Raw genomic sequence first — 110932 nt, forward strand, 5'->3', positions numbered from 1 at the left:
CATGGCTAGAGCATTATTAAAATTTATCCGTGTATCACCTATCAAATCTCGCCTTATTGCACGTGAAGTGCAGGGTATGAATGCTGAAGAAGCTATGGCAGCTTTAGAGTTCACACCAAACAAGGCAGCTAAAATTATCTCTAAAGTAATTGCATCTGCAGTTGCTAACAGCGGTAGTGAAGCTGAAGATTGTGTAATTACATCATGTCGTGTTGACAATGGTCCAGTACTTAAACGTTTCCGTCCACGTGCTCGTGGTATGGCTTCAGGTATTAGAAAACCAACAGCACATATCTTAGTAGAAGTAGAGGGTAAATAGAATGGGTCAAAAAGTTAATCCTATTGGTTTACGTCTTGGAATCAACCGTAACTGGGAATCTCGTTGGTTTCCTAACTTTAAATCAGCTCCGGCTGCTTTAGGTGAAGATCACAAGATTAGAACATTTTTAAAGAAAGAGCTTTACTATGCTGGTGTTTCTAACATCATCATTGAAAGAACAGTAAAACGTCTTCGTGTAACTATCGTTGCTGCACGTCCTGGTATCATTATCGGGAAAAAAGGTGCTGATATCGAGAAATTGAAAGCTGCTGTTCAAAAACTTGTTGGTAAACCAATTTCTATCAACATTAAAGAAGAGAAAAAAGCACAGGTTTCAGCACAACTCGTTGCTGAAAACGTTGCTACTCAGTTAGAGCGTCGTGTTGCATTCCGTAGAGCTATGAAAAAAGTTATGCAAGGTGCACAGCGTTCTGGTGCTAAAGGTATCAAAGTTTCTGTTTCTGGTCGTCTTGGTGGAGCTGAAATGGCTCGTACTGAATGGTACTTAGAGGGACGTGTTCCTCTTCATACTCTTCGTGCTAAGATCGATTACGGTTTCGCTGAAGCGCATACTACATACGGTATTATCGGTGTAAAAGTATGGATCTTCAAAGGGGAAGTTCTTACTAAAGGAATTCCTGCAGAAGCTAAAGAAGAGAAAAAAGAGCGTCGCGGAAGAAAACCACGTCGTGAAAATAGTGAAAAGGCTGAATAATCATGTTAATGCCAAAAAGAACAAAATATCGTAAAGTGATGAAGGGTCGTAACCGTGGTTACGCTCGTTCTGGTTACAAATTAGCGTTTGGTGACATCGGTTTTAAAGCTGTAGAAGCCGGTCGTATCAACTCTCGTCAGATTGAAGCGGCTCGTATCTCTGCTACACGTCACATTAAAAGAAATGGTAAGATTTGGATTCGTGTTTTTCCTGCTAAACCATTAACTGCTAAACCGCTTGAAACTCGTATGGGTAAAGGTAAAGGTGCAGTTGATCAGTGGGTAATGAACATCAAACCAGGTCGTATTATATTTGAAATGGCCGGTGTTCCACATGATATAGCTCGTGAAGCTTTATTACTTGCAATGCATAAATTGCCATTCAAAACTAAAATTATTACTGCGGAGATGAGCAATGAAATATTCTGATTTAGCAGGTAAAAGTGCAGCAGAACTTCAAGCTATGCTTAAAGAGAAGAAGACTGAGCTGTTTACTTTAAAAATTAAACAAAAAATGATGCAATTACAAAATACTAGCGAACTTAAAGTCGCTAAAAAAGATATTGCACGAATCAATACTGCACTTGCTGCAGTAGAAAAGTAGGGGACGAGCGATGGCAAATCAACGTGAGATTCAAGGTAATGTTGTAAAAATTGCAGGTGACAAAACAGTAACTATTGTTGTTGAACGCCGTGTAATGCATCCTCGTTACCACAAAGTTGTTAAGCGTTTCAAAAAGTACTTGGTACATGATGAGCGCAATGAGTGTAAAGTTGGAGACGAGATTGTTGCAGTCGAGTGTCGTCCAATGTCTAAAACAAAATCTTTTAGACTTAAGTCAGTTGTAAAAGGAGCGTAGTAATGATTCAAGGTTTTACTCGTTTAAATGTAGCTGATAATACAGGTGCTAAAGAGATTATGTGTATTAAGGTACTTGGCGGTTCTAAACGTCGTTATGCATCAGTAGGTGACGTTATCGTTGCTTCTGTTAAAAAAGCGATCCCGACTGCTAAAGTTAAAAAAGGTAAAGTTGTTAAAGCTGTTATCGTAAGAACGCATAAAGAAGTACAACGTGAAAACGGTTCACTTATTCGTTTCGATGACAACGCAGCTGTAATACTTGATGACAAGAGAGAACCAATCGGTACTCGTATCTTCGGACCAATCGGTCGTGAAGTACGTTACGCTGGATTCATGAAGATCGTTTCTCTTGCTCCGGAGGTTGTGTAATGGCAAAATTTAATTTCAAAAAAGGCGATATGGTAGAAATTATCGCTGGTGATGACAAAGGTACAAAAGCAACTGTACTCGCTGTTATGCCAAAGAAAAACAAAGTAATCGTAGAGGGTTGTAAAGTAGCTAAAAAAGCTGTTAAACCAACTGAAGAGAACACTAAAGGTGGTCATATCAATAAAGAGATGCCTATCGATGTTTCAAATGTACGTAAAGTGGAGGCATAATTAGATGGCTCGTTTAAAAGATAAATATTTAGCGTTAAAACCAGAGATCCAAAAAGATCTTGATATCAAAAATGTAATGGAAATTCCTGCAGTTGAGAAGGTTATTATCTCTGTTGGTGCTGGTTTTGCTATGAAAGATAACAAACTTATCCAAAATATCGAAGACACTATTACAACTATCGCTGGTCAAAAAGCTTCAACAGTTATCGCTAAGAAATCTGTTGCAGGTTTTAAAGTACGTGAAGGTATGCCGGTTGGTGTTCGTGTAACACTTCGTGGTGAAAATATGTATAACTTCTTGGATCGTCTCGTATCTATTGCACTTCCACGTGTGAAAGATTTCCGTGGTGTTCCAAGAAACGGTTTTGACGGTCGTGGTAACTATAACTTCGGTCTTCAGGAACAACTTATTTTCCCAGAGATTAGCTATGATTCAATCATGCAAATCCATGGTATGAACATCACTGTAGTTACTACAGCTGATTCTGACAAGGCAGGAATGGTTCTTTTAGAGAAACTTGGTATGCCTTTTACTAAAGGGAGCAACTAATGGCTAAGAAGTCTATGATCGCAAAAGCGAAAAGAACACCAAAGTTCAAAGTACGTGCATATACACGTTGTCAGATCTGTGGTCGCCCACACTCTGTTCTTCGTGATTTTGGTATCTGCCGTATCTGTTTTAGAAAAATGGCAAACGAGGGAATGATCCCAGGCGTTAGAAAGTCTTCTTGGTAGGCACAAGCCTCCCGAGTGGAAACTTCTAAATGTTAGCAGTCGTAAGACTTGCAAAATAAGGAAAAAATAAATGGCAATAAATGATTTAGTATCAGATGCGTTAACACGTATTCGTAATGCTGGAATGAGAAGATTGGCTACAACAACTTTAGTTCACTCTAAAAGTGTTGAAGCTGTAGTTAGCATCTTGGTTGACAAAGGTTATCTTGATAGCTTCAACGTCATCGAAGATGGTGTTAAAAAGACAATTAAAGTTGTACTAAAATATGATGACAACGAAAAATGTGTAATCAATGAAATGAAAAGAGTTTCTAAACCGGGTCGTCGTGTCTACAAAGGTAGAGATGACATCAAACGTTTCAAAAACGGTTACGGTACAATTATCGTTAGTACATCTCATGGCGTTCTACCAAATGACAAAGCTTACGAGCTTGGTATTGGTGGTGAAGTTATGTGTACGGTTTGGTAGGAGAGTAGCATGTCAAGAATTGGAAAAAATCCTGTAGAATTTGCTAGTGACATCACAGTTGCTGCAAATGGAAATGTTATCACTTTTACTAAAGGTAAAACAAGTGTCGATCTCGATACAAAAGGGTATGTGACTTTCGAAATCGAAGGAAACACATTAACTTTCAAAAACCTGTCTGACTCACGTGAAGATAGAGCTTTCTGGGGTACTTTTAGAGCATTGGCTCAAAATATCGTTACTGGTTTAACTACTGGTTACCAAAAGCAATTAGAGATCAATGGTGTTGGTTACAGAGCTGCTGTTAAAGGTAAAACTCTTAATCTTCAACTTGGTTTCTCACATGATATAGACTATCCTTTACCAGAAGGTCTTGAAGCGTCTGTTGAGAAGAACGTTATTACTCTTAAAAGCCATGACAAACAAATGTTAGGTCAAGTTGCTGCTGAGATCCGTTCTTTCCGTCCACCAGAGCCGTACAAAGGTAAAGGTGTTAAATACATTGATGAGCATATCGTGCGTAAAGCCGGTAAAACTGCTAAGAAATAAGGGAGGAAGATAAGATGAATGCTAAAGTATTAAAAAGCAAAATCGCTAACCGTTTAAAACGTAAGCGTCGTATTCGTGCAAAAATATCTGGTAGTGCTGAACTTCCTCGTGTTTCTGTATTTAAATCAAATCGTTACCTAAGTGTACAGGCTATTGATGATGCAACTGCAACAACTCTATGCGCACTACACTCTAAGGCTACTGGTCACAAAGCAAACAAAGAAGGTGCTGCTGCACTTGGTGAAGCATTCGCTGCTAAACTAAAAGAAGCTAACATCACTGAGATTGTATTTGACCGTAATGGTTACCAATACCACGGCGTTATCGCTGCATTTGGTGACGCACTTCGTGCAAACGAAATTAAGTTCTAGGAGCGCATGACTATGACAGAAATCAATAGAGATGAATTTGAAGAATCAATCGTAAACATTGGTCGTGTTACTAAAGTTGTAAAGGGTGGTAGACGTTTTCGTTTTACTGCGCTTGTAGTTGTTGGTAACAAAAACGGTACAGTCGGTTACGGTGTTGGTAAAGCGAAAGAAGTTCCTGACGCTATTCGTAAAGCAGTTGATGATGCATTTAAAAACTTAACTACTGTTAAGATTAAAGGTACGACAATTGCACATGACATTGAACATAAATTTAATGCTAGTACAATCCTTTTAAAACCGGCATCAGAAGGTACAGGACTTATCGCAGGTGGTGCGGCTCGTCCAGTACTTGAACTTGCAGGTTTCCAGGATTTACTAACTAAATCTATCGGTTCAAACAATCCAAACACACTAGTTCGTGCTACAGTTGAAGCACTTTCTCGTATCAAAGGATAGAAAATGGGTATTGAAAATTTAACACCTGCAGAGGGTTCAACTCACTCTCGCAAGAGAGTTGGACGCGGACAAGGTTCTGGTACTGGTAAGACTGCAGCACGTGGTCAAAAAGGTCAAAAATCTCGTTCAGGTTACAAAAGAAAAAGAAACTTTGAGGGTGGTCAACAACCACTTGCAAAACGTTTACCGAAAATTGGTTTTCACTCTAAAGTTGAAAAACCATATGTAATCAACGTTGAAAAAATTAAAGCTGTTGCTGAGTTAGCTGAGATCACTGTGGAAAATATCCGCGGCGTTCATAAAATTGCAAACTCTGTAACAAAAATAAAACTAGTAGGTGCATCTGCAAAAGATCTTGCATCGAAAATTAAAGACGAAAACGTTACAACAACAGGTAACTAGTTGTGAATAAAAATCTAGTAAATAAGATACTTATTACTATCGGGTTTTTATTTATCTACCGCCTTCTGGCTTATGTGCCAGTTCCGGGCGTAGATACTGCTGTTATCGCTTCTTTCTTCGACTCACACCAATCAGATGCATTAGGGCTCTTTAATATGTTCAGTGGAAATGCTGTCCAAAGACTCTCTGTAATTTCACTCGGTATTATGCCATACATCACCGCTTCCATTATCATGGAGCTTCTTGCTGCAACTTTCCCTACTTTGGGACAGATGAAAAAAGAGCGTGACGGTATGACAAAATATATGCAGATTATTCGTTATGCAACGATTGTAATTACGTTGATCCAAGCGGTTGGTGTTAGTGTCGGACTGCAAAGTCTGACAGGACCAAGTGGTAACTCTGCAATACTTGCGGACCACACTACATTCATTATGCTCTCAGCTGTCTCTATGCTAGCTGGAACTATGCTTTTGATGTGGATCGGTGAGCAGATTACACAAAGCGGTATCGGTAACGGTATCTCTTTGATCATCTTTGCAGGTATCGTTTCTGCGATCCCAAGAGCGATCGGCCAGACAGTGGAAATGGTAAATACCGGTGCAATGAGTTTCCTTACAGTTATTGCAATAGTTGTTCTTGTTCTTGGTACGGTAGGGATTATCATCTATGTTGAACTCGGTGAGCGCCGTGTGCCTATTACCTATGCGAAAAAGACAATGATGCAAAACCAAAACAAACGTGTTATGAACTATATTCCGATCAAAGTGAATTTAGCGGGTGTTATTCCGGTTATCTTCGCTTCGGCAATACTCATGTTCCCGATGACAGTTCTTGGAAGCAGTACAAATCCTACTGTGCAGGCAATCGCAGATTTCTTGCATCCCGGTGGATACTTTTTTAACTTTTTAACTTTTATATTTGTTATCTTCTTTGCATTCTTCTATGCATCGATCACATTTAACGCAAAAGACATCGCTGACAACCTAAAACGTCAGGGTGGTTTCATTCCTGGTATTCGTACCGGTGATGCGACAAAAGAGTTTTTAAATACAACTGCGAGTAACTTGACTGTAACAGGTGCACTTTATCTTGGTCTTGTCGCTACACTGCCGTTTATGATCATCAAAGGGATGGGTGTTCCTTTCTTCTTTGGTGGAACAGCTGTGTTGATCGTTGTTCAGGTTGCGCTTGATACGATGAGAAAAATAGAAGCTCAGATATATATGAGTAAATATGAAACCCTAAGTGCGGTTGGTCTATAGCAATGGCTATTGCACTTAGAAAACCTCAAGAAATTGAAAAACTCCGCGCGGCCAACAAGATAGTTGGCGGCGCACTTAATCTCCTCAAAGAAAACACAAAGCCCGGAATGACTTTAAAAGAGATGGATGCTATGGCAGAGGATTATATCCGCTCTCATGGTGCAAAGCCGTCTTTTAAAGGTCTTTACGGTTTTCCAAATGCTGTATGTACATCGCTCAATGAAGTTATCATTCACGGAATTCCGTCGGATTATAAACTTCAAGAGGGTGATGTTATCGGTTATGATATCGGAACAGAGCTTGAGGGCTGGTTCGGTGATGCAGCTATCAGTGTCGGTGTTGGAGAGATTACAAAACAAGATGAAGATCTGATCGCATGTGCTAAAGATACACTCTACTATGCGATCGAGAACATTAAACAGGGTATGCGTTTTAAAGAACTCTCTTTTATGATGGAGCAGTTCATCTTGGAGCGTGGTTTTGTACCTTTGCGTAACTTTTGCGGGCATGGTATTGGAAGAAAACCTCATGAGGAACCGGAAATTCCGAATTACTTAGAGGGAAATAATCCAAAAGCAGGTCCAAAGATAAAAAACGGCATGGTTTTTTGTCTTGAACCGATGATATGCCAAAAAGAGTCAAAGCCGATTATCTTGGATAATGGGTGGGATGTTGTCAGTACCGACGGTTTACGCGGTTCACACTATGAGCACACTGTTGCAGTTATCAACGGTAAAGCTGAAATTTTATCTCTTGCGTGAGAGTTAAAGTAAGAAATTTCTTTATAAAGGACTAAAATGGCTAAAGCAGATGTTATTGAAGTTGACGGCAAGATTATAGAGGCTTTGCCGAATGCAACTTTTCGTGTAGAATTAGAGAATGGACATATTATTTTATGTCATATCGCAGGAAAAATGCGTATGCACTATATTAAAATATTGCCAGGTGATAAAGTTAAACTTGAACTGACACCATATTCACTTGATAAAGGCCGTATCACTTACCGATACAAATAGTAAAAGAGCGTGCTCTTGGCACCCTCTTTACTTTTTAAAACTTTCCATCATTCCTAAACTCGGATATCTCCGTTTCAACCATCTCATCTATCATGATATTAAAAAGTTCACTGATCATATTTGGATTTATATTTAATTCAATGGCACGTTTGCGTACACGCTGCATAATATCATCTATACGGTCTTCGGCCTTTACTTCATCTACAGAGTTCTTAAAAGCGGCAGCCTGACGAATGAGATGACTCCTTTCCGAAATCAAATCAACAAGCTTTGTATCAATTTTATCGATTTCGTCTCTGACTTCCTGTAAGGTATTACATTTTTTCATATTGACCCTTTAAAAGATTATTTTGGCGTTAACACTTTTGTAACACTTTCTTACTATAATGATACCTACGATTCTCCTTGTATATCCTTAATCCGATTCATTAAGGACAACATGCAAAATTTCAAAGCACAATTGAGAGAGTTATCTCTCAATATCCTTATTTTTCCAAGCCAAATATACTACAATCACCATAAGTAATCCAAACATAACAGCCCAGATAAGAAGATCTCCTCCGCTGCTTGCTTGTTCTATATTTTCATTCATGCTGTCATCCAAAGTTTTTATAATTATAGTTAGTTACACTTAATATTATATATTAAAATTAAGTAACATAAGATATAATAAAAGAAAACATAGGTTGGGAATTGAGGCAGTTTGTATTACTTTTACTATTTATATTCTCTATGTTAAATGCAAGTGAAGATACTGTGTCTACAATGGAATCTTATTTTGAAAAAGAGGATTATCAAAAAGCATGTAAACTCGCAGAAGATTTTTATAAAGCAAACCCTTATAGTGTCAAAGCCAATCTCTATTACGGCAGATGTGCATATCGCAAAGGTGATATAGATACGGCAATGGCCGCATATGATAGAGCAGAGATATTGGATGACAAAAATTTATCTGTACATAAATATCTTGGTGATTTGTATGTACACGTCGGCAATATTGAGATAGCTAATCGAGAGTACGACAAGGCTGATGTGTTTGGTCAAGATCGTTTGCAAAGAGTCTTTAAAGAAGGGTATACAGCAAATAAATTTTCTTTATTGGCAAATGTAAGCGGTGGTTATGACAGTAATGTTGAATACAATGCGGAACTCTCTGATATGAATCGATGGTTTGGGGGTGGCGGTTCTGTTGTGAAACCAAAATCAGATACATTTGTAAAAGAGTATCTTTCTCTTACTCATGTATACGATAGCAATCCTTTTTCTGAATTTTATTATAAAAATCAGTTGCAGTTTTACAATAAAAACTATGCTAAATATTCTGTAGATGATTTTACCCAGGCTGAAGTATTGAGCGGACCGGGATGGGCAGATAAAAGTTATGACTTTTGGTTGCCGATTTCCTATACTTATATGGCAACTGATTATAAAGATTATGCCGAAGTATATGCTGTGAAGCCGCAATTGAGAAAACGGTTTGAAAATAAGCTTTTATTGAAACTTGAAGGACTTTATGAGTACAGAAAATATTTACAATGGAACAAAGGGGATAAAAATGCCTATGGCGGAACAGGGAGTCTGAGCAGATGGTTCGCCAAGCACTACCTGCGAGTAGCATACAGATATGAAGCAACCAAAAAGGCTGAAAAAGAGAGCCCGCGTATTTTTATAGATAAAAAATTAAATGAGATAGAGTTAAATTATACATATACGTTTAATCATGCTGTCGAATTTGGATTAGAAGGACTTTATAGTAAAACTTCTTATGATGACCTTGTTCAATCGGAAACTAGAGAAGATGAGTTATATAAATATTCAGCCTATTTGTCTTATAATGTGATAAGTATGTTTGGTTTTGTGTTGAAATATGATAATTATACAAATAAAACGAATTATATTCCATCAAAATATAAAAAAGAGATTATAAACCTTGGTGTTTATATTTATTATTAAAAAGGGTGTGAGATGAAAAAAATTATTTTATTAGCGATGCTCGTGACAATGTCATTTGCAAGTATAGGAAAAATAGCTGTTGCCAAGGGAGAGGCTTTCGTTGATCGTGATACGAAAGCAATTCATGCAGATAACAACATGGGGATTTTAAAAAAAGATATTTTGTTGACAGAAGATGGTCGTATGCAGGTTATCTTTAAAGACAATACTGTACTTAGTCTTGGGAAGAAGAGCCGGTTGATTATTGAAGAATATCTTTATGATCAAACTAATCCGCAAAGAGTTGTTGCAACTTTTAAAATAAAAAATGGATTTGTAAAAGCCATTACAGGTGCTATCGGGAAGATGATGCCGCAGATGTTTTCAATCGAGACTGCTGTTGCTAAAATAACTCCGCAGGGAACGATATGGAGTGTTTCTGTAGATGGAAAATCAGAACATTATGTAGTGAGTGAAGGAAAGATAAAAATCGCTTTCACAGATGGTTCAGGTAAAAGCATTGAACTCAAAGCCGGTGAGGCAATGACTTTGAATATTAAATCAAAGCAAGGTAAAAAAAGTGTTCAAAGTTTTGCAAAAAAAGCTGTTAGCACTGTAAGTCTAAATGAAGGAAAAATAGAACAATCATTAGCTACGGTGCAAGAAGATTCAGGTATAAACAGCGGAACAGTTGTTGAAGCAGACGGCAGTGTTAGAATTGACATTAATGTTCCTGGTCATGAAAATAACGGTTATGGTCATGGAAACAACGGTCATGGTCATGGAAATCATTTTGGATTCTGGCCATGGCAATAATAAGTAAAATTTAGATTCATTAGGATTTATGTGCGTAATGCTCTGTTTCGATTTTATAACTCGCTTGGTATTAGTAATAAATTAAACTTCATAGGAATAGCTTCGAGTGTATTAGCTGGGAGCATAGTTTTGATTTCTCTGTTTGTCTTTGCTTATGTAAGCGAGAGAAATAGTGTCGAGCATGAATCAAAGACATTTGCTAAAATATTAGCGGATAATATCGCATCACCTATCATAGCGAAAGATGCTCTACGTATTTCAGATATCCTGGCTTCAGTTGAGTATAATGAGAAAATAACCCAAACGTTTGCACTTGATACATCCTGGAATGTACTTGGTACTTTTAGTAAGGGGAATAACTTTTCACAACAGCGTAAAATGATTCCAATCATCAGAGAAAATCAAAACTTATGGAAAGATGGATATTTTTACTCTGTGGTGCCTATTCTTAAGGATGATAAGCAGATTGGATATCTTGTTGTTGTAGCATCATTAAGTGAATTTTATAAAAAGATGTTGGAGTATGGTCTTTTTATAATATTTATCATATTTTTAGCTTCAGTGATCACGGGAAAATTTAGAAAATTGCTCTCAACATCTATTTTACAGCCAATTGCCCAATTAGATTCAATTACAACGAAGATTTTGCAAACAAAAGATCTGAATCTTGAAATACCAGTATACAATCAAGATGAGATTGGGGAACTTGCAAAAAATTTCAAACATATGATAGATGAGTTGAACAGTTATCATAATGAACTCAATGCGCAAAAAGATACACTTGCCTATCAGGCTAATTATGACTCATTGACAAAATTGCCAAACAGGGCTCTTTTTAATGACAGACTGCATCAAACTATATACACTTCCCAGAGAAATAATAAAAAATTTGCACTGCTTTTTATAGATTTGGATGAGTTCAAAAATGTAAATGATACATTTGGACATGAATATGGAGATAGATTACTTCAAAAAGTCGCTGTCCGTCTCAAAAGTATACTAAGGCAAACCGATACATTGGCAAGACTTGGCGGTGATGAATTTGTCGTCATTATGAATGATTTGACAGATTATCATGCTGCTTCTGTGTTAGCACAAAAGATGTTGGATATTTTAAAAATTCCTGTTGAGATTGAACATGAAGAGATATTTATAAGTTGCAGTATCGGTATCAGTCTCTATCCAAAAGATGCGACTGAAGCTCAGGAACTTATTAAGCATGCAGATATCGCTATGTATAGAGCAAAACATAATGGACGTAATGCCTATGAATTTTATGTTGAGAGTATGACACAGGAGATATTGGCACGGCTTGATATGCAAAGTAAACTTCGTATAGCATTAGAAGATAGAGACTTTGTTGTTCATTATCAGCCACAATACAATATGAAAAATGATACGCTCATAGGGTTTGAAGCACTTGTCAGATGGCAGGATAAAGAGAAAGGTTTGATCTTTCCGGGAGATTTCATTCCTTATGCCGAAGAGTTTGGTATGGTTGTGGGTATAAATAGACAAGTTATGGAGATGGCAATGATACAGGCTGCAAAATGGCATCAGGCAGGTGTCTATTTTAGAAGAATTTCTGTTAACATATCCATTGAACAGGTGGAAGATGACAACTTTGTGATCTTTGTCAAAAAACTTTTGTTAAAGACTGAATGCCGGGCAGAATGGTTTATATTTGAATTGGTAGAGAGTCAGGTCATGAAAAATACTGAGACTGCAATTATTGTTTTACAGGATTTGAGTGACTTGGGAATAGAGATAGCTGTTGATGATTTTGGAACAGGCTACTCATCTTTGGCCTATTTAAAACATCTTCCTATCAATGAGCTGAAAATTGATCGTTCGTTTATCATGGATACTCCTCAAAACAGTGATGATGCTTCAATTGTGAAAGCAATCATAGCAGTTGGAAAAAATCTAAATCTTGACTTGATTGCCGAGGGTGTAGAAACAGAAGAACAAAAGGAATTCTTACTCTCTAGCGGCTGTGAAAGAGTACAAGGGTATCTGTATGGACGTCCTATGAGCAGTGATGATATAGATAAAAAGATATTTAATTTGGTTTAACGATTTTTTTAAGCGATTTTGGCAGATGGGCAAAGGGGATACTGAACTCGTCTAATCTGTTTTTGTCTTCATATCTGATGACATCGAGTGTCATCGTGTCTGGTTTAAAGCGGATGAGTTTATAGGTTATGCCATTCTCAGTGAATTCTAAATTTTTCTGTGTGAGCTCTATAACTTTTTTCTTCTTTGCCATAGTTTAGTCTTTGAGATAGATGCCTGTATCTTTGACTTCAATCTGACCGTCATCCTGCAGTTTTGTAAGGGAACGTTTGAACTCTTTTTTACTCAAACCAAAAGCTTGTTTTATAAGTTCGGCATCACTTTTGTAGTTGTAAGGCATAATACCGTTATTTTCCTTGAGAAGTGCAAGCACTTTCTCTGCAGATGAACCGCTTTTTTTACTGCCGGCAGCTCTGAGACTCAGGTCGATATTACCGTCTTTACGAACAGTTTTCACATAAGCCTTTTTTTTGTCACCCAGGCTGATGTTCTCAAAGATTTCATTATGGTAGATAAGCCCTTCATATTTGTCATTGACAATACACTTAAAACCAAGAGGTGTTTTGGTAATGATGAGAATATCGACCTCTTTGTTCGGTGTAAGGCCTTTTGGATGTTTGTCAAAAAAATCTCCCAATTTTTCACTGCCGACAAGACGGTGTGTACGTTCATCGTAAACGACTTTTATGAAGCGTTTCTCTCCTACAGCAAAAGGAGTCTTTTGCAGCTGCTTGGGTACAAGTAGATCTTTAGGCAGTTCCCAGTCCATAAAAGCACCAAAAGGAGCGACATCTACGACTTCCAAGAGTGCAAATTCATCGAGTTTTGCCTTTGGTGTCTGCGTGGTTGCGACTAGTCTGTCTTCAGAGTCTGTATATAAAAAGACATCGACAAGATCTCCCTCTTTCATATCCTGCGTGAGGTATTGTCCGGGAAGCAGGACATCATTGCCGTCTTGCGCCATAAGGTAAGCACCTGGTGTGGTGAGTCTGTCGATTTTGAGTGTGTTGATCTTGCCGAGTTCTAAAAAGTAGTCTTGTGTTTTCATTGGTAATTCCGTTGTGTTTAAAGTATGACATTATACCAAAGATAAGAGCACTATAAGTAGTACAGGCGGTGTGACTATAAGTCCGAATTTTGAGTAGGACCAGAAGTTGATGCTGATGCCTTTTTTCTCAAGTGAATGCAGCCATAACAGTGTTGCCAGTGAACCAAATGGCGTCATTTTCGGGCCGAGGTTACAGCCGATGATATTGGCGTAGATCATTGCCTGATTATGGATGTCATCAAGTGCAATATCCATAACCATGATTGTCGGCATATTGTTCATAACTGCAGAGAGTGCTGCCGCGATGAAACCAGTACCAACGACTGCCACTGTCTGACTTTGTGTATTGAGATAATGAAGCACCTGTGCTATCTCATCTGTAAGCCCCGCATTTTTAAGTCCGTAAACGACAACATACAGACCGAGTGAAAACCAGACAACCTGCCACGGTGCTTCTTTGATGATTGTCTTTGCGTGAACACTTTTTGTGTACGATGCTATGAGCAAAAAGAGTATGCCGCCGCCAAGTGCAAAGACAGAAACAGGGACATGGTAGATATCTCCGATGAAATAGCCTGCGAGTAAAACAGCCAGAAAAAGCCAAGAAAAGTTAAAAAGTCCGCGGTGCTTGATAACATCTTCCGGATTGTGAAGCAGTGAGATATCCACCTCTTTTGGAATGTCTTTGTGTAGAAGAGCAAAAAGAACAACCATAGATGCAGCAACACTGACAAGGTATGGCACGATCATATTGGCGATGAACTCGGTAAAACCTATGCCAAAATAGTCAGCTGTTACAATGTTGGTAAGATTTGAAAAGACAAACGGAAGCGATGCGCTGTCACTGATGAAACCACCTGCTAGCAAAAAGGCAAGAATAGTTTTTGTATTGAGTCTTAAAACTTTCATTTTTGCAAGAAGAATCGGCGTGAGAATGAGTGCCGCGCCGTCATTGGCAAAAAGAGCCGAGACGACAGCACCGAGGATGATGGAGTAGAAGAACATCTTTCGTCCGCTGCCGTTTGAAAATTTTGCCATCTTAAGTGCTGCCCATTCAAAAAAACCGATCTCATCAAGCACCATAGAGAGGATAATGATACCGATAAAGGCAAGTGTTGCATCCCAAATGATATCAAAAACAATGACAACATCATGAAAATTCACGACTCCCAAAAGTAAAGCAGTGATGGCGCCAATAACGGCAGTTGTCCCTATCTGCAAGCCGCGCGGCTGCCATATGACGAAGATGAGTGTGATTAAAAAGATAAGCGATGCTGTGAGCATTATAATGAAGTCCTGTTGTTTTTTTGAAAGTATAACGAAATAAATATAATATATCAAGATATATTGATATATTAACAATTTGCAAATGCTTTTGAGCTATAATTGATGCATTTAATGAAAAGGAGCGATTATGAAAAAGTTTTTAACAGCATCCTCTATAATAGCCATGCTGATTTTAAGCGGATGTGCAACCAATAGCGGACCTGAATATGACGGCAGTTCTTACAGAGAAATAAAAACATATGAGATTGGAACAGTGCGTAACGTACGTCCGGTAGTGGTGAGTGACAGCGGTACGGGTACTTTTCTAGGTGCTATTGTCGGTACTGTAATTGGATCGACGATGGGTGGAGGCAGAGGAACTGCTTTGACAACTCTTGCAGGCGGTCTTGTAGGAGCTTATGCCGGAAATCAAGCAGGAAAAGCCAATGCTTCCGAGTTATCAGTCATGCTCGATGATGGCCGTGATATTGTTGTAGTTGTTAAGGGAAGCGGCTATAGTATTGGTGACAGAGTCAAAATTATCAAAGACGGAAAGAAGGTTGACCAAGTCTATAAAATAGACTAGGTGCTCTTGCCGAAGATGAGTATTTTTCCATAACGACCTGCCCAGATAATGAAGAGCAGAAGCCAGGCAGTAAAGGAGATGTCAAACAAAAAGTTTGCACCCCATCCAAAAGCGATATTGAGACTAAAGAGTGTGCGCAGCAGTACAACGAGCTGGATAAAAAGAAAGATAGCTGTGGCAAATCTGTCTGCGTGAGGCGGCATTCCTGCGTGGCCGAGGGTAACGCGTGTTCCAAAGCCGATGAGTACCGTTGTTAAAAACCCGATGGCAAGCAGGTGGATGTTTAAAAAGTAAAAAGAGGTGTTAAAGACAAGCTCTGCTGTGAGTGATACTGCCGAGAGTGCAAAGGCTGCAGGCAGCCAGAAGAGTGAGAGATGCAGCACCCAAAGGATGGAGGGTGAATGAAACGGATGCAAATCCCAACGCAAGAACTCTTTGAGCATATATGATGCGAGTATGATGTCAACAACTATCTCTCCAACTGCAAAGCCGGCCGATGCAAAGATACTTTTGAAAATAAACAACACAAAGGTGATCTTAATGAAATTTGGATTTTTCTCTGCCCATGAGTGTGAGAAAAATGGAATCATACGCTGACCGACACTAAATGCCAGAAAGATAAGATAGAGATAAAAGGTGATGTTTACAGCAGTCGGAATGATTGCAGGGAGTTGAAAAGCGACGGCGATGAGAAACAAGAGATGTCCGCCTATTCCAAAGTACTGCGCTGTTAAAATCCAAAATGAGTCTGTCTTGTCTGGTGCGCGACCTGCAAGAAAAATAGTTTGCAGTTTCTTGACGATAAATATCTGCGCGACAAATATTATAAGCATAGCGGCAATGAGCAGATAGAGATTAAAAACTGCACCGATGAGAAAAAGGAGTGAGCCAATGGCATTGGCATAGAATATTTTTGTATAGTAAGCTTTGTCTATGACCTCTGTTTGGTTAAAGCGCGGGAAAGTTGTAAATAAAAACCCTGTAAAAACATTTGTAAAGAGTAAAAAGATAAGCGTGTAGACATGAAAAAATGTATTATCAACGGTTAAAGAGAGCACTCCCTTGTAGGCAAGTGCAAAGAGAAGCATTATGATGATTGCATTGGCAACTCCGAGGATGAAAAAAGGCTGGTGTGGTTGTGATAAAAAGTAGTTTTGTTTTGTTTGTTTGTTCATAATATTCCTAGATTAAATAGTCTTGTCCGATTTTTTTAGCGTAAGCCTCTAGCATGGCATGCTCAAAATCATTGTTCGTTGCATACTGGTAGCCAAAGGTTTTACTCCAGAGTTCATGCGATTCCATACAGAGATAGAAAAAGACCTTGGAGTGCCATGGTTTGAAGCTCTCATAGGCATGCTTGAACATCTCTATCTTTGTCGTCTCCGGATAGGATGTCTTGCCGCTTGCATCTTCATGCGGAATCTGTGTTATTTTAGAGTGAAATTCACGCTCACGCAGCTGTTTTATAACAGGTTTGATGAACGTCAATGTTCCAAAGCTAACGAGAGCCACCTCTGACGGGTCGAATTGTAGTATAAGTTTTTCATATACCGCTTGATATTCGTCAAGATAACCGACATACTCGACTATAGGGTGAAAATGAAAACCGATTTTTATACCTTTGTCTGCAACGCGTCTTGCTGCACGCAGACGTTTGTCGAGTGAGGCTGTTAGGTGCTCTTCATTTTCTATGATAGTCGGGGTATTGAGACTCCAGGTGCAGAGTATGTTCTTTGGAACGTCGTTTTCAAGCAGGTAGCTGATATTGTCTGACTTGGTTTTAAACTCCAAAATGACATTTGGATATTTTCTTGCAAAGGCAAAAAGTGCATCGAGAACTCCTTCACGGTTGCCAAACATCAGCGAATCAGATGCTTGCCCTGTTCCAATGTGATAGGTCTTGTTCGGGTCGAGTTCTAAATTGAGCAGTTTGTCTTTAAAGCTGCTGTCAAAGGTTATGGTGTTTTGATTGTAAAAGCTTTGAATAGAACAGTATGAACAGTCAAATCCGCATGATTCGACCGCGTCAAGTGTCAAAAGATTACAGCAGCGTGTCTTTTCGCTCGCCACAGGGCACAGACCTAGTCCAAAACCCTCTTTTGCTTCTGTCTTAAAAGTGTACTTCTGCTCTTGTGGAATGTTTTTGAGTTCAAAATTTTCGTAAGAGTTTGGTGCATTGCGAATAGCTTCGTACTTCTCTCTGAGTTTTTTAAATGCAACTTTGCGTGAGGGGTGTTCAGGAAAGATCTCACTGATGCCTGCTTCATTCCACATCTCTAAATCACGGGCGATGTTGATTATTTGAATGAGTTCTTGGTGGGAAAATTTATACTTGAATGCCGCCTCACGGATGAACGATTGTTCATTTTGAGGCAGTTTGGAGAAAAATGTCTTAGTAATTGTATTGGTAAACTTTTCATTATAATTCATAAGCGAATTTTAGCAAAAAGTTCTTATTTTATAGGAATAACTTTCACTTTTGGTTTTTTGATCTCTGTTTTTGGAATGGTTATGCTTAGGATTCCATTTTCAAATTTTGTACTCAGCTTACTTTCGTCGATATTGTCAGGTAGTTGAATCTGCTTTTGAAAGCTTCCGTAAAAGATCTCTTTTTTTACATAATCTTTTGATTTTGCCTCTTTGGACTCTCTCTTTTCACCTTGGAGTGTCAAGATTTTGTCATTATCAATAGAGAGCTTGATGTTCTCTTTGTTAACGCCGGCAAGGTCAAACTTGATAGTAATCTGTTTAGCAGAATCCACTATGTCCATTCTCGGATAACCGATATTGTTCAACTTGGCACTTGTTAGATGAGATTCTATAAGTGAATTGAAGTATTTGTTCATTTGTGCAAAGTCAGCATCATAGGGATCTGTGACATTGTTTGCTGCATTGGCTGCACTCCCGAGTAAAGCTGCTGTAAAAAGTGATAGTAAGATTTTTTTCATAAAAGTGCTCCTTCTTTATCAGCACCTTTATTTGATGCTGATATTTTTAGTTTTTTTGGACTCTACTTTTTCTAATGTAAGGTAAAGTCTGCCATCTTCGAATTTCGCTTCTATCTTGTCTCTATCAATATTGTCAGAGAGGACAAAGCTGCGTGAGATGACTCCAAAGTTCGATTCGCGGAGGTAATAATCATCCTCTTTAACTTCATTTTTATATCTGCGCACTGCTGTGACAGTCAAGTAGTCATCTTCAACTTTCAATTCTATATCTTCTTTTTTAACACCAGGTAAATCAACTTCGATAGTGAATTTGTCATTATCGTGTTTTGCCAGGTTTGCCAGAGGCAAGTGTGAAGCTACATTGTTAAAAGTCTCTTTAACGACCTCCAAGCCTTTTTCAACTTTTTCTTCTGCTTTTTGTGCTACATCTTTTGTTGTTTTTACAATATCCATACTACACCTCCTAAAATTATTTGATCTCAATTTTTTTCGTAGAATCTTTAACTACTTTGAGTTTTGGAATGACAATTTCAAGTACACCGTCTTCGCTTTTTGCTTCGATGTTCTCTACATCTACCTTTTCAGGCAGTCTGAAGCTGCGTGAGAATGTTCCGTACGCACTCTCAACTCTATAGTAATCTTCTTCTTTTACTTCCTCACGTGTTTCACGTTTTCCTTTAATGGTAAGGACATTTTTATCGACATTTATCTCAACGTCCTCTTTTTTTACACCAGGAAGATCAACGTCGATGTAGTAGGCATCGTCACCTTCACGTGTATTTACATCAGGGGTAAAGTCAAAGACCTCTTTTGGTTCTTCTTGTTCAAACTGTTTGAAAAATTCGTTAAATAGATCGTATCTTCTGTCTCTTGTTACTAGCATGATAGACTCCTTAAAAATATTTATTTAACGAAATAATAATAAATTTAAAAAAGGAGTTTTGCTACTTAAGTAGCATTTGGGAGGCTTTTTCCTGAAGTTTTTTAAAGTTTGTGATTTTTATGTTGCGTCTGCCGGTTTCGATGAGGTTGTCCGCTTTTAGCTGTTTAAGACTGCGTTCGATGACGTGACGTACTGTCCCGAGAAGTTTTGCGATCTCTGAGTTTGAGAGATTTTGCAGCAGATGATATTTAAAGGGTTTGTTTGGATTGAGATTGTCTAAAAGCAGGTTGACGAGTCTGTCCTTTGTATCATAAAGTGCAAGATCAGTTGCAAGTTCTTCCGTGTGACGCATCTGTGCTGCGAGATAAGGAAAGAACTTCTGGTTGAATGTTCTATCGTTTTCGAGCCAGAAACGGACACGCTCTATGGGAAGTTGAAGAACTTTAGCGTCTTCTAGCACTTCATAAGCGACATCGTGAGGTTTATGATCTAGCAGTGAGATGACATCGAACATATCCCCGCGTTTATAGATAAAGATGGTCTGCTCTTTTGAATTTTCAAAATTGATCTGGTAGGTTTTTATGCGTCCATCGACAACGATGTAAAAATACTCAAGCAGATCATCAGGGAAAAAAGGCGATGCTCCTTTTTCAAATTCCAGAGGTTTTGCATATTTGTAAAATTCATCTTCAAAGGTCTGTGTCGTGTTGTTTAAAAGTTCTAATTGTTTTGAGTTGTTTTGCATGCTATAATTGTATCATATAAATAAGGATACACTAAAATGGAAGATGCAGAAAAACTCTTTTTAAATATGCTTTTACTTGTCAGTGCAAGTGCATATTGGTATGTAACAGGTCATTTTCTTCCTGCGGTGTTAGGTTATTTTGTTCTAGTGCTCTATTTTTACGATGAAACTTTTGCAATGCTGGATCTTGTTTTGAGCATATTGGCATTGCTGATGATTATCTATTTCTTTGTAGTTGATTATTACATTGATTCAAAGCCGGATGATTTTGCCCAGTATGGTTTCAGCGTTATCTATATGCTTGTCATCTTTTTTAAATCGCGTAGTATATTCAATGCTGATTGATTACTTTTCTTGAGTGTTTATAAATTCTGACACAGCTTCTTCATCCCCTTTAAAAATAATGGGAATAGAAGTTGTTTTAATCTGGTAATCATACATAGGATCATAATACTCATTTAATAGTCGCATTATCCACTCTTGATAAAGAGATTTAGCCTGCTTGCTTTCATGCTGGGTGTACGCCTTTTCAAACAACTCTTTTAGTTCTCTGTACCGTTGGTTTCCAAGTCGTTTTTTTATTCTGGAGAGTCCGGCATTGACATCTTCTGCCCATCTTTGTAAGGCTTCGTTGCCATAGACTTTTTCATAATCTTTAAGAGCAGATGTTACATACTCATCATAAGTTATTGCGGCACGTTTTTCAAGTGATGTTTCAAGTAGAATCAACTCTCCCTGCATAAAATTATTATAGACAGATTGCGGTATGAAAGCTTTTCCTATATTATGACTTTCATGTTCTATGACAAGTTTGTTGAAGTTTTTATGATGAAATTGTATAAGCTTATATGCCAGATTGTTTTCAAAATCAATCTGTGAGGGTTGGGCATTTACATAACTGCCAAAAGAAGAGCCGCGATGGTTCGCAATGCTTTCAAGATCGATAGTATTTCGAAGTTTTTTTAAGAGAATGGTTTTCCCGGAACCTGTTCTCCCGCCTAAGATAAGCGTAGATGTTTTGGCACTTATCTCTTCACTCTGCTGCATTAAAAAATTACGAAAAGCTTTATAACCGCCTTTGAGTCTTGTGATTGTAATACCGGTTTCATTCAGCCATTCTTGTGAAATTCCCGAACGCTGACCTCCGCGAAAACAGTAGAGCTTTGCATCGGGATTTTTATGTAAATATTCTTTCCATTGTGCCACTCTCTTTTCTTTGCCCTCATTTTTTATGAGTGACTCGGCTAATTTAACGGCGGCGGCATTGCCTTCTTCTTTATACTTCGTTCCTACGAGTCTGCGATCTTCATCATCGAGTATAGGCAGATTTGTCGCATTGATAAATTTCCCTTTGTTAAATTCAACAGGAGCGCGAACATCGAGCAGAGGTGTTTCATTAAGCACAATAGATAAAAAATCATCACTTAAAGGCAGCTGCAAACTATACGACCTCGATTAAATGTTTTGAACGTGGGGTGGTTCTTCCAATCGGGCTTAAATCAAGTCTCGCATTTTTTGTAATTTTTAAAAAGTCATCAACAGCATCTTTTCGCACGGCACACAGCAGTCCGCCGGAAGTCTGGGCATCACATAATATATCTTGCTGCTCAGGTGTCATCGGAGAGATCTTTTCGCCGTAACTTTCAAAGTTTCTACGTGTACCGCCGGGAACACAGCCCATTTGCAGGTACTTTTTAATATTTTTGAGTGTCGGTACTTTATCAAACTCTACAACTGCACTGATATTACTCCCTTCACATATCTCGCTTAAATGTCCAAGCAGACCGAAGCCGGTTACATCTGTGATGGCAGTTACACCCTCAAGCTGAGAAATCTCTGCGCCGATTTTGTTTAGCGTACACATGGCTTCAACGGCGACATCAATATCTCCATCAGCTATTTTTCCCTGCTTTTGCGCAGTTGTAAGAATTCCTATACCCAATGGTTTTGTCAAAAAGAGCTCACATTCACTCTCTGCTGTATCATTACGTTTGAGATGTTCGTTTTTTGCTATACCTGTAACGGCAAGTCCGAAAATAGGCTCAGGCGAATCTATGCTGTGCCCTCCGGCTAAAGGAATGCCGGCATCTTCACAAACTGAGCGACCGCCGTCAATCACTTCACGGGCCACATCGGCATCAAGCTTGTTGATGGGCCAGCCAAAGATGGCAATAGCCATGACAGGTTTGCCACCCATGGCATAAATGTCACTGATGGCATTGGTTGCAGCGATGCGTCCGAAAGTAAAAGGGTCATCTACGATTGGCATAAAAAAGTCGGTTGTACTTAGAACAGAAGTGCCGTTGCCTAAATCAAGCGCCGCGGCATCATCTTTTGTACTGTTACCGACTAAAAGCTCAGGGTAAACAATAGTTTCACGTGAGCTTTTTAAAATAGAATCAAGTAGTTTTGGAGAAATTTTACAGCCGCATCCTGCACCGTGGCTGTACTGTGTGAGTTTTATATCTTTCATAATGTATAATATCCTGAATTTAAGTTTTATATACTAGTCTTCTTTGTCTAAGAAGAAGATTAACAGGAGAGAAGATGCAGTCAAATATCATAGAAATACCAAATTATAAAAGAATAAATCTCAAGCATATAGTTTTAGACTACAACGGCACGATAGCCAAAGACGGTGTTTTAAAAGAAGAGATCAAAGAACTCCTAGTTACTTTGGCTCAGCACTATACATTACATGTGATTACGGCAGATACTTTTGGCAGTGTAAACAAAGAACTGCAGGATTTAGACTTGCATATTAAGATCTTACGCAGTCAAAATCACACCTTGGAAAAAGAGGACTATATTATTGAACTCAATGAAAGTCAATGTGCAGCTATCGGCAACGGCAATAATGATGCCAAAATGCTACAAAGTGCAGAAATAGGTATTTGTGTAATTGGCGATGAAGGGTGCAGCACAAAAAGTCTGCTTGCTTCAGACATAGCATGTAGGTCTATATCTGAGGCGCTTGAACTCTTTGTGTATCCTAAAAGATTAATCGCTACGCTTAGGGTATAAACTCCACGACTTCATCAAACGGCAGTCTGAGTTGTTTAGATTGTGGATTGAGTCTGTATCCAAATGGTAAGATGAGTGCCACTTGAAACTTTGTTGTGTCCAAATCCAATATCTCTTCAACTTTTTCTTTTTCAAAGCCTTCTATCGGGCAGGAGTCGATGCCAATAAAGGCAGCACCCGTCATCATGTTTGCTACGGCAATATAGGTCTGTCTCGTACTCCAGCAGTAGATATTTTCATCACTACTGAGTGTATTTGCCAAATGGCTTGCATAAAGACCCATGTACATATCAAGAGATTCCTGTGGCATCTCACGTCTTCTAAATCTTTTTTCAACCTCACCGGATTCTACTTTCAGGCTCTCAATGCCGGCAAGAACGATTACAAGATGGGAACATGAAGTGATCTGTACCTGATTCCAACACACCGGCCTGAGCTTGGCTTTGAGCTCTTCATTTGTTATCACTAAAAATTTCCATGCTTCCATACCGAATGACGATGGCGATTTCCTGCCGCACTCTAAAATAAAGTGCATATCCTCGTCACTTATCTTCTTTGTCTCATCAAAGATCTTACACGCATGGCGAAAGTTCATCGCATCCATAAATTTATTTTGCATTTTCACCCCTTTAATATGTCAATTTGCCATAAATTTCAAGACAGTTTCGTAAATGTTTTATAATCATAGCACAAACAGGAGTAGAGAGATGATTTTAGGAAAATGTCCCTATTGTGATGATGGTCAGATAGAGGTGCGTGATAAAGAGGTGCGAGGGAAGAAGGTAAAACTTTATGCCTGTTCCAACGCTCACTGGATGAGTGAAGACGGTGAGATGTACGAGCTGCGTGAGGACGCGACCTGCGGCTTTCGCATCTGGCAGAACTCTCTTGCAAAATACGGCAAATGGCTTTCATACAAAGAGGTGCGTGAGCTTTTGAGCGAAGGCGAGCTTGAGGTAGAACTGCTGAGTAAAAAATACGGTAAGAAAATCTACTATACCAAAACAATAATTCTTAATGAAGAGTACGGCGTAAGTGTACTTTGGGATTAATCAAGGCTTCCTTCATTTCTTATTCTTTGTTTGGTTGAGTTGGTCAATTTTTTGAACTACTTGAGTGATTTCTGGTTGGAGGTTTGGACACCTGTATTGTAAAAGTTTCATAATTACAGGAAAATTTGAAGTATCTTTAAAAAAACGCTCTTCTAAATATCTTGCTTGATAATTTGTATTGTTAATAATATGATTAAATATTTTATTTGAATTGTCTATCATAAAATATACATTTTTAGAATTGCATATTTCGACAGGAAGTTTTTGAATATTGTTTACAAAAGTATAATGTGCTAAAAAAGTTGTTTCTATAGCTATGACATCTGAGGTGTATTCAATATCCATAAATTTTCTGTCTTTTACTTGATTTATATATTTATTATATGCTAAATGATACTTGTCCAGCACTTGCTGTAAATTTTTTAAAACATTATGGTCAATAGCATATATTTCTGCTCGATCTTTATCTGTATTACCTATATATCTATCTGAATATTCTCCATAATAAAACCCAACCAAAATAGCCATAACTTTAAATCTAAAAGTTTTTCTCTCAGGAATATCGAAATAGACCTTCCCTTCCGGATAACGCATTATCATTCGGTAGATTGCATCATGCACTTTTGTAAACTCTTTTGGCGGTAGGTTTTCATAGGCCATAGAGTTGTCGTTTCTTGGAGGCACAAGCAGTCCGTAAATCTCTTTATAAAAAAGTGTCCACCATACTATGTCTTCCACACTGTCTTTTGGAAGAAGTGCGACACCTTTTTTAAAGTGATAGTTCATTTTCATCAGTAAAGGAGCCATTACAAAACTGTTGTAATCAAAATAGGGATGTAACTCTTTTATGTAGATACGATACTCCATCGCTTTTAAAAACTCTTCACTCGCTTTCGGGTTTTTGGACTTTTCAAGTGGGTACATTGTATGCACCTCTTTGTAAGTTCTTTCCTGCCATGTTGTAAAGAAGATGTAAACGCTCATAAGCAGTAAGCCCATCAGTGCTAGAATAATTTTATTTTTATGTTTTTTTATCATCTTATGTAACTTCACTGAAAAGAAAAATTATTATATCTTGTTTGTTGATATTTTAAAAGCAATTTAGATAACACGGCATAATACTGTAAGAATGATTTTGGATGAATTTCGCTAAAATTAATCTATGTTACAGCAGTATCAAGAAGCGATTGAAAACAGCAATATTGTCTCTAAAACCGATGTAAACGGCATCATTACTTTTGTGAATGATGAGTTTTGCAAGATATCGGGTTACTCCAAAGAGGAGCTGCTTGGGAAAAATCATAATATTGTCAGACATCCTGATGTTCCCGCTTCAAAATTCAAACTCCTTTGGCAGACCATAAAAGCTAAAAAGATCTACAAAGCTACTGTAAAAAACCGTGCCAAAGACGGCTCTACATTTTATGTCAACACGACAGTCATTCCCATTTTAGATGAAAAAGATATGATCCAGGAGTTCATAGCGATCCGTTATGATGTGACCAAAGAGGTATTTTACCGGGAGTCTTTGGAAAAAAAAGAGCTCGAACTCGAAGAGCTGAACCGCGGACTTGAAAAAAGAGTCGAAGAAAAAACAAAGGAGTTAAAAGAGCTTAATGAGACACTTGAAAGGCGTGTCAAAAAGGAGATAGCAAAGAACGAGGAGAAGCAGAAGGTCATGTTCTGGCAGTCACGATTTGCGTCCATGGGAGAGATGATTGCCAACATTGCCCATCAGTGGCGACAACCGCTGACAGAGTTGAATCTAACACTCTTTTCTCTGAAAAAAGCGGCTTTGGATGGAGATAAGGAAGCGGTAGATGCACTTTATAATGATGGCAAAGTGCTTATAAAAAATATGTCCAATACCATAGAAGACTTCTCGAATTTTTTTAAGCCTGAAAAAGAGAAACAGCCTTTCTTGTTGCGTGAGAGTATTGAAGAGGCACTTCATATCTTAAAACGAGTACTTAAACGCGATATGATACAGGTAAAAACAAGCTATGAAGATGTGCAGATTCTTGGTATTTCAAACGAGTTCACGCAGGTCATTGTCAATCTTTTGAAAAACTCCCGTGATGCTTTTGTGGAGAAAAGTATTCTGATCCGTGAGATAGACATCCAGATAAAAAGCGATAACGGGTTTGCTTATGTGTGGATCACGGATAATGCCGGCGGCATCAAAGAAAAAGAGCGCTATAAGATATTTGAGCCTTATTTCACAACCAAGCATGCGTCTCAGGGAACGGGGCTTGGTCTTTTTATGTCAAAGATGATCTGTGAAAAAGGGTTTAACGCTTCACTCGATGTCAGCTCAAAAAAAGGTATGACGACTTTTAAGATAAAAATCCCTCTGGAGACAAAAAATGCGCAGTAAATTTTTAAAAACACTCAGGGTGCTTCTTGTCGAGGATGAAGAGAAACTCTCACAACTGCTAAAAAATGCCATTGGTGATAGTTTTTACAAGTTTAGTGTCGCGCATGACGGAGAAGAGGGTTTGGAGCTTTTTGAAAAGATAGAGCCTGATATTGTCATTACCGATATCATGATGCCAAAAATTACAGGACTTGAGATGGCTAAGAAGATAAAAGCCATAGATAGAAATGTTCCCATCATCATATTGAGTGCTTTTAGTGATACGGAGAAGTTTTTGGATGCCATTGATGTAGGTGTCGTGAAGTATTTTATAAAACCTTTTGACCCTGATGAACTTTTGGATTACATCAAGTCTTTGGAAGGTTTTTTCGGGGAACGTTCACTCTCATTACATGGAGAGTTTACCTACAATAAAAGTAAAAGAACACTCTACAAAAAGGGTAGATACATTGCTTTGACAAAGAAAGAAAAAGAGTTTTTGCAACTGTTGATTGAGAATCATAGTGAGGGCGTATTGATTGTCGATGATGCAAAGATAAAAGAGTTGTTATGGGATAGCGATGCCACTGATGCGAGGCTGCGGACTTTCGTTCGGCGTCTGCGTGAGAAGACCTCAAAAGATCTTGTTAAAAATGTCAAAGGAGAGGGCTACCAGATAGTGGTAGCCTGAGATATGAATTATTTTGTATAAAGATCTGTACTTGGATGGTATGGTTTTGTGATGGATGGTTTTTTTACCGTTTTTGTATCGTAGTGAACGATATTTTCTGCCTGTGCGGCAACGAATGCAAATGTTAGTGCTAATACGATTTTTGTCATATTTTTTCCTTTATATGGTAAGTTTTTTTGATATTTTTTAAATAAGACAATTTTTGTCCGATTTAAAACTTGGCAGAATGATATCAAGTTATTTTTGTAAAAAAGTTGATATATATCAAGAAATTGATTTTATCGCCAAATGATATTTTTGGCTTCTAACAGCAGTGATTTATCAAAATTTTTTTTAGCTTGTTTGAGGTCGCCGATGTTGTTTTGGGTCTCGCGAAAATCTTGAATGAAGTATGGCTGTTCATATCCTCTTGAGTGTAAATCTTTTATGATGGAATTGATGTCATGCTCATCCAAAAGATCTGCATGCAGAGTGGTGCGTACCTCAAACTTTACATCCGATGCCATAAGCAGGTCAAGTGTTTGAGAAAACTCTCTGTATTTTCTAGAATGGGTTATTTGCTCAAATTTGTCTGCAGGTGCTTTGTAATCAAGGGCTATATAATCTATGAGTTTGGCTTCAAGCAGTTTTTGCATCATTTGAGGATTGGTGCCGTTGGTGTCGAGTTTGATTAAAAATCCAAGTGCTTTGATAGCTTGGCAAAAGGGCTGGAGTTGATGAAGTGTTGCTTCACCTCCGGAGAGAACGACGCCTTCTAGCAGATTGACTCTGCTGCGTAGAAAGTCCAGTGCATCTTCAAATGTGTAATTACCGCTCTTTGCAAAGACAATATCTTTGTTATAGCAGTAATCACACCGCATATTGCATCCGCTGAACCAAAAAATAGCAGCGAGATGGTTAGGATAATCGAGATGCGTGAACTTCGTTATATCATAGATGACTTTATCGTTCTTTGAATTGAACCCGCTGTCTGTGTTCACCTGTTTTCCCTATGTTAAAGCTCTCAACAGGTCTATGGTAACCCATAACTCTTGTGTAGACAATACACTTTTGACGTTTACTCTCTAAAAGCATTAAAATATCTTCTTTACTCATGATACACTCCTTAAATCTAGGTTTTCGTACTTCGCAAACAACTCTTCGTCGCATTTTGGACAGTATTCATGCTCTCCTGCAATGTAACCGTGCTTCGGACAGACGGAGAAGAGCGGTGTCACTGTGATGTATGGAAGCTGAAAGTTTGAGATGACATTTTTGACAAGTTTTCGGCAGGCCTCGGTTGAGCTGACTTTTTCCTGCATATAAAGATGCAGAACTGTTCCCCCTGTGTACTTTGTTTGCAGTTCATCTTGAAGTTCTAATGCTTCAAATGGATCATCGGTATAGTCAACCGGAATCTGTGAGGAGTTTGTGTAGTAGATGTTCTCTCCTGCACCTGCCTGAATTATCTTGTCACCAAAGCGTTTTTTATCCTCTTTTGCAAATCTGTATGTCGTTCCCTCGGCAGGAGTTGCTTCAAGGTTATAGAGATTGCCAGTCTCTTCTTGAAATGCTACCATACGCTCACGCATATGATCGAGCACATCAACGGCGAGTTCTTTTCCTGGTTCTGTTGTGATATCTTCCCATTTATCGGTGAAGTTTAAAATCATCTCATTGATACCGTTGACACCGATGGTTGAAAAATGGTTTTTAAATCCGGGAAGGTATCTTTTCGTATAAGGAAAAAGTCCTCTGTCATACATCTCCTGAATGAAGACGCGTTTTTTCTCGAGTGTCGATTTTGCATGTTCCATCAGTTCATCGAGCCTCTGAAGAAGTCCTTCTTTGTCCTTTTTATACAAAAACCCAAGCCGTGCCATATTGATGGTGACAACACCGATGCTTCCTGTCATCTCTGCAGAGCCAAATAGGCCACCGCCTCGTTTAAGCAGTTCTCTTAAATCAAGCTGTAGTCTACAACACATACTGCGGACATGTCCGGGTTTGTATGCTTCTTCATTGGGTATTAAATGACCGTTTTCATCGCGTTTAAATTGGCTCCCTATGAAATTTTGAAAGTAGGAAGAGCCAATTTTTGCCGTATTTTCAAACAGCAGGTCTGTATTTTCGCCGTACCAGTCAAAATCTTCTGTGATATTGACGGTAGGTATAGGAAATGTAAAGGGTTGGCCGGTTTTATCCCCCTCTGTCATAACCTCATAGTAAGCTTTGTTAATCATGTTCATCTCTTCTTGAAAATGTTTGTATGTCATATCTGTGAGAGAAGCTACGCCTCGCTCTTGTGCTTTGAATCTTAGATCGGCATCATCTATATCCTCAAAGAGATGTCTTTGCTTACTTGTTGGAATCTGGTCTCTCAAATCTTGAGGGACGTTCCAATCGATTGTGATGTTTGTAAAAGGTGATTGTCCCCATCGTGCAGGAACGTTAAGGTTATATATGAAACTTCGAACAGTTTTCTTTACCTCCTTATAGTCAAGTTGGTCTTTAAATAGATAAGGTGCCAGATAGGTGTCAAAAGAGGAAAAAGCCTGTGCTCCCGCCCATTCGCTTTGCAAAATTCCCAAGAAATTCGCCATTTGTCCAAGAGCTTCCCGAAAGTGTTTGGGTGCACTGCTTTCTACTCTTCCTCGCACACCGTTAAATCCTTCATCCAGAAGAACACGAAGACTCCAGCCGGCACAGTAGCCGGTCAAGCAGTCAAGGTCATGTATGTGATAGTCCCCATTTCTATGTGCATACCCTTCTTCTTTTGAGTAGATTTTATCCAGCCAATAATTTGCGATCACTTTTCCTGCAGTATTGTTTACAAGTCCTGCATTGGAGTAGCCCGTGTTAGAGTTTGCTTTGATTCTCCAGTCACTGCCATTTATATACTCCTCAATGGTCTGTGTAGAGTTGATGTAGGTTGTATCTTCATCAAGCAGATTGTCTCTTTGCATCTTATGCATATGACGATAGAGTATAAAAGAACGCATAACATCAAAGTATCTGTTCTTGTATAGCTCATATTCGATCATATCCTGAACGTCTTCAACAGCAACAGCACGCTTATGGTCGAGTTTTTCTAAAACATTGATATAGACAGCTTCATCATAAGCAACATTTTCACTCTCAAATGCTTTTTTAATGGCATCTTCGATTTTGTATGAAAGAAATTGCTTGTATGTTCCATCGCGTTTTAAGATATACTCAACCATAAACTACTCCTAAAGTGATGTCAGCAGTTTATAGCATCTCGCGTTAAAGAGCCATAATAATTTCTGTCACTTTTGTGTCACTTTTGCTGTTGCGAGAGCGGATATTTATTAGTACTGTACGCAGATATTTTTTTTCTTTCCTTTTGCCTGATAGAGAGCTTTGTCTGCATTTTCAATCAACTCTTGAATAGTTGAGTTGCTAGTTATATTAAGCGTGGCTACACCTACACTGATTGTTACAACCGGCGTGTTAGAGACAGGATGAGGTAAAGCAAGAGTCTGGATATTTGTGACAATATTTTGTCCAAGTTGAAGAGCCTCTTCTTTGTCTGCATAAACGATAACCGCAAACTCTTCCCCGCCGTATCTGCATGGGATGTCACTCAATCGGCTGCATGAGTTTTTAATAGCTTTTGCTACTTGTCGAAGACATTCATCTCCTGCATAGTGCCCAAGTGAGTCATTGTAGGCTTTGAAATTGTCTATATCACACATAATGAGAGATAAAGGATGCTTCTCACGCAGTGCCAGATTAAATAAAAATTTTAATTGTGTATCAAATTCTCTGCGATTGTTTAAGTCGGTTAAAAAATCGGTTTTCGCTATTTTCAGTAATTCTTTACTGACTATTTTCGGTTCGATAAGGCCAAATAGAAGTGCTGCTTTCTCCTCCGTATCTTTAAGCAATATCTTTGCACGGCTTGAATAGTAGAGTGTCTCTTGTGAATCAGGATTATAATAGGGAAATGTATTTGAATACTCTTCCACTTTTCCTTCACGCAGTGCTTTGTATTCATCAAATATCTGTTTTGCCGCAGCATCATCCTTAATGGCTATATATTTGTTGTAGTCACCTGCAATGGGACATGTTTCATTGACGGAGTGTTGTATACGGTCGGGATCAAGTGAAAATGTTTGAGACATTACGTCATTACAGTAAAAAATATCGGGATCGTCTTCAAGATCAATTAACCACCATGAAAGGTCTGAAAAGTTTAGAAGTTGTTGATAAAGTGTATAAAACTCTTCTACTCGTTTGTTTGGGAACATGCTTTTACTTTATAATATTATTGCATTTTTTATTTATCTCTGAATTATAGCACTTAATAGATAAATAGTACTTCAGGGTAATGCTTAATAAAATTTTTACATTTGTTTTGGTATAATTCCAATCCGCTTTACTGTTTTAACAGAGAAAAAGAGTATTTCTATCTTTATATATAATGTATAGATAAAAGTATTGGCAGGGGTTTGAGAGCCTGTGCCTGAAAACAGTAAAGACAATATAGACAAGGACTTACGATGAAAGTAAGAGCTTCAGTAAAGAAAATGTGTGATGACTGTAAAGTTATCAAAAGAAGAGGGATTGTAAGAGTAATCTGCAAAAACCCTAAACATAAACAGAGACAAGGATAATCATGGCTCGTATAGCTGGTGTTGATTTACCTAAGAAAAAAAGAATAGAGTATGGTCTAACATACGTCTATGGGATCGGTCTTCATACTGCTCGTCAAATATTAGACGCAACAGGTATTGACTATAACAAAAGAGTTTTTGAATTAAGTGAAGAAGATGTAGCTGCAATTACAAAAGAGATCCGTGAAAACCATATGGTTGAAGGTGATTTACGTAAAAAAGTTGCAATGGATATTAAAGCACTTATGGATTTAGGATCATACAGAGGTCTTCGTCACCGTCGTGGTCTTCCATGTCGTGGTCAAAAAACTAAGACAAATGCGCGTACTCGTAAGGGTAAACGTAAAACTGTCGGCGCAGCGTAAGGAATTAGATTATGGCAAAAAGAAAAGCTGTTAGAAAAAAAGTAGTAAAGAAGAATGTATCTCGCGGGATCATTCATATTGCAGCGTCATTTAACAATACATTGGTAACTATTACTGATGAAATGGGAAATATGATCGCTTGGAGTTCTGCTGGTAGCCTTGGTTTCAAAGGTTCTAAAAAATCTACGCCGTTTGCAGCGCAAGCAGCAGTTGAAGATGCAGTAGAAAAAGCAAAAGTACATGGTATCAAAGAACTTGGTATTAAAGTACAAGGTCCTGGTTCTGGTCGTGAGACAGCAGTTAAATCTGTTGGCGCTATCGAAGGAATCCGTGTTACATTCATGAAAGATGTTACACCATTACCACACAACGGTTGTCGCGCACCTAAGCGCCGTAGAGTTTAAGGAGATTACTGATGGCAAGATATAGAGGTCCAGTAGAAAAAATCGAAAGAAGATTTGGAGTAAGCCTTAACTTAAAAGGTGAGCGTCGTTTAGCAGGAAAAGCTGCTTTAGAAAAACGTCCATATGGCCCAGGTCAACATGGTCAGCGTCGTAAAAAAGTTTCTGAGTATGGTTTACAACTTAATGAGAAACAAAAAGCAAAATTCATGTATGGTATTTCTGAAAAGCAATTCCATGCACTATTTGTTGAAGCAAAACGCCGTGATGGAAATACAGGTACAAACCTTATTACACTTATCGAGCAAAGATTAGACAATGTTGTTTACAGAATGGGATTCGCATCTACTCGTAGATTCGCTCGCCAACTTGTAACACATGGTCACATCCTTGTAGATGGTAAAAAAGTAGATATCCCTTCTTACCGTGTTAAACCGGGTCAAAAAATAGAAGTAAAAGAGTCTAGTAAAACAAACAACCAAATTCAACGTGCTATTGAGCTTACAAACCAAACAGGTTTAGCTCCATGGGTTGACATCGATGCTGAGAAAGTTTTTGGTATCTTTACTCGTCTTCCAGAGCGTGAAGAAGTTGTTATTCCAGTTGAAGAACGTTTAATCGTTGAGCTTTACTCGAAATAATAATTAATAAAAAGGGCGTAAAAGTATGAAAAAAATTAAAACTACTCCACTTGCTCCTCAAGAGTTTGAGGTAGAACAAATTAGTGAGAATGAAGCTAACATTATGGCATATCCGTTTGAAACGGGTTATGCTATCTCTTTAGCTCATCCACTTCGCCGTTTTCTATTAAGCAGCTCAGTTGGTTATGCACCGATCGCTATCAAAATCGAAGGTGCAAAACATGAGTTTGACTCAGTTCGTGGTATGCTCGAAGATATTTCTGATTTTATTTTAAATCTTAAAGAGATTCGTTTTAAACTAAACAATGATGCAACAGAGGCAGAGATAAACTACAGCTTTGCAGGTCCATGTACAATCACTGGAGCTGATCTTAGTAATGATGAGGTTGAAGTTGTGACTCCAGAAGCACACCTTGCAACTTTAAATGAAGATTCTACATTGAACTTCAGCATCAAAATCGCTCAGGGTATCGGATATGTTGCAAGTGAAGATACAGCTGCAGAAATCGCTGATGATGATTACATTGCACTTGATGCATATTTTACACCTGTAAGAAGTGCAACATATAAGATTGAAAATGTACTTGTAGAGGACAATCCTAACTTTGAAAGAGTTGTTCTGAACATCAAAACTGATGGTCAAATCTCTCCTGTTGATGCATTTAGAAACTCTTTAGAAGTTATGTACGCACAATTAGCTGTATTTAATTCAGAGATCAGTATCAAAGCACCAAGTACAATTGAGAGAGTTGAAGAGTCGCCGGATCTTAAAAAACTAACGACTAACATTGATAGTTTGGGATTGAGTGCTCGTAGTTTTAACTGCCTTGACCGCTCAAATATTAAACTCATTGGAGAGATCGTACTTATGAGTACAAATGATCTTAAAAATGTAAAAAATCTTGGTAAAAAATCTTACGATGAGATCGTAGAGAAAGTTCAAGAGTTCGGTTTTACAGTTGGTGCTGATCTAGAAGATGATGTAGCAACTGCACTAAAAAAGAAAATTGAAGCAGCTTCTTAAGAAGCGCTAATTAAAGAGGAATAAGATATGAGACACCGTCATGGATATCGTAAACTAGGTCGTACAAGTGCACATAGAAAAGCACTTTTAGCAAATCTTAGTATTTCGTTAATTGAACATGGTAAAATTGAAACTACTGCTGTAAAAGCTAAAGAGCTTCGCTCTTACGTTGAGAAGTTGATCACTACTGCTAGTAAAGGTGATTCAAACTCTCACAGAGCAGTATTCGCTGCGCTTCAAAATAAAGAAGCAACAAAAAAATTAGTAAACGAATTAGCACCTCAATATGTTGAGCGTGCTGGTGGTTACACTAGAATCACTAGAACTCGTATTCGTCGTGGTGACGCTACACCAATGGCATTTATAGAATTAGTATAATCAGTTTACTTATTCTATGAAGTTGGGGCTTTTGCCTCAATTTTTTTACTCTCCACTTTCCACATTCTAAACTACTTTACAACAGAGGACTTAGATTATGAGTACTTTCGCATTTGGAACCTACAGAGTAAATGATGAAAATCTATTACACATTGAAGCACTGAAAGAAGCCATTGATCTTGGCGTACGAGTGATCGAAACAGCCCCTTATTATACAGACGGCGGCGCACAAAGGGCTGTTAAAAAAGTTATGCAGCTTTTTGAAGACAAGATTCGTGATGAGATAGAGATCATCTCAAAATGTCTCTTGCCAAAAGAGAATGATCAAGATATAAAAGCTCTTATCCATGAGCAAATAGATGCATCATTGGAAAATCTCCAGCTCTTAAAGATTGAAAGCTGTTTGATCGAAGATTGTGCTGAATCATCTCTTTTGGAAGTTTTTACGGCTTTTGAAAAGGCTGTAAGAGAGGGTAAAATCCAGAGTTACGGTATGAGTGCAGACAGCATCAAAGATATTGAGAGTGTGCTGAGCACTGCTAAAGAAGCAGCGCAAAAAACGGGTAATGAAGAGCACTCTTTTACGACTTTGGAACTGCCTGTCAATATGTTGGAACAAGAGAATCTGAAAACAGCAAAAGAGGCAAAGAAACATGGTTTAAGAGTGCTCTCAAACAGACCTTTAAATGCCCAAAAAGACGGACTCATGTACAGACTTGCAGAGTATGATGAACCGCAAGAGTACTACCATACGCTCAATGAGCTTTTGGAGATATGTGATAATGATGATCTGCGGGTTTTGTATAACCTCATAGAGCAAATGGATGCAAATAAGCATAAGTTCGGTTTCATCGGAGAGTATGACACCTTTCTTAGCCTGCAGATACTGCCGCATATCAAAAAAGCGATTGAAAATATACATGAAGATGTTTTGGATGTTCTTCTTGAATACATCGAGCGTTTTTTACGAAATTATCGAGAGATGGTAGCTTATGAATCAGCAAAGATGACACGAACGACACTCAAAGAGTATTTTAGCGATTGCAATGCAAAAATGCAAGAGTGTGCACTTCGGTTTTTACTTCAAAATGATGGTATTGACAATATTGTCATTTCAATGCGTCAGCCACGTTATGTGCAAGAGGTTATGGCTTTAAAAGCGTAGTTAATTAAATAATTTATAGCTTATTAAGCGATTTTGTCATATTTTATGATATAAATATAAGATTGCAACAGAAAAAGGAAAACTATGATCCCGTTTAGTGATGAAGAACTTATGGAGCCGGTAAGGCATGTAATAGATAAAGTACGTCCCTCATTAGCACTTGATGGTGGAGACATTGATTTTGTAACGGTCAAGAACGGCAATGTGTATGTACAGCTTAAAGGTGCATGCATAGGCTGTTCAAGCAGTGGTTCTACGCTGAAATACGGTGTGGAGAGACAGTTGAGAATGGATATTCATCCTGAGATATGTGTGGTTAATGTACCAATGGGTATGGAAAACGATATAGATAATTTATAAGAGAAAAATGAGCACAATTAGTAAATATAAGATTTTATCACAAGCAAAAGAGAGTTTTTCAAGAGCGGAGTATGAAAAAGCGTTGGAAAAATTCGCCGAAGTTTTGCAGAACTATCCAAACTCGAAAGAGGCGTATAACGGAGTCATTCTTTCTGAAATGGCAATGAGTGGTGAAATGGGTGCAGAAGCACTGTTTGACTATTATGAGATATTGCGTGAGGAAGATAAAGAAGAAGCAGATGCCGTTATGACAGAGATACTGCAAAATATGGACGGAAGTCTTGAAAAGCTTGGAGAAGCTTTCACGCAGCCTCTGCGTGATCGTATAGAATTTGAAGACGGTATTTTGTACAGCGATTTTAAAAAGCTACTCGACAAAGGTGCTGATTTTAAAGAGACTTTTGAAAATATAATGTTCTCAACGCGTGTTATCATTACAGAAAAAGAGGATTTTTTAGATTTTTTAGATAAATTGATCGAACACGGTTTTACAGAGATGGCTTTGACATATCTTGAAAATGCACTGAGCGTCTATCCTTCCGATAAACTGCTAACAAAACTACTCAAAAAACTTGCACAGGGGAAAAATATTGAAAATTGAGCTTCCCGACCAACCTTACAGATATGTTACTGAAAACTCTCAGGAGTGTGACAGTGAGACAGCTTTTGTTCTCACAACACAAAATGAAAAATATTTAGACGATGCAAAAGCAAAAGGTGCTCATTCTGTCATAAAGATTCAGGATATCGCTTCGCTTTTTGGTGTTGACAAGATTAAAATCGTCGGCATCACGGGTACGAACGGCAAAACGACAACGGCGAGTGCCATCTACTCCTTTTTACTTGATCTTGGCTATAAAGCGGCAATGCAGGGAACACGTGGTCTTTTTATGAACGATGAAGCAGTGGAAGGCAAGACACTGACAACCCCTTCTGTTTTAAATACATACAGACATATCTATCAGGCGGTTGAAGCGGGATGTGAGTATTTCATTATGGAAGTGAGTTCTCACGCAATAGCGCAAAAGAGAATCGAAGGCCTGCCGTTTGAGCTGAAAATTTTAACAAACATCACACAGGACCATCTTGATTATCATAAGAGTATAGAAGAGTATATTAACATCAAAAACTCTTTCTTTAAAGATGAGGGTAAAAAACTCATCAACAAAGATGAACCAAAAGCAAAGTTCAACTTTAAAAATGCCTATACATACGGCATAGAAAATCCTGCGACATACAGATTGATGGCATATTCTTTGAATGACGGCAGCAGCGGCATTATTCAACATTTCCAAGAGATCGTGCCGTTTACCGCTTCACTGCATGGTTTTTTCAATCTTTACAATCTCATGGCGGCTATTTCGGCAACCCATCTCATTACGGACAAATCACTCCAAGAAGTGGCTGATGTTGTTGATAATTTTGCAGGGGTGAGCGGTAGAATGGAGCAGGTGTGTGCAGCGCCGAATGTTATCGTTGATTTTGCACATACGCCTGACGGTATGGCGCAGGTGCTCAATGCACTCAAAGAGAAAGAACTGCTTGTCGTTTTTGGTGCGGGCGGGGACAGAGACAAGAGCAAACGTCCTCTTATGGGTCGTGTTGCTGCATCTTTGGCTAAAAAAGTTTATGTAACGAGTGATAATCCTCGTCATGAAGATCCCGATGCGATTGTTGATGGTATTCTCAGCGGCATAGAGGACAAAAGTAATGTCGTGGTTGAGCTCAATCGTAAAAAGGCCATAGAGATGGCACTTGATGAACAAGAAGGCGAAGAGGTGGTTGTCATCCTTGGAAAAGGGGATGAGAACTATCAGATCATTTATGATGAAAAGCTACCTTTTGATGACAGAGAAGTTGTCAGAGAACTTCTGAATATCTAAGCTCATCAGCATGAAAACACTACTGTTTCTACTGCTGCTTGTAAATTCTCTTTTTGGTTTTGAGTATTGGCAGTATGTAGATAAACATTATAAGTTTACAACGCAAAAAGAGTTACAAAAAAAATATAAAACAGTTATCTCTCCTTACTTTCAGAGCCATAAACTTCACTTTTTCAGCACTCCCGAAAATATAAAAATAGCCTATAAGATCTTTAAGGTAAAGCATGCAAAAGCTGTTATCGTTATCTCAAGCGGACGCAGTGAAGGAATGGTCAAATACCAGGAACTCATTTATGATCTCAATCGTAACGGCTACTCTGTCTATATTTTAGATCATCGAGGGCAAGGGTATTCACAAAGATTGTTACCAGATACAAAAATAGGGTATGTGGAAAGTTTTTTCCATTATGTCGATGATCTGAAGTTTTTTGTAGAAAATTATGTTCCTAAAGACAAAAAGAGAGTATTGTTAGGCCACTCAATGGGCGGAACAATCGCATCGCTTTATGCCGAAGTCTATCCTCATGATTTTTCTGCATTAATTCTCTATTCTCCTATGCATCAACCCAATTTAATTTTACCTGTCATGAGTACACTGCTATGTGATCTTATGGAAAAAAAGAAGAGAAATCTAAGCAATTATATAGTTGGAACTGCTTCTTACGATATTACAAAACAAAACTTTGATGAGAACGATCTGACACATTCAAAAATACGATACGAAATTATGCAGCAGGCATATAGAGATGAGCCTCAAACCAAGATTGGCGGACCGAGCGTCAAATGGGTGCAGGAAGCTTGTAAATGGAGTAAAATAGCAGTTGAGAATGCCTCTTTGATACAGATTCCAACACTGCTGCTGCAAGGAGAAAAAGATCAGGTTGTCAATGCGGATGCTCAGGAAGAATTTTGTAAGAATGCTCATTCACATTGCCATGGGTATACAATAAAAGGGGCATACCATGAACTCTATATCGAAAAAGACGGTATGCGTCAAAAAGCCTTGAGCGCTATTTTAGATTTTATCTCTAAAATCTGAAGTTCACACCGACATAGCCTATATGAAGCGTTGAATCGGGACTGTTCGTTGAGTTATTGTCAAGTTTTTGATACGAAACACCTTTGTATTCGTATGCGAGTTCGATATCAAAATGTTCACCCATCGGAATAAAAAGACCGGCTCCGAGATTAAAGCTTCCATAGGTAAGCGATCCGTTATTCAGATCAGCGGGAGTGTCCATGTAGCCTGCACCAAATCCGGCTTTTAAGAATGGATTGACATAGATGCCGAAGTCGAATGCCTTTAGAAGTTCTACATTGAATCCGTATTTTTTACCGTCGTTGGCATCGAAGACCTCTTTGTTGTTATCGACATAATCGAGTGAGAACTCTACGGCATATGCTTCTCTGTCTCCATAGCCAAGCTTCAGGCGAGCTGCATTGTTACTGATTGTTTTGTCATTGCCGTTGTAAGATACAGTTTCGTTGTTGTAAGCGTAGCCTGTACCGAGATAGATTTTTGATTCGCCAAAAAGGAGTGAAGATAAGAGAAGTAAAAGGAGTGTGATTTTTTTCAAGTGACTGTCCTGATTTTTTAGCAAAATTATATCTAAAAAGTTGCATGCTAACTTAAAAATATAAACTTATTTGCGTGCATTAGAATTTTGCTGAAGAATTTTGCTATAATTGCACAAAAATTTTAAGGACTATTTCTATGGGAATTCCACAACCGGCATTTTATATCTTCAAGTGTGAGCAGTCTGCTCCTCCGGGTATGCCAAAACCATCATGTGTCACACCGCAAACACAGGATCTTTTCCAATATCTTGCACAATCTTTGATGAAAGAGGGCATTATGGGAACGGTACAGCCAATTCGTACTTCATGCATGAATCGCTGTCAAATGGGCCCTGTAATGCTTGTTGAGCCGGGTCATACAATGTACGCAGGTTTAACTAAAGAAAAAATTGATAAAATTGTACAAGAACATATCATTGGCGGTAACGTAGTTGAAGAGTATGTTATCGATAAAGAGATGTGGGACGAGCCAATCAGCCCTGCTGATATGAAAAAACAGATGGGAATGTAGGAAAAGTAATGACAATAGAGATGTTGTACAGTAAAATCCATCGCGCTACCGTAACAGATGCCAACTTAAACTATGTCGGCTCTATCACGATAGATGAAGAACTTTTAGAAGCTTCGAAGATGCGTGTTGGACAAAAAGTAGAGATACTCAACATAAACAACGGTGAGCGTTTCTCTACTTACATTATCCTCGGTGAACGCGGTAAACGTGATATCTGTCTCAATGGTGCAGCAGCGCGTAAAGTTCATAAAGGTGACAAGATCATCATCGTTGCGTATGCGACCTATGATGAAAAAGAGTTGGCGGATTATAAGCCAAAAGTCGTTCTTTTGAACGATGACAACAATATAGACGCAATCCACGACGAGATCTAATCATGTTTGAAAATATGGGTGATTTAGGTAAAATGCTTCAGGGATTTGAAGCCAATGCCCAAAAACTCAAAGATGAACTTGCCAACAAAACCTTCTCCGTCAAAAGCGGCGGCGGTATGGTTGAGTTGACACTCAACGGAAACGGCGAAGTGATCGACTTGAACATTGATGATGAACTGCTTGAGGATAAAGAGTCACTGCAGATTCTTCTCATCGGTGCCATCAACGATGCCAATAAAATGGTTCAGCAGAACCAGCAGCAGAGCGCTTTAGGGATGCTCGGCGGTATGGGCGGAGTGAAGTAGGTGTTTGCACGCCTGCTACTCCTCGGCTCTCTTCTTTTTATAAACCTCTACGCCTGCAAAGGCGGCTATGCATCCTGTGTAGCAAAAGTCAAAGACTCTCACGCAATACAAAACAATTCTCTTTCTATTCCCGTTTCAAAAACAGAGCGACTCGTCTACTCACGCAATATACCCAATGCAAAAATTATAAAACAGGACCCTTTTTTATCTCTGTATCTTATAGAAGAGAGCAAACCTTTTGCCTATCCGTTTGATATTAACATGCGTCTGCAGTTAGGCACTGCCATCGTAACAGATAAAAAAGCTTATGAAGGAAAGTTCCTGCATAATCAGATAGGACTAAACACTTTGGCAAGTTATAGTGAGACACTTGTCTATCCCGCTTTAGTGACAAGTTCCTGCTGTTCACTTGAAGGAGTAGTAACGCCAAGAGGTATTATTCAAAGAGAATATCTGAACCATTTCGTTACAACAAAAAACAATCTCTATGGAGATATAGGCATCCGTGTTAAGAATGAAAAGGGTTCTGTCATCGTAAAAGCAAGTGATCCGTTTATGAAAAACAACCCTTTTTTACAAGGTGACTGTATTGTAGGTTTTGACGGTAAAAAGATAGATGCCGCGTCTGTGTTGATGTGTAAGATTCTCTTTTCAAAAGTCGGTTCAAAACATAGAGTAAAAGTAAAACGCGGCTCAAAACTGTACACATTTACAGTAATGGTTCAGCAACGATATGGCGGCGGTGAATTGAGTGATACTTTTTTGGAATCACGCGGACTTTATTTCGATGCAAAACTGCATTTGACAAAAATAGGCAATGCATTTCAGAAATATGGACTACACATCGGTGACAGACTGATTCAAGTCGATGGCGTAAAAGTTGAGAATGAAGCAGCATTGCGTGAGTATCTGCAAAAGACAAAACATTACAAATCTCTCTTGTTTGAGCGTAATGGCTTCCAGTTTTTTGTAAACATTAAGTAGAAAAAAAGTACAATTTCAAATGCAAAAATTCGAGCAGTTCTTATTAGATAATTTACCGCAATCACAAAGCATTCACCCGCACTATGAAGCAGCACTGCACAACATGCTCAAAGCAGGTGGTAAGCGCTTTCGTCCTGCTCTTTTACTCGGTGTTGTGAAGGCTTATAATCCTTTGATGAGTGAGTCTGCTTATCATGCGGCTTACGCCATTGAACTGCTGCACACTTACTCGCTTATCCATGATGACCTGCCGGCAATGGATGACTCACCGCTTCGCCGTGGTAATCCTACGCTGCATGTTGTTTATGACGAGGTAACGGCGATACTTGTCGGTGATGCACTCAATACCTATGCTTTTGAGATCCTTTCTACAGCACCTTTTTCGGATGAAACAAAAGTAAAACTCGTTCGAGAACTTGCCCAAAATGGCGGGCTTAACGGAATGGTCCTCGGACAGGCGATAGACTGCTATTTTGAAAACAAACCGCTTGCAATCGAAGATATCAAGATCCTTCACACAAACAAAACGGCAAAGCTCATAGCGGCATCTCTGAAGATGGGTGCGATCATTGTCGGGCGTGAGGATATGGCACAGGAGCTGTATGATTTTGGTATCAAACTTGGTCTGCTATTTCAGATTCAGGATGATATCTTAGATGTCACGCAGTCAAGTGAAGAAGCAGGAAAACTGACGAATAATGATGAAGCAAAAAATAGTTTTGTAACTATTTTAGGGCTTGATGAAGCTCTACGTGAGGCAAATATTCTAGCAGATGAGCTGACACAGCAGATGGAAAGCTTTGATGAGAGCCTGCAGCGTGAGCTCTCACCAATACTTACGAAATACATAAACAGACATAAATCGACTTCTTAGAAAACTCTTTTTTTAAAAAGCTTTCTAAGAAGTCTAATATATAAGGAATAAAAACATGAATGACAATACAATGCGTCAAAAGATGGCAAACACAATACGATTTTTAGCAGCTGATATGGTTCAAAAAGCAAACTCAGGCCACCCGGGTGCACCGATGGGACTTGCTGATATTGCTGTAGTTTTAAGTGAACACCTAAAGCACAATCCAAAAAATCCTTCATGGTTGAATCGTGACAGACTTGTCTTTTCAGGCGGTCACGCAACAGGGCTTATTTATTCGCTTTACTATTTGTGGGGATACGGCTTGGAGATAGAAGATCTCAAAGAATTTCGTCAGCTCGATTCGAAAACTCCTGGACATCCTGAATATGGGCATACAGCCGGTGTAGAGATCACTACAGGACCGCTTGGACAGGGTATCGCAAATGCTGTTGGTTTCTCTATGGCTTCGAAATTCATGGGTGCTCAGGTTAATTCTGAGACTGCAAAACTCATCGATCACAATGTTTACTGCCTGTGTGGTGACGGTGACCTCGAAGAGGGTATCTCTTATGAAGCATGTTCTATCGCAGGACATAATAAACTGGATAATCTCATTCTCATTTATGACTCTAACCGTATTACTATCGAGGGAAATACCGATCTTTCCATCTCAGAAGATATACGCGCGCGTTTTGAATCACAGGGTTGGGAAGTATTAGAGTGCAACGGACATGATTATGTTGAGATAGATGCAACGATAACTCAGGCAAAAAAAGCTGACCGTCCGGTCATCATCATTGCAAACACAATCATTGCCAAAGGTGCAGGACCGCTTGAAGGTTCACACCATGCTCACGGTGCACCGCTTGGAGAAGATGTCATTGCTGATGCAAAACGCGGTGCGGGATTTGATCCTGAGAAAAAATTCTTTGTTGATGATGATGTACTGGTACGTTTTCGATGCGCCATAGAAGAGGGTGATCTTGCAGAGCGTGAATGGATCCATTCACTTAAAACGGCACCGCTGATGGAGCAAAACGAAGCGCTTGATGCACTTTTAAACCATGATTTTTCAAGAATTGAGTGGCCGACTTTTGAAAAAGCCGATGCGACAAGAAATACAAACGGTAAGGTGCTTAATGCCATTGCCAAAGCGATTCCTGCTTTTATCGGCGGTTCTGCTGACCTCAGTCCTTCTAACAAAACATACCTAAACGATATGGGAACATTTCCAAAAGGAAAAAATATCTACTTCGGTATTCGTGAGCATGCTATGGCTTCCATTGCCAATGCTATGGCGCTTTATGGACCTATTATGCCGTTTACTTCGACATTCTTCGTTTTTTCAGACTACCTTAAACCGGCAGCGCGTATTGCAGCACTTACGGGTATTCAACAGTTCTTTATATGGACGCATGACAGTATCGGTGTAGGTGAAGACGGACCGACTCACCAGCCGATAGAGCATCTTTCTCAGTTCCGTGCACTGCCAAACTTCTACGTTTGGCGTCCGGCTGACGGCGCAGAGAATGTTGCAGCATGGAAAACAGCACTGCAGATGAAAAAATCTCCATCTGCTTTTGTCTGCTCACGCCAGTCGTTAGCACTGCTTCCAAAAGCTGTTAAAGGAGAAGCTGCACGCGGTGGTTATCTGCTTGCAAGTGACAATGATGCGGTTATCACATTAATGGCAAGTGGAAGTGAAGTAGAACTTGCTCTAAATACAAAAGAGGCACTCAATGAAAAAGGTGTCCCTGCAAATGTTGTCTCTGTGCCGTGTTATGACCTCTTTATAGAACAAGAACAGTCTTACATCAATGAGATCATCGTACCGGGAACAAAACGCGTTGCCATTGAAGCGGCTCGCGGACTTGAGTGGTATAAACTTGCCGATGAGGTCATCGGTATGGACACTTTCGGCGCTTCAGCACCTGCCGGTCAGCTTTTTGAGAAGTTTGGCTTTACGGTCGATGCTCTTTTAGAAAAAATAAAATAAGCTGATAGTTTTTATTTGAATTAGAGGTAGGTTAAAACTTTAACACCGGCAAAGATAATACCTAAGAAGATGACGGAAGTGATGAGCACGAGTGCCGTAACGATTTTTGGCTCGCAGTCATAGAGCGATGCGAGATTGACATTGGCAACGGCAAGCGGCATCATCAACTCTATGAAGATGATGCCTTTTATCATGGAGTCGAGTTCTATAAAGTACAAGACACTAAAAGCTATGAGCGGCAGAATAAGAAACTTAAATCCGACAACCCATGCAATAAGCATCCTGTTAATCTCCCGTATTTTTGTACCGTAGAGATAGATACCGAACAAAAAAAGCTGCATGGTCATGGAAGCATACGCACCCATCATCAGCATATTCATGATAGTCTCACTCGGTCGGTAGCCCTTTGCACTTAAGATGATGGCTATGATGGCAGCCCAGAGTATAGGCAGTTTTATGATGTTTTTCAATGAAGTCTTTACATCAAAACTGCCGCGTGAGTAGAAATAGACGCCGATAGTATAGACAACGAATACATTGACGAGATTGACAACGGTCGTGTAGGGTATGGAAGCCTCTCCGAAGATAGCGATGTTAAGCGGGATGCCGAGGTTTCCTGTGTTGCCTATGATGGCAGCGACCATAGCGATGGAGTACTCTTTCTTGCGTGAGAAGAGCCGATGGGCAAAAAAAGCCAGAAGCATCAATGCAGCCAGAACGATAAGTAGGTAGATACTCGGTGCATATAAAAGGGTGATGTCCACCGGATGCAGCAGCAGTCCCCAAAATGTCAAAAAGACCTGTAGGAAGTAGACATTTAAAAGAGTGATAGTCCTGTCGTCTATCTGCTCTTTAAAGCTGCGTTTTGCGAGATAGCCCATGATAATGAAGATATAGATACTCAGGATTGAAAAAATTATTGAACTCATACAGGAATTCTACTATAATTACCCTATGCAAACAATAGAAGAAATAGAAAAAATAATAGAGGAGAATATGGCAGTGATGCTTTACTTCTCAGCACCGACATGTAATGTCTGTCATGCACTCAAGCCAAAACTGCTCGATGCCATTACGACGAACTTCAAAGAGTTTAAAATCACCAGTATCGATGTCTCGATTGAACAGGAGACTGCGGCTCACTTTAATGTTTTTGCCATTCCTACACTTTTAATATTTTTAGACGGCAGAGAGTTCATACGAAAATCGCGCCATATGTCCGTCGATGAAGTCGTGCGTGAGATAGAACGTCCTTATAATATCATGATATCTTAAACAGTAAATAATAGAGTTTTTAAGTTACAATTTAAAAGGCATGGACTATAATGCTTCTCACAACTTTGTGAGAGGACGAGAATATGCCAAAACCAACACCAACCTCCAATGAAAAAAGACTTTCGGATGATGAATTTATCGTATCAAAAACAGATACAAAAGGTAAGATAATCTACGGAAACAAGATCTTCATTAAAATTTCCGGATATGAAGAGTCTGAACTCCTTGGTGCGCCGCACTCTATTTTGCGTCACCCAGATATGCCAAAAGCCGTTTTCAAACTCTTATGGGACAGAATACAGAATAACGAGGAGATCTTTGCCTATGTAAAAAATATGTGCAAAGACGGTTCTTATTACTGGGTACTTGCTAATGTTACTGTTACTTTGGATAAGAATGGAGGTGTAAGAGATTATCACTCCGTTCGTAGGAAACCTTCACCGAAATCGATGGAAGTTATACCGGGACTTTACCAAAAACTTCTTGAGGAAGAGAAGCGTTCAGGTATGGAAGGTTCAATGCAACTATTAAATACTATCTTAGATGAACAGGGGGTGGATTATGACACTTTTATCTTCAATTTACAGCACTAAGCAGACACTTGCTCTTTACCTTTTGATGCTTGGCATCGTTATCTATCTCTTTATTGTCGGCCAAGCTGTTGCAGCCGGTATTATTTTGGTTGTTGCCCTTGGAACGATTTTCATGGGCAGCAGTACCGGCGGTGATGCCTGTAATAAGATCTTTAACGATCCACTCATTCAACAAGTGCGAGATGTGCTTATAAAAGCTGGTAATGGAGAACTTTCGTATAGAATTACCAATATTCCCGATACACATGTTATGCAGGGCGTTGCATGGGGTGTGAACAATCTGCTCGATCAGACAGAACAACTGATGCGTGATATCAATACTTCTGTCGCAGCAGCGAATGATGGTAAAAGCAACAGACTAATCTTTGAAGCGGGATACCGCGGGGACTTTCGAAGTGCTCTTCCTGATCTCAATCTTGCAATTCAATCAATAAGTGAATCTTACAAGTCGGCACAGCGTAGTGAAATGGGGCGTGATTTTGACATCAATTCACAAGGAGGGGTTTCAAAAGGTCTCTCTATCATTCAAGAAGATATTTCATCAAATCTTGGAGCTGTTGAGAAGATTGCAAATTCGACGGCTGCAACGGCAAAAGAGGCTGAAGATGCACAGGATGTCGTTAACAAGATCACAAATAACCTTGAAGAACTTACACAGCTCATTACAAATTCAAATGATGCTATCAGTTCTCTAAACGAGAGAACGACAGAGATCAGTGATGTGGTCAACCTTATTAAAGATATTGCCGAACAGACAAACTTGCTTGCACTCAACGCTGCCATTGAAGCGGCTCGTGCGGGTGAACACGGACGTGGTTTTGCCGTTGTTGCCGATGAGGTAAGAAAGCTGGCGGAACGTACACAAAAAGCAACGCAGGAGATTGCCATAACGACGCAGACACTGCAGCAAGAAGCTACTGAGATACAATCAAACTCAGAGCAGGTTACAGAGATAGCCGTCTCTTCACAGGGAGATGTCAATAACTTCCACGAAACACTGAGTAACTTTGCGGTAACAGCGGATATGTCGGCGAAAGAGGGAAAATACATTCATGATTCACTCCATTCGTCTCTTATTAAAGTGGACCATATTATCTTTAAACATAAAGCGTACAGAGCTATTTTAGAAGAGAATGAAGAAGCGGCATCACAGTTTACAGATCATCACGGCTGTAGAATGGGGAAATGGTATGATGGCATAGGCAGAGAGATGTTTGGAAAAACAACTGCCTTTAAAACATTAGATGCCCCTCATGCTAAAGTTCATGCAAAAGTGCTGGAAACATTGAAGTGTACAAAAATGAAAAATTGTATTTCCAGAGACAATAGAGATTTTATTGTCAATAATATGAAAGAAGCTGAAGAGGCGAGTTTTGTACTGTTTGACCTCTTTAAAGAGATGGTGAAAGAGGGAAATCCGGAAGTAAATATTGCGTAACTGCTTCGCTTTACTTCATAAAAGCGAGTAAAGCGGCTGTAACGGCTACATTTAAAGACTCTACACCCCGGTTCATGGGAATAATAAGCTTTTTGTTGCAAAGCTTTGCAACATCAGGGCTTATGCCTTCACTCTCATTCCCCAAAACAAATATTGTTTTTTCAGAAGTTTGTATATCATAGAGACTCTCTTTTGCATCAAGAGAGAGTGCATATATATCTGCACCGTTTAGCTCACGCAAGGTGTCTTCGAGTTTCTCACAAAAATAGATCGGTAGTTTGAAAAGTGTCCCGGCACTCGCTTTGACGACAAGCGGTGAGATCTTCGCTGAATTTTTCTTTGGAAGGATGATGCCATCAATATTGCCCGCCGCGCAACTGCGTATGATCATACCGAGATTTTGAGGATTGTGAATACCTTCAAGTGCAATAAGCCTGTATGAGGTGAGTTTTTGCAGTTCACTTGCGTGAGCATAGCTCTTGGAGATGATGTCAATAGCAACGCCCTGATCCTGCTTGGCATTTTTAGAGATGCGTGAGAGGGCATTTTTATCATGATGTGTTATTGCAACACCACGCTCTTTTGCAAGCAGTAAAATCTTCTTTATAGCACCGTCGGGTTTGTTTGAGTTTGCCATATGAAGTTTATGGATCTCGATACTCTTGTCTTGCAACATCTCTATGACAACATTTCTGCCATAGAGAGTGATAATCTTTTCAAAGAAGGCTTTTTTCTCTCTGTATGCTTTTGAATCTTCGTTCATACTCACTCCACTATATTGTAAACTATTTCAGTTTTGTTTTTTGTCTGTTTGATCTCATGTACCAAAAGATTCTCAATCTCTAATTTCATAAACTCATCAAGACTCTCTATCTTGTTTTTTGCTACCTCACGCAGTACAATGCCTCTGTAGGCTTTTGCCCAATGTGAAACTGTTTTGCCGTTTTTTAAGAACTTGAGCGTTGTAAAAGGTTTGTTGGCTTTATAGAACTTGTCATAGTAACCCGCACGCAGATCTAAAATATCATGTTCACCGAGATAGAGATCAAGCTGGTAGGAAAAGCACTCTTTATAGAATTTGTCAGGAGCGATATCTCCTATGGAATTTCCCTGTTTGACTTTGTAGTTGGCAATGGTATCGCCGCCGAGAATCGGTCCGTAGAGATTTGAAAAGATAAGTGTATGCTCACGCAGATAGGCTTGCGTGAGCGTGTCCTGTTCTTTATACTGCAGGTAATCATAAGCCACACCGTCATAACGTTCGATGGCATGCATAAGAGGAGAGTTGAATATATCAACAATATAGGGTGTGCACTCACTGAACTTCTTAAAGCCAAAAAGTGCTTTGATTGACTCTTCATTACTGCTGAGAATGATATCTCTGTAGGTACTCAGTATTTCATCCCTTGCGTGAGGTGCACCAAAAAGTTTTTCTTCTCTCTCTTCGCCGCCGGTAATTTTACCTTCTGATGGTGAAAATAGTATTTTTAACATAAGAATTTCAATCCTGATAAATTTTTATCTAATTATATCTACTTAATGGTATAATATTCGCAAATCATTGAAGAAGAGCCTATGGAAGATGTGAAAAGACAGCACAGTATCAGAGTACTAGGAGCCTTTGGAACAAAGGCAAAAGGCTTTGGAACGACATCTTTTATGCTTAATCCCACAACGACGGTTGACGCAGGGAATCTGCTTGATGCTTTGGAAAAAGAGTCCATAGAGGTAGAAAACATCTGGCTCACACATTCTCATCTCGATCATATCGTAGACATCGCCTATATCTTAGACAACTATTTCAGCCAAAGAACAAAAACACTCAACATTATGGGTTTGCCTGAAACGATCAAAGCAGTCAAAGAAAATTTCTTAAATGACACTGTCTGGCCGGATTTTTCCACTATAAAGCTTTACGGTAAAGATGCAATGGTTGTCAAATATATAGAGATAGAAGCAAATAAGAGCTATCAAATCTCTGAAAATGAAACAATCAGGCCTTTCTTGACAGACCATACAGTTGCAAGCTGCGGTTATGTCTATACGATCGATAATGCATCAGTTATGATAACGGCAGATACATACTCTTTGGATAATGTAAAAAATATCCTGGAAACTAACCCGGATATAAAGAGTGTCATTATAGAGTGTTCTTTTTCAAACAACATGAAAACTTTGGCGCTAGAGAGTAAACACCTGACGTCAGAATTGCTTTTTGCACAACTTAACAGCTTCAAAAGAGATGATTTTTCACTCTATATTAATCATATAAAACCGACATACAGACAAAAAATTGTGGAAGAAATAGAAGCGTTCAGGGGAAAATGGAAGCCAATTATATTAAAAGATGAAGATTTTGTATATTTTCGCTAAAAACCCTTGACATTGAATTTATTTTGCACTATAATTCTGGCTCAAATTCGATGCCGACATAGCTCAGTTGGCTAGAGCAGCTGATTTGTAATCAGCAGGCCCGGGGTTCAAATCCTCGTGTCGGCACCATTGAATTTTGAATATTAGAAACAGTGTTAGACCAGAATTAGATATTAGAAAATATCACGATGGTGGGATAGTCAAGTGGCCAACGACGGCAGACTGTAAATCTGCTCCCTATGGGTTCAGAGGTTCGACTCCTCTTCCCACCACCACTCAAACACGCGGGTGTAACTCAGTGGCTAGAGTTCCTGCCTTCCAAGCAGGCTGTCGAGGGTTCGAATCCCTTCACCCGCTCCATTGAGATTCTGGAAGCTGAAGTACAATTTCACCTTACTTCATATGACTATATATTATTTTTATATAAATATCTATATAGTAAAATCTAATCACAATTACTAATATAATTTAAAAAGAATCATGCAGTGATTTCTTAAATTAAAACTATAACTATACAGCAAGGTATTATTGCAAGTATAGAACGTGTGAGATACAAGGCGAAAATATAAGGCGTACGAAAGTACTCCGAATATTTTTAACGCAGCAGATTACATGTTATATACTGGCAGATGCTTATGTGGCTCAGTGGTAGAGCACTTCCTTGGTAAGGAAGAGGTCGCGGGTCCGATTCCCGCCATAAGCTCCATCATAGAGTTTTTACAAAGTTTAAGAAATAATTGAATGATTTTTGGGTATAATTCCATTTCAATTCACAAATTAAGGTCGGAGGACACTATGGCAAAAGAAAAGTTTGAACGTAATAAACCGCATGTTAACATCGGTACAATTGGTCACGTTGACCACGGTAAAACAACACTAACGGCAGCAATTACAGCAGTACTTGCAGTTAAAAACGAAGCGGAATTCATGGATTATGATCAAATCGATAATGCTCCAGAAGAGAGAGAGCGTGGTATTACTATCGCTACTTCACACGTAGAGTACGAAACTGATACTCGTCACTATGCACACGTTGACTGTCCAGGTCACGCGGATTATGTTAAGAATATGATTACTGGTGCTGCACAAATGGATGGTGCTATTCTTGTTGTTTCTGCAGCGGATGGCCCAATGCCACAAACTCGTGAGCACATCCTTCTTTCTAAACAAGTTGGTGTACCATACATCGTTGTTTTCATGAACAAAGAAGATATGGTTGATGACGAAGAGTTATTAGAACTAGTTGAGATGGAAATTCGTGAACTTTTAGATATGTATGAATTCCCAGGTGATGATACACCAATCACTGCAGGTTCTGCATTAAAAGCTCTTGAAGAAGCTAAAACTGGTACTTTAGGTGAGTGGTCTGAAAAAATCATCGCACTTATGAATACAGTTGATGAGTATATTCCTGAGCCAGAGCGTGAAACTGATAAAGATTTCTTAATGCCTGTTGAAGACGTGTTCTCAATTTCTGGTCGTGGTACTGTTGTAACAGGACGTATCGAGCGTGGTGTTGTTAAAGTAGGTGACGAAGTTGAAATTGTTGGTATCAAAGATACACAAAAAACTACTGTAACTGGTGTTGAAATGTTCCGTAAAGAGATGGAACAAGGTGAAGCTGGTGACAACTGTGGTATTCTTATCCGTGGTATTGGTAAAGATGAAGTTGAGCGTGGACAAGTTCTTTGTAAGCCAGGTTCAATTACACCGCACACTAAATTTACTGCTGAGATCTATGTACTAAGTAAAGACGAAGGTGGTCGTCATACTCCATTCTTTAATGGTTACCGTCCACAATTCTACGTACGTACAACAGACGTAACAGGTGCAATCACTCTACCAGAAGGTACTGAGATGGTTATGCCAGGTGATAACGTAAGTATTACTGCTGAGTTAATTCACCCAATTGCAATGGAACAAGGTACTAAGTTCGCTATCCGTGAAGGTGGTAGAACAGTTGGTGCTGGTGTTGTTGCTGAGATTCTTGCATAATTAGCCTCTGGCTAATATGCAAAATCCTTTTATAAGGTAAGATAATGAGAGAAGCAATTCACTTAGGTTGTGAGAAATGTACAAGACGTAACTATCACACAACTAAAAATAAAAAGACTCACACTGAGAAATTTTCAGTACGTAAATACTGCAAATGGTGTAAAGAGCACACAGAACACAAAGAGATGAAACTGTAATAACAGTTTTTCTCTTTTTTATTTTAGGCGTATAGCTCCAATGGTAGAGCACCGGATTCCAAATCCGGGTGTTGGGAGTTCGAGTCTCTCTACGCCTGCCACCCATTTATTATTAGTAGAGCTTTCGAGCTTTATTTATAATAAATGACATTTTAAGTATAATGGAAAGAATTCATGGAATTAAGTAAACACATTCGCAATGCAAAACTGGAACTGAGTAAAGTTATCTTTCCTACAAAAGGTCAGGTAAAACAAGCATATATTGCTGTTATTATTGTAGTTTCTGCAGTAGCAGCGTTTTTAGCATTGGTTGATCTTTTAATGTCATCAATTATGTCGGCAATTTTAGGTTAAGGAGAAAGTTATGGCACATCAATGGTACTCGATCCAAACCTACGGCAGTGACAGAGCAGTTAGAGATGCAATCTTTAATATGATTGAAGAGTTTGGGCTTCAAGATCAGATAACAGATGTTATCGTTCCAACTGAAGATGTTATCGAAGTAAAAGACGGTAAGAAAAAAGTAAGTGAGCGTTCACTTTATTCCGGTTATGTATTTGCAAGAATTGACTTAAATACTGAAATCCAGCATATGATCCAATCAATCCCGAAAGTATCTGGATTTATCGGTGAAGCAAATGTTCCGACACCTCTAAGCGAGCATGACATCAATGTTATCTTGGATCGTGTAAATAACCGTGCAGCTCCAAAACCAAAAGTATTTTTTGATAATGGTGAGACTGTTCGTATTATTGACGGACCGTTTGCAAACTTTACGGCAACTGTAGATGAGTATGATCTAGAGCATGGTACTCTCAAACTTAATGTTTCAATTTTCGGAAGAGCTACTCCTGTAGATATCTCTTATACGCAAGTTGAGAAAATCATATAATTTAAATTCATAAAAAGGAAACAAAATGGCAAAAAAAGTCATGGACTATATCAAGCTACAAATTGAAGCTGGTAAAGCTAACCCGGCTCCACCAGTAGGACCAGCACTAGGACAACGTGGTGTTAACATCATGGAATTCTGTAAAGCGTTTAATGAAAAAACAAAAGATAAAATGGGGTATAAAATTCCTGTTGTTATCACTGTTTACAATGACAGAAGTTTTTCATTTGTTACAAAACAACCACCGGCATCTGAACTTTTAATGAAAGCTGCAGGTCTTAAAAAAGGTACGGATAATCCACTTAAAAACAAAGTCGGATCAATCACTCGTGCTCAATTAATGGAAGTTGTTGAAGCAAAAATCGAAGATTTAAACACTGATGACAAAGAAATGGCTGCTAATACATTAGCTGGTTCAGCTCGTTCAATCGGTATTGAAATCAAAGACTAGTTTTAGTCTAAAATCATCGACCACAATGATTTAAAACTTTGTGGCAGAATTATTACGGAGAATTTGTTATGAGCAAAAGATATAAACAATTATTAGAAAAAGTTGATAATACTAAATCTTACAGTATAGAAGAAGCTTCTACAACTGTAAAAGATTTAAAAAGTGCAAAATTTGACGAGACTGTTGAAATTGCTATGAATTTAAATGTTGACCCGCGTCACGCAGACCAAATGGTTCGTGGTGCAGTGGTTCTTCCACACGGAACAGGGAAAACTGTTCGTGTTGCTGTATTTGCTAAAGGTGCAAAAGCTGATGAAGCAAAAGCTGCCGGTGCTGACATTGTTGGTACTGATGATTTAGTTGCACAGATCAAAGAAGGGATCTTTAACTTTGATGTTGTTGTTGCAGCACCAGATTGTATGGGACTTGTTGGTCAAATCGGTCGTATTTTAGGGCCAAAAGGTTTAATGCCTAACCCTAAAACCGGTACAGTTACTCCAGATGTTGCTACTGCTGTTAACAATGTTAAAGGCGGTCAGGTTAACTTTAGAGTTGACAAAAAAGGTAACATCCATGCTGGTATCGGAAAAGCTAGTTTTGATGCTGCTAAGATCAAAGAGAATCTTGAGAGCTTTATTGTTGCAATCAACAAACAAAAACCAGCATCTGCAAAAGGTCGTTATATCAAAAACGCTGCACTTTCATTAACAATGAGTCCAGCTGTTAAACTTGATCTTGTCGAGTTAGCTGATATCAAATAGTATTCATCTCCCTCTAGGGAGTTTGAAACTCTTTATTTTGAGATAGTCGTATCTTAGAGTAAAGATTTTCATTTTGTGGGAATCTGGATTACTTGGACTAAAGATAGATGGGGGCATCTACCGAGTTGGTAGTGAGCTTAATCGTTACCTTTCACCCCTCTTGAAGTTATGTCTGGAAAGGAGAACTATATGCTTAAGTCAAAAAAAGCGGAAGTGATCGCACAATTAACGAACTCTTTCGAAAATACGACAGCAGTTGTTATCTGTGACTACAAAGGTATGACAGTAAGTCAACTTGAAGAGTTACGTAAAGCTGCTCGTGCAAAAGACACAAGTGTTCAGGTTGTTAAAAACTCTTTAGCAACAATCGCACTCAACAATGCAGGTATGAGCGGTGTAGAGATCAAAGATACAAACATTTTTGTTTGGTCTGATGATGTTATCGCCGCTTCTAAAATAGCTGCAGATTTTGCAAAAACAAATGACAAATTTGTTATTAAAGCCGGTTATTTAGATAAAGAACCTGCAGACGTAGCTAAAATCGAAGCATTTGCTAAACTTCCTGGCCGCGAAGAGCTACTTGGTATGCTTGCAGCAACTTGGATGGCTCCAATTACAAACCTTGCAATTGGAATCGATGCTTTACGCAAAAAGAAAGAAGAAGAGGAAGCATAGTCTTCTCTTCTAAATTAGTGGCTTAAATGTCACAAAACAAAAAAATTAAAAAAATTAAGGAGCTATAATATGGCTGTAACTAAAGAAGACGTATTAGAATTTATTTCTGGTTTATCTGTTCTTGAGCTTTCTGAGCTTGTAAAAGAATTCGAAGAAAAATTTGGTGTATCTGCACAACCTGTTGCTGTTGCTGGTGTTGCTGGTGGTGACGCTGGTGCAGCTGCTGCTGAAAAAACTGAGTTTGATGTAGTACTTACTGACGCTGGTGCTAAGAAAATCGGTGTTATTAAAGCTGTTCGTGCGCTTACTGGTCTTGGACTTAAAGAAGCAAAAGAAGCATGTGAAGCATTACCATCTACTATCAAAGAAGGTGTAGATAAAGAAGCTGCTGAAGAAGCAAAAGCTGCTCTAGAAGAAGCTGGTGCTACAGTAGAAGTTAAGTAAGTTTTACTTAACAGATTTGAGGGCTTTTGCCCCTCATTTTTTGGGCGCTTTAGCGAAGAGATAGAAGTCTCTTCGCTAAAGTGCCCTTATGTCGTTTATAAGCACTGTAAAAAATCTCTTGATTTGCAAGAGTACTTAAATCTATCTAGAGACGTCTAGATACGATCTGCTTGAAAAAAGTTCAAGCTCCTAATTAACAACTTATCGAGGTAGCCTATGTTAAACACTTTATATTCCGGAAACCGTCTTCGTGTAGACTTCTCTAAAACTCCTCAAGAAATTGAAGTACCAAATTTACTCCAACTCCAACAAAACTCATATGAAACATTTTTAATGTTAGACAAAAAAGAGAGAGCTGCAAGTGGAATTGAAAAAGTATTTCAATCAGTATTTCCTATTCATGATGCACAAAACAGACTTACTGTTGAGTACATCGGTTCAGAAGTAACGAACCCTAAATATACTGTTCGCGAGTGTATGGAGAGAGGTCTTACATATGCTGTAAGCCTTAGAATGAAAACACGTCTTGTACTTTGGGACAGAGACGAAAACACTAAAGAAAAACTTGGTGTAAAAGATATCAAAGAACAGTCAATCTTTGTTCGTGATATTCCACTTATGACAGATAGAACTTCTTTTATCATCAATGGTGTAGAGCGTGTCGTTGTAAATCAGCTTCACCGTTCACCTGGTGTAATTTTTAAAGAAGAAGAATCAACTACAGCAGGGAATAAACTTATCTATACTGGTCAAATCATCCCTGACCGCGGTTCATGGTTGTATTTTGAATATGATCCAAAAGATATTTTGTATATGAGAATCAACAAACGCCGTAAAGTGCCTGTAACGATTATGTTCCGTGCTTTAGGGTATTCTAAACAAGATATTTTGAAACTCTTCTACCCGATTCAGACAATCAAAATCGAAGAGAACCAATTTATAATGGATTTCAATCCAAAAGATTATGCAGCACGCTTGACATATGATCTTTTAGATAAAGATGGGAAAGTTCTTGTTGCTTCGAGTAAAAGACTTTCTGCGAAAAAAGCACAGAAATTCATTGATGACGGACTTACAGAAGTACAGTATCCGTTAGAAGTATTACTTGACCGTTATCTTGCAGAACCGATTATTGATCCGGAAACTGGTGAAGTGCTTTTTGACACAATGACACATATCGATGAGTCTAAACTTAAAAAGATGACTGAAATCGGTGTAACTGAGTTTAAAATTGCCAATGACCTCGCTGAAGGTGTTGACAGTTCAATTATCAATGCATTCAACGCGGATGCAGATTCACTGAAACTTCTAAAGCAGACTGAAGAGATTGAGGATGAAAATGATTTAGCAGCGATTCGTATCTACAAAGTTATGCGTCCTGGTGAACCGGTAACAAAAGAGGCAGCGAAGATTTTTGTAAATCAACTCTTCTTTGACCCGGAAAGATATGACCTCACGCAAGTCGGTCGTATGAAAATGAACCACAAACTTGGTCTAAATGTTCCAGAGTATGTAACAGTACTGACACATGAAGATATTATCGAGTCTGTAAAATATGTTATCAAAGTTAAAAATGGACAAGGTCACATCGATGACAGAGATCACTTAGGTAACAGACGTATCCGTTCAATCGGTGAGCTTTTAGGTAATGAGTTACATAATGGTCTTATTAAAATGCAAAAAGCGATTCGTGACAAACTCTCTACTATGAGTGGTCCGATGAATGAGCTTATGCCGCATGACCTTATCAACTCAAAAATGATTACGTCAACTATTATGGAATTCTTTTCCGGCGGACAGCTTTCTCAGTTTATGGATCAAACGAATCCACTCTCTGAAGTAACACACAAACGTCGTCTTTCAGCACTTGGTGAGGGCGGTCTTGTAAAAGAGCGTGCCGGTTTTGAAGTGCGTGATGTTCACCCGACTCACTACGGAAGAATTTGTCCGATTGAGACGCCTGAGGGACAAAATATTGGTCTTATCAATACTTTGGCGATGTATGCTAAAGTAAACGAACATGGTTTTATTGAAGCACCGTATAAAGTAATGAAAGATGGAAAAGTAACGCATGAAATTGTTTACCTCACTGCAACGCAGGAAGAGGGTAAAATGATCGCTGCAGCTTCCAATAAGATCGATGAGAACGGTCAGTTCGTTGAAGATCTTATTGCTGTTCGTCAAGATGGTGAGATTTTACTTCGTAAGCCTGAAGATTGTGAATATGCAGACCTTTCATCTCAGATGGTTGTCGGTGTTGCCGCTTCACTTATTCCATTCTTGGAACATGATGATGCCAACCGTGCACTCATGGGTTCAAACATGCAGCGTCAAGCAGTTCCTCTTTTACGTGCAAATGCACCTATGGTCGGAACGGGTGTTGAGAAACTTGTTGCTCGTGATGCATGGGAATGTGTCAAAGCGAAACGTGCAGGTAAAATCGAGAAAGTAGATGGGAAACATATCTATGTAATGGGTGAGGAAGATGGTGAGATATTCATTGACTACTATCCATTACAAAAGAATTTAAGAACAAACCAAAACACTTGTTTCACACAAAAACCTATTGTAAATGTTGGTGACGTTGTCGCAAAAGGACAGATCATTGCCGACGGTCCAAATATGGACAAAGGTGAGCTTGCTCTTGGTGTTAATGCGATGGTTGCATTTATGCCTTGGAACGGTTATAACTTTGAGGATGCGATTGTTATCTCTGAAAGACTTATCCGTCAGGATGCCTTTACTTCTGTACATATCTATGAAAAAGAAGTGGAAGCACGTGAGCTTAAACACGGGGTAGAAGAGATTACTCGTGATATTCCAAATGTTCGTGATGATGAACTGGCACATTTAGATGAATCAGGGATTGTAAAAATCGGGACAAGTGTAAAAGGCGGAATGATTCTTGTTGGTAAAGTTTCTCCAAAAGGTGAAGTGAAACCTACTCCGGAAGAACGTCTTTTACGTGCAATTTTTGGTGAAAAAGCCGGTCATGTTGTCAATAAATCACTCTACTGCCCGCCATCAATGGAAGGTGTAGTTGTAGATATTAAAGTCTTCACAAAAAAAGGATATGACAAAGATCCTCGTGCACTTGAACTTGAAAAAGAAGAGCGTGACTATCTAGAGCGTGAACACTATGACAGACTTATCATGATCGATAAAGAAGAGATGCTTCGAGTAACGAAACTCCTTACTCGTGAGCCGCTTCAAGCTGATATTAAAATCGGTGATACTGAGTACAAAGCTGGAGACGTGATCAACGGCGATGACCTCAAAGAAGTAAACCGTTTTGCTATGAACGCTATTGTTAAGTCATTCTCTGAAGAGATTCAAGACGAATACAATAAGACGAAAAACCATTTCCAAAAACAAAAAAGACTTTTCCGTGATGAGCACGAAGAGAAACTTTCTATATTGGAAAAAGATGACATTCTTCCAAACGGTGTTGTAAAATATGTAAAAGTTTACATCGCTACAAAACGTCATCTTAAAGTTGGTGATAAAATGGCAGGTCGCCACGGAAATAAAGGTATCGTTTCTAATATCGTTCCTGAAGTTGATATGCCGTATATGGAAGATGGACGCAGTGTTGATGTATGTCTCAATCCACTTGGTGTACCTTCTCGTATGAATATCGGACAGATCTTGGAGATGCACCTTGGTATGGCCGGACGTGAGCTTGGTAATCAGATTCAAGAGGAATTTGATAAGAAACAGGCTGATTTCATTAAGAATCTAAGAGAAAAAATGACGACTATCGCTGATACTGCAGGCCTTATGCATGCAAGTAAAGTGATCGGTGAGATGGATGATGAAGAATTCTTGAAACATGCTCGTGACTGGGCAAAAGGTGTTAAATTCGCTACACCTATCTTCGAAGGTGTTAATGCAGATGAATTTGAGAAACTCTATGAACTTGCAAAAATGGCTGAAGATGGTAAAGTAGTTCTTTATGACGGTAAAACCGGTGAGAAGATGAAAGAGCGTGTTAACGTTGGTTACATGTATATCTTGAAATTGCATCACTTGGTTGATGAAAAAATTCACGCGCGTTCAACTGGACCTTACTCACTTGTTACACAACAACCGGTTGGTGGTAAAGCACTCTTTGGTGGTCAGAGATTTGGTGAGATGGAAGTTTGGGCACTTGAAGCATATGGTGCATCAGCTGTTCTTAAAGAGATGCTTACTATTAAATCAGATGATGTTGATGGACGTGTACGTGCATATAAAGCACTTACCCGCGGTGAATTAGTACCGGCATCCGGAATTCCGGAAACACTGTTTGTATTGACAAAAGAGCTTCAAGCATTAGCACTTGATGTAGAGATTATGGACGAGGTAGAAGACGATGAGTAGATTAGTACCAGTAGAAGTAACTGAAGATAGCAGACCAAAAGATATTAAACAGCTGCAGTTTCGCTTAGCAGCACCGGAAAAGGTGCTTTCTTGGAGTCACGGTGAAGTAAAAAAACCCGAAACGATCAACTACCGTACGCTTAAACCTGAGCGTGATGGACTTTTTTGTGCAAAGATTTTTGGACCTGTAAGAGATTACGAATGTCTTTGTGGTAAATATAAAAAGATGCGTTACAAAGGTGTTGTATGTGAAAAATGTGGAGTTGAAGTAACATCTACAAAAGTTCGCCGTACACGTATGGGGCATATTGAGCTTGTAACACCTGTTGCACATATTTGGTATGTAAGTTCACTTCCTTCAAGAATTGGTACACTTCTTGGTATCAAAATGAAAGACCTAGAACGTGTACTCTATTATGAAGCATATATTGTTGAAGAGGGTGGTGAAGCGTATTACGATGCTGAAGCAAAAACACCTGTTCTAAAATACGATGTACTCAATGAAGAGCAATACAGAACACTTGTTCAAAGATTCGGTGAACTTGGATTTAAAGCACGTATGGGTGGTGAAGTTATTCGTGACCTGCTTGATTCTATTGATCTTGTTGACCTGTTTACAAACCTTAAAGAGGCTATCGGTGAGACAAAAAGTGAAGCGAAGAAAAAGACTATTAACAAGCGTTTAAAAGTCATCGAGTCATTTTTAAACAGTGGAAATAATCCTGCATGGATGATGCTTACTGTTTTACCGGTACTTCCACCTGATTTACGTCCGCTTGTATCTCTTGACGGTGGTAAATTCGCTGTTTCTGATGTCAATGACCTCTATCGTCGTGTTATCAACCGTAATCAACGTCTTAAACGTCTTGTAGAACTTGAAGCTCCTGAAATTATTGTAAGAAATGAAAAACGTATGCTTCAGGAATCTGTTGATGCACTTTTTGACAATGGTCGTCGTGCAAATGCAGTAAAAGGTGCGAACAAACGTCCACTGAAATCTCTTTCTGAGATCATTAAAGGAAAACAGGGACGTTTCCGTCAAAACCTTCTCGGTAAACGTGTTGACTTTTCCGGACGTTCTGTTATCGTTGTCGGACCGAGTTTAAGAATGGATGAGTGTGGTCTTCCTAAGAAGATGGCATTGGAGCTGTTCAAACCGCATTTGATAGCTAAACTTGAAGAAAAAGGGTACGCTACAACGGTTAAAGCTGCGAAGAAAATGATCGAAGACAAAACAAACGAAGTTTGGGAATGTCTTGCGGAAATCGTTGACGGATATCCTATTATGCTTAACCGTGCGCCGACACTTCACAAGCTTTCTATTCAAGCGTTTCACCCGAAACTTATTGAAGGAAAAGCTATTCAGCTTCACCCGCTTGTTTGTGCGGCCTTCAATGCCGACTTCGATGGGGATCAGATGGCTGTTCACGTACCTTTGAGTTCAGCTGCGATCGCTGAGGCAAAAGTATTGATGCTTGCGTCTATGAATATCCTGCTTCCGGCATCTGGTAAAGCAATAGCGACGCCTTCACAGGATATGGTCCTTGGTATCTACTATATCTCTTTAGAGAAAAATGGTGTCAAAGGTTCAAACAAACTTTTTGCAAATGTAGATGAGATCCGTATTGCTTTAGAACATGATGCATTAGATATCCATGCAAAAGTGAGAACACGTGTTGATGGACGTATTATTCATACAACAGCAGGGCGTCTATTGATCAAAGCTATTCTTCCTGATTTTGTTCCTGCTGAACTTTGGAACAGAGTTATGAAGAAAAAAGCGATCAATGAGGTTGTTGACTATGTTCAAAAACATGGTGGTATTGGTGTTACTGCATCATTCCTTGACAGATTGAAAGATTTGGGTTTCAAACATGCAACTGAAGCAGGTGTATCTATCTCTGCAGATGATATTCGTGTACCTGATATGAAACCGGCAAAAATTGCTGAAAGTAAAGCAAGAGTAATTGAAATTCAAAAACAGTTTGAAGCCGGTCTTTTAACTGAGCAGGAACGTTACAATAAGATTATTGATGTATGGACAGATACAAACAACACGCTTGCATCAGAGATGATGACACTTGTTGAAACTGATAAAGACGGATTTAACTCTATTCATATGATGGCTGATTCTGGAGCTCGTGGTTCTGCTGCGCAAATCCGTCAGCTTGCAGGTATGAGGGGTCTTATGGCGAAACCTTCAGGAGATATCATCGAAACACCGATTATCTCGAACTTTAAAGAGGGTCTAAACGTTATTGAATACTTTATTTCAACACACGGTGCCCGTAAAGGTCTTGCCGATACGGCGCTTAAAACTGCGAATGCGGGTTACCTTACTCGTAAGCTTGTTGACGTTGCACAAAATGTTAAAATTGTTGAGCATGATTGTCATACACACGAAGGTATTGAGATTTCAGACATATCTGATCAAAATACATTGATCGAATCACTTGAAGACAGACTGAACGGCCGTGTTCTTGCAGATGATGTTATTGACCCTATATCAAACGAGATTCTTTATGCCGAGGGAACACTTCTTGATGAAGTTTCTGCAAAAGTTATTGCTGAGGCTGGAATCAAAACGGCACATATCAGAACACCGACAACATGTAAAAGTGAAGACGGTATCTGTGCACTCTGTTACGGTGTTAACCTTGCTACAGGACATATTGTACGTCCAGGTGAAGCTGTTGGTATTATTGCTGCACAGTCAATCGGTGAGCCGGGTACACAGTTGACACTTCGTACATTCCACGTTGGGGGAACTGCGAGTTCAACTGCACAAGAACGCCAGGTAATTGCTGAAAAAGAAGGTTTTATCCGTTATTACAATCTTAAAACATATAAGAACAAAGAGGGTAAAAATATTGTTGCAAATCGTCGTAATGCCGGTGTTTTACTTGTTGAGCCTAAAATTAAAGCTCCGTTTGCAGGTACAGTTGAGATACAGACTATTCATGATGAAGTAATCATCAGTGTTACCGGAAAAGATGATACAGTAAAATATGTTCTTCGTAAAAATGAAATTGCGAAGCCGAATGAACTTGCCGGTGTCAGCGGACAGATAGAAGGAAAATACTATTTCCCTCATGCAAATGGTGAAAAAGTTGAAGCATTTGATTCTATTGTTGAAACAATCAAAGATGGCTGGAATGTGCCTTCACGTATTCCATATGCATCTGAGCTTTTAGTTGACAATGGTGCCCCTGTAACACAAAAGACATATGCCAAAGAAGAAGGGACTGTAAAATATTTCCTCCTTAGAGGCGATTATTTAGAGAGATTTGAAGGATTGAAATCCGGATATGAAGTTGTTGAAAAAGGACTTTTTGCAGCAATAATTGACTCTAATAACCGTGAAGCGGTGCGTCACTATATTGCACGTGGTTCTGTTATTGTGACAGATGATGATGAAGCAGTAGATGCGCAGACATTGATTGCAAAACCGGCAACTGATGAATCTGTTGTCATTGCTGAATGGGATCCGTATTCAAATCCTATTATCTCCGAAGCAAACGGTGTTGTTAAGTTTGAAGATATTATTGTTGGAACGACTGCATCTGAGCAATTGGATGAATTGACCGGTAAAACACGTCTGATGATCAATGATCATATTTCATCTGAGTATAAACCGACAATCGTTCTTGCAACACAAGACGGTGAGTTGTTGCGTTATGCGGTAGAACCTAAGTCATCTATTTTCGTTCAAGATGGTGCAGAGGTGAAAATTGCTGATATTTTGGCAAAAACACCAAAAGCGTTACAAAAATCATCAGATATTACCGGTGGTCTTCCACGTGTATCTGAACTTTTCGAAGGTCGTCGTCCAAAAGCGACAGCATTGATCTCAGAGATTGATGGTGTAGTAAGCTTTGGTAAACCGTTACGTGGTAAAGTGAGAATCATTGTAAGCAACGCTGACAATGGCATCATAAAAGAGTATTTTGTTGACAAATCTCATGAACCGGTAGTAAATGCCGGTGACTTTGTTCACGCAGGGGAAAGATTGACTACAGGTATTGTGTCGTCTCATGAACTTTTACGTATCATGGGTGTGAAGGCACTTTATAACTACCTTGTATCTGAAGTACAACAAGTGTACCGTTCTCAAGGGGTTAATATTGCCGATAAGCACATCGAAGTTATCTTTACTCAGATGTTACGTCAAGTGAAAATTGTTAAATCGGGTGATACGAAATTTATCGAAGGTGACCTTGTTTCTAAAACAAAATTTGCTCAGGAAAATGAGAAAATCATGCGTTTAGGCGGTCGTCCGGCAATTGCTGAACCATTCTTGGTCGGTATTACACGTGCGGCAGTATCAGCTGACAGTATCATCTCAGCTGCATCATTCCAAGATACTACAAAAGTATTGACAGAAGCGGCAGTATCAGCAAAAGTTGATAACTTAGAGAACTTAAAAGAGAATGTAATTATTGGTAGAACTATTCCTGTTGGAACTGGTATCTATAAAGATAAAGATGTTCTTTTTGAGAAAGAGGAAGAGTAGACTTCTTTTTCTTTCATAGAGTGAAGCAGAAATGCTTTGCTCAACACTTCTTCACAAACACTATCCATTTCTTTAATTTCTTCTTAAAATAAGCTTACTTTAAATAGAATTTTTGTATTATTCCGTGTCTATAATTCTCTAAAATTTATAATGAATTTTGGGAATTAAATTCTACTGGAAAAAATTAAGTAAAGGAATTGTATGCCTACAATCAATCAATTGATTCGTAAAGAGCGTAAAAAAGTAGTAAAGAAATCAAAATCTGCTGCTTTAAATGCTTGTCCACAGCGTCGTGGTGTATGTACTCGTGTTTACACAACTACACCTAAAAAACCTAACTCGGCTTTAAGAAAAGTTGCAAAAGTTAGATTAACTTCAGGTTTTGAAGTAATTTCATATATCGGTGGTGAGGGTCATAACCTTCAAGAACACTCAATCGTACTTGTACGTGGCGGTAGGGTAAAAGATTTACCTGGTGTTAAATATCACATCGTTCGTGGTGCACTTGATACTGCTGGTGTTGCTAACCGTATGGTTGCTCGTTCTAAATATGGAACTAAAAAACCTAAAAAATAGTCAAAACTATTTTAAACTAAGAATTCAATAGCTACAGGATTAACCTTTAGTGGTTAATTTTGAGTAAATTTGAATAAACAAATTGAAGTAAGGAAAATTACAAATGAGAAGAAGAAAAGCTCCCGTTCGTGAAATAATGCCAGATCCAATTTATGGAAGCAAAGTTTTAACGAAATTTATAAATAAAATCATGTTAGATGGTAAAAAATCTACTGCAGAAAAGATCATCTATTCAGCAATGGATATCATATCTTCACGTGGTGAAAAAAGTGGTATTGAAACATTTAATGAAGCTATTGAGAATGTAAAACCTATTATTGAGGTAAAAAGTCGCCGTGTTGGTGGTGCTACTTATCAAGTTCCAGTAGAAGTGCGCCCGGTACGTCAGCAATCTTTAGCTATCAGATGGTTAGTAGATGCAGCACGTAAGAGAAATGAAAGAACTATGGCTGAGAGATTGGCGAATGAGTTCATGGATGCAGCAACTGATAAAGGTGCAGCGTTCAAGAAAAAAGAAGATACATATAAAATGGCAGAGGCTAATAAAGCATTTGCTCATTACAGATGGTAACAGGAAACTAAAATGGCAAGAAGTCACAAACTAGAAGATGTAAGAAACATCGGTATTGCTGCTCACATTGATGCAGGGAAAACAACAACAACAGAGAGAATTCTTTTCTATACTGGTGTTGAACACAAAATCGGTGAGGTTCATGATGGTGCTGCTACTATGGACTGGATGGAGCAAGAGCAAGAACGTGGTATTACAATTACTTCTGCTGCGACAACGTGTGAATGGCAAGGGAAACAGATTAACATTATCGATACTCCGGGCCACGTTGACTTCACAATTGAAGTTGAGCGTTCAATGCGTGTACTTGATGGTGCTGTTTCAGTATTCTGTGCTGTTGGTGGTGTTCAACCACAATCAGAAACAGTATGGAGACAACGTAACCGTTATAAAGTTCCTTCAATTGTTTTCGTTAACAAAATGGACAGAACAGGTGCAGATTTCTATGAAGTAGAAAATCAGATCCGTGAGCGTCTTAACGGTAACCCAATGCCTTTCCAACTTCCTATTGGTGCTGAAGATAAATTTGAAGGTGTTATCGATCTTGTTAAAATGAAAGAGATCGTATGGGATGAAGATGCAGCAATGGGTTCTGCATATCATGAACAGGATATCCGTCCTGAACTTCAAGATAAAGCTGATGAGTATAGAGAAAAAATGCTTGAAACTTTATCTGAGGTTGAAGGTAACGATGACTTTGCTATGAAATTCCTTGAGGGTGAAGAGATCACTGAAGAAGAGATCAAAGCAGCGATCAAATCTGCTACTTTAGGTATGGCAATTGTACCGATGACTCCGGGTACTGCATTTAAAAACAAAGGTGTTCAGACTCTACTTGACGCTGTTGTTGATTATCTACCTTCACCGGTTGAAGCTGAGCCTATTCGTGGTACTATGATGGATAACCCTGATGAAGAGGTTATTGTTGAGTCTACTGATGACGGTGCATTTGCGTCTTTGGCATTCAAAATCATGACTGACCCATTTGTTGGACAACTTACATTTATTCGTGTATACCGTGGTTCTTTAGAATCTGGTTCTTATGTTCACAACTCTACAAAAGATAAAAAAGAGCGTATTGGCCGTATCATGAAAATGCATGCTATCAAACGTGAAGAAGTCAAAGAGATCTACGCTGGTGAAATCGGTGCAGTTGTTGGACTTAAATATACAACTACTGGTGACACTCTCTGTGCTCCTGAAGAAAAAGTTGTCTTAGAGAGAATGGAATTCCCAGATCCTGTTATCTCTGTTGCAGTTGAGCCTAAAACAAAAGCTGACCAGGAAAAAATGGGTATCGCACTTGGTAAACTTGCTGCAGAAGATCCATCTTTCCGTGTTAACACTGATGAAGAGACTGGTCAGACTATTATCTCCGGTATGGGTGAGTTACACCTTGAGATTCTTGTTGACCGTATGAAACGTGAGTTTAATGTTGAGGCTGAAGTTGGTGCTCCACAGGTATCTTACCGTGAAGCAATCAAAAAAGAAGTTGATGAAAACTACAAATACGCGAAACAATCTGGTGGTCGTGGACAATATGGTCATGTTGTATTTAAAATGAGACCTGCAGAAGCTGGTGCCGGCCTTGTTTTCAAAAATGAGATCAAAGGTGGATCAATTCCAAGAGAATATATTCCTGCAGTTGAAAAAGGTATGGAAGAAGCTATGCAGGGCGGTGTACTTGCCGGTTATCCTATTGAAGATGTTGAAATTGAACTTTATGATGGTTCTTACCATGATGTCGATTCAAATGAGATGGCATTTAAACTTGCTGCATCTATGGGATTCAAAGAAGCTGCGCGTAAAGCAGATGCCGCTATCTTAGAGCCTATCATGAAAGTTGAAGTTGAAGTTCCTGAAGAGTACATGGGTGATGTGATCGGTGACCTTAATCGTCGTCGTGGACAAGTTAATAACATGGGTGACCGTGCTGGTAACAAAATTGTTGATGCATTCGTACCGCTTTCAGAAATGTTCGGTTATTCAACTGACCTTCGTTCTAACACGCAGGGACGTGCAACATATGCTATGGAATTCGATCACTATGAAGAAGTTCCAAGAAATGTTTCTGAAGAGATTATCAAAAAACGTAACGGATAATTTCCACTCTTACAACACTTTTTATATAAAAGTGTTGTAACCCTTCTCCACCTATTTAATAAACTCCTAAAAATTCTGTTATAATTTCTCCAAAAAATCAAGGTAATTATATGCGTAACTTTTTTCTAGCAGCTTTACTATTTTCTACGATTTTATTTGCACAAAATCCGATTGCATTTGCTGCTTTAGGCGATGTTATTTATAATAATGTCGATAAGATTGCAAAACTGAAAAATATCGATGAATATAAAATATATGATAAAAAGATAGAGAAGTATGTTAGCGATGTGAAAAATGCCAAAAAAGAGGGCTTTGCACTTGAAAACGGCTCGACTGCAGTAACGCGTAAAGCATATCTGAACAAATTACGAAATCTTGCAAAAACAAATGATTTTTTTGTCCATTCGGTTGAGAGCTCTTATGAAGCGGCAAAGAAAAATCAAAACAGCAGACTCTATTCACAGATTATCAATACGGGACTTCTTGATACGAATGAACGTAAAAAAGAGATAATTGACTACTATTTTGCACATCAAGAAGATATGAACGTTACAGGACTTATTCAGTCTTATCTTGATGAAGATGCAAAGCTCCGTGCTAAGAAAGAGGCGCAGCAAAAGCGTATCAAGTCAAAAAAAGAGCGTGAAGCAGAGCGTATAAGAGAGATCAGAGAAAATGATAGACGCCAACAGGAGCTTTTAGAGAAAAAACTTCAAAAAGAGTTAGAAGAGAAGAAGTTAGAGATTCGAGAGTATCAAAAAGAAGAGCTTAAGAAAACCATCTAAACGCTTCATCCTCTGTTGGTCTGCCATCGAGAGTTAAATAAGGCTGATATTGAGCTTTATAGGCTAGTGACGGACAATCCTTTACATAGTATCCCAAATAGATCCATTTCTTACCTGAATTTTTTGCATATTTTATTTGATTGTAAAGAGAAAGTTTTCCCAAAGAGTATTTTGCAAAATCAGGATCGTAGTAGAAATATATGGAAGATATACCATCCGCGAGTACATCTATAAGATCTACTGCAATAAGTTTCTCTTCAAAGAAGTAGAGCACTTCGTAACCAAAATCTTCATGCCCGTTTACAAAAGAGTTGTAATAGTGCTCTGGAGATGTTTGGTTATACTCCCATCCTTTTTTTTCATGCATTGCAAGATGATACTTTTCGAAAATTTCTAAATGCTCACGTGAAAGTGTAGGCCGCTGAATATATGATCGTAAATCTTTGGTTTTTCGCATAATACGTCTTGCAGATTTTGAAAAAGTATAATTCTCTACATCAATTTTTATACTTTTACACTCGTCACATCCTTCACAGATCGGACGGAAGTACATTTTTCCAAAACGTCTGAATCCACGTTCAATCAAATCTTGGCAAGAAGCGGCAGAGCAGCTCTCAATGACCTTATAATGCATTGTCTGTTCTTTGTTATCGAGGTAGGAGCACTTGTCACTGAGTAAAAATTCTTTAAGTAGATTCATACGCTTATTCTGACATAATAATTATTATATTATGCCTAAGGGATATTGATTTGGAATTTTTCTTGAAACATCAAAAAGTTATTATGCGCAGTGTAGGAGCATTCTTGCTTGTAGTCGGTTTTGTTATCAACTTTTGGGTAACACCACAAAAAGCGGTTAGCGCCAATGCATTGGCACAGGCTAATTTAGAAAGAATGGAGGCAAGTGTGCAAGGCTCTTCAGGAGGCAGACAAGCTGTAAAAAAACCCGACACGTCTCATATATCAAAAGCGCTCAAAGCTACACGAGAAAAACAGATAAAATACATGACCATCATAGCGATGGCTCTGGGTGCACTTTTTCTTGGATATAGTTTTATAAAAAAAGAAGAATAAAGAGCAGTTTTAAAGTTATTGTTTATTCTGTGCGATTAGAACACCCTCTATCATCTTGTCCAAATCTCCATCCAAAATAGCGGAGACATTTGAGTAGGCCTCATTGCTTCTTGTGTCTTTGACCTGTTGATAAGGCTGCATAACATATGAGCGAATTTGATGTCCCCATCCTATGTCACTTTTAGCTATACCTGCTTCTTTTGCTTTTTGTTCTTCGAGTTCAAGCTCATAAAGGCGAGACTTTAACATCTTCATGGCAGTCGCTTTGTTTTTATGCTGGCTTCTATCATTTTGACACTGTACCACAACACCTGTCGGGATATGCGTTATACGAATGGCTGATTCTGTTTTATTGACATGCTGTCCGCCGGCACCGCTTGCTCTGTAGGTATCTATACGGATATCTTTGTCTTCTATGACGATATCAATATCGTCATCAATCTCAGGAGAGACCATAACGGAAGAGAAAGAGGTATGACGCTTCGCATTGGAGTCAAACGGAGAGATGCGAACAAGTCTGTGTATGCCGTTTTCGACTTTGAGGTATCCGTAGGCATTGTCACCTTTTATGAGTATGGTGGCATCTTTAATGCCCGCTTCTTCTCCTGTTTGATAATCAAGAACTTCTACTTTAAAATCGTGTCGCTCCGCCCATCGTTTATACATTCGCAGCAGCATCTCCGCCCAATCCTGAGACTCTGTTCCTCCGGCACCTGGATGGATTGAGAGAATGGCATTGCTGCTATCGCTTTCGCCGCTGAGCAGTACTTCTATCTCCATAGCACGAATCTGTTCCTCAAGCTGTGGGGCATCTTCATAAAGTGAGAGAAGTGACTCTTCATCATTTTCCTCTTTAGCCATTTCGTAAAGGTCTTTGGCATCTTCTACGGCAGACTTGGCAATGTTGTACTTTTCAAGCTTGCGTGAGAGCTGGGTTTTTTCTTTTTGAATTTTGGCGGCATTTGCAGCATCGTTCCAAAACTCAGGATCATTTTCAAGATCTTCTATCTCACGCAGCCGTGCTTCTATCTTTTGCGGTTCGACAACGCCGGTAATGTTATGCATCTTCGTTGTGATGTTTTTTAAAAGTTCTGTGTATTCGTAGTTATCCATTTTAGAGGTGCCCTAGAGTTTGGTATAATTGCGAAAGTATAACACATCAAGGTATAAAATGAAGATTATTTCCTCTGCATTAGAATTAAAACAATATCTGCGTGAGCAAAACGGCACGATTGGCTATGTACCGACGATGGGTGCTCTGCATGAAGGGCATATTACGCTCATAAAAGAGGCGCGAAAGAGTGATGAGATAGTTGTTGTTTCCATCTTTGTGAATCCTACACAGTTTTTAGAGGGTGAAGATCTTGACAAATATCCGCGCCGTGATGAAGCCGATAAAAAGATATGCGAATTAGCGGGTGTGGATGTGCTTTTTATGCCTCACGCAAAGGAACTTTATTTTGATGACGAAGTGAAGGTCTGTGCACCAAATGTTCGTGGTTATGTTCTTGAAGGTGCTACGCGTCCCGGACACTTTTCGGGAGTCCTTCGTGTTGTGATGAAACTCTTAAATATTGTCAATCCTACAAATGCCTACTTTGGTAAAAAAGATGCTCAGCAGCTTCATCTTATTGAACTAATGGTAAAGCACTACTTTTTAAATGTCAACATTGTTCCTGTCGATACGGTACGTGACAGTGATGGTTTGGCTCTAAGCAGTCGTAATGTTTATCTCTCAAAAGAGCAGCGTGAGGAAGCGCTGAAAATTCCAAAGTCTCTCTATAAGGCATCTTCATTGGTCTCTCAGGGTGTTTTGGATGTTGAGGAGATAAAAGAAGAGATGCTGCAGATTTTAAAGCCGCTTGAAATAGGATATGTCGCAATTCTCAGTCGTGAGTTTAACGTGCTGCAAAGGGTTGAAATCGGCAATACGGTCATCTTGGTCGAAGCGCTTGTCGGTAAAACAAGATTACTGGACAATGTCTGGCTTTAAATATCCCTCTTCAATCATAATATCGATCGCTTTTTTAAAGACAGGAACGGCAGTCTGTGCGGCAAAGTGACTTTTTTTAGGCTGTATGACTATGACGCCAATGGTATATTTGTGCTGCTTGTCATTGGCAAAACCCATAAAAGCAGTGTTGTATTTATGGATATATTTTCCTTTTTCAACAATATGAGCCGTTCCGGTTTTACCGCCAATGATAAGACCTGGCGTGATAGCTTTTTTCCCTGTTCCTTTATTGACGGTTTTAATGAGTATCTTTTTGACACGTGCAGCCGTTGCACTGCGCAGGACAGTTTGTGCCTCAACGGGGTCGATCTTTTTCTCCTGATGATACTCATCTATGAAGCCTGCTACAATCTGTGGAGTAACCATTTTTCCGTTGTTGTTAAAGACAGAATAGGCGCGCATCAACTGCATAAGATTAGCCCGAATTCCGTAGCCGTAGGCACAGGTTGCTTTGTATATCTCATTTTCAAGGCGTTTTGAAGATGGGATGGAACCAACTTTTTCATAGATCAGATCAGGTGTGGATTTCTGAGCAAAACCGAAACGTTTGAGTCCATTGTTAAACTCATAACCTGAGAGCTTCTGTGCAAGTTGCGCGATACCGATGTTGGATGAGTAGACAATGACGTTCTCGGCACTTAACCAGTCAAATTTATGCTCATCGGTGATAACTTTACGCCCCATCTTAAAACGTCCGTTATGACCATTGACAAGATCATACGGATTGACAAGTTTATGTTCAAGCAGCAGTGAAAAAGTGATGGGTTTTAAAACACTTCCCGGCTCAAAACTGTACTCTATCATACCAGAATTGAGTGAAGGGTAATCACTCTTGTGAATTGATTTTGGCAGGTATCTGTTCGAGCTTGCCATAGCGTAGACCTTTCCTGTAGAAGAGTCCATAATTGCAAGCATAATCTGTTTTGCTTCGAGTTCTGTTTTAGCATTGTCAAGCAGTTTTTCCATACGAATTTGCAGTGAGACAGGAATAGTAAGTTTGATGTCAAGACCGTTGATTTTAGGTTTTGTAAAACTCTCTTTGTTGAGAATGATGTAACTGTTAACATCTCTTTTACCTCGAGAAAATCCATCTTGTCTGGCTGCTAGATCGGCATCAAATCTTCTCTCCAAGCCTTTAACACCACGGATGGATGTATAGCCGTTATCTTCAATTTTATGTGGATAGCCGATGATTGGCGTGAGGAGTCTGCCGTAAGGATACTCTCTGCTCTCACCACTTTCAATGACACTGAGACCATGGACAGAACGCAGACCTGTTCGCGGATTTTTGAGTGCCAAGAAAACTTTGAAACGACGCAGTTCATAAGAGAGTTTTTTAAGATACTGTGCCTGAATCTGTGGAACGTTATAGCTAAGAACGACAACACCTTTTCTGCGTGAGAGACGTTTTTTGATCGCTTTTGGACTCATACCGGAGTAGATACTGAAGAGCTTTATGAAAAGCTCTCTTTTTTGAGGGTCGATGTAGCGCGTGTCGACAACGGCTTTGTAGAGTTTTTTTGTCGTAGCTATATGAAAACCGTCAGCGGAAATGATGTTGCCGCGTTGGGCACGTGAGCTCTCTTTTGCATAGATGGAGGGCATATGACGCTGCTTGATGACAGTAAGCAGCATCACACTTAAAAATACTAAAAATGCGAGAGAAATGAGTACGTAAAGAAGGAGTATCTTCTTGCTTTTATTGCGCTCAGTCATCCTGTTAGAGTTGAGTTCTACTTACTTCTTTGTAGGCGTTGAGTGCTTTGTTGCGAATTTCAAGCATGAGTTTCATACTGGTTTCAGCTTTATTGATCGCTAAAGCTGCCTGATGAAGGTCTTTCACCTGTCCGGTTGCAAGATCTGCTATGGCCTGCTCACTTGTCTTTTGCATATCATTGACTTCGTTGATGGCAGATTTGAGATGCTTTGCAAACTCTTCTCCTCCGCTTGTCGGTTGAGAAAGTGCATCTTTTTGTTTGAGCAGCTCTGCTGTTGACGGTGAGGCTATTTTACTGATATCACTCATAAATCACTCTCTTTTATTGTAATAACGATATAGCGGAACTCGCCATATCTTTTGCACTTTGAAATGCAGCAACATTTGCCTGATAGGAGCGTGTCGCCTCTACTAGATCGGCCATTTCCACAACAGGATTAATGTTAGGATAGGCTACGTAACCGTTTGCATCGGCATCGGGATGATTCGGCTCGTATTTCATAAGCGGTTTGGAATCATCACGCACGACCTTATCAACTATTACGCTCATTATAGCAGGATTTACCTTTTTGCCAAATTGATTTTCATCCAAAGGATCTTCATAGCCTGCCTTGTTTGTTTCATCGGCTATCATGTCATTATAGACATCATTGAAATTCACGGCTTTAAAGACAACCTCTTTACGTCGGTAAGGTCCGCCTTCATCCGTTCGTGTCGTCTGCGCATTTGCTATATTGCTTGAGATGGTATTGACACGGACTCGTTGTGCGGAGAGTCCATAGCCGCTGATGTCAAAGCTGTTGAGAAAGTTGCTCATTTCCTATCCTTAGTTTATTTTTGCCGAAGCATCGATGACACTTCGAAAGATTGCCGTATCTTTTTTGTTTGCCATGACAAGTGCATTGAACATAACAGAGTTTTTACTCATTTCTGTCGTTTCTACATCCAAATCAACAGAATTGCCGTCATTGCGTGCCATATGACCGTCTCGAAAGTAGAGAGAGGGTTTTACTGAACTTTTCTCTTCTTGTGGCGTTAAATGTCTGCCGTTCGTGCGTGCCATTTGCAGTTCATTTGTATGGTTTTTGTAGAGTTCATTTTTTTGAGCCATAAGCGCTTCTTCAAAACGAATGTCACGCGGTCTGTAATTCGGTGTATCAACATTGGCGATATTGGAAGATATCATATCTTGACGAGCTGCTCGAAAGTCCATTGCACGTGCCAAAAGTGAATGTGTTTTAGAGATCTCTATGCTCATTGTATCTTCCTTTATGTGTATTTGTAAATTATAAGCAATTTTAGTTCCAAAAATATAGAAACATGAATAATAAAATATGTGATAAAAAATTATATCACATATACTATTTTTTGAAGAGAAAGTATTGGTTTTAAGTATACTTTAAACAAAATAACTTCATAATGGTTTCTAAGATTACAAGAGTAGTCCAATTTTTACAATTAAGGAGTTCTTATGAAAAGAGCTGGTTTTACAATGATCGAATTGATCTTCGTTATCGTTATTTTAGGTATTTTAGCAGCAGTTGCTATTCCAAAACTTGCAGCAACACGTGATGATGCGAAAATTGCATCAATGGCTACAAATGTTAACCAAATTGTTAGTGATGCAACAGCACACTATACAGGTACAGGTGATTTGAATGTATCGAATACGACACAGTGGAAAGCTGTTACTAATGTTGAACAGAACAGTGGAGACTATGTGTTTACTGCAAATAAAGTAACATATAATAATAAAGCAAATGGTACTTTATGTGGTCAAATTGACTACACGCCACCAGTAGGCGGAACACCTGCTAGCTTAACTGTAACAGCTAAGAATGTTACGGATCCTATTTGTGCAGGTGTAAACAACAGACTTGGTTTAACTGCTGTTGATGCAAATAATTCAGTAACTCTTGGTGGTTCGTCTGTAACTTTCTAATTTACTTAATTCTCAAGCTCCCGCTTGGGAATATATATAAAACAACGTCCTCAATTAAGCAAAATTTAAATTTAAATAATCAAAAAAATGTTATCATATACAATATATAACAGAAGAGGAATCTACATGCAAAAATCAAAAAATGTACCCATGGGGTACTCGTTACACAGTGCTTTTACTATGATAGAACTAGTCTTTGTCATCGTAGTTTTAGGAATCTTAGCAGCGATTGCTATTCCAAAATTTGCTGCGACAAGAACGGATGCACAGATTAGTAAAGGTCGTGCCGATATAGCATCTATTCGTTCTGCAATCATGACAGAACGTCAAACAAGGCTTATTAAAGGTGATTCCTCTTGGATACCAAAGCTGAGTCAAAATGGTACAACACTTTTTACAGGAAGTGATAATAATCATACACTTTTACTCTATGGTATATCTTCAGGAACAACAGATGGACACTGGAGTTCTACTAATGCTGATTATAAGCATTATCGCTATAAGGTAGATGGTTTCAATTGTAATTTTACTTATGACAGCGCTACCGGAAAGTTCACACTCAATGCGGCACAACCAGCTATTTGTGATAATTTAGTGAAATAATTTTTACAAAAATTGTACTACTATAAACTTTCCATTATAGGCTCCCCTCTGGAGCCTTTTACCTATCATTCATCAAAAATTTTACAAAGAGGGGCAGAAGTATCTGTCGAATTTAATAAACGTATAAAGAGAACTGTCGTACTTGAAACATGCATAAAGCCTGAATTTGATACATCTGAGATTATAGAAGTTCATGAGGAATACTATAGTGAAAAGCAGTTTGCTCTTGCTCAGTTTATTTCCTCGTATTATATCTGCTCACTTGGCGATGTCTTAGCCTTGATGACACCTTTTTCTACTTCTGTTAGTGATGAAAATTCTGTAGATTGGGAGTGTGGAAAGCAGTTCTCAATTGAACTCTCACGCAAGCAAAACCAAGCACTTAATTTTTTAAAACAGCACAAAGTCTCCCTTCTCTTTGGTGATACCGGAAGCGGCAAGACTGAAGTCTATATGAAGTATTTTGAAGAGATCTTAGCCATGGGAAAAAGAGCTCTTTTCCTTATGCCTGAGATATCACTCACGCCGCAGATGTCAGAGCGCCTTAAAGTACATTTTGGAGATTTATTCGTCATATGGCACTCGAAACTCACACCTTTACAGAAAAAAAAGGCCCTACAGAAAATTTACAGCGGTGAAGCAAAAATCATTGCCGGAGCGCGTTCTTGCCTCTTTTTACCTGTGAAGAATTTAGGGCTTATTGTCGTTGATGAAGAGCATGATGAGAGTTACAAATCATCTTCACGCCCGCGTTACAACGCCCGTGATATAGCTATCTATATGGGAAAACTGTATGATATTCCTGTTGCGCTTGGCTCGGCGACACCTTCACTGAGTTCCTATGTAAAGTTTCCTCACGCGAGGCTTAAAGGTGGGCATTTTGTATCACAAAAAGAGTTTGTGTACGAAAAGGCTCCCGAGTCTTTGACGCCGCTTATTGAGAACAGTCTGCGTGAGACCTTGGAAAAAGAGGAACAGTCCATTGTCTTTCTGCCGACCCGGGCAAATTTCAAGTATCTAGTCTGCGGCGATTGCGGCCATGCTTTTAAATGTGCTTTTTGCAGTGTTGGCATGAGTCTGCATCAGCACTCTCGGGCGTTGAAGTGCCACTACTGTAACTTCACGCAGGCGATTCCGCAGGTCTGTCCCCAGTGCCAGAGCTCACACTTGGTGAGTTCGCGACTTGGAACGGCTGAAGCTGTCAAGAACATTCAAGAGTTTCTACCTCACGCAAGAATAGAACAGTTTGATAGAGATACCATTACAACAGCGAACAAACTCAAAAAGGCACTCAAGCGCTTTAATGACAAAGAGAGTGATATCTTAGTGGGAACGCAGATGCTCTCTAAAGGACATGATTATCATGATGTTACACTTGCAGTTGTCTTGGGAATGGATAATATGCTTAACATGGGAGATTATCGTGCCCGTGAAAAAGCACTCTCATCCCTCATTCAGGTTGCCGGACGCAGTGGACGTGCCAAAGATGCTCATGTTATTGTGCAGACCTTCAATGAAGATTTTTTTAAAAGTTATATTGAAAATTATGAACTATTTTTGGAAGATGAAAAAGTTTTTCGTGAGGAGTTATATCCGCCGTTTAAAAAGTTATGCCGCATATTGTTTGCTCATAAAAACGGTGCAAAGGCACAGGAAGCTATGCGTGAGATGGAAGCCAATCTACGTGCATTCTCAAATGTGGAAATAGTCGGGGCTAAAAAATGTGCCATAGAGAAAGTGGCCAATAAATACCGCTTTGAGATACTGCTGCGAGCCGATAAAAGTACCGATATCATCAAGGCTGTCAAAACATCAAAGGTAGCTTTAGCCGAAGTGGATATGGACCCTATAGAATTTGGTTGAGTTTTGTGTTGAAAAACCAGTAAAATGCGAGTGATACACCTGTCGTTTTTTGATATGTTTCATCGAACATAAATTTCTTTGCTTCATTCAGGGGAATAGTGATAACCTCTATCTCCTCTTCTTCAAGCCCGCCGCCCTCATTTACTTTCATACTCTCATCTATCTCTGCGTAGTAGAGTGTCTGGTGGGTTCCTGATATACCCACAGAAGTGTAAAAGGAGCTTATCTTTTCGAGATTTTTTATAGGAAGATTATAGCCACACTCTTCAAGAATCTCCTCTTTTGCAATCTGCTCTAGTGAGCACTCTTTATCGACAATGCCGGCACAGAGTTCATACATATAGCCATTGTCCGGATTTTTATTCAGTACAGTAACACGAAGCTGTTTGACGAGAACAAAGGCATCTTTCTCTTTATGGTAAAGAAGTATGGCAACACTGTCGTGGCTCAGTACCGCCTCCCATCTTTTTTGCCTGCCTTTTTGAGTGTAGTTTATCTCTATTGGCTTGATGAAGTGTGTCTCTTTGAGCTCTTTTATGGAGTCTATTTTAGCCATTGTTCTTTTCCATCAGGTGGATATAGGACATATTCTCAAACGGCGGCAGTTTTTTAAAGGATGTTTGATTGTTGAGATGCAGCTCGACGCTCTCGTCATAATTTTTCTTCAGTCGTAAAAAAGCTTTTTTCTCTTTGCCTCGTAATTTTTTTGTTGTTACTTGAACAACACGCAGTGGATTGATGGCACGACCGCGTTTACGAAGTTCAAAGTGAAGGTGTGGACCGGTTGAACGTCCTGTTGTTCCTACATAGGCAATGGTCTGCCCTTTTTTTACATATTTTCCACGATGAATGCCTCGTCTAAAGGATTTAAGATGGGCATACCGTGTTTCATAACCGTCATTGTGACGGATCTTGATCAGGTTTCCATAGGTTCCAAGTCGTGCCGCATAGATTATACGTCCGCTTCCCGCTGCAATGACTGGTGTACCACGGCGTGCAGCATAATCAACTCCAAGGTGTGCTTTCCATTTATGCAGTATCGGGTGCCAGCGTCTTTTGGTGAAGTAAGAAGATATTCTTGCTCCGCGTACCGGACGGGCTAAAAGAAAGCCTTCAACCTCGTGTGCTTTTTCATCATAATACCTGTCATCATCGTTGAGGTAAATATAGTGGCGTTTATGACGCATCTCTATCATGGCAACTTTGAGTGTTGGCATGGAAAAAGGGCGTCCAAGACGATACTTTTGTTCATAGATCATGACAAGAGGATCACCTTGCCTGATGTCATTTTTAAAGTTGAGTGAATGCTTGAAGCTTGCAACGAAGATCTGGGCGAGTTTTTTACTGCCTGTCTCTTTTAAAATAGTATACATCGGTGAGCTGATTATTTTTGAGCTGAACGCTTCTGTTTTTGTTTCAGAGATAATGGGAATAGCTTCAAATTTATAACTTTTTTTATCTTTATAAATATGAATCTGCAGCTCATCATTTAAAGGAAGGAGCATCTGTTCTATGTTGCCTGCATTGTCACGGAGTATCTGGTAGTGAACACCCGAACGCATCTCTTCGGTTAGTCTTTGGTCATCTTTATCAAGGTTGTAGTAAAGCTTACGCAGAGGGAGTTTCTGCCTTTCTAAAAACTGAAGATAAGTTTCACCGTTACTCCATCTGTGTCTCTCAACAGTGGAAGAAAAGAGAGAAGTTGCCAATAAAAAAAGTATGAAAAATCGTATCATTAAAATTAGTCCGAAATAAATATTTGGCAAAGATTATCAAATTTTTGATTAATCTGAGGTTTGTTTGATATAATCGCATAATATTAATACAAAGTTGAACAATGAAATATACGATTTTACTCATATTGATGGTTTCGCAGATGTTTGCATCTGTTATTAAAGCACCTATTCTTTCTGTTGACAATGAAAAAGAGCAGGCGACAATCTCGGTCGATCATATTGACATCGGAGTCAGCGGTTTTGTCGTGCATCATATTACGCCAGAGCACAGCAGCATCTTAAACAATGCTACTGTTGTGGATTTTAACAAAGAGAAGAAGATAGCAACGATTAAAATGACTCCATTCAATGCACTGCGAAACAATGCACTGCCATATGGAAAATGGAAGCCGCAAGTTGGTGATACAGTGGAACTTGCTTTTGGATACAGTCGTGCACTCTTGATAGCACCTAATGAAGAGGTCTATCATCAGATATCCAAGGGTGTCCGCATTCAATGGGTTCATCCGGATCTTTTTGCAACAGTTCTTTCCTTTTCAGGGCATCCTACACCGCTTCGCTCTGATTTTACTTCGTTTGCAAATGCAGGAAGTGTAGGGCTTCTTTTTATCTATCTTGATAAAAAAGTATACACCGTTGACATTAAAAGTTTTAAGATACTGAATATCACCGATGCTCCGCTTGCAGTAAAGAAAAAACAGACACCTTTTTATACACGAGTAGAGAAGATCGATGCAAATTGGTGGGGAGCTGGAAGCAGCGAGATGGATGCCTATGAACCTCATTATTATGAGTTGTTGATAGAAGCAAACAAAAAGAACAAAGCGTTCTATGAAATCGTGAAAAGTCATAAAGAATTGCATGACTTGGCTGATGAATTTGAGATAGGGAAGTAGTATGATTGAATCAAAACATATAGAACATTTTACGGGCATTGTCGGTGAAGAAAATATTTACTCAGATAAAGCGCATCTTATTGCATACTCGTATGATGCGACACGTGAGCATTTTGAGCCGGATGCTGTCATTTTTCCCCGTAATGAAGCGGATGTAAGCGAGATACTTAAATACTGTAATGAGCATAAGATCGTCATTGTCCCTCGAGGAGCAGGAAGCGGTTTTACAGGCGGTGCACTGCCGAGTCATGGCGGCATCGTGCTTGCGATGGAAAAACATATGAATAAGATCTTAGAGATCGATATGAAAAATATGGTTGCCATTGTTCAGCCGGGTGTTATCAATATGGACCTGCAGCGTGCCGTTGAAGAGGTAGGACTTTTTTATCCGCCGGATCCTGCAAGCCAGGACTACTCGACTATCGGCGGTAATGTCAGTGAAAATGCCGGTGGAATGCGTGCGGCAAAGTATGGCATCACAAAAGATTATGTGATGGCTACGCGTGCTGTTTTACCAAATGGTGATGTCATCAAAGCCGGAAAACGTACCATTAAAGATGTGGCAGGGTACAACATCAGCGGTATTTTGATAGCTTCTGAGGGAACACTTGCAGTACTTACGGAAATTACACTCAAACTCATTCCAAAACCGAAGATGACGAAGACGGCTATGGGAATATTTCCAACGGTAAACGATGCGATGGAAGCCGTCTATAAAACAATGGCAAGCGGGATTACACCGGTTGCTATGGAATTTTTGGACAATCTTACCATCCGCGCGGTTGAGCAGACTTTTCATAAAGGACTTCCTGTAGATGCCGGTGCACTTTTAGTAACAGATGTCGATGGGAATCTTGAAGATGATCTGAACTTTCAACTTGATCAGATAGAAAAGGTCTTTAAAGAGAATGGTTGTTCTGAATTCCGTCGTGCAAAAGATGATAAAGAAGCGGCAGATATTTGGTTTGCACGTCGAAACGCTTCGCCAGCACTTTCAGTGTACGGCAGTAAAAAACTCAATGAAGATGTAACTGTACCACGTGCTGTGCTTCCGCAGCTTTTAGAGAAATTTTATGCTATTGCGGACAAATACAGTGTCAACATTCCGTGTTTCGGTCATACAGGTGATGGGAATGTCCATACCAATGTTATGGTTGACGGCAGTGAGCCCCAACAGGTAAAAATCGCTTACAAAGCCATTGAAGAGGTTTTTCAGGCGACAATCGATCTCGGTGGAACACTCTCAGGTGAACATGGCATAGGTCTTGCAAAAGCGCCATATATGAAGATGGCCTTTAGCGATGCAGAAATGGCACTTTTCAAGTCAATCAAAAAAGCTTTTGACCCTAATAACATCTTAAATCCTGCAAAAATGGGATTGGACTAGAGAGATGCAGCCGCTTGCTCGAAAAATCTACAAAGAGACAAAGCATTTTGTTTTGGCCTTTGTAGATAAAGAGCTGACACTTTTTGCTGCAAGTTTGAGTTTTTACACTATCTTTACGATTATTCCCCTTTTACTTATTGTGCTTACACTTTTAACTTCTATGCCGAGTTTTTCGGATCATTATGAGAAGATCAAAGGTTTTATCTTTTCCAATCTTATGCCGGTGCAGTCTGAGATGATTATGAATAATATTGACGGTTTTGTAGCCAACTCTGCCAAAGTCGGTGCATTTGGACTTTTGATGATACTGATCGCCTCCCTGCTTTTTTTTAAAAACTTCGAATATATTGCCAACAAGATCTTTCACGCAAAGAACAGAACGCTTTGGGAGAGCATTACGACTTACTGGACGATGCTTACGCTGACACCCATTGCTCTTGGTATATCTTTTTACATCACTGGTTACATTGCAACACTGATGGCTTCCAATGCGCTCACGTCAGGACTTAATATTCTGCCGATGGTTCCATATCTCATTATCTGGGGACTTTTCTTTCTTATTTTTCAGATTGGACCAAATGCAAAGGTCAACCCAAAAGCCTCAGCTATCAGCTCTTTTTTGGTCGCGATCATCTTCTCGGCAAGTAAAAATGCTTTTATCTACTATGTATTTTTGAACAAATCCTATGCAACGATGTACGGCTCTTTTGCTATTGTTATGTTTCTGTTTTTATGGATCTATGTTTCGTGGATTATCTTCATCTACGGACTGAAACTATGTTATATGATAGACCGCGTATATAAAAATAGAGAGATTATAGCCAAGTAGCAGGTAGAGAGCTTCTTTTTTAAAGACTCCAAAAAGTGAGAGTATGATCTCGATAATGAGATAGATGAATGGGAGTTGTATCTTTACTGCGTGAGGTTCTAGTGTCAGCAGATAGTGCAGTGGTGCATCGAGCAGATATCCAAATCAAATGAGGTGTAAAAATATTGCCAGCGGATAAAAAAGCGTAAAGAGTGATGTCCAGAGAATTGAGAGCGGATGTAAAAGTGAAAAGTTGCCAAAGATTGCTAAGGAGTAGGGAAGCATCATCAGATAGACCCAGAATGGCAATACCGCAAACTGCCATATCTTACTTTTGTCTTGAAAGTGAATGAGAAATAAAAATATATAAAAAACCCCGCTGAGGCTTAAGAATAAACCTATATTGAAAATGAGTCTTGGAAAAAGTGCAATGATCAAAAGCGCACTCAAAAGCAGTGTTTGCATGGAGATGATCTTGATGCCCCTCTCATACAGAATAAATCCGACAACAAGCATAACAAAAGCGCGTAACAGTGATGGCGGCGAGCCGATAAAAAGCATATAGTTCAAGAGAATAAGAGTAATCAGCATAAAGGTATCACGCTTGTAACTGCGATAAGGAAAGTAGTTGTTCTGCAGATATATGTAAGGATATTTTATAAGTAAAAACAGCAGAGCCGAGAGCACACCAAGGTGAAAACCGCTGATAGCGACAAGGTGCGAGATACCAAGGTTTGAAAATGTTTTTTGCAGTGCATAGGGCAGTGGTTTTGCAAGAAAAAGAGCCTTGTAGATATCCTGCATATCTTTTGTATTGTGTTGATGCATGATTGAGTTTGCAACTGTATTGTTGAAAGTTGGTTCGGTATTTACATGTAGAATTTTACTAAAAGCGAAAAAGCCTTTTAGGTACTCTAAAAATGAGATTTTTCCTGCCCAGACTTCGAGTTCTACATTTTTGCCTTTATAATTCGGCAGTTTTTTTGAAGCAGTGGAGTAGAAGCTAAAGCCATCGTCGCTTTGAAGCTTGAGTATCTGATAGGTTTTTGTTCTTCCTTTTTTCGTAATTTTTGTTTTTGTGTATTGTTTTAATATGGTTGCATGAACAAGCTGCGAGTCGAATTTTGTAAGTTCACGGTATTTGTAGTACTCAAATCCAAGAGAGAGTGCAAGAAGAGTAACAAAGAGCGCAAAAAGGAGAGTAATGTCTCTTTTTGAACTGATAAGCTCAACACGCTCCAGTGATGCCATTAGATAGGCGGCATCTCGACATTTGGCACATCGACTTGAGCTGATTTTGTATCAACATTTTCATAAACTGTCTCAACGGCACTTGCATAGCTTGGTGCATCGACAAAACGGGTGAGTTTTTTCTGAAATATCAGTTTAACGTGACCGGTAGGTCCATTACGCTGCTTACCGATAATGATCTCTGATTCTTCCTCTTCTTTTTCGACGTAGGTTGAGGTGAACTCTTTGCCTTCTGCTTTGGCGGCTTTCTCACGCTCTTTTTCCTCTTTGTAGAGGTAAACATCGTCGCGGTAGACAAAGAGAATGATGTCGGCATCCTGCTCGATCGAACCTGATTCACGGATATCGCTGAGCATCGGGCGTTTGTCGTTACGAGATTCAAGACCACGGTTAAGCTGCGAAAGAGCGACTATCGGCATCTCAAGCTCACGTGCGAGCATCTTAAGCCCGCGTGAGATCTCAGAAACCTGCAGGTGGCGGTCTTGATTGCCGATTCCCGACATGATCTGCAGGTAATCGATAACAGCGATCTCGATCTCAGGATGCTGATTTTTTAGTTTTCTAAGCTTACTTCGCAGTTGATTGATATTGACACTTCCCTGATCATCGACAAAGAGCTTGGCAGAGTTCATCTTGTCTATGGCACCGTTGAGTGAGCTCCACTGCTCATCGTTCATATCACCGACACGCAGTTTTTGCAGCGGAATGGATGTCTGAATGGAAAGCAGTCTGAGCATCAGCTGTTCTGCCGGCATCTCAAGAGAGAAGAAAGCAACCCCTTTGCCTTGAAGGATGAGGTTATTGACGGTGTTGAGGATAAAAGAAGTTTTTCCCATTGCCGGTCTTGCGGCAATAATGACAAGATCTCCTTTTCCAAAACCGGTCGTCATTTTATTTAGCTCTTTAAAACCTGTATCGACACCAACGAGAACAGAGTTTCCGCGGGCTTTCATCTCTTTGATGTACTCCATCGTATCGAAGGTCATCTTTGGAGAATCTTTGAAATCGCTCGTCTGGTTGTCCTGCGTGATTTCATAGAGTTTTTTCTCGACGATATCAACTACTTCGGCAGAAGGCAGCTCCTCTTCGACTGTCACTCTTTTTATCTCGGTTGTGAGTGTGAGCAGATGGCGTTTGAGTGATTTGTCTTTGATCTCTTCGACATAGGCGGCTGTATTTGAGATAGGGTTTGCCGCGAGAATTTCGAGCATGACCTGCTCATCGAATTTTTTTGCCTTGATAAGCTCTTTTTTAATGAACTCCTCATCGATCGGCTGATCTTTTTGCAGCAGCGTGAGCATCGCTACAAAGATATCCTGATGGGCAGGTAGATAGAAGTCGTCTTTGTTTAGGGTGACACTCAGATCATCAAACTGGCTTGGTTCAAAGATGATGGAGCTGAGAATAGAACGTTCAAATGCGAGATTGTAGAGATTGTCCTGCATTATTTACTCTCCTCGGCCATTTTTTCAACTTCGGTAACGAATTTATCGACAAGCTCTTTTTCATCGAGATTGGCCACAACTTCACCTTTTACCATGACAAGGCCTTTTCCTTTACCGTAAGCGATGGCGACATCTGCGTGAGCCGCCTCACCGATAGCATTGACAACGCAGCCCATTACCGAAACATTCAGCGGGGTTGTGATGTGTTTTGTGCGCTGTTCTATCTCTGCAACTGCTGAGACAAGATCGGCTTCGATACGTCCGCAGGTAGGGCAGGAGATGATATTGAGTCCGTCAGGCATGGCACCGCTGTCTTTTAAAATAGCACGTCCGACATTTATCTCCTCTTCAAGTTCTCCTGTAATGCTCACACGCATCGTATCGCCGATACCATCGAGCAGTAAAGAACCTAGTCCGATGGCACTTTTAACGGTTGCGTGAAAAATAGTTCCCGCCTCTGTAACGCCAAGATGAAAAGGGTAGTGGTTCTTTGGACGCAGCATTCTATAGGCATCGACCGTTCTTTGTACATCGGAAGCTTTGAGAGAAATCTTAATGTTATCAAAGCCAAGGTCTTCTAAGAACTTGATGTTATACTCGGCAGATGCTACCATAGCCTCTGCAGTTGGACCGTACTTGTTGTCGAACTCTTTTTCAAGACTGCCGGCATTGACACCGATGCGGATAGGAAGATTTCGTTCCTGACACGCTTTGACGATCTCTTTTATCTTTGTCTTATCACTGATATTTCCGGGATTGAAACGTATGCAGTCAACAGACTCTGCTGCAATAAGGGCGAGCTTGTAATTGAAGTGAATATCTGCAACAAGCGGCAGTGATATCTGCTCTTTGATGGACTTGAGTGCAAGGGCATCTTCCATATCGGGTACAGCAACACGGACGATGTCCGCTCCTGCAAAATGCAGACGATTGATCTGCGCAACGGTAGCTGCAACATCATGTGTATTTGAGTAGGTCATCGACTGAATAGAGATAGGGGCATCGCCGCCTACGGCTACATCACCGACATAAATTTTTTTCGTTGGGTATCTTTGTATCATAAAATGATTTTAGCTTGTTTTTTATGAAGAAGTGCTTTAGTGTAATCGCAACCCAAAGTCTTAAAGACTTTTAGGTTTTAAAATTTGAAATCTAAATTTGTATAGACATAACGTCCCGGTTCATTGAGTAAAACAGCATCTCCACCTGCTGTTACGAGTGTCAGATCAACATAGGTGTTACTTTGTGCATAGGTGACATCAAAAAGGTTATTGACACCGAGTGTAAAATCAAACTTTTTATTGACGGCGTGTTTTATTTTTGCATTGACTACTGCCCATCCTGATAAAACCTGCTCACCGTTATCGTCGTCTATTGTATCCCATCTATCACTCATAACTGTTTCAAGTGTTGCGAGTGAATTGTTTGCATACTCGTAATTGAGCGCGATATTTCCGCGTAGTGGTGCCATGTCCGCTAAGTTCGTATTTGTCTGACCCGTGAGTGCATGATCTTTTTTCCCGCGTTTGTATGATGCACCCATGTCTATTGTCATATCATCTGTTGCATAGATCGATCCGCTTATCTCTCCTCCATAGACTGTTGCATCTATATTTTCAAAGATGTTAGTTAGTTTGTTTGCATTGATGTAGATATAGTTATGCAGTTTTGAATAGAAAGCTTTGAGTTTGAGACTGAAGAGATCATTATCTGTTGTAAAGCCAATATCTGCTTCACGGTTTCTTGTCTGATCAAGTGTCGGTGTTCCTTTAATACCGGATTTTAGAAAGTAGAGCTCACGCGCATCAGGAGTGCGGTATGCCTGACCAAGACCAAAAAAGAGTTGATTATCCTTGTTGAAGTTGTATGTCGTTAGAAGATTGGCTCCAAGAGAATGGTAGTTGTTATTAGGCTGGGAATCGTTCGTGATACTTATATCATCAACACGTCCACCAAGTGACATACCAAGTGCACCATAATTTTTTTCCAGTTTTGCAAAAAGTGCTGCATCTTTTGTAATTGTCTGGTCGATGCTATTACCTTTAATAGCACCATTGTTATTATTTACATATTGGCCTTTCCACATACGCTTGCTACCGTCAAGTCCGAGAAGCAGTTTGTATGAGTTGATGTCAAAGCTGTTTTTGAGTTTTATTCCCTGCATTGTCGTCCACATATGGTTTGTTGTGTTCTTTGATGCATTCATATCAGCAATTTTTCTGTACTCTGTACTCATAGGATGGTCAACATCGGAGTAGTAATACTCAAGATTGAGATTTTTATAACTCTCTGTCAGATTATCAATGTTGTAAGAGACTGAATAGATGTTTGAGTCATCATAGATTGCATCCATAGGAGAGTTTGGATAGAGAATGTTGTCACTTCTGTTGGCTGTTGCACTTAAGCGAAGTTCCTGATTTTTAGCCGTAGTGATGAAAGCCTTTGCCATCATAGAATTTTTTTTATAGGCCTGCATATCTTCATATTGTGTTTTGTATTGATTCCCTGGCTGTGCTTTTAATTTTAACTGCTGCGCCAAAGTATTACTGTCTCCGTCATGGTACTGATCCGAAGATTCAGTAGAAACAGCTGCTATCATACGGATGAAATCATTGCCACCGCTTGCAGATGCTCCGAACTTTTTATAGTTCCATGCACCAAAACCGAGATTGATCTGTGCTTTGAAATCTTTTGTCGGCTGTTTCGTTTTAATCTTTAACCCGCCGCTGAGGTTTCCGTATGTTGTTACATCATATGGCCCTTCGGTTACTTCAATAGAATCTATCTGGTTTGCCAGAATATGAGAGACAGGAGGGTCCATTCTATTTGGGCATGCTCCATAAACTTTCGTGCCGTCAACTTCAACGGAGATATTATCCCTTTTTTGACCGCGGATAAGAACATCGTTAGCGATGCCGCTTCTGCGTGACATGTCAATGCTCGGTACTGATTTGCTAAGAGCATCGGCAACATCGGCAGAGGTTTGTGCATTTTGAGCGACTTCTGTAATGGTCGTTGACTGAACATCAATAGGTGCAAGTTCAATGTCTGCTGCGTAAAGTGCAGAGACAGCTAAGAGTGAGAGTGTTATGCTTTTTTTCATTATTTCCCTTTTTTAAAACTTAATATATATAGTTAGTTGTCTAAAATAATAATAAAAGAAGTGTTACAAAAGTATTAATAAGAATATTTTTTACGTTAAAATTACAGTATGAGTAAAAGTGAAAAGATAAAACGAACTATATTAATAGCATTAGGTTTTGCGCTTGCAACGTATCTTATTATGAGTGCAATGGCAATTTTGGATAAAGAATCAGCAAGAGAGACCAACACCGGCAGCGAAGTTCATCGTAACACAGTGAAGTGAGCCGTGTTGACGGATAAGAACAGAAGAATCGATGGGAACTATTTCTTTGTTCGGAAATATTTTTTGAAAGATTTGTAAGGCTTCTGCATCCTGTGGGACATTGTATGTGGGAACAAGCACCGCGCCATTGACAAATAAAAAATTTGCATAAGTCGCAGGAAGACGTTCATTGTCATAAAAAACAGCACTTGGCATTGGCAGGGCAATGAGTCGCAGGTCGTTCTCTTTAGCTATCATCTGCAGCTCTTCTTTCATAAGTTGCAGCTGGTGAAAATGTTCATCATTTTCATCTTCGCACTCCACATACATAATGGATCTTTCATCGATAAAGCGAGCCAAGGTGTCAATATGAGAGTCGGTATCGTCCCCTGCAAGGTAGCCGTGGTTGAGGTAAAGAATATGTTTGGCACCAAATATTTCATGGAGTCTTTCCGTGATTTGAATGTTATTTAGAAGAGGGTTGCGGTTCGGGTTGAGCATACATTGTGCCGTTGTGAGAATTGTGCCTAGTCCATTGCTTTCAACAGCGCCGCCTTCTAAGATAAAGTCGATTGTTTTGAGTTCGTTTTTATAGCAGGTTTGTAAAGCAGCTGACATGGCATTGTCTTTTTGTGCTTCAAATTTTCCTCCCCAAGCATTGAAAGTGAAGTCAAGCAGTTTTAAAGTTTTATCTTCGCTCACGCCCAGAGCAGAACAGTCTCTTGCCCAGGTATCATTAGTTTCATATGCTACAAAATGTAGATTGTGTTTGTTGGGAAAATGCTGTTTTACTGCAGCAACATCATGACAAATGATCAAACAGGGCTGAAAGCGTGCAATGTTGTTGATAATATTGGTAAAACAGGTTTCTGCTTCATGCAGATAAGGAGCCCAATCTGTCCCTGCGTGAGGAAAGATAACCTGTGTGAAACTTTGGGGTTCAAACTCTGCAATTAAACGGCGCATCTGATATAATTCCTTTATGGCTTACATAACTTTAGATAAAAAACATTTTTTCAATAACTTAGATATTATTGCAAAACTCAGCTATGGTAAAGATAAAATCGCTCTTGTGCTCAAAGACAATGCCTATGGACATGGTCTGCGTGAGATGGCGCAAATGGCGCAGGAGTATGGCATAACAAAAGCTGTTGTGCGACTGCAGGAAGAGGCTGAGATAGTAGCAGATTTTTTTGATTATATTTTAGTATTGGCGGATATCCCCGAAGATGCAAATGAAAAGATCCGTTATACCATCAATGATCTTGCAAACATTGAAAAATTTCCAAAAGGCACAAAGGTCGAGATTAAAGTTAATACCGGCATGAACAGAAACGGCATAGAGATGGATGAGCTGCGTGAGGCTTTTGAGGCGATTAAGAAACATGGTTTGCAATTGGAAGCTGTTTTTACGCATCACAGCTGTGCAGATGAGGATGCGTGTGTTTTTGAACAGCAAAATAAAAACTTTGCAAAGATAAAAGAAGATGCAAGAGTGCTGCAAAAAGAGTTCGGTATGGAAAAACTTCGTTTTCACTCCTGCAACTCCGCTGCACTCTTTCAAACAAAGCATTTCAGTGAGGATATGGCGCGTGTAGGTATTGCGGCTTATGGCTGTATGGAACTTCCACAGAGTCAGGAAGTACAGCAGTTGCAGTCCGTGCTTTCGGTATATGCTAAAAAAATATCTACACGCCATCTGCATGAGGGAGATTGTGTCGGTTATGGTGCAAGCTACAAAGCGGATAAATCCTGTATAGTCGGAAATTATGATTTTGGTTACGGGGATGGATTTTTACGTATATGCTCGAACCAATATGTAACACCTCAAGGCATCAAACTTCTCGGGCGAATTTCTATGGATAACAGCTCTTTTTTATCGGATGATCGAGAGCTTTTGATATTTGACGATGCTCGTGAGATTGCAAAAGCGGCACAAACTATCAGTTATGAAGTGCTCACATCTTTAAAAGCGAATCTTAAAAGAGTTGTTTTAGAGTAGTGTCGGCGCAGGTTTACCGATATAGTAACCCTGAACGAAATCGACATCAAATGATTCTAGTATCTTTAATGATGCTTCATCTTCAACATATTCCGCGATCGTTTTCAGTCCTATGTTCTTAGCGAAAGAGACAATGGTCTGTGTGATTTTCTTTGCATTCTCATTGTGAGTGATGTTTTTCACAAGGGAAGCATCTATTTTGAGATAATCAACATTCAGCTCAAGAACATGAGAAAAGTTGGAGTATCCGCTTCCAAAATCATCAATGGCAATTTTTACGTTATAGTGTTTTACCTTTTGAATAAAGATTCTTATCTCTTCATAGTTCTTGATCTCATTATCTTCAAGAATCTCAAAGACAACTCTTTGCGGTGCTGGGTAATCAGAGAGTTTTTTGAGTATAAAGGCAACAGTTCTTTCATTAAGGATGTCATCTATTGAGAGATTAATGGAAAATTCAAATGCCTCTTTATCTTCAAAGAAAGCAAAGGTTTTTTCTATCATAGTATAGGTTATATGATGGTAAAGTTTTGATTTTGTTGCAATATTTAGAAATTGATAAGGCGTAATGATATCGCCGGTATCTGTGATGATGCGTACAAGAGATTCATATTTTTCAATTTTTTGTGTATGGAGATTATAGATCGCTTGAAAATAGGGTGTTATCTTATCATTTTCTATAGCGTCTTTGAGCAGTGCGATACCTCGGATATTTTTATTGACATTTTCAGTAGTATCGACTACATTGTCATAAACAACGAAGTTTGCTTTAGAACTTTTGGCTACTTGTAAAGCCATATCTGCTTTAATGATCAAATCATTTTCATCGGAAGCTATACCGCAGCTCACAGTTAAAAAAATGGCATAGTCGCTGATAGTGTATTGGGTCTTATTGATTGTATGCAGCAGTTGAGAAATGCGCTGTTTAAAATCATCAGCAGTTATATCTTGACATGTAAAGACAGCGAACTCATCGCTGGGGAGTTTGTAGACTGTTGTGTGAGTATCACTGCAGGAAGTGTCAATCTTTCTGCCAAGTTCTATTAACAGGGCATCACCGATATCATGACCATAAAAATCATTGATATCTTTAAAATTATCAATGTTTATGAGTGCTAAGTGTTTATTGTTTTTATCTTTGGCACTGTCAATATCTTCTAAGAGTTGTAATCTGTTTGCTAAACCGGTCAAACGTTCTTTGACAAGTGTCTCTTTGAGCTTTTTTGTCTGTTCTATAACAGCTTGTTGGAGATAACTGTTTATCTGTTTTGATTTTTTCGCAATGAAATAGATAATAGTAAAGAGCATAATAAATGCAAGCGTATCATAAAGAGCAGAATAGATAAAATGCTGTATAAAGTAATTGTTGAGGTTTTCTTTTGGAATTTTTATGCTTACTATACCACGAAGTTGACCAAGTTTATAGTTGTAGGCATTTTTATACTTCTGACGGATAAATTTCGGAGCATCTTCTCTTTGTGCATGACATTTTAAGCATCTGTTTTCTATGGTAAGAGCAGATGCGTATTGGTAATAGTTTGGATTATCGCTGCTGAAGTACTCTTTTTGAGTTGGATGCTCTTTGAGATAGTTTATGGCTTGAAGCTCTTGGGCATCGGCTTTGTTTTTAGGATTTCTTGCTCGATCTGAAACAGTTTGCAGGCTGATTTTAAAAGGGTTATTTTGAGAGAATTTTTGATTGATAAAATAAGAACTGTATGCAGGAAGACCTTTGAGTGTGTTTTTATTGAGCGGTATGGTCTTGTTTACATAAAGCTCTTGGTAATAGTTTCTATGTGCAATGGCTAAAGATTGAAGTGATTGTGCCTCTTTATAGGCAAATTCATTCATCTGTTCCTGTGTATCAATATAACTGTAAAATATTCGAAATAAAAGAGCGAATAAAAAAATAATGGGAATAATAAAAAGAACTTTACGATTTAAATATTTTTCCATATATATCCTTGAAATATATTATAGCTGAATTTTAAAAAAGCAGGCGTCTTGCCTGATAATATTTTGCTCTCCAGTAGGGATTGTGAATGTTTGAGAGCATAACGCCGTGCTTGCTTGAAGCATGAATGAAATCTCCCCGTTCGAGATAGATGCCTGAATGGAGTACATGATAGGATGTCTGAAAAAAGAGAAGATCACCCTCTTTAAGAGAGTTTTTTGAAACTTTCTTTCCTCTTTTGAGCTGCTGTTTTGTTGTTCGAGGTAGGTTGATGTTAAAAGCTTCTTTGTAGATTCTCTGCACAAGTGCGGAGCAGTCAAAGCCGTTGGCATCATTGCCACCGTAGCAATACTGCACACCTGCATACTTTTTGTACTCCTTATAGAGCTGCCTAGTGACAAAGTTTTGTTTATGCAGTTTGTATTTTACTTTTGTTTTGTGTTGCAGAGGCAGTGGTTTGTAACTCTTTGGAGCGGTGGAGCAGGCAGTAACAATGAACACTAATGTGAGCCAAAACAGTAGTGTTCTCATGGATTTTTAAGAGCTGACTTTTACAATGGCTTGGGGAAAGATCACGCCGTCAATGCCTAAAAGTGCCATCTCTTCTATACTCTCTTCTTTGTTAATATGGACTAAGATCTTTGCATCGAAAAGATAGTTTTCCGCTATGCTTTGTGCTGTTTTTGCAAGCTCTTTCTCGACCATAATGAATGAAGCTCCCAATGCAGAGGCATAGATAAGTTCGGTGATGTTTGTGACACCAAGTGCAAAAGGGATTTGATTGAGTTGCAGATGCGTGATGATGTCAAGATTCTTTTCACTGAATGTAAGATAGATCCTTGATGAAGAGGGTGTCTTTTCAATATTCTCTATATCAAAAACATGGTAAAAGAGCGTGTTTTTAATGAATCTATGGCCAAAGAGAAGCATTATTTTTTAGCCTCTATGATGCACTCGTTGGAGCAGTAATATTTTCCATTACTTAAAATGCATTCCGAAATTTCAGTATATACACCGCAGTTGGCGCACTCTATCATTTCATTTGCCTCCGGTTTTTTCGTTTTCTTTGTCTGTTTCTCACTGCTGTTCTTGACAGCTTTTTGTTTGAAAAACATAATGTAAACAATGTAGATGACTGCACCTACAAGCAGTGCTTTTAGTATCATAGTCCTTCTCCTAGAAGTAAATAGTGTCTGTTTTGTCTCTCTATAATCTTATGCGGCATATTCTGCGTCTCCTCAACTTCGTCAAAGACCTTCTCTCCTTTGTAAAAAAGAAGTTTTGAGTTTTCATCTCTATAATCTTTGCTGAGTTCTAGCAGCATTTTTGTATCGGTAACCGCCCGTGAGGTTATAAGTTCAAATGTTTCAGGCTGCATCTCTTCAACTCTTTTTTTGATAACACGAACATTTTCAAGCCCAAGATCAGCTTTGATGAACTGTAAAAAGCTGGCTCTTTTGGTAAGAGGTTCTACAAGCGTGACTTCTGTCTCAGGCAGTGCAAATGCTAAAATCATACCGGGAAATCCGGCACCCGTACCGATGTCAAGCAAAGATGATACCTGGGGCAGAAAACTTACAGGATAGAGTGCATCAAAGATAAACTCATCCAAAGTCGCTTCATCACGTGCTCCTGTGAGGTTATGAACTCTGTTCCATTTGAGCAGGTTTGCTTTGTACTTTTCTATATTGGCAAAAAATGTATCTGGAACTTTTATGCCTGTTTCTTCAATGCGTCTGTGTAACTGCAACAAATATCCTTTTAAAATGACATTATACTCAAATTAATTTATAGATAAAATTTAGCATTGTTATTTACAATAGTTTGCAATACTATATATTTTTTTATGTGAAGGTGTGATATAATTATATATGTTAAATTTTAAGGTATATTCGTATGACAAAAAAAGAGGTTCTTAAAGCTATAGAACACGCTTATGAATACCATGTTGATCAAATGGAAAAAGTAACACATTTGGTTAATGGTGAAAAAGTGAAAAACCCTACTCCCAGAATGCCGAATGAATGTGAATTCGGTCGATGGCTCTATGGTGATGCTAGTCGCATAAAAGGTCTTTTAGGCATACGATTTTATAAGAACATGGAACTGATTCATGAGTTTTGGCATATACAGTATGAAAAGATATATGAAATATACTATGAACATGATCAAGAAAAGGGATTATTGACAAAAATTTTGCATCACAGGCACAGATTATCAAAAGAAGAATTTGAAGAGGCACAGCACTACTATAAAGATCTCAAACAGGCTACTGAAGATCTTTTAGAAGTTCTGACTGCATCTAAAAGAAGAATCATAGCCTTAAAAGAGAGAATGTTTCTAAATATTGACTAAGAGAACATCTTTTTCATAGCTGTAAAAAATATTTTAAATATTCCTTTGTTGCCTACAAGTTCATTAATAAATTCATCATAGGTTATATTTTTTTCTTCTAAAAAACCGCGAAGATATTTTTCGCTTCCTTCCATTCCCCTCTCTTTCTCTATCTCAAGCAATTTTTGATAGATAGGTTCGATAGCTTCAACCGCTTTTTTTGGTGCCGCTTTTCGAAATGCTGTATGGGAGATAATCTCATTAGTGATAGGATCAACCTTAGGCTCGAATTCTGTAACAACCCAGTAGTAGCTGCCGTCTTTTGCAAGGTTTTTGACAACTGCCATGATATTTTGGGCTTTGTTTATTCTATCCCACATCATTTTAAAGACTATTTTGGGCATGTCAGGGTGCCTTATCAAAGAATGTGGTGTCCCAATAAGTTCCGCTTCACTGTAACCTGAGATTTCAACAAAATAATCGTTTCCATATTCTATGATACCTTTTGGGTCTGTTTTGGAAACGATGTATCTTTTTGGATTTAATTGTATTTCGTTATCCTTTGGTAACGGACGTTTCATTGGGTTTTCCTTATTTTTAAGCTGTGTTATTATATACTATTTCAAAGGTAAATTTCAATGAACAAAGAACAAACACTTGAATCTGTAAAAAAAGCAAGAGAAGCACATCTATTGCAAATGGATAAAATCAATGCTATTATAAATGAAGAAAAAGTTGACAACCCTACAGCCGTTTCAAAAAAAGAGTGTGATTTTGGGCGTTGGATCTATGATGAAAATAGTAATGTTAAGCAGTTGATTGGAAGTCAGTTTTATGAGAAGCTCGATAATAAACATGAACAGTGGCATACAGAATATTTTAAAATATACAGTATCTTTTTTAACCCAAAGAAAAAAAAGGGGTTCTTGTCCAAAGTATTAGGCTCAAGCGGTGTTGATCCGTTGGAGAAAGACAAAGCAAAACTTTATTATACAGAACTAAAGCAGACGACAGAGGAACTTCTCAAAGCTCTTGCATCTGCAGAGAGAAGACTTGAAGCACTGCCTGAGAGTAAATTTAAGTAAATCTTGACTAAAGCAGATGTCCCATTGCATCACGCTTGACATCCAAGTAATCCTCATTGTATTTATTTGACTTCATAATAATAGGCAGTCTTTCTACGATCTCAACATCGCAAATCGAGTTTATTTTATCAGGATTATTCGTCAGAAGTTTGATCTTCTTGATTCCAAAATGATGGAGAATGTAGGTGACAATATCATAGGTTCGCTCATCAGCTGCAAATCCGAGCTGATGGTTTGCTTCTACTGTGTCAAGACCTTTATCCTGAAGTGCATAAGCGTTTATCTTATTTAACAGCCCGATATTTCTGCCTTCTTGACGCAGATAGATGACCATACCGCCTTTTTCACCGATAAGTGAGAGTGCATACTCGAGTTGATCACGGCAGTCGCATTTCAGACTGCCGATAGCATCACCGGTCAGACATTCAGAGTGTACACGTACAACAGGTATTTCATCAAGCTCTTTGGCATAGATGACAAGATGCTCTTTTTGCCCTTCTTTAAACGCTTTTACTTTAAAATTACCAAATCTTGAGGGAAGGTTTGCTACGTCGGAAATTTTTATATTCATTAATTTAATCTTTAAAATGTTAAAATTTTCTCTAAAGATACTATTATAACAAATAAAGGTTTAAAAAATGTTTCAAAGATTCCGTCGTACCCGTTTAAATAAACAGCTCAGAGCACTTGTGCGTGAAACTCATGTGAGTACAGATGATTTTATCTATCCGCTTTTCATTAGAAGCGGTGAGGGAATAAAAACTGAAGTGGCATCTATGCCGGGTGTTTATCAGATGAGTATGGATGTCGCTATTAAAGAGTGTGAAGAGTTGAAATCCCTTGGACTCTACTCCATTATTTTATTTGGTATTCCCGATGTCAAGGATTCTATTGGAAGTGATGCTTTGTGTGAACACGGCATCATCGCTACGGCTGTGCGTGAGATAAAAAAGGCACATCCAGATATGTTCGTTGTAACGGATCTCTGTTTTTGTGAATATACAGATCACGGACACTGTGGTATCATCGATGAAGCAAGGGAAACCGTCAATAATGATGCAACACTTGAAATATCAGGACAACAGGCTGTCGTTCATGCAAAAGCGGGAGCTGATATGATTGCACCAAGCGGTATGATGGATGGCATCATTGAGGTCTTGCGTGAGGCACTTGATACGGCAGGATACAGTGAACTGCCTATTATGTCCTATTCTACAAAATTTGCAAGCGGTTACTATGGACCGTTTCGCGATGTCGCTGAATCAACACCGAGTTTCGGAGACCGTGCGAGCTATCAGATGGACCCTGCAAATCGTCGTGAAGCCATTGCTGAGAGTATCTCCGATGAAGCGCAGGGAGCAGATATTCTTATGGTGAAACCTGCACTTGCTTATCTGGATATTGTGCGTGAGATAAAAGATGCGACTACACTTCCAATGGCTGTTTATAATGTAAGCGGTGAGTATGCAATGCTCAAATTTGCAGGCATGAACGATCTTATTGATTATGATCGTGTTGTGATGGAGACTATGGTGAGTTTTAAACGCGCAGGTGCAGATATAATTATCTCATACCATGCCAAAGAAGTGGCAAAACTGCTAAAAAAATAGTATAATAACCGCTTATTTAAAAATATGGATGGAAACATGAGACATTTTTTAACATTGAAAGATTTTACAAAAGAAGAGATTTTAGAGATTGTTGATCTTGGACTAAAGATCAAAAAAGATCTCAAAGCCGGTGTATACAATAAAGAGTTGCAGAACAAGACTCTGGCGATGATCTTTGAAAAAAGTTCAACGAGAACACGGGTCAGTTTTGAGACGGGTATGTTTCAGCTTGGCGGGCATGCGCTTTTTCTCTCAAACCGTGACATCCATTTAGGACGCGGTGAACCTGTAAAAGACACGGCACGTGTCATATCTTCTATGTGTGATATGGTTATGATCCGTACGTTTGAGCATTCTATGATAGAAGAATTTGCAAGCTATTCAAAAGTACCGGTTATAAACGGATTAACGGACTCTTTCCATCCTGTTCAACTTTTGGCCGATTATATGACAATGATAGAATATGGAGTGGCCCAGAACGCTGTTGTGGCTTACATCGGTGACGGTAACAACATGACAAACTCATGGTTGATGCTTGCCGCAAAACTCGGTTTTGAGCTTCGCATAGCGACACCAAAAGGCTATGAAGTCGACGGTGATGTTCTGCGTGATGCACTTGATATGGCAAAAGAGAGCGGTGCTGTTATTAAAGTGATGAACGATCCAAAAGAGGCTGTTCGCGGTGCGACAATCGTAACTACAGATACCTGGGCATCTATGGGACAAGAGGATGAAAAAGAGCAGCGCATTAAAGATTTTGAAGGCTTTATGGTTGATGGTCTGATGATGTGTTTAGCTGATCAAAAGGCAAAGTTTCTTCATTGTCTGCCTGCCTATCGTGGGCAGGAAGTGAGTGATGAGATTTTGGAATCTCACGCAGATGTTGTTTTTTCAGAAGCTGAGAACAGACTTCATGCACAAAAAGGATTGATGGTCTGGTTAGACAAACAAAGGGGTTAGATCCATCCCTTTGCATCATTCATGATCGCTTGATTGCTTAGATCATAAACTTCTATGATTTTTGCAATAAGGGCTGTTCCTCTATCAAAATATCTATCCGCATCTACACTTTTTGGATTTTTCAATAATTTTTTTTCTGCATATGCAGTATATGTTTTGACATCATTATTTACCGATGCAAGTGTATTGGTGATATTTGCAGGTAATTGATCAGGATATTTGGCAATAATCTGTGTCATATCTTCTTGAAGTTGCTTGTTTAATGACTGCAGTTCGTATGACAACATTTTTATATCCTCAACGGCACCTTTATTGACTTCCCCTTTTGCCGCTATTCCTGCACCAAGACCTCGAAGACGTCCTGTTTGTTCAGTCATAGGAAGCATAATTTCCATCATCACCGATGATATGTCCTTGCTAAACGGTGTCAGGTCTTTTGCAAAACGTTTACTTACACTTTGTGCAAGCATCAATGTCTGTTCTATCTGCTCTGTGTATGCGGAGAATACCTTGTTCGGAGGTCGCTTAAATGCTTTACGATTGAGTTTAATTAGTGACTGGGAGATGGCAGTTGCACGAGTATTGATGACAGGGTCACCGGCTAAAGGGAGTGATTCCATATTTCCGATGGCTGATTTCATATCTTCTCTTGTGGAGAAAACAAGCAGCATTGCTGCTGTATTTCCATTGAGGTAAGAGTTTGTAAGACCACGTGTTTTTTGTGTAGCGATGATCAATTTTTTAAGATTCTCTATATATTTGCTTGTGTTTAGCTGCTCTTGATTGCTGAAAAATGATTTTGCCTGGAGATTGAAAACTAAAAGTAAAATAAGTAAAAAATAGCGCATGTTATTTCCTGTTGATGTTATGAGATATTAATAACTAAAAATGTTATTAATATTGTGCCTTATTAATTTAAATAGAAACTTAAAAAATGAATTAATATCGAATACCCGTTACGGTTCTTATCTTTTCTATCATTGGAAGGGCAATCTCTTTTGCTTTTGTTGCTCCCAGATCAAGGATATCGCGAACCTCATCTTGGTGTTCTTGATAATAAGCTCTTTTTTCACGATACGGTTTGAAATACTCCCAAATAACATCATGCAGATAGAGTTTGAAGTGTCCATGACCTTCGCCGCCGCGTTTATAACGTTCTTGCAGCTCTTTACACTCATTTTCGTTTAAAAAGAGTTTTGCCATATTGTATACATTACAACTCTCATACTCTTTTGGCGCTTCCATAGGCACATTTTCAGTCACGATCTTTTTGATGGTCTTGAGCTGTTTTTTCTCTTCACCGAAGATATTGACGGTGTTGTTGTAACTTTTTGACATCTTTTGACCGTCAATGCCGGGAACGGTTGCTACATTTTCTTCTATTTTAAACGTTGGCAGTTTAAAGATGTCGCCATATTCATTGTTGAATTTGATAGCGATGTCACGGGCAATTTCGACATGTTGAATCTGATCTTTTCCAACGGGAATAATATCTGGAGAGTAGAGTAAAATATCTGCCGCCATTAAAACAGGGTAGGAAAAGAGTGAATGGTTTGCTGCGATTCCTTTGGCTGTTTTATCTTTGTAGCTGTGTGCACGTTCAAGCAGCCCCATAGGTGTAAAAGAAGAGAGCGCCCAGTAAAGTTCAAGTACCTCTTTTACATCAGACTGTACCCAGAAAGTCGCTACCTTAGGATCTATTCCAAGTGCCAGAAAGTCTGTAGCGCTCTGCATGGTCAGTTCTGCCAGTCTTTTACCGTCACTTACACTCGTCATAGCATGATAGTTGGCTATAAAAGCAAAAGTGTCATTCTCTTTTTGTGCGTCTACCATCTGTTTGATCGAGCCGAAATAGTTTCCAATGTGTAAATCACCTGAAGGCTGAATACCTGTTAAAACTCTCATTCTTGCATTCCTAAATATTTTTCGCGTATTATACCCATCTCAGCTTTATTTTGTTATTATAAGTAAGTATAAAAGATTAAAATATTTCATAAAAAGGATTTATCATGAATTTACAAATTCGTGCAAAAGATTTAAAATTAAGTGATATGACAAAAGCTCATATTGAACATGCCGTAGAAGAATTTAAAAAATATTCACTTGATATAACAAGTATTCGTTGTAACTTAGTTGCTCAGAAAAAAGGTGTTTTGGTAGAGTTCGAGATTCATGTAGCTCATACAGAGCCTATAGTTATTTCACAAGAGGATGATGTCCTCGATGCTGCAATTGACCTTGCAATAGACAGAGCAGAAAAAGCACTACGTCGTCTTCATGACAAAGTAACAGACCATCAGGCAGTGCCGTTAAAAGAATTAGAGCCAGCAGATGCGTAAGGCAACCCTTGCGCTATTTTTGACGGCTCTCTTTTTTACTACCATTATAAATGCTAACCAACAAGAGAAAAAATATTCATTGCGTGGTGTCTATGGAATGGCAACAAGTAATGATCTTGGTGAGATTGTCTTTGGAAAATTCAATCCTGATCAAAAAGATCTTAAAGTTTATTCAGTAGACGGTGGTTATCTTTTATGGAATGATCTTTTTGACTTGCCTATGGATATCTATGCTAAAGGCGGGCTCTCTTATTATGATGAAAATGATCATCCAAATGCATATGGAGCGGATCTTTATATAAAAGCGTTTTGGAATTTTGACTTTTGGAAAAATAGGGTACGTTTTGGTTTTGGCGAGGGTATCTCCTATACAACTAGACTGCTTTGGACAGAAGAGAATGATGCTTACAATCCAGATGATTCTACCAATCCAGATCCAACATCGAAATTTTTAAACTATCTTGATATCAGTTTGGATTTTGACCTTGGAAAACTTGTGCGCTCAAAAACATTTGAAGATCTCTATCTCGGTGTGATGATAAAACACCGTTCAGGAGTTTTTGGACTTTTTGATGGTGTCCATGGCGGTTCAAACTATAACTCTTTTTATATAGAGAAAAATTTTTAAGAGGAAAATATAATGCTGTATAATTGGATACTTTGGTTTCATGTTATCTCATTCATCTCATGGTTTGCGGTACTTTTTTATCTGCCGCGTCTCTATGTTTACCATGCAGAACACAGTGACAATAAAGGCTTTATCGAGGTTGTGAAAATACAGGAGATGAAGCTTTATAAATATATTGGAGTGCCTTCAATGTGGGCAACCATTATAAGCGGTGCAGTTTTGATCTATCTTGGTGACTGGATGAAAGCACCATGGCTGCATGCAAAACTGCTCTTTCTTGCATTTCTTATAGCGTATTTTTATTCACTGGGAGTTTTGCGTATCAAACTGCTTAATGACAACTGTACAAAAAGTGGAAAATTCTTTAGAATGTATAATGAAGTGCCTACGATTTTAATGCTTCTCATCGTAGCAATGGTGGTTTTTAAACCTTTTAGCTAATGCTTTTTCGCTTCCTGCTCATCTTGGGATACTCTTTTATAAAGGATAATCCCAAGTGTTGTCAATGCCGCTCCAGATAATAAAAATACAATAGCCAGTGATAAGTTCATTATCTTTCTCCTCTTTTTTTCGCTTTAAACAACAGTGGTGTCCCTGTAAAGTCAAAGGCCTCACGCAACTTGTTTGTAAGGTATCTTCTGTAGGTAAAGTGCAGGCCTTTTGGTTTGTTCATAATGATGGCTATTTTTGGCGGGCGTGTCTCATACTGTGTTGCATAGTAGATGCGAATTACCTGTCCATGCATACTTGGCAGTGTATGACGGCGAAGTGCTCTGTCGATGACATCGTTAAGCTTTGATGTAGGGATGCGCTGTGAGTAGTTTTCGTTTATCTCTAAAATGATGTCATGAAGTTTATCAACACGCTGACCGCTCTTTGCTGAGAGGGTAATTATAGGCGCATAGGCTAAGAATTTAAAGCGGTCGCGTACCTCTTTAATGATTTTGTCGTGATCCTCTTTTTTTGCGATATCCCATTTGTTGAGGACAATTACACATGACAAACGGTTCTGATCGACCAATCCTGCTATCTTCTCATCGAGATCTAAAAAAGGTTCGCTTGCATCAAGAACAACGAGTGCCATATTGGCATTTTCCAGCATCTCTTTTGTTCGCATAAGCGCATACTTCTCTATGCCTACGATCTTGCCGCGACGGCGGAGTCCTGCCGTATCGACAAAAGTAAGCTGTTTATCTTTATAGACTATGGTCTCATCAATCGGATCGATGGTTGTGCCTGCAACGGAACTGACAACGGAACGATCCTCTTTTAAAAGAGCATTAAGCAGTGAGCTTTTACCAACATTTGTACGTCCGATGATTGCGATTTTGATGTGATTTATATCATTTTCATCAAACTCTTTGATACGGTCGTTTTGTCCAAAGATAGAGTCATCTTCAACATCATCTTCATCTTCATCCCAGTAGATGAAGCCGTCATCTTCTTCGTCACCATATTGATTGAAAAACTCCTCATCGCTGATTTCATCATCCTCTTCTTCTACAATTTCTACAGCGGATTCTTCATCTTCTTTGATGATGTCCTCATCAGGAATCTTCTCATAGAGCCAGTCGATAAGCTCGACGGTATTACGATTGTGTGAAACAGAGATTCCGAAGATGGCATCTGTGCCAAATTCGTAAAATTCCCAGAGTTTCTCTTTCATTTTGTCATTATCTATTTTGTTGACAACGAGGGCTATATCTTTGCCCATGGCTTGGAGTTCATAAAAAAGTTTCTTATCCTCTTCTTCGGGGAGACCTTTGCCGTCAACCATATACAGAATGATATCGGCTTTGTAGGCTGCTTTGAGAGACATCTCTTTTATCTTGTCAAAAAGCTCGCACCCTTTATCGAGTCCGCCTGTGTCTAAAAGCTGTGCTTCTTTGTCACGGATAATGGCAGTTTTTCGTTTGACATCACGCGTTGTTCCGGCGAGGTCAGATGTGATTGCATCTCTTTTTTTAACAAGTCGGTTGAAGAGGGAGCTTTTTCCGACATTCGGACGTCCGATAATGGCGATTTTTTTCATGAAAGGTAACCTTGTAAATAAAACTTATGAAAGAGTAGACTTCTTGTAGAACTCTATTATTTTATGAAATTATAGCTAAATTATAAGGTGCTTTGCGTGAGAGGGAAGAAATACCCTGTAAAGGGTACTTCAAAAAGATTTATTCTGTCGGAAATTCTTTATCAAGTTGTTCTAATGCCTGTTTAGACTGAAACTGCTGCCAGAGTGCATTGTCGTTTTTAAAGCTTGATTTTACAGCTTTTTTCACTTCGGCATTGATATTTTCTTCAGGCACAGTTACGAGCATATAAAGAGCTCCTGAAGGTGCCTGCCACATATCAACCGCTTTTGAGCCTTTGAGATCAACTTTTGCTATCTGTTTTGTAACGGCTGTTGTCACTTTGTCTACAGTTTCAGCAGAACCGTTTCCTGTAGCGCGAGTAAAACCTTCTATCTTGTCTTTTACCTGTGTCTGAATCTGCTGTGCCAGATCTGAACGACCGTTCATCAATGCGACTCGTCTCATATGAGCTATACCGGCAGCGGATTTTTCAGCAACACCGACACCTGCATAAAAACCTTCCACTTCAGGAATACATGTCCATCTTGGAGCGAGGACATTTTCCTGCATACATTTGAATGTGGGGTTGTATGCCTCTTTTTTTGCTTCGGGTTTTTTACTGCTACATCCTGTAATGGCTAAAGCAGCGAGTGCGAGTATTGCAGCACTTTTTATGATTTTATTCATTTATACTTTCCTTCTGTGAACTTTGTATAGTATACTAACATAAAACTTTATTTAGAATAATTAATACTCATTAGAAATAATTGTAAGGAATATTTTGAAACAGTACTACTCATATGAAAATTTTAAAAGTGATACAAACAGGTTAATCAACAATGTTGCAGATTTTGAGGCAGAAGCGATACTCTCTATAGCAAGAGGCGGTTTCACACTCTCTCATGCAATGGCAGAGGGGCTGAATATTCGTGATGTGCAGAGCATACGCACAGAGTTGTATGACAATGAATGCAAACGTGAAGAGTTGACTCTTTTTGGCACATGCCATTTCAATGTAAAACGGGTTCTGGTTGTTGATGACATCGCCGACAGTGGTGAAACACTGCGATTTATCATGGAATATCTTCACAAGAACTTTTCAGGTATAGAGTTCAAATCTGCTACGCTTTTTTATAAAAAAACATCCTGTTATAAACCTGATTATTGGATAAATGAGGCAAATGCCTGGATAGAGTTCTTCTGGGAAAAGGATTTTATTTGTGAAAGGGATGACGCTTCGTAAAGTCTGTATCGTAAATATAGGCTGCTATCTCTTCAAGAACATCTTTTTCATAAGCAAGCTGCGGCATCAGTTCATGTTTTGCTATGGCATCTTGCATGATGGATTTGTCTGCATCGGGATCATGTACCCACTCTGAGAGATATTTTATAAAGTCGGGTTTGTTTGGAAAAGCTTCTTTGTATCGTTTTCGCACCTCCTGCATCGAAGGAGCAGATCTCTCTGTTGTTTCATAATGACAGGTGACACAATTACCGTGAAAAAGCAGTGCTCCCATTTTATCGGATGCTTCTAGTGAAAAAAGAGTTAAGCAAAAAAGGACAAAGTGTCGCATCAGCCGCGGGCCTTTTTGATCATCTCGTATGCCTGATTGATCTCCTGCGTCTTTTGTGTCGCCTCTTTTATGTATGCTTCACTTTTTCCCTGCGATTTGATAATGTCTGGATGATACTCACGTACAAGTTTTCTGTAGGCTTTTTTAATGGTCGCCATGTCGTCATTTTCAGAGACACCAAGCAGTCTGTAGGCATCTTCAAGAGTGTTTTGCGGATGAACATTTTGCATCATCTGTTCAAATTGATCGAAGATAGCATGGTAGGCCTGCGGGTCAAACTGCATTGTCTCGGCAATAAGAGCAAGGATCTTCTCTTCGCTTTTGCTCACTTCTCCGTCAGCAAAAGCGAGTTGGATGAGAAACTGCATAAACTGCTGCTGCATCGCTTTTGAGCGTTTTGTCGCATGTGAGAGAGCGTGAGCAAGGTGTTCTATGTTGTCCGTTCTCTCTTTTTCTTCGTTAAATATATCTTTGAGTATCTCTTTTGTCTTTGCAGGGTCAGGAAAAACGCTCGAGACATCATCGAGCATGTTTGAAATGAGTTCAGCTTCAAGCGCATCAATCCGGCCGTCGGCTTTGGCAACTTTCGCACAAAGGGCTACGAAAAGTCCGAGTTCACTTCTTTGAAGCGATTCTTTGGAAATTGAAAAGTCTTTAAAAGCCTCTTTTGAATAAGTTTCGTATTTTGCATAGCTTTTAAATACGTAATAAAAAACAGCGCCAAGAATGGCAAAAAGTATAATGTTTCCCATGGAAAATCCTTATAAATAATTTTTGCAATTATACACTTCAAAAGAAAATGCTACAATTCGCTTTATGAAACGACTGAAAAACCTTAATAAGGGCGTGCAGTATATGCTTATCGCCTCTTTTACTTTTGCCATCATGGGTGCATTTGCCAAACTTGCTTCACAGCATATGAGTTCGCTTGAAGTGGTTTTTTTTAGAAATATCGCCGGTGTTGTCATCGTCGGTGCGGCGGTTTTGAAAAAACCGATGCGCCATGTCGGCGGCAAGCCTTTGTTACTCTTTTTTCGCGGTTTTATGGGCTTTGTGGCACTTCTGGCTTTCTTTTACAATATCGCTCATATCTCTCTTGGCGATGCCATGACCTACTCAAAAACTTCTCCGATTTTTACGGCGATATTTGCATGGCTTTTTTTACATGAAAAATTAAGTATGAAAGCCTGGATAGCAGTTTTTATTGGGTTTGTAGGTATTGTCTTCATTACACAGCCGAGCGGATTTGGATTTAGCAAATATGACTGGCTTGGAATATTCTCAGGTGTGGGTGCGGCACTTGCCTATACCTCTGTGCGTGAGCTGAAACAGTACTATGATACCCGTGCAATCGTGCTCTCGTTTATGGGAGTGGGAACGCTTGGCCCTGTTTTGCTTTTTTTTGTATCACCCTACATTGATGCTCCTGAACTTGATTTCATACTCGGTAAGTTTGTTATGCCTCACGGAGTTGTCTGGTTGTATGTCATAGCAATGGGACTTTTTGCAACGCTTTCGCAGGTCTTGATGACGAAAGCCTACGGTGAGACAAAAGCCGGAATCGTCGGAGCCGTGAGTTATACAAACATCTTTTTTTCCATTTTGGTAGGGCTCTTTTTGGGAGATGCACTTCCAAGCGTTATGACGACATTTGGAATAGTTCTCATTGTAGTTGCGGGAGTGATGGTAGCAAGAGATAAGTAGAAGTTAAAAAGAAAAAGGTATAATAAGCCATATTTTTTAAAAGGCATTAGTGATGGTACTTTTAAGTGGACCATGTGTGATAGAGAGCGAAAAGAATATCTTTAAAATCGCTCAAGAATTAGAAAAATATCACAATGATGAATCAATAGATTTTTATTTTAAAGCCAGTTTTGACAAAGCCAATCGTACGTCGCTGGAGTCATTTCGCGGGCTTGGTATGGATGAGGGACTTCGCATCCTGCAAAAGGTCAAGGATGATTTTGGCTACAAGGTAGTGACGGATGTGCATGAGTCACAGCAGGTTCCTGCTGTTGCAGAGGTAGTCGATATGCTGCAGATTCCGGCGTTTTTATGTCGTCAGACAGATTTGCTTGTAGCATGTGCGCAAACAAAATGCAAGATAAATATCAAAAAAGGGCAGTTCTTGGATGCCAAAGCGATGCAGTATCCGGTTTTAAAGGTACTCCAAACTCGCGGATGCAGTGAAGCGAACTATGAAAATGCGCAGAAATATGGAGTATATCTCTGTGAGCGAGGCAATACCTTTGGATACGGCAATCTCGTTGTCGATATGCGCAATCTTGTCTTTATGAGAGAGTTCGCTCCGGTTATCTTTGATGCGACGCACTCCGTTCAGATGCCTACAGCAGAGAACGGCAAGACAGGCGGTGACAGCTCTATGGTGCCTTATCTGGCAAGTGCAGCTGCTGCTGTGGGTGTGGACGGTTTCTTTTTCGAGACGCACTTTGACCCGAGTATAGCTTTGAGTGACGGTCCAAATATGATCACGCTTGATAAGCTTGAAACATTGATAGCAAAAATTCAAAAAATTCAAGAAATAAATTAAACACAAAGGAAAATAATGAAACTTATTGAAGGTAAATTAAAAGTAGTAAACGGTAAAAAAATAGCGATCGTGAGTACACGATGGAATCACTTCATCGTCGATAGACTTGTAGAGGGGGCAAAAGATGCCTTTGACAGACACGGCGGGAATGCTGATGACTTGACACATGTACTTGTTCCGGGTGCTTTTGAGCTTCCGATGATCGTCGATCAGCTGCTTTCAAGCGGTAAATATGACGCCATCTGTGCTTTGGGAGCGGTTATCCGTGGCTCAACTCCACACTTTGATTATGTTGCGGCTGAAGCTACAAAAGGGATAGCATCTATGAGTCTAAAGTATCAAAAACCGGTCTCATTTGGACTTTTAACGACAGATACTATTGAGCAGGCAATCGAGCGTGCCGGTACAAAAGCAGGAAATAAAGGCTTTGAAGCAATGACGACTGTCGTTGAGATGTTAGATCTTTACGAGGCACTCTAATGGCAACAAGACATCACGCAAGAATGGCTGTTGTCAGCCTGCTGTACGCTTTTGATCTGGGAAACGGTAACACTTCTGAACATACAACTGAGATCTTAGAAGAGAAGAAGATCCGCAACAAACAACGTGATTTTGCACTTGATCTCTATGAGGGAGTTATGTCACATCTTGAAGAGATAGACAAGGCGATTATCGAACATCTTAAAGATTGGGATTTTGAGCGCTTGGGTGCTATTGAGCGTGCGACACTCCGTTTGGCTGCCTATGAGATTTTATTTGGCGATTTGGATTCTGCCGTTGTTATCAACGAAGCGGTTGAAGTTACCAAAGCCTTTGGAACGGAGCAATCGCCGAAATTTATCAATGGTGTTTTAGACGCAATAGCAAAAGACAAAAATCAAAAGTAGATAATTATGAAAAAAATAGTCCTTTTATGGAGTCTTTTGGCTGCTGCACTTTTTGGCGGCGTAGATTATCATAAGACAAACAACTGTCTTTTATGTCACGGCGGCATCGAGCATATTCGCCAACCCCAAACGGGCATGGCAAAAGCCATAGCGAAAAAGGCGGCAGAGGTCGGTTATGCAAGTAACAGCTGTATTGTCTGTCACGGCGGCAATCCTGCAACACGGCATAAAAGCAAAGCCCATAAGGGAACTATCAAGTACTTTTTAAAACATGAAGGGCCAAAAGAGTTCTATCCGGTTCCGGGAAGTCCATGGATAAACCAAAACACCTGCGGAATGTGCCATAAAGAGCAGGTCGCTGCACAGATGAACTCTCTGATGATGACAGAACAGGGGAAGATCCACGGTGTGCTTTACAGCTTTGGTGGACTCGAAGGGTATGAACATACAATGGCGAATTATGATGCCAAAAATCCGAAAGACCCTCACGCAAGACTTGGAACGAAGGTTTACAAAGAGTACATGCAAAAGCTTGCAAAACTCAATCCTCAGGTCTATCCCAAAGCAAATAAACAGATCCCTCCGGCTCCTACGGCCGAAGAAGCGACCAAGCATCCCGAACTCGCAGCCTATACTTATCTGAGAAATCAGTGTCTTCGCTGCCATACAGGCGGAAAAGGTCGACAAAAACGGGGTGATTACAGAGGTATCGGGTGTGCATCGTGTCATATTCCTTACTCTAACAGCGGTTTTTATGAGGGTAAAGACAAAACTATTCCTCATAATAAGCCGGGGCATCTTTTAGTGCATGAGATTCAATCCTCACGCAACGCCGTTGTTCATGTCAATGACATAAACTATACGGGTGTTCCGACGAAAACATGCTCAACCTGTCATAACCGTGGAAAAAGAATCGGCGTGAGTTATGAAGGGATGATGGAGACAAAGTACAATCCGACCTTTGATGAGTATGGAAACACACAGCCAAAACTCCATACGAAGAATTATATCCATCTAAAAGATGACGTTCATAGAAGCAAAGGGATGCTCTGTCAGGATTGTCATACCTCAAGAGATCTGCATGGTGACGGATTTATCAGTGGTGCAACACTCGCTCCTGTCGAGATAGAGTGTCAGGATTGCCACGGAACGACAAAACGTTATCCTTGGGAGCTTCCTTTAGGTTACAGTGATGAGTTCGAGACAAAACCTGTTGAGGGAAAAGCCAGAGGCGTGAGCAAGACCTTGGCAAAATACCTGATGAAAGGTACACACTATAAGCCGCAGGATGGCTATCTTTTAACAGCACGTGGAAATCCTTACAAGAATGTCGTTAGAGATGGTAATGATGTCATTGTCCATTTGGCAAGTGGCAAAGATATTACACTCCATCCGCTTAAAAAGCTAAAACAAGAGGAAAAGATCTCTAAAAAAGGTCTGGTTGCGATGGATCAGATCAGTGCTCATAATGACAAGATGGAGTGCTATACCTGTCATGATACCTGGGTGCCGCAGTGTTACGGATGCCATGTGAAAGTAGATTATTCTGGCGGGAAGAAGAGTGTTGACTGGCTTGCTTCTGCACACGACCATGATCTCCATGGTACAACAGCGCAGATGCGAAAAACATTGAAAGATCATCTCATTGACGGTAAAGTGACCGAAACACGAAGTTATCTACGCTGGGAAGATCCGCCGCTCGTACAAAACGGAGAGGGACGAGTTTCTCCTGCTATGCCTGGCTGTCAAGTCGTTATTACTGTCATTGGAAAAGACGGCAAGGCCGTGCAGCAAAATCATGTCAATATGATGCCAGATTATAAACATCCTGATTCAAACAGAACACTGCCGGGTATTGTGATGGCAGCTGTGCATTCACATACGGTTCAAAAAGAGGCGCGCGAGTGTGAGAGTTGTCACTCCAATCCAAAAGCGATGGGTTACGGCATTGAAGGCGGAAAGCTCTTTAGTGATCAGACACAGGATTGGAATGTAGGACTGAAAACGGCTTCGGGAGAGATGATTGCGAAGAGATTTAAAATCCAAAAACCAAAGATAGACAACTTTGGAATTGACTGGAGCCGGTTTGTGGATGAGAACGGAACACCGTTGCAGACCGTGGATAACCACTGGAATCTTGCCGGCCCGCTTTCAAATGAACAGAGGGATAAACTTGATAGACGCGGTGTCTGCCTCTCTTGTCATAAAGATATCCCTGAAGGGAATCTTGCCG

The 110932-nt window shown here is 39.3% G+C and carries 133 protein-coding genes and 5 tRNA genes (1 of these 138 only partly in view); 88 read left to right on the plus strand and 50 right to left on the minus strand.

Annotated features, from left to right (window positions below):
- Position 1: 1 nt before the first annotated feature.
- From rplV to infA, 17 genes are all read left to right on the plus strand, one after another.
- Positions 2-319 carry a 50S ribosomal protein L22 gene (gene rplV / locus FM071_RS00900; protein WP_013326025.1) on the plus strand — a complete coding sequence of 106 codons (318 nt, stop codon included), beginning with the start codon at positions 2-4 and terminating at the stop codon, positions 317-319.
- A 1-nt stretch (position 320) separates the two neighbouring features.
- Positions 321-1034, plus strand: a complete 714-nt coding sequence (rpsC, locus tag FM071_RS00905; protein WP_193111172.1) for a 30S ribosomal protein S3 — start codon at positions 321-323, stop codon at positions 1032-1034.
- A gap of 2 nt (positions 1035-1036) precedes the next feature.
- Positions 1037-1462, plus strand: a complete 426-nt coding sequence (gene rplP, locus FM071_RS00910; protein ID WP_193111173.1) for a 50S ribosomal protein L16 — start codon at positions 1037-1039, stop codon at positions 1460-1462.
- On the plus strand, positions 1449-1637 hold the full coding sequence (gene rpmC / locus FM071_RS00915; protein WP_193111175.1) for a 50S ribosomal protein L29: 189 nt from the start codon (positions 1449-1451) through the stop codon (positions 1635-1637). Before rplP ends, rpmC begins: the two co-directional genes overlap by 14 nt.
- A gap of 10 nt (positions 1638-1647) precedes the next feature.
- The gene (gene rpsQ / locus FM071_RS00920; protein WP_193111177.1) at positions 1648-1893 is read left to right on the plus strand and encodes a 30S ribosomal protein S17; all 246 of its coding nucleotides are present in this window, start codon (positions 1648-1650) and stop codon (positions 1891-1893) included.
- Between the two features lie 2 nt (positions 1894-1895).
- Entirely contained in the window at positions 1896-2264 is a 369-nt protein-coding gene (gene rplN / locus FM071_RS00925) for a 50S ribosomal protein L14 (RefSeq protein WP_193111179.1), read from the plus strand.
- Positions 2264-2494 (plus strand): 50S ribosomal protein L24, encoded by a 231-nt coding sequence (gene rplX, locus FM071_RS00930; RefSeq protein ID WP_193111180.1) that lies wholly within the window; start codon positions 2264-2266, stop codon positions 2492-2494. Before rplN ends, rplX begins: the two co-directional genes overlap by 1 nt.
- 4 nt (positions 2495-2498) lie before the next feature.
- Entirely contained in the window at positions 2499-3044 is a 546-nt protein-coding gene (gene rplE / locus FM071_RS00935; RefSeq protein WP_193111182.1) for a 50S ribosomal protein L5, read from the plus strand.
- Positions 3044-3229 carry a type Z 30S ribosomal protein S14 gene (locus FM071_RS00940; RefSeq protein WP_193111184.1) on the plus strand — a complete coding sequence of 62 codons (186 nt, stop codon included), beginning with the start codon at positions 3044-3046 and terminating at the stop codon, positions 3227-3229. The genes rplE and FM071_RS00940 overlap by 1 nt, the downstream gene beginning before the upstream one ends.
- A gap of 70 nt (positions 3230-3299) precedes the next feature.
- The gene (gene rpsH, locus FM071_RS00945) at positions 3300-3698 is read left to right on the plus strand and encodes a 30S ribosomal protein S8 (protein WP_193111185.1); all 399 of its coding nucleotides are present in this window, start codon (positions 3300-3302) and stop codon (positions 3696-3698) included.
- 9 nt (positions 3699-3707) lie between these two features.
- On the plus strand, positions 3708-4244 hold the full coding sequence (rplF, locus tag FM071_RS00950; RefSeq protein WP_193111186.1) for a 50S ribosomal protein L6: 537 nt from the start codon (positions 3708-3710) through the stop codon (positions 4242-4244).
- 14 nt (positions 4245-4258) lie between these two features.
- Positions 4259-4615: a 50S ribosomal protein L18 gene (rplR, locus tag FM071_RS00955; RefSeq protein WP_193111187.1), complete on the plus strand. Its 357-nt coding sequence runs from the start codon at positions 4259-4261 to the stop codon at positions 4613-4615.
- A 12-nt stretch (positions 4616-4627) separates the two neighbouring features.
- Positions 4628-5071, plus strand: coding sequence for a 30S ribosomal protein S5 (gene rpsE, locus FM071_RS00960; RefSeq protein ID WP_193111188.1), 444 nt, complete (start codon positions 4628-4630; stop codon positions 5069-5071).
- Between the two features lie 3 nt (positions 5072-5074).
- Positions 5075-5473, plus strand: a complete 399-nt coding sequence (rplO, locus tag FM071_RS00965) for a 50S ribosomal protein L15 (protein WP_193111189.1) — start codon at positions 5075-5077, stop codon at positions 5471-5473.
- Positions 5474-5475: 2 nt separating this feature from the next.
- Positions 5476-6738, plus strand: coding sequence for a preprotein translocase subunit SecY (secY, locus tag FM071_RS00970; protein ID WP_193111190.1), 1263 nt, complete (start codon positions 5476-5478; stop codon positions 6736-6738).
- A 2-nt stretch (positions 6739-6740) separates the two neighbouring features.
- Positions 6741-7499 carry a type I methionyl aminopeptidase gene (gene map, locus FM071_RS00975; protein ID WP_193111191.1) on the plus strand — a complete coding sequence of 253 codons (759 nt, stop codon included), beginning with the start codon at positions 6741-6743 and terminating at the stop codon, positions 7497-7499.
- 36 nt (positions 7500-7535) lie between these two features.
- The gene (gene infA, locus FM071_RS00980; RefSeq protein ID WP_013326041.1) at positions 7536-7754 is read left to right on the plus strand and encodes a translation initiation factor IF-1; all 219 of its coding nucleotides are present in this window, start codon (positions 7536-7538) and stop codon (positions 7752-7754) included.
- 34 nt (positions 7755-7788) lie between these two features.
- On the opposite strand, the gene FM071_RS00985 is transcribed toward infA, so the two are convergent.
- Together FM071_RS00985 and FM071_RS10775 are read right to left on the minus strand one after the other, a co-directional pair.
- The gene (locus FM071_RS00985) at positions 7789-8082 is read right to left on the minus strand and encodes a chorismate mutase (protein WP_193111192.1); all 294 of its coding nucleotides are present in this window, start codon (positions 8080-8082) and stop codon (positions 7789-7791) included.
- A gap of 141 nt (positions 8083-8223) precedes the next feature.
- The gene (locus FM071_RS10775; RefSeq protein ID WP_264299364.1) at positions 8224-8346 is read right to left on the minus strand and encodes a hypothetical protein; all 123 of its coding nucleotides are present in this window, start codon (positions 8344-8346) and stop codon (positions 8224-8226) included.
- 101 nt (positions 8347-8447) lie between these two features.
- Between FM071_RS10775 and FM071_RS00990 the strand changes: the two genes are divergently transcribed.
- The 3 genes from FM071_RS00990 (at position 8448) to FM071_RS01000 (ending at position 12578) form a co-directional block, all read left to right on the plus strand.
- Positions 8448-9707 carry a tetratricopeptide repeat protein gene (locus tag FM071_RS00990; protein WP_193111193.1) on the plus strand — a complete coding sequence of 420 codons (1260 nt, stop codon included), beginning with the start codon at positions 8448-8450 and terminating at the stop codon, positions 9705-9707.
- 12 nt (positions 9708-9719) lie between these two features.
- Positions 9720-10502 (plus strand): FecR family protein, encoded by a 783-nt coding sequence (locus FM071_RS00995; RefSeq protein WP_193111194.1) that lies wholly within the window; start codon positions 9720-9722, stop codon positions 10500-10502.
- 129 nt (positions 10503-10631) lie between these two features.
- Positions 10632-12578, plus strand: a complete 1947-nt coding sequence (locus FM071_RS01000) for an EAL domain-containing protein (protein WP_193111195.1) — start codon at positions 10632-10634, stop codon at positions 12576-12578.
- Here FM071_RS01000 and FM071_RS01005 read toward each other — a convergent pair.
- From FM071_RS01005 to FM071_RS01015, 3 genes are read right to left on the minus strand one after another with little or no spacing between them, the layout of a single operon-like run.
- A complete protein-coding gene (locus FM071_RS01005) occupies positions 12565-12771 on the minus strand; it encodes a hypothetical protein (protein ID WP_193111196.1) in 207 nt (68 codons plus the stop codon). The two genes, FM071_RS01000 and FM071_RS01005, sit on opposite strands and share 14 nt — an antisense overlap.
- A 3-nt stretch (positions 12772-12774) precedes the next feature.
- A complete protein-coding gene (locus tag FM071_RS01010) occupies positions 12775-13626 on the minus strand; it encodes a CvfB family protein (protein ID WP_193111197.1) in 852 nt (283 codons plus the stop codon).
- Positions 13627-13656: 30 nt separating this feature from the next.
- Complete coding sequence (locus tag FM071_RS01015) at positions 13657-14910, minus strand: arsenic transporter (protein ID WP_193111198.1); 1254 nt, start codon at positions 14908-14910, stop codon at positions 13657-13659.
- Between the two features lie 130 nt (positions 14911-15040).
- Here FM071_RS01015 and FM071_RS01020 point away from each other — a divergent pair, with 130 nt between their 5' ends.
- A complete protein-coding gene (locus FM071_RS01020; RefSeq protein WP_193111199.1) occupies positions 15041-15478 on the plus strand; it encodes an outer membrane lipoprotein in 438 nt (145 codons plus the stop codon).
- Here the strand turns inward: FM071_RS01020 and FM071_RS01025 are convergent.
- From FM071_RS01025 to FM071_RS01050, 6 genes are all read right to left on the minus strand, one after another.
- Entirely contained in the window at positions 15475-16653 is a 1179-nt protein-coding gene (locus FM071_RS01025) for an NnrS family protein (RefSeq protein WP_193111200.1), read from the minus strand. The two genes, FM071_RS01020 and FM071_RS01025, sit on opposite strands and share 4 nt — an antisense overlap.
- A gap of 7 nt (positions 16654-16660) precedes the next feature.
- The gene (locus FM071_RS01030) at positions 16661-17908 is read right to left on the minus strand and encodes an SPL family radical SAM protein (RefSeq protein ID WP_193111201.1); all 1248 of its coding nucleotides are present in this window, start codon (positions 17906-17908) and stop codon (positions 16661-16663) included.
- Between the two features lie 23 nt (positions 17909-17931).
- Positions 17932-18426 carry an Hsp20/alpha crystallin family protein gene (locus FM071_RS01035; protein ID WP_193111203.1) on the minus strand — a complete coding sequence of 165 codons (495 nt, stop codon included), beginning with the start codon at positions 18424-18426 and terminating at the stop codon, positions 17932-17934.
- 27 nt (positions 18427-18453) lie between these two features.
- Positions 18454-18879, minus strand: coding sequence for an Hsp20/alpha crystallin family protein (locus tag FM071_RS01040; RefSeq protein WP_193111204.1), 426 nt, complete (start codon positions 18877-18879; stop codon positions 18454-18456).
- 16 nt (positions 18880-18895) lie between these two features.
- A complete protein-coding gene (locus FM071_RS01045) occupies positions 18896-19309 on the minus strand; it encodes an Hsp20/alpha crystallin family protein (protein ID WP_193111206.1) in 414 nt (137 codons plus the stop codon).
- Between the two features lie 61 nt (positions 19310-19370).
- Complete coding sequence (locus tag FM071_RS01050; protein ID WP_193111207.1) at positions 19371-20054, minus strand: Crp/Fnr family transcriptional regulator; 684 nt, start codon at positions 20052-20054, stop codon at positions 19371-19373.
- 36 nt (positions 20055-20090) lie between these two features.
- Between FM071_RS01050 and FM071_RS01055 the strand changes: the two genes are divergently transcribed.
- A complete protein-coding gene (locus FM071_RS01055) occupies positions 20091-20399 on the plus strand; it encodes a hypothetical protein (RefSeq protein WP_193111208.1) in 309 nt (102 codons plus the stop codon).
- Here FM071_RS01055 and mnmH read toward each other — a convergent pair whose 3' ends face one another.
- Together mnmH and selD are read right to left on the minus strand one after the other, a co-directional pair.
- Positions 20400-21494 (minus strand): tRNA 2-selenouridine(34) synthase MnmH, encoded by a 1095-nt coding sequence (gene mnmH, locus FM071_RS01060; protein ID WP_193111209.1) that lies wholly within the window; start codon positions 21492-21494, stop codon positions 20400-20402. It abuts the gene before it with no gap.
- A gap of 1 nt (position 21495) precedes the next feature.
- Positions 21496-22527, minus strand: coding sequence for a selenide, water dikinase SelD (selD, locus tag FM071_RS01065; RefSeq protein ID WP_226960544.1), 1032 nt, complete (start codon positions 22525-22527; stop codon positions 21496-21498).
- Between the two features lie 74 nt (positions 22528-22601).
- Here selD and FM071_RS01070 point away from each other — a divergent pair, with 74 nt between their 5' ends.
- Positions 22602-23078, plus strand: a complete 477-nt coding sequence (locus FM071_RS01070; protein ID WP_193111210.1) for an HAD family hydrolase — start codon at positions 22602-22604, stop codon at positions 23076-23078.
- Here FM071_RS01070 and FM071_RS01075 read toward each other — a convergent pair.
- Positions 23068-23697 (minus strand): NAD(P)H-dependent oxidoreductase, encoded by a 630-nt coding sequence (locus FM071_RS01075; protein ID WP_193111211.1) that lies wholly within the window; start codon positions 23695-23697, stop codon positions 23068-23070. The two genes, FM071_RS01070 and FM071_RS01075, sit on opposite strands and share 11 nt — an antisense overlap.
- Before the next feature lie 88 nt (positions 23698-23785).
- On the opposite strand from FM071_RS01075, the gene FM071_RS01080 reads away from it, so the two are divergent.
- On the plus strand, positions 23786-24130 hold the full coding sequence (locus FM071_RS01080; protein WP_193111212.1) for a hypothetical protein: 345 nt from the start codon (positions 23786-23788) through the stop codon (positions 24128-24130).
- A gap of 12 nt (positions 24131-24142) precedes the next feature.
- Here the strand turns inward: FM071_RS01080 and FM071_RS01085 are convergent, their stop codons facing one another.
- Positions 24143-25168: a hypothetical protein gene (locus FM071_RS01085; RefSeq protein ID WP_193111213.1), complete on the minus strand. Its 1026-nt coding sequence runs from the start codon at positions 25166-25168 to the stop codon at positions 24143-24145.
- A 124-nt stretch (positions 25169-25292) separates the two neighbouring features.
- Here FM071_RS01085 and FM071_RS01090 point away from each other — a divergent pair, with 124 nt between their 5' ends.
- Together FM071_RS01090 and FM071_RS01095 are read left to right on the plus strand one after the other, a co-directional pair.
- Complete coding sequence (locus tag FM071_RS01090; protein ID WP_193111214.1) at positions 25293-26507, plus strand: PAS domain-containing sensor histidine kinase; 1215 nt, start codon at positions 25293-25295, stop codon at positions 26505-26507.
- Positions 26497-27177, plus strand: coding sequence for a response regulator transcription factor (locus tag FM071_RS01095; RefSeq protein ID WP_193111215.1), 681 nt, complete (start codon positions 26497-26499; stop codon positions 27175-27177). Before FM071_RS01090 ends, FM071_RS01095 begins: the two co-directional genes overlap by 11 nt.
- An 8-nt stretch (positions 27178-27185) precedes the next feature.
- Here FM071_RS01095 and FM071_RS01100 read toward each other — a convergent pair whose 3' ends face one another.
- The 5 genes from FM071_RS01100 to FM071_RS01120 all read right to left on the minus strand — a co-directional run bounded on the left by FM071_RS01100 (position 27186) and on the right by FM071_RS01120 (position 31430).
- On the minus strand, positions 27186-27326 hold the full coding sequence (locus FM071_RS01100; protein WP_193111216.1) for a hypothetical protein: 141 nt from the start codon (positions 27324-27326) through the stop codon (positions 27186-27188).
- A 129-nt stretch (positions 27327-27455) separates the two neighbouring features.
- Entirely contained in the window at positions 27456-28157 is a 702-nt protein-coding gene (locus FM071_RS01105) for an anaerobic ribonucleoside-triphosphate reductase activating protein (RefSeq protein ID WP_193111217.1), read from the minus strand.
- Positions 28120-28272 (minus strand): anaerobic ribonucleoside-triphosphate reductase, encoded by a 153-nt coding sequence (nrdD, locus tag FM071_RS10780; RefSeq protein ID WP_193111218.1) that lies wholly within the window; start codon positions 28270-28272, stop codon positions 28120-28122. The genes FM071_RS01105 and nrdD overlap by 38 nt, the downstream gene beginning before the upstream one ends.
- The gene (locus tag FM071_RS01115) at positions 28269-30380 is read right to left on the minus strand and encodes a ribonucleoside triphosphate reductase (protein WP_193111219.1); all 2112 of its coding nucleotides are present in this window, start codon (positions 30378-30380) and stop codon (positions 28269-28271) included. The genes nrdD and FM071_RS01115 overlap by 4 nt, the downstream gene beginning before the upstream one ends.
- A 108-nt stretch (positions 30381-30488) precedes the next feature.
- On the minus strand, positions 30489-31430 hold the full coding sequence (locus FM071_RS01120) for a diguanylate cyclase (RefSeq protein ID WP_193111220.1): 942 nt from the start codon (positions 31428-31430) through the stop codon (positions 30489-30491).
- Positions 31431-31682: 252 nt separating this feature from the next.
- Here FM071_RS01120 and rpmJ point away from each other — a divergent pair, with 252 nt between their 5' ends.
- The 11 genes from rpmJ (at position 31683) to FM071_RS01175 (ending at position 39052) form a co-directional block, all read left to right on the plus strand.
- Positions 31683-31796: a 50S ribosomal protein L36 gene (rpmJ, locus tag FM071_RS01125; protein WP_041675103.1), complete on the plus strand. Its 114-nt coding sequence runs from the start codon at positions 31683-31685 to the stop codon at positions 31794-31796.
- A 2-nt stretch (positions 31797-31798) separates the two neighbouring features.
- Entirely contained in the window at positions 31799-32161 is a 363-nt protein-coding gene (rpsM, locus tag FM071_RS01130; RefSeq protein ID WP_193111221.1) for a 30S ribosomal protein S13, read from the plus strand.
- A gap of 11 nt (positions 32162-32172) precedes the next feature.
- Positions 32173-32565: a 30S ribosomal protein S11 gene (rpsK, locus tag FM071_RS01135; RefSeq protein ID WP_193111222.1), complete on the plus strand. Its 393-nt coding sequence runs from the start codon at positions 32173-32175 to the stop codon at positions 32563-32565.
- An 11-nt stretch (positions 32566-32576) separates the two neighbouring features.
- Entirely contained in the window at positions 32577-33203 is a 627-nt protein-coding gene (gene rpsD / locus FM071_RS01140) for a 30S ribosomal protein S4 (RefSeq protein WP_193111223.1), read from the plus strand.
- Between the two features lie 25 nt (positions 33204-33228).
- Entirely contained in the window at positions 33229-34227 is a 999-nt protein-coding gene (locus tag FM071_RS01145) for a DNA-directed RNA polymerase subunit alpha (RefSeq protein WP_193111224.1), read from the plus strand.
- Positions 34228-34254: 27 nt separating this feature from the next.
- Positions 34255-34605, plus strand: a complete 351-nt coding sequence (gene rplQ / locus FM071_RS01150) for a 50S ribosomal protein L17 (RefSeq protein WP_193111225.1) — start codon at positions 34255-34257, stop codon at positions 34603-34605.
- Between the two features lie 97 nt (positions 34606-34702).
- The gene (locus FM071_RS01155) at positions 34703-35770 is read left to right on the plus strand and encodes an aldo/keto reductase (RefSeq protein WP_193111226.1); all 1068 of its coding nucleotides are present in this window, start codon (positions 34703-34705) and stop codon (positions 35768-35770) included.
- Positions 35771-35854: 84 nt separating this feature from the next.
- On the plus strand, positions 35855-36130 hold the full coding sequence (locus FM071_RS01160) for a NifU family protein (protein ID WP_193111227.1): 276 nt from the start codon (positions 35855-35857) through the stop codon (positions 36128-36130).
- A 7-nt stretch (positions 36131-36137) separates the two neighbouring features.
- Positions 36138-36731 carry a hypothetical protein gene (locus tag FM071_RS01165; protein ID WP_193111228.1) on the plus strand — a complete coding sequence of 198 codons (594 nt, stop codon included), beginning with the start codon at positions 36138-36140 and terminating at the stop codon, positions 36729-36731.
- Positions 36721-38013: a UDP-N-acetylmuramoyl-L-alanyl-D-glutamate--2,6-diaminopimelate ligase gene (locus FM071_RS01170; RefSeq protein ID WP_193111229.1), complete on the plus strand. Its 1293-nt coding sequence runs from the start codon at positions 36721-36723 to the stop codon at positions 38011-38013. Before FM071_RS01165 ends, FM071_RS01170 begins: the two co-directional genes overlap by 11 nt.
- 10 nt (positions 38014-38023) lie before the next feature.
- The gene (locus FM071_RS01175; protein ID WP_193111230.1) at positions 38024-39052 is read left to right on the plus strand and encodes an alpha/beta fold hydrolase; all 1029 of its coding nucleotides are present in this window, start codon (positions 38024-38026) and stop codon (positions 39050-39052) included.
- On the opposite strand, the gene FM071_RS01180 is transcribed toward FM071_RS01175, so the two are convergent.
- The gene (locus tag FM071_RS01180; protein ID WP_193111231.1) at positions 39042-39590 is read right to left on the minus strand and encodes an outer membrane protein; all 549 of its coding nucleotides are present in this window, start codon (positions 39588-39590) and stop codon (positions 39042-39044) included. The genes FM071_RS01175 and FM071_RS01180 overlap by 11 nt on opposite strands.
- A 137-nt stretch (positions 39591-39727) precedes the next feature.
- On the opposite strand from FM071_RS01180, the gene FM071_RS01185 reads away from it, so the two are divergent.
- From FM071_RS01185 to tkt, 6 genes are read left to right on the plus strand one after another with little or no spacing between them, the layout of a single operon-like run.
- Entirely contained in the window at positions 39728-40102 is a 375-nt protein-coding gene (locus tag FM071_RS01185; RefSeq protein ID WP_193111232.1) for a (2Fe-2S) ferredoxin domain-containing protein, read from the plus strand.
- An 8-nt stretch (positions 40103-40110) separates the two neighbouring features.
- Positions 40111-40476 carry an aspartate 1-decarboxylase gene (panD, locus tag FM071_RS01190; protein ID WP_193111233.1) on the plus strand — a complete coding sequence of 122 codons (366 nt, stop codon included), beginning with the start codon at positions 40111-40113 and terminating at the stop codon, positions 40474-40476.
- A 2-nt stretch (positions 40477-40478) separates the two neighbouring features.
- The gene (locus FM071_RS01195; protein WP_193111234.1) at positions 40479-40781 is read left to right on the plus strand and encodes a YbaB/EbfC family nucleoid-associated protein; all 303 of its coding nucleotides are present in this window, start codon (positions 40479-40481) and stop codon (positions 40779-40781) included.
- Complete coding sequence (locus FM071_RS01200) at positions 40782-41765, plus strand: DUF7488 domain-containing protein (protein WP_193111235.1); 984 nt, start codon at positions 40782-40784, stop codon at positions 41763-41765. It abuts the gene before it with no gap.
- Between the two features lie 19 nt (positions 41766-41784).
- On the plus strand, positions 41785-42639 hold the full coding sequence (locus tag FM071_RS01205; protein ID WP_193111236.1) for a polyprenyl synthetase family protein: 855 nt from the start codon (positions 41785-41787) through the stop codon (positions 42637-42639).
- A 55-nt stretch (positions 42640-42694) separates the two neighbouring features.
- Positions 42695-44617, plus strand: a complete 1923-nt coding sequence (gene tkt / locus FM071_RS01210) for a transketolase (RefSeq protein WP_193111237.1) — start codon at positions 42695-42697, stop codon at positions 44615-44617.
- A gap of 20 nt (positions 44618-44637) precedes the next feature.
- Here the strand turns inward: tkt and FM071_RS01215 are convergent, their stop codons facing one another.
- The gene (locus FM071_RS01215; RefSeq protein ID WP_193111238.1) at positions 44638-45546 is read right to left on the minus strand and encodes an AEC family transporter; all 909 of its coding nucleotides are present in this window, start codon (positions 45544-45546) and stop codon (positions 44638-44640) included.
- 25 nt (positions 45547-45571) lie between these two features.
- Here FM071_RS01215 and FM071_RS01220 point away from each other — a divergent pair, with 25 nt between their 5' ends.
- The 3 genes from FM071_RS01220 to FM071_RS10885 all read left to right on the plus strand — a co-directional run bounded on the left by FM071_RS01220 (position 45572) and on the right by FM071_RS10885 (position 47923).
- Positions 45572-45892, plus strand: a complete 321-nt coding sequence (locus FM071_RS01220; protein ID WP_193111239.1) for a thioredoxin family protein — start codon at positions 45572-45574, stop codon at positions 45890-45892.
- An 83-nt stretch (positions 45893-45975) separates the two neighbouring features.
- Positions 45976-46485, plus strand: a complete 510-nt coding sequence (locus tag FM071_RS01225; RefSeq protein ID WP_193111240.1) for a PAS domain-containing protein — start codon at positions 45976-45978, stop codon at positions 46483-46485.
- Entirely contained in the window at positions 46454-47923 is a 1470-nt protein-coding gene (locus FM071_RS10885; protein ID WP_193111241.1) for a methyl-accepting chemotaxis protein, read from the plus strand. The genes FM071_RS01225 and FM071_RS10885 overlap by 32 nt, the downstream gene beginning before the upstream one ends.
- A gap of 10 nt (positions 47924-47933) precedes the next feature.
- Here the strand turns inward: FM071_RS10885 and FM071_RS01235 are convergent, their stop codons facing one another.
- Positions 47934-48686 carry a TrmH family RNA methyltransferase gene (locus FM071_RS01235; RefSeq protein WP_193111242.1) on the minus strand — a complete coding sequence of 251 codons (753 nt, stop codon included), beginning with the start codon at positions 48684-48686 and terminating at the stop codon, positions 47934-47936.
- A 2-nt stretch (positions 48687-48688) separates the two neighbouring features.
- A complete protein-coding gene (locus tag FM071_RS01240) occupies positions 48689-49417 on the minus strand; it encodes a YaaA family protein (RefSeq protein WP_193111243.1) in 729 nt (242 codons plus the stop codon).
- Positions 49418-49498: 81 nt separating this feature from the next.
- Between FM071_RS01240 and FM071_RS01245 the strand changes: the two genes are divergently transcribed.
- From FM071_RS01245 to FM071_RS01340, 20 genes are all read left to right on the plus strand, one after another.
- Positions 49499-50296, plus strand: a complete 798-nt coding sequence (locus FM071_RS01245; RefSeq protein WP_193111244.1) for an MBL fold metallo-hydrolase — start codon at positions 49499-49501, stop codon at positions 50294-50296.
- A 52-nt stretch (positions 50297-50348) separates the two neighbouring features.
- Positions 50349-50425 (plus strand) — tRNA-Thr (locus FM071_RS01250).
- Positions 50426-50486: 61 nt separating this feature from the next.
- A tRNA-Tyr gene (locus tag FM071_RS01255) sits at positions 50487-50571 on the plus strand.
- Between the two features lie 9 nt (positions 50572-50580).
- Positions 50581-50656: transfer RNA gene (locus FM071_RS01260), tRNA-Gly, on the plus strand.
- 271 nt (positions 50657-50927) lie between these two features.
- A tRNA-Thr gene (locus tag FM071_RS01265) sits at positions 50928-51002 on the plus strand.
- Positions 51003-51091: 89 nt separating this feature from the next.
- Positions 51092-52291 carry an elongation factor Tu gene (gene tuf / locus FM071_RS01270; protein ID WP_193111245.1) on the plus strand — a complete coding sequence of 400 codons (1200 nt, stop codon included), beginning with the start codon at positions 51092-51094 and terminating at the stop codon, positions 52289-52291.
- Positions 52292-52335: 44 nt separating this feature from the next.
- Complete coding sequence (gene rpmG / locus FM071_RS01275) at positions 52336-52488, plus strand: 50S ribosomal protein L33 (protein ID WP_193111246.1); 153 nt, start codon at positions 52336-52338, stop codon at positions 52486-52488.
- A gap of 25 nt (positions 52489-52513) precedes the next feature.
- Positions 52514-52589: transfer RNA gene (locus FM071_RS01280), tRNA-Trp, on the plus strand.
- A 73-nt stretch (positions 52590-52662) separates the two neighbouring features.
- Positions 52663-52842, plus strand: coding sequence for a preprotein translocase subunit SecE (gene secE, locus FM071_RS01285; protein ID WP_152183701.1), 180 nt, complete (start codon positions 52663-52665; stop codon positions 52840-52842).
- A 10-nt stretch (positions 52843-52852) separates the two neighbouring features.
- Positions 52853-53380, plus strand: a complete 528-nt coding sequence (nusG, locus tag FM071_RS01290; protein WP_193111247.1) for a transcription termination/antitermination protein NusG — start codon at positions 52853-52855, stop codon at positions 53378-53380.
- A 25-nt stretch (positions 53381-53405) separates the two neighbouring features.
- Positions 53406-53831 carry a 50S ribosomal protein L11 gene (gene rplK / locus FM071_RS01295; protein ID WP_193111248.1) on the plus strand — a complete coding sequence of 142 codons (426 nt, stop codon included), beginning with the start codon at positions 53406-53408 and terminating at the stop codon, positions 53829-53831.
- 68 nt (positions 53832-53899) lie between these two features.
- On the plus strand, positions 53900-54592 hold the full coding sequence (gene rplA, locus FM071_RS01300) for a 50S ribosomal protein L1 (protein ID WP_193111249.1): 693 nt from the start codon (positions 53900-53902) through the stop codon (positions 54590-54592).
- Positions 54593-54781: 189 nt separating this feature from the next.
- The gene (gene rplJ, locus FM071_RS01305) at positions 54782-55267 is read left to right on the plus strand and encodes a 50S ribosomal protein L10 (RefSeq protein WP_193111250.1); all 486 of its coding nucleotides are present in this window, start codon (positions 54782-54784) and stop codon (positions 55265-55267) included.
- A gap of 69 nt (positions 55268-55336) precedes the next feature.
- The gene (gene rplL, locus FM071_RS01310; protein WP_193111251.1) at positions 55337-55711 is read left to right on the plus strand and encodes a 50S ribosomal protein L7/L12; all 375 of its coding nucleotides are present in this window, start codon (positions 55337-55339) and stop codon (positions 55709-55711) included.
- Positions 55712-55927: 216 nt separating this feature from the next.
- A complete protein-coding gene (rpoB, locus tag FM071_RS01315; protein WP_193111252.1) occupies positions 55928-60073 on the plus strand; it encodes a DNA-directed RNA polymerase subunit beta in 4146 nt (1381 codons plus the stop codon).
- Complete coding sequence (rpoC, locus tag FM071_RS01320) at positions 60066-64586, plus strand: DNA-directed RNA polymerase subunit beta' (protein ID WP_193111253.1); 4521 nt, start codon at positions 60066-60068, stop codon at positions 64584-64586. Before rpoB ends, rpoC begins: the two co-directional genes overlap by 8 nt.
- A gap of 201 nt (positions 64587-64787) precedes the next feature.
- Positions 64788-65162, plus strand: coding sequence for a 30S ribosomal protein S12 (rpsL, locus tag FM071_RS01325; RefSeq protein ID WP_193111254.1), 375 nt, complete (start codon positions 64788-64790; stop codon positions 65160-65162).
- Between the two features lie 103 nt (positions 65163-65265).
- Positions 65266-65733, plus strand: a complete 468-nt coding sequence (rpsG, locus tag FM071_RS01330; protein WP_193111255.1) for a 30S ribosomal protein S7 — start codon at positions 65266-65268, stop codon at positions 65731-65733.
- A 12-nt stretch (positions 65734-65745) separates the two neighbouring features.
- Entirely contained in the window at positions 65746-67836 is a 2091-nt protein-coding gene (gene fusA / locus FM071_RS01335) for an elongation factor G (RefSeq protein ID WP_193111256.1), read from the plus strand.
- Between the two features lie 110 nt (positions 67837-67946).
- Entirely contained in the window at positions 67947-68621 is a 675-nt protein-coding gene (locus FM071_RS01340) for a hypothetical protein (protein WP_193111257.1), read from the plus strand.
- Here the strand turns inward: FM071_RS01340 and FM071_RS01345 are convergent.
- Entirely contained in the window at positions 68605-69321 is a 717-nt protein-coding gene (locus tag FM071_RS01345) for an arginyltransferase (RefSeq protein ID WP_193111258.1), read from the minus strand. The two genes, FM071_RS01340 and FM071_RS01345, sit on opposite strands and share 17 nt — an antisense overlap.
- 50 nt (positions 69322-69371) lie before the next feature.
- On the opposite strand from FM071_RS01345, the gene FM071_RS01350 reads away from it, so the two are divergent.
- The gene (locus tag FM071_RS01350) at positions 69372-69695 is read left to right on the plus strand and encodes a hypothetical protein (RefSeq protein WP_193111259.1); all 324 of its coding nucleotides are present in this window, start codon (positions 69372-69374) and stop codon (positions 69693-69695) included.
- A 15-nt stretch (positions 69696-69710) separates the two neighbouring features.
- Here the strand turns inward: FM071_RS01350 and prfB are convergent, their stop codons facing one another.
- A complete protein-coding gene (prfB, locus tag FM071_RS01355) occupies positions 69711-70808 on the minus strand; it encodes a peptide chain release factor 2 (RefSeq protein WP_193111260.1) in 1098 nt (365 codons plus the stop codon).
- 58 nt (positions 70809-70866) lie between these two features.
- Here prfB and panC point away from each other — a divergent pair, with 58 nt between their 5' ends.
- On the plus strand, positions 70867-71688 hold the full coding sequence (gene panC, locus FM071_RS01360) for a pantoate--beta-alanine ligase (RefSeq protein ID WP_193111261.1): 822 nt from the start codon (positions 70867-70869) through the stop codon (positions 71686-71688).
- Here panC and FM071_RS01365 read toward each other — a convergent pair.
- Genes FM071_RS01365 through flgB form a run of 4 tightly spaced genes read right to left on the minus strand, consistent with a single transcriptional unit; the run spans position 71665 to position 74684 of the window.
- Entirely contained in the window at positions 71665-73425 is a 1761-nt protein-coding gene (locus tag FM071_RS01365) for a peptidoglycan D,D-transpeptidase FtsI family protein (protein WP_193111262.1), read from the minus strand. The two genes, panC and FM071_RS01365, sit on opposite strands and share 24 nt — an antisense overlap.
- Positions 73426-73429: 4 nt before the next feature.
- The gene (fliE, locus tag FM071_RS01370; protein WP_193111263.1) at positions 73430-73735 is read right to left on the minus strand and encodes a flagellar hook-basal body complex protein FliE; all 306 of its coding nucleotides are present in this window, start codon (positions 73733-73735) and stop codon (positions 73430-73432) included.
- 13 nt (positions 73736-73748) lie between these two features.
- Positions 73749-74243 (minus strand): flagellar basal body rod protein FlgC, encoded by a 495-nt coding sequence (gene flgC / locus FM071_RS01375; RefSeq protein WP_193111264.1) that lies wholly within the window; start codon positions 74241-74243, stop codon positions 73749-73751.
- A gap of 9 nt (positions 74244-74252) precedes the next feature.
- The gene (flgB, locus tag FM071_RS01380) at positions 74253-74684 is read right to left on the minus strand and encodes a flagellar basal body rod protein FlgB (protein WP_193111265.1); all 432 of its coding nucleotides are present in this window, start codon (positions 74682-74684) and stop codon (positions 74253-74255) included.
- A gap of 213 nt (positions 74685-74897) precedes the next feature.
- Between flgB and FM071_RS10705 the strand changes: the two genes are divergently transcribed.
- The 3 genes from FM071_RS10705 (at position 74898) to FM071_RS01395 (ending at position 77834) form a co-directional block, all read left to right on the plus strand.
- The gene (locus FM071_RS10705; RefSeq protein ID WP_226960545.1) at positions 74898-75368 is read left to right on the plus strand and encodes a type II secretion system protein; all 471 of its coding nucleotides are present in this window, start codon (positions 74898-74900) and stop codon (positions 75366-75368) included.
- A gap of 126 nt (positions 75369-75494) precedes the next feature.
- Complete coding sequence (locus FM071_RS10785) at positions 75495-75971, plus strand: type II secretion system protein (RefSeq protein WP_264299365.1); 477 nt, start codon at positions 75495-75497, stop codon at positions 75969-75971.
- Between the two features lie 12 nt (positions 75972-75983).
- On the plus strand, positions 75984-77834 hold the full coding sequence (locus FM071_RS01395; RefSeq protein WP_193111266.1) for a primosomal protein N': 1851 nt from the start codon (positions 75984-75986) through the stop codon (positions 77832-77834).
- Here the strand turns inward: FM071_RS01395 and FM071_RS01400 are convergent.
- Positions 77818-78390 (minus strand): NUDIX domain-containing protein, encoded by a 573-nt coding sequence (locus tag FM071_RS01400; protein ID WP_193111267.1) that lies wholly within the window; start codon positions 78388-78390, stop codon positions 77818-77820. The two genes, FM071_RS01395 and FM071_RS01400, sit on opposite strands and share 17 nt — an antisense overlap.
- Positions 78383-79570 (minus strand): peptidoglycan DD-metalloendopeptidase family protein, encoded by a 1188-nt coding sequence (locus FM071_RS01405; protein ID WP_193111268.1) that lies wholly within the window; start codon positions 79568-79570, stop codon positions 78383-78385. The genes FM071_RS01400 and FM071_RS01405 overlap by 8 nt, the downstream gene beginning before the upstream one ends.
- A 101-nt stretch (positions 79571-79671) precedes the next feature.
- Between FM071_RS01405 and FM071_RS01410 the strand changes: the two genes are divergently transcribed.
- The 3 genes from FM071_RS01410 to FM071_RS01420 are packed head-to-tail and all read left to right on the plus strand — an operon-like array spanning position 79672 to position 82682.
- Positions 79672-80466 carry a plasminogen-binding N-terminal domain-containing protein gene (locus FM071_RS01410; protein ID WP_193111269.1) on the plus strand — a complete coding sequence of 265 codons (795 nt, stop codon included), beginning with the start codon at positions 79672-79674 and terminating at the stop codon, positions 80464-80466.
- Position 80467: 1 nt separating this feature from the next.
- Positions 80468-81853 carry an FAD-linked oxidase C-terminal domain-containing protein gene (locus FM071_RS01415; protein ID WP_193111270.1) on the plus strand — a complete coding sequence of 462 codons (1386 nt, stop codon included), beginning with the start codon at positions 80468-80470 and terminating at the stop codon, positions 81851-81853.
- A gap of 4 nt (positions 81854-81857) precedes the next feature.
- Positions 81858-82682 carry a YihY family inner membrane protein gene (locus FM071_RS01420; protein WP_193111271.1) on the plus strand — a complete coding sequence of 275 codons (825 nt, stop codon included), beginning with the start codon at positions 81858-81860 and terminating at the stop codon, positions 82680-82682.
- Positions 82683-82826: 144 nt separating this feature from the next.
- Here the strand turns inward: FM071_RS01420 and FM071_RS01425 are convergent, their stop codons facing one another.
- The 5 genes from FM071_RS01425 to FM071_RS01445 form a co-directional block, all read right to left on the minus strand.
- Positions 82827-83912 carry a ComEC/Rec2 family competence protein gene (locus FM071_RS01425; RefSeq protein WP_226960546.1) on the minus strand — a complete coding sequence of 362 codons (1086 nt, stop codon included), beginning with the start codon at positions 83910-83912 and terminating at the stop codon, positions 82827-82829.
- Positions 83912-85357: a replicative DNA helicase gene (locus tag FM071_RS01430; RefSeq protein ID WP_193111272.1), complete on the minus strand. Its 1446-nt coding sequence runs from the start codon at positions 85355-85357 to the stop codon at positions 83912-83914. Before FM071_RS01430 ends, FM071_RS01425 begins: the two co-directional genes overlap by 1 nt.
- A complete protein-coding gene (ispG, locus tag FM071_RS01435; protein ID WP_193111273.1) occupies positions 85357-86418 on the minus strand; it encodes a flavodoxin-dependent (E)-4-hydroxy-3-methylbut-2-enyl-diphosphate synthase in 1062 nt (353 codons plus the stop codon). Before ispG ends, FM071_RS01430 begins: the two co-directional genes overlap by 1 nt.
- A gap of 77 nt (positions 86419-86495) precedes the next feature.
- Positions 86496-88460, minus strand: coding sequence for a TonB-dependent receptor (locus tag FM071_RS01440; RefSeq protein WP_193111274.1), 1965 nt, complete (start codon positions 88458-88460; stop codon positions 86496-86498).
- A 210-nt stretch (positions 88461-88670) separates the two neighbouring features.
- Positions 88671-89669 carry an agmatine deiminase family protein gene (locus tag FM071_RS01445; RefSeq protein ID WP_193111275.1) on the minus strand — a complete coding sequence of 333 codons (999 nt, stop codon included), beginning with the start codon at positions 89667-89669 and terminating at the stop codon, positions 88671-88673.
- Positions 89670-89685: 16 nt separating this feature from the next.
- Between FM071_RS01445 and FM071_RS01450 the strand changes: the two genes are divergently transcribed.
- On the plus strand, positions 89686-90705 hold the full coding sequence (locus tag FM071_RS01450; protein WP_193111276.1) for an alanine racemase: 1020 nt from the start codon (positions 89686-89688) through the stop codon (positions 90703-90705).
- Here the strand turns inward: FM071_RS01450 and FM071_RS01455 are convergent.
- The 5 genes from FM071_RS01455 to rsmG are packed head-to-tail and all read right to left on the minus strand — an operon-like array spanning position 90697 to position 94409.
- A complete protein-coding gene (locus tag FM071_RS01455; RefSeq protein WP_193111277.1) occupies positions 90697-92661 on the minus strand; it encodes an EAL domain-containing protein in 1965 nt (654 codons plus the stop codon). The two genes, FM071_RS01450 and FM071_RS01455, sit on opposite strands and share 9 nt — an antisense overlap.
- 31 nt (positions 92662-92692) lie before the next feature.
- Positions 92693-93190: a C40 family peptidase gene (locus FM071_RS01460; protein ID WP_193111278.1), complete on the minus strand. Its 498-nt coding sequence runs from the start codon at positions 93188-93190 to the stop codon at positions 92693-92695.
- Between the two features lie 6 nt (positions 93191-93196).
- Positions 93197-93589 (minus strand): hypothetical protein, encoded by a 393-nt coding sequence (locus FM071_RS01465; protein ID WP_193111279.1) that lies wholly within the window; start codon positions 93587-93589, stop codon positions 93197-93199.
- The gene (locus tag FM071_RS01470) at positions 93589-93825 is read right to left on the minus strand and encodes a PP0621 family protein (RefSeq protein ID WP_193111280.1); all 237 of its coding nucleotides are present in this window, start codon (positions 93823-93825) and stop codon (positions 93589-93591) included. The genes FM071_RS01465 and FM071_RS01470 overlap by 1 nt, the downstream gene beginning before the upstream one ends.
- The gene (gene rsmG / locus FM071_RS01475) at positions 93822-94409 is read right to left on the minus strand and encodes a 16S rRNA (guanine(527)-N(7))-methyltransferase RsmG (RefSeq protein WP_193111281.1); all 588 of its coding nucleotides are present in this window, start codon (positions 94407-94409) and stop codon (positions 93822-93824) included. The genes FM071_RS01470 and rsmG overlap by 4 nt, the downstream gene beginning before the upstream one ends.
- A 146-nt stretch (positions 94410-94555) precedes the next feature.
- On the opposite strand from rsmG, the gene FM071_RS01480 reads away from it, so the two are divergent.
- Positions 94556-95014: a CZB domain-containing protein gene (locus tag FM071_RS01480; RefSeq protein ID WP_193111282.1), complete on the plus strand. Its 459-nt coding sequence runs from the start codon at positions 94556-94558 to the stop codon at positions 95012-95014.
- On the opposite strand, the gene FM071_RS01485 is transcribed toward FM071_RS01480, so the two are convergent.
- Complete coding sequence (locus FM071_RS01485; RefSeq protein ID WP_193111283.1) at positions 95011-95574, minus strand: PAS domain-containing protein; 564 nt, start codon at positions 95572-95574, stop codon at positions 95011-95013. The genes FM071_RS01480 and FM071_RS01485 overlap by 4 nt on opposite strands.
- A gap of 57 nt (positions 95575-95631) precedes the next feature.
- Between FM071_RS01485 and FM071_RS01490 the strand changes: the two genes are divergently transcribed.
- Entirely contained in the window at positions 95632-96078 is a 447-nt protein-coding gene (locus FM071_RS01490) for a CZB domain-containing protein (RefSeq protein WP_193111284.1), read from the plus strand.
- Between the two features lie 7 nt (positions 96079-96085).
- Here FM071_RS01490 and ribA read toward each other — a convergent pair whose 3' ends face one another.
- Entirely contained in the window at positions 96086-96649 is a 564-nt protein-coding gene (ribA, locus tag FM071_RS01495; RefSeq protein WP_193111285.1) for a GTP cyclohydrolase II, read from the minus strand.
- A gap of 67 nt (positions 96650-96716) precedes the next feature.
- On the opposite strand from ribA, the gene hemB reads away from it, so the two are divergent.
- Both hemB and argF read left to right on the plus strand, forming a co-directional pair.
- On the plus strand, positions 96717-97688 hold the full coding sequence (hemB, locus tag FM071_RS01500; RefSeq protein WP_193111286.1) for a porphobilinogen synthase: 972 nt from the start codon (positions 96717-96719) through the stop codon (positions 97686-97688).
- Between the two features lie 36 nt (positions 97689-97724).
- Positions 97725-98648 (plus strand): ornithine carbamoyltransferase, encoded by a 924-nt coding sequence (gene argF, locus FM071_RS01505; protein ID WP_193111287.1) that lies wholly within the window; start codon positions 97725-97727, stop codon positions 98646-98648.
- Here argF and FM071_RS01510 read toward each other — a convergent pair.
- Together FM071_RS01510 and trpS are read right to left on the minus strand one after the other, a co-directional pair.
- Positions 98645-99496 (minus strand): nitrate- and nitrite sensing domain-containing protein, encoded by an 852-nt coding sequence (locus tag FM071_RS01510; protein ID WP_193111288.1) that lies wholly within the window; start codon positions 99494-99496, stop codon positions 98645-98647. The genes argF and FM071_RS01510 overlap by 4 nt on opposite strands.
- A 91-nt stretch (positions 99497-99587) precedes the next feature.
- Entirely contained in the window at positions 99588-100553 is a 966-nt protein-coding gene (gene trpS, locus FM071_RS01515) for a tryptophan--tRNA ligase (protein ID WP_193111289.1), read from the minus strand.
- A 104-nt stretch (positions 100554-100657) separates the two neighbouring features.
- On the opposite strand from trpS, the gene hpf reads away from it, so the two are divergent.
- The 3 genes from hpf to hemJ are packed head-to-tail and all read left to right on the plus strand — an operon-like array spanning position 100658 to position 102056.
- On the plus strand, positions 100658-100987 hold the full coding sequence (hpf, locus tag FM071_RS01520; RefSeq protein ID WP_193111290.1) for a ribosome hibernation-promoting factor, HPF/YfiA family: 330 nt from the start codon (positions 100658-100660) through the stop codon (positions 100985-100987).
- Positions 100980-101615: a hypothetical protein gene (locus FM071_RS01525; protein ID WP_226960547.1), complete on the plus strand. Its 636-nt coding sequence runs from the start codon at positions 100980-100982 to the stop codon at positions 101613-101615. Before hpf ends, FM071_RS01525 begins: the two co-directional genes overlap by 8 nt.
- A 12-nt stretch (positions 101616-101627) precedes the next feature.
- Complete coding sequence (gene hemJ / locus FM071_RS01530) at positions 101628-102056, plus strand: protoporphyrinogen oxidase HemJ (RefSeq protein WP_226960548.1); 429 nt, start codon at positions 101628-101630, stop codon at positions 102054-102056.
- A 109-nt stretch (positions 102057-102165) separates the two neighbouring features.
- Here hemJ and der read toward each other — a convergent pair whose 3' ends face one another.
- Positions 102166-103647, minus strand: a complete 1482-nt coding sequence (der, locus tag FM071_RS01535) for a ribosome biogenesis GTPase Der (protein ID WP_193111291.1) — start codon at positions 103645-103647, stop codon at positions 102166-102168.
- A 139-nt stretch (positions 103648-103786) separates the two neighbouring features.
- Positions 103787-104374 carry an LPP20 family lipoprotein gene (locus FM071_RS01540; RefSeq protein WP_193111292.1) on the minus strand — a complete coding sequence of 196 codons (588 nt, stop codon included), beginning with the start codon at positions 104372-104374 and terminating at the stop codon, positions 103787-103789.
- Positions 104375-104468: 94 nt separating this feature from the next.
- On the opposite strand from FM071_RS01540, the gene FM071_RS01545 reads away from it, so the two are divergent.
- Entirely contained in the window at positions 104469-104930 is a 462-nt protein-coding gene (locus FM071_RS01545; RefSeq protein WP_193111293.1) for a phosphoribosyltransferase, read from the plus strand.
- Here the strand turns inward: FM071_RS01545 and FM071_RS01550 are convergent.
- Positions 104902-105261 (minus strand): c-type cytochrome, encoded by a 360-nt coding sequence (locus FM071_RS01550; RefSeq protein ID WP_226960549.1) that lies wholly within the window; start codon positions 105259-105261, stop codon positions 104902-104904. The genes FM071_RS01545 and FM071_RS01550 overlap by 29 nt on opposite strands.
- The gene (locus tag FM071_RS01555; protein WP_193111294.1) at positions 105261-106013 is read right to left on the minus strand and encodes a TerB family tellurite resistance protein; all 753 of its coding nucleotides are present in this window, start codon (positions 106011-106013) and stop codon (positions 105261-105263) included. The genes FM071_RS01550 and FM071_RS01555 overlap by 1 nt, the downstream gene beginning before the upstream one ends.
- 64 nt (positions 106014-106077) lie before the next feature.
- Between FM071_RS01555 and FM071_RS01560 the strand changes: the two genes are divergently transcribed.
- The 5 genes in view from FM071_RS01560 to FM071_RS01580 are tightly spaced (at most 52 nt apart) and all read left to right on the plus strand, a layout consistent with a single transcriptional unit that may run on beyond the window.
- Positions 106078-106965: a DMT family transporter gene (locus FM071_RS01560; protein WP_193111992.1), complete on the plus strand. Its 888-nt coding sequence runs from the start codon at positions 106078-106080 to the stop codon at positions 106963-106965.
- A 52-nt stretch (positions 106966-107017) separates the two neighbouring features.
- The gene (gene kdsA, locus FM071_RS01565; RefSeq protein ID WP_193111295.1) at positions 107018-107812 is read left to right on the plus strand and encodes a 3-deoxy-8-phosphooctulonate synthase; all 795 of its coding nucleotides are present in this window, start codon (positions 107018-107020) and stop codon (positions 107810-107812) included.
- Positions 107813-107827: 15 nt separating this feature from the next.
- Positions 107828-108292: a 6,7-dimethyl-8-ribityllumazine synthase gene (ribH, locus tag FM071_RS01570; protein ID WP_193111296.1), complete on the plus strand. Its 465-nt coding sequence runs from the start codon at positions 107828-107830 to the stop codon at positions 108290-108292.
- Positions 108292-108699 (plus strand): transcription antitermination factor NusB, encoded by a 408-nt coding sequence (gene nusB / locus FM071_RS01575; RefSeq protein WP_193111297.1) that lies wholly within the window; start codon positions 108292-108294, stop codon positions 108697-108699. Before ribH ends, nusB begins: the two co-directional genes overlap by 1 nt.
- Before the next feature lie 6 nt (positions 108700-108705).
- On the plus strand, positions 108706-110932 hold the 5' portion of the coding sequence (locus FM071_RS01580) for a multiheme c-type cytochrome (protein ID WP_193111298.1). It continues 206 nt past the right edge of the window; the window shows 2227 of its 2433 coding nt (coding positions 1-2227); its start codon is at positions 108706-108708; the stop codon falls past the right edge of the window.

Origin of the sequence: Sulfurimonas paralvinellae (genome assembly GCF_014905135.1) — a bacterium.
GTDB lineage: Bacteria > Campylobacterota > Campylobacteria > Campylobacterales > Sulfurimonadaceae > Sulfurimonas > Sulfurimonas paralvinellae.

Coding starts and splice junctions, on each gene's coding strand:
- FM071_RS01115 (WP_193111219.1), bottom strand. CDS start 30,380: ATGGTTGAGTATATCTTAAAACGCGATGGAACATACAAGCAATTTCTT.
- FM071_RS10785 (WP_264299365.1), top strand. CDS start 75,495: ATGCAAAAATCAAAAAATGTACCCATGGGGTACTCGTTACACAGTGCT.
- FM071_RS01450 (WP_193111276.1), top strand. CDS start 89,686: ATGGCTTACATAACTTTAGATAAAAAACATTTTTTCAATAACTTAGAT.
- FM071_RS01030 (WP_193111201.1), bottom strand. CDS start 17,908: ATGAATTATAATGAAAAGTTTACCAATACAATTACTAAGACATTTTTC.
- FM071_RS01095 (WP_193111215.1), top strand. CDS start 26,497: ATGCGCAGTAAATTTTTAAAAACACTCAGGGTGCTTCTTGTCGAGGAT.
- rplN (WP_193111179.1), top strand. CDS start 1,896: ATGATTCAAGGTTTTACTCGTTTAAATGTAGCTGATAATACAGGTGCT.
- FM071_RS01485 (WP_193111283.1), bottom strand. CDS start 95,574: ATGAAACGTCCGTTACCAAAGGATAACGAAATACAATTAAATCCAAAA.
- rplL (WP_193111251.1), top strand. CDS start 55,337: ATGGCTGTAACTAAAGAAGACGTATTAGAATTTATTTCTGGTTTATCT.
- rplR (WP_193111187.1), top strand. CDS start 4,259: ATGAATGCTAAAGTATTAAAAAGCAAAATCGCTAACCGTTTAAAACGT.
- FM071_RS01525 (WP_226960547.1), top strand. CDS start 100,980: ATGCGTAAGGCAACCCTTGCGCTATTTTTGACGGCTCTCTTTTTTACT.
- tuf (WP_193111245.1), top strand. CDS start 51,092: ATGGCAAAAGAAAAGTTTGAACGTAATAAACCGCATGTTAACATCGGT.
- FM071_RS01205 (WP_193111236.1), top strand. CDS start 41,785: ATGCAAAAATTCGAGCAGTTCTTATTAGATAATTTACCGCAATCACAA.
- FM071_RS01070 (WP_193111210.1), top strand. CDS start 22,602: ATGCAGTCAAATATCATAGAAATACCAAATTATAAAAGAATAAATCTC.
- panC (WP_193111261.1), top strand. CDS start 70,867: ATGAAGATTATTTCCTCTGCATTAGAATTAAAACAATATCTGCGTGAG.
- FM071_RS01235 (WP_193111242.1), bottom strand. CDS start 48,686: ATGAACGAAGATTCAAAAGCATACAGAGAGAAAAAAGCCTTCTTTGAA.
- selD (WP_226960544.1), bottom strand. CDS start 22,527: ATGAAAGATATAAAACTCACACAGTACAGCCACGGTGCAGGATGCGGC.
- map (WP_193111191.1), top strand. CDS start 6,741: ATGGCTATTGCACTTAGAAAACCTCAAGAAATTGAAAAACTCCGCGCG.
- FM071_RS01400 (WP_193111267.1), bottom strand. CDS start 78,390: ATGGCTAAAATAGACTCCATAAAAGAGCTCAAAGAGACACACTTCATC.
- FM071_RS00940 (WP_193111184.1), top strand. CDS start 3,044: ATGGCTAAGAAGTCTATGATCGCAAAAGCGAAAAGAACACCAAAGTTC.
- FM071_RS01025 (WP_193111200.1), bottom strand. CDS start 16,653: ATGAACAAACAAACAAAACAAAACTACTTTTTATCACAACCACACCAG.
- rplP (WP_193111173.1), top strand. CDS start 1,037: ATGTTAATGCCAAAAAGAACAAAATATCGTAAAGTGATGAAGGGTCGT.
- FM071_RS01365 (WP_193111262.1), bottom strand. CDS start 73,425: ATGACTGAGCGCAATAAAAGCAAGAAGATACTCCTTCTTTACGTACTC.
- FM071_RS01050 (WP_193111207.1), bottom strand. CDS start 20,054: ATGCAAAACAACTCAAAACAATTAGAACTTTTAAACAACACGACACAG.
- hemB (WP_193111286.1), top strand. CDS start 96,717: ATGTTTCAAAGATTCCGTCGTACCCGTTTAAATAAACAGCTCAGAGCA.
- FM071_RS01075 (WP_193111211.1), bottom strand. CDS start 23,697: ATGCAAAATAAATTTATGGATGCGATGAACTTTCGCCATGCGTGTAAG.
- FM071_RS01555 (WP_193111294.1), bottom strand. CDS start 106,013: ATGGGAAACATTATACTTTTTGCCATTCTTGGCGCTGTTTTTTATTAC.
- FM071_RS01100 (WP_193111216.1), bottom strand. CDS start 27,326: ATGACAAAAATCGTATTAGCACTAACATTTGCATTCGTTGCCGCACAG.
- rpoB (WP_193111252.1), top strand. CDS start 55,928: ATGTTAAACACTTTATATTCCGGAAACCGTCTTCGTGTAGACTTCTCT.
- FM071_RS01510 (WP_193111288.1), bottom strand. CDS start 99,496: ATGCGCTATTTTTTACTTATTTTACTTTTAGTTTTCAATCTCCAGGCA.
- FM071_RS01445 (WP_193111275.1), bottom strand. CDS start 89,669: ATGCGCCGTTTAATTGCAGAGTTTGAACCCCAAAGTTTCACACAGGTT.
- FM071_RS01415 (WP_193111270.1), top strand. CDS start 80,468: ATGATTGAATCAAAACATATAGAACATTTTACGGGCATTGTCGGTGAA.
- trpS (WP_193111289.1), bottom strand. CDS start 100,553: ATGAGAGTTTTAACAGGTATTCAGCCTTCAGGTGATTTACACATTGGA.
- FM071_RS01455 (WP_193111277.1), bottom strand. CDS start 92,661: ATGGAAAAATATTTAAATCGTAAAGTTCTTTTTATTATTCCCATTATT.
- FM071_RS10775 (WP_264299364.1), bottom strand. CDS start 8,346: ATGAATGAAAATATAGAACAAGCAAGCAGCGGAGGAGATCTTCTTATC.
- ispG (WP_193111273.1), bottom strand. CDS start 86,418: ATGATACAAAGATACCCAACGAAAAAAATTTATGTCGGTGATGTAGCC.
- FM071_RS01440 (WP_193111274.1), bottom strand. CDS start 88,460: ATGAAAAAAAGCATAACACTCTCACTCTTAGCTGTCTCTGCACTTTAC.
- FM071_RS01040 (WP_193111204.1), bottom strand. CDS start 18,879: ATGGATATTGTAAAAACAACAAAAGATGTAGCACAAAAAGCAGAAGAA.
- FM071_RS01420 (WP_193111271.1), top strand. CDS start 81,858: ATGCAGCCGCTTGCTCGAAAAATCTACAAAGAGACAAAGCATTTTGTT.
- kdsA (WP_193111295.1), top strand. CDS start 107,018: ATGGTACTTTTAAGTGGACCATGTGTGATAGAGAGCGAAAAGAATATC.
- FM071_RS01005 (WP_193111196.1), bottom strand. CDS start 12,771: ATGGCAAAGAAGAAAAAAGTTATAGAGCTCACACAGAAAAATTTAGAA.
- rpsH (WP_193111185.1), top strand. CDS start 3,300: ATGGCAATAAATGATTTAGTATCAGATGCGTTAACACGTATTCGTAAT.
- FM071_RS01240 (WP_193111243.1), bottom strand. CDS start 49,417: ATGTTAAAAATACTATTTTCACCATCAGAAGGTAAAATTACCGGCGGC.
- FM071_RS01345 (WP_193111258.1), bottom strand. CDS start 69,321: ATGAATCTACTTAAAGAATTTTTACTCAGTGACAAGTGCTCCTACCTC.
- fliE (WP_193111263.1), bottom strand. CDS start 73,735: ATGAGTGATATCAGTAAAATAGCCTCACCGTCAACAGCAGAGCTGCTC.
- prfB (WP_193111260.1), bottom strand. CDS start 70,808: ATGGATAACTACGAATACACAGAACTTTTAAAAAACATCACAACGAAG.
- flgC (WP_193111264.1), bottom strand. CDS start 74,243: ATGAGCAACTTTCTCAACAGCTTTGACATCAGCGGCTATGGACTCTCC.
- FM071_RS01165 (WP_193111228.1), top strand. CDS start 36,138: ATGAGCACAATTAGTAAATATAAGATTTTATCACAAGCAAAAGAGAGT.
- rplX (WP_193111180.1), top strand. CDS start 2,264: ATGGCAAAATTTAATTTCAAAAAAGGCGATATGGTAGAAATTATCGCT.
- FM071_RS01425 (WP_226960546.1), bottom strand. CDS start 83,912: ATGGCATCACTGGAGCGTGTTGAGCTTATCAGTTCAAAAAGAGACATT.
- FM071_RS01035 (WP_193111203.1), bottom strand. CDS start 18,426: ATGAAAAAAATCTTACTATCACTTTTTACAGCAGCTTTACTCGGGAGT.
- rpmJ (WP_041675103.1), top strand. CDS start 31,683: ATGAAAGTAAGAGCTTCAGTAAAGAAAATGTGTGATGACTGTAAAGTT.
- rpsM (WP_193111221.1), top strand. CDS start 31,799: ATGGCTCGTATAGCTGGTGTTGATTTACCTAAGAAAAAAAGAATAGAG.
- FM071_RS10885 (WP_193111241.1), top strand. CDS start 46,454: ATGACACTTTTATCTTCAATTTACAGCACTAAGCAGACACTTGCTCTT.
- rpoC (WP_193111253.1), top strand. CDS start 60,066: ATGAGTAGATTAGTACCAGTAGAAGTAACTGAAGATAGCAGACCAAAA.
- FM071_RS01015 (WP_193111198.1), bottom strand. CDS start 14,910: ATGCTCACAGCATCGCTTATCTTTTTAATCACACTCATCTTCGTCATA.
- FM071_RS01550 (WP_226960549.1), bottom strand. CDS start 105,261: ATGCGACACTTTGTCCTTTTTTGCTTAACTCTTTTTTCACTAGAAGCA.
- FM071_RS01220 (WP_193111239.1), top strand. CDS start 45,572: ATGCAAACAATAGAAGAAATAGAAAAAATAATAGAGGAGAATATGGCA.
- FM071_RS01010 (WP_193111197.1), bottom strand. CDS start 13,626: ATGAAAACACAAGACTACTTTTTAGAACTCGGCAAGATCAACACACTC.
- FM071_RS01195 (WP_193111234.1), top strand. CDS start 40,479: ATGTTTGAAAATATGGGTGATTTAGGTAAAATGCTTCAGGGATTTGAA.
- rpsE (WP_193111188.1), top strand. CDS start 4,628: ATGACAGAAATCAATAGAGATGAATTTGAAGAATCAATCGTAAACATT.
- panD (WP_193111233.1), top strand. CDS start 40,111: ATGACAATAGAGATGTTGTACAGTAAAATCCATCGCGCTACCGTAACA.
- FM071_RS01145 (WP_193111224.1), top strand. CDS start 33,229: ATGAAAAAAATTAAAACTACTCCACTTGCTCCTCAAGAGTTTGAGGTA.
- FM071_RS01045 (WP_193111206.1), bottom strand. CDS start 19,309: ATGCTAGTAACAAGAGACAGAAGATACGATCTATTTAACGAATTTTTC.
- der (WP_193111291.1), bottom strand. CDS start 103,647: ATGAAAAAAATCGCCATTATCGGACGTCCGAATGTCGGAAAAAGCTCC.
- FM071_RS01175 (WP_193111230.1), top strand. CDS start 38,024: ATGAAAACACTACTGTTTCTACTGCTGCTTGTAAATTCTCTTTTTGGT.
- FM071_RS01225 (WP_193111240.1), top strand. CDS start 45,976: ATGCCAAAACCAACACCAACCTCCAATGAAAAAAGACTTTCGGATGAT.
- rplV (WP_013326025.1), top strand. CDS start 2: ATGGCTAGAGCATTATTAAAATTTATCCGTGTATCACCTATCAAATCT.
- rplE (WP_193111182.1), top strand. CDS start 2,499: ATGGCTCGTTTAAAAGATAAATATTTAGCGTTAAAACCAGAGATCCAA.
- rplK (WP_193111248.1), top strand. CDS start 53,406: ATGGCAAAAAAAGTCATGGACTATATCAAGCTACAAATTGAAGCTGGT.
- rpsL (WP_193111254.1), top strand. CDS start 64,788: ATGCCTACAATCAATCAATTGATTCGTAAAGAGCGTAAAAAAGTAGTA.
- FM071_RS01430 (WP_193111272.1), bottom strand. CDS start 85,357: ATGCAGGACAATCTCTACAATCTCGCATTTGAACGTTCTATTCTCAGC.
- rplJ (WP_193111250.1), top strand. CDS start 54,782: ATGCTTAAGTCAAAAAAAGCGGAAGTGATCGCACAATTAACGAACTCT.
- flgB (WP_193111265.1), bottom strand. CDS start 74,684: ATGAGCATAGAGATCTCTAAAACACATTCACTTTTGGCACGTGCAATG.
- rpsQ (WP_193111177.1), top strand. CDS start 1,648: ATGGCAAATCAACGTGAGATTCAAGGTAATGTTGTAAAAATTGCAGGT.
- hpf (WP_193111290.1), top strand. CDS start 100,658: ATGAATTTACAAATTCGTGCAAAAGATTTAAAATTAAGTGATATGACA.
- FM071_RS01480 (WP_193111282.1), top strand. CDS start 94,556: ATGACAAAAAAAGAGGTTCTTAAAGCTATAGAACACGCTTATGAATAC.
- FM071_RS01085 (WP_193111213.1), bottom strand. CDS start 25,168: ATGATAAAAAAACATAAAAATAAAATTATTCTAGCACTGATGGGCTTA.
- FM071_RS01460 (WP_193111278.1), bottom strand. CDS start 93,190: ATGAGAACACTACTGTTTTGGCTCACATTAGTGTTCATTGTTACTGCC.
- nusB (WP_193111297.1), top strand. CDS start 108,292: ATGGCAACAAGACATCACGCAAGAATGGCTGTTGTCAGCCTGCTGTAC.
- fusA (WP_193111256.1), top strand. CDS start 65,746: ATGGCAAGAAGTCACAAACTAGAAGATGTAAGAAACATCGGTATTGCT.
- rplA (WP_193111249.1), top strand. CDS start 53,900: ATGAGCAAAAGATATAAACAATTATTAGAAAAAGTTGATAATACTAAA.
- FM071_RS01020 (WP_193111199.1), top strand. CDS start 15,041: ATGAAAAAGTTTTTAACAGCATCCTCTATAATAGCCATGCTGATTTTA.
- FM071_RS10705 (WP_226960545.1), top strand. CDS start 74,898: ATGAAAAGAGCTGGTTTTACAATGATCGAATTGATCTTCGTTATCGTT.
- FM071_RS01055 (WP_193111208.1), top strand. CDS start 20,091: ATGGAAGATGCAGAAAAACTCTTTTTAAATATGCTTTTACTTGTCAGT.
- FM071_RS01155 (WP_193111226.1), top strand. CDS start 34,703: ATGAGTACTTTCGCATTTGGAACCTACAGAGTAAATGATGAAAATCTA.
- rpsG (WP_193111255.1), top strand. CDS start 65,266: ATGAGAAGAAGAAAAGCTCCCGTTCGTGAAATAATGCCAGATCCAATT.
- FM071_RS00985 (WP_193111192.1), bottom strand. CDS start 8,082: ATGAAAAAATGTAATACCTTACAGGAAGTCAGAGACGAAATCGATAAA.
- nusG (WP_193111247.1), top strand. CDS start 52,853: ATGGCACATCAATGGTACTCGATCCAAACCTACGGCAGTGACAGAGCA.
- FM071_RS01465 (WP_193111279.1), bottom strand. CDS start 93,589: ATGCTTCTCTTTGGCCATAGATTCATTAAAAACACGCTCTTTTACCAT.
- FM071_RS01120 (WP_193111220.1), bottom strand. CDS start 31,430: ATGTTCCCAAACAAACGAGTAGAAGAGTTTTATACACTTTATCAACAA.
- argF (WP_193111287.1), top strand. CDS start 97,725: ATGAGACATTTTTTAACATTGAAAGATTTTACAAAAGAAGAGATTTTA.
- hemJ (WP_226960548.1), top strand. CDS start 101,628: ATGCTGTATAATTGGATACTTTGGTTTCATGTTATCTCATTCATCTCA.
- FM071_RS01405 (WP_193111268.1), bottom strand. CDS start 79,570: ATGATACGATTTTTCATACTTTTTTTATTGGCAACTTCTCTCTTTTCT.
- FM071_RS01185 (WP_193111232.1), top strand. CDS start 39,728: ATGGGAATTCCACAACCGGCATTTTATATCTTCAAGTGTGAGCAGTCT.
- FM071_RS01080 (WP_193111212.1), top strand. CDS start 23,786: ATGATTTTAGGAAAATGTCCCTATTGTGATGATGGTCAGATAGAGGTG.
- nrdD (WP_193111218.1), bottom strand. CDS start 28,272: ATGAGTAAAGAAGATATTTTAATGCTTTTAGAGAGTAAACGTCAAAAG.
- secE (WP_152183701.1), top strand. CDS start 52,663: ATGGAATTAAGTAAACACATTCGCAATGCAAAACTGGAACTGAGTAAA.
- FM071_RS01090 (WP_193111214.1), top strand. CDS start 25,293: ATGTTACAGCAGTATCAAGAAGCGATTGAAAACAGCAATATTGTCTCT.
- ribH (WP_193111296.1), top strand. CDS start 107,828: ATGAAACTTATTGAAGGTAAATTAAAAGTAGTAAACGGTAAAAAAATA.
- FM071_RS01160 (WP_193111227.1), top strand. CDS start 35,855: ATGATCCCGTTTAGTGATGAAGAACTTATGGAGCCGGTAAGGCATGTA.
- rplF (WP_193111186.1), top strand. CDS start 3,708: ATGTCAAGAATTGGAAAAAATCCTGTAGAATTTGCTAGTGACATCACA.
- rpmG (WP_193111246.1), top strand. CDS start 52,336: ATGAGAGAAGCAATTCACTTAGGTTGTGAGAAATGTACAAGACGTAAC.
- FM071_RS01410 (WP_193111269.1), top strand. CDS start 79,672: ATGAAATATACGATTTTACTCATATTGATGGTTTCGCAGATGTTTGCA.
- tkt (WP_193111237.1), top strand. CDS start 42,695: ATGAATGACAATACAATGCGTCAAAAGATGGCAAACACAATACGATTT.
- infA (WP_013326041.1), top strand. CDS start 7,536: ATGGCTAAAGCAGATGTTATTGAAGTTGACGGCAAGATTATAGAGGCT.
- rplO (WP_193111189.1), top strand. CDS start 5,075: ATGGGTATTGAAAATTTAACACCTGCAGAGGGTTCAACTCACTCTCGC.
- FM071_RS00995 (WP_193111194.1), top strand. CDS start 9,720: ATGAAAAAAATTATTTTATTAGCGATGCTCGTGACAATGTCATTTGCA.
- rpsC (WP_193111172.1), top strand. CDS start 321: ATGGGTCAAAAAGTTAATCCTATTGGTTTACGTCTTGGAATCAACCGT.
- rpmC (WP_193111175.1), top strand. CDS start 1,449: ATGAAATATTCTGATTTAGCAGGTAAAAGTGCAGCAGAACTTCAAGCT.
- FM071_RS01340 (WP_193111257.1), top strand. CDS start 67,947: ATGCGTAACTTTTTTCTAGCAGCTTTACTATTTTCTACGATTTTATTT.
- FM071_RS01245 (WP_193111244.1), top strand. CDS start 49,499: ATGGAAGATGTGAAAAGACAGCACAGTATCAGAGTACTAGGAGCCTTT.
- FM071_RS01490 (WP_193111284.1), top strand. CDS start 95,632: ATGAACAAAGAACAAACACTTGAATCTGTAAAAAAAGCAAGAGAAGCA.
- ribA (WP_193111285.1), bottom strand. CDS start 96,649: ATGAATATAAAAATTTCCGACGTAGCAAACCTTCCCTCAAGATTTGGT.
- FM071_RS01560 (WP_193111992.1), top strand. CDS start 106,078: ATGAAACGACTGAAAAACCTTAATAAGGGCGTGCAGTATATGCTTATC.
- FM071_RS01215 (WP_193111238.1), bottom strand. CDS start 45,546: ATGAGTTCAATAATTTTTTCAATCCTGAGTATCTATATCTTCATTATC.
- rpsD (WP_193111223.1), top strand. CDS start 32,577: ATGGCAAGATATAGAGGTCCAGTAGAAAAAATCGAAAGAAGATTTGGA.
- rplQ (WP_193111225.1), top strand. CDS start 34,255: ATGAGACACCGTCATGGATATCGTAAACTAGGTCGTACAAGTGCACAT.
- FM071_RS01540 (WP_193111292.1), bottom strand. CDS start 104,374: ATGAATAAAATCATAAAAAGTGCTGCAATACTCGCACTCGCTGCTTTA.
- rpsK (WP_193111222.1), top strand. CDS start 32,173: ATGGCAAAAAGAAAAGCTGTTAGAAAAAAAGTAGTAAAGAAGAATGTA.
- FM071_RS01470 (WP_193111280.1), bottom strand. CDS start 93,825: ATGATACTAAAAGCACTGCTTGTAGGTGCAGTCATCTACATTGTTTAC.